Origin of the sequence: Methanothermococcus thermolithotrophicus DSM 2095 (genome assembly GCF_000376965.1) — an archaeon.
In the GTDB taxonomy this organism is placed as follows: Archaea; AGJL01; Methanococci; order Methanococcales; family Methanococcaceae; genus Methanothermococcus; species Methanothermococcus thermolithotrophicus.
The window spans coordinates 1-115,343 of the sequence record NZ_AQXV01000054.1; the positions used below are offsets into that span (position 1 = coordinate 1).

The 115,343-nt window shown below is 32.8% G+C and carries 130 protein-coding genes, 4 tRNA genes and 1 other RNA gene (1 of these 135 running past the window's edge); 36 read left to right on the forward strand and 99 right to left on the reverse strand.

Going from position 1 to position 115,343, the window contains the following annotated elements; translation table 11 throughout:
- Positions 1-267, forward strand: a 267-nt coding sequence (locus F555_RS09115) for an S-layer protein (protein WP_040682824.1), incomplete at its 5' end; no start/stop codon positions are given.
- A 208-nt stretch (positions 268-475) separates the two neighbouring features.
- Here the strand turns inward: F555_RS09115 and F555_RS0106950 are convergent.
- Positions 476-554, reverse strand: a tRNA-Met gene (locus F555_RS0106950).
- Between the two features lie 216 nt (positions 555-770).
- Positions 771-846 (reverse strand) — tRNA-Met (locus F555_RS0106955).
- A 141-nt stretch (positions 847-987) separates the two neighbouring features.
- Here F555_RS0106955 and F555_RS0106960 point away from each other — a divergent pair.
- Positions 988-1,167, forward strand: coding sequence for a hypothetical protein (locus F555_RS0106960; RefSeq protein ID WP_018154499.1), 180 nt, complete (start codon positions 988-990; stop codon positions 1,165-1,167).
- A gap of 221 nt (positions 1,168-1,388) precedes the next feature.
- Here F555_RS0106960 and F555_RS0106965 read toward each other — a convergent pair whose 3' ends face one another.
- The 5 genes from F555_RS0106965 to F555_RS0106985 all read right to left on the reverse strand — a co-directional run bounded on the left by F555_RS0106965 (position 1,389) and on the right by F555_RS0106985 (position 4,242).
- Positions 1,389-1,571, reverse strand: coding sequence for a DUF2116 family Zn-ribbon domain-containing protein (locus tag F555_RS0106965; protein ID WP_018154500.1), 183 nt, complete (start codon positions 1,569-1,571; stop codon positions 1,389-1,391).
- A gap of 25 nt (positions 1,572-1,596) precedes the next feature.
- Positions 1,597-2,277 (reverse strand): UMP kinase, encoded by a 681-nt coding sequence (gene pyrH, locus F555_RS0106970; protein WP_018154501.1) that lies wholly within the window; start codon positions 2,275-2,277, stop codon positions 1,597-1,599.
- Positions 2,278-2,713: 436 nt separating this feature from the next.
- Positions 2,714-2,917: a histone family protein gene (locus F555_RS0106975; protein WP_018154502.1), complete on the reverse strand. Its 204-nt coding sequence runs from the start codon at positions 2,915-2,917 to the stop codon at positions 2,714-2,716.
- Positions 2,918-3,164: 247 nt separating this feature from the next.
- A complete protein-coding gene (locus F555_RS0106980; RefSeq protein WP_018154503.1) occupies positions 3,165-3,704 on the reverse strand; it encodes a helix-turn-helix domain-containing protein in 540 nt (179 codons plus the stop codon).
- The gene (locus F555_RS0106985; RefSeq protein WP_018154504.1) at positions 3,694-4,242 is read right to left on the reverse strand and encodes a tyrosine-type recombinase/integrase; all 549 of its coding nucleotides are present in this window, start codon (positions 4,240-4,242) and stop codon (positions 3,694-3,696) included. Before F555_RS0106985 ends, F555_RS0106980 begins: the two co-directional genes overlap by 11 nt.
- Positions 4,243-4,434: 192 nt before the next feature.
- Between F555_RS0106985 and F555_RS0106990 the strand changes: the two genes are divergently transcribed.
- Together F555_RS0106990 and F555_RS09120 are read left to right on the forward strand one after the other, a co-directional pair.
- A complete protein-coding gene (locus F555_RS0106990) occupies positions 4,435-5,355 on the forward strand; it encodes a cation diffusion facilitator family transporter (protein ID WP_018154505.1) in 921 nt (306 codons plus the stop codon).
- 319 nt (positions 5,356-5,674) lie between these two features.
- On the forward strand, positions 5,675-6,181 hold the full coding sequence (locus tag F555_RS09120) for a hypothetical protein (RefSeq protein ID WP_018154507.1): 507 nt from the start codon (positions 5,675-5,677) through the stop codon (positions 6,179-6,181).
- A 341-nt stretch (positions 6,182-6,522) separates the two neighbouring features.
- On the opposite strand, the gene F555_RS0107005 is transcribed toward F555_RS09120, so the two are convergent.
- From F555_RS0107005 to F555_RS0107015, 3 genes are all read right to left on the reverse strand, one after another.
- Positions 6,523-6,607: transfer RNA gene (locus F555_RS0107005), tRNA-Ser, on the reverse strand.
- An 87-nt stretch (positions 6,608-6,694) separates the two neighbouring features.
- Entirely contained in the window at positions 6,695-7,036 is a 342-nt protein-coding gene (locus tag F555_RS0107010) for a DUF555 domain-containing protein (RefSeq protein WP_018154508.1), read from the reverse strand.
- A 78-nt stretch (positions 7,037-7,114) separates the two neighbouring features.
- The gene (locus F555_RS0107015; RefSeq protein ID WP_018154509.1) at positions 7,115-7,429 is read right to left on the reverse strand and encodes a DUF357 domain-containing protein; all 315 of its coding nucleotides are present in this window, start codon (positions 7,427-7,429) and stop codon (positions 7,115-7,117) included.
- A 228-nt stretch (positions 7,430-7,657) separates the two neighbouring features.
- On the opposite strand from F555_RS0107015, the gene F555_RS0107020 reads away from it, so the two are divergent.
- The 6 genes from F555_RS0107020 to F555_RS0107045 all read left to right on the forward strand — a co-directional run bounded on the left by F555_RS0107020 (position 7,658) and on the right by F555_RS0107045 (position 11,808).
- Positions 7,658-8,188, forward strand: coding sequence for a pyruvate ferredoxin oxidoreductase subunit gamma (locus F555_RS0107020; protein ID WP_018154510.1), 531 nt, complete (start codon positions 7,658-7,660; stop codon positions 8,186-8,188).
- An 83-nt stretch (positions 8,189-8,271) separates the two neighbouring features.
- Positions 8,272-8,529 (forward strand): pyruvate synthase subunit PorD, encoded by a 258-nt coding sequence (gene porD / locus F555_RS0107025; protein ID WP_018154511.1) that lies wholly within the window; start codon positions 8,272-8,274, stop codon positions 8,527-8,529.
- A gap of 65 nt (positions 8,530-8,594) precedes the next feature.
- Positions 8,595-9,758, forward strand: coding sequence for a pyruvate synthase subunit PorA (gene porA, locus F555_RS0107030; RefSeq protein WP_018154512.1), 1,164 nt, complete (start codon positions 8,595-8,597; stop codon positions 9,756-9,758).
- 66 nt (positions 9,759-9,824) lie between these two features.
- The gene (gene porB, locus F555_RS0107035) at positions 9,825-10,727 is read left to right on the forward strand and encodes a pyruvate synthase subunit PorB (protein ID WP_018154513.1); all 903 of its coding nucleotides are present in this window, start codon (positions 9,825-9,827) and stop codon (positions 10,725-10,727) included.
- A 95-nt stretch (positions 10,728-10,822) separates the two neighbouring features.
- Positions 10,823-11,329, forward strand: coding sequence for a 4Fe-4S dicluster domain-containing protein (locus tag F555_RS0107040; RefSeq protein ID WP_018154514.1), 507 nt, complete (start codon positions 10,823-10,825; stop codon positions 11,327-11,329).
- Positions 11,330-11,391: 62 nt separating this feature from the next.
- Positions 11,392-11,808 (forward strand): 4Fe-4S dicluster domain-containing protein, encoded by a 417-nt coding sequence (locus F555_RS0107045; RefSeq protein ID WP_018154515.1) that lies wholly within the window; start codon positions 11,392-11,394, stop codon positions 11,806-11,808.
- Between the two features lie 139 nt (positions 11,809-11,947).
- On the opposite strand, the gene F555_RS0107050 is transcribed toward F555_RS0107045, so the two are convergent.
- Entirely contained in the window at positions 11,948-12,436 is a 489-nt protein-coding gene (locus tag F555_RS0107050) for a YfcE family phosphodiesterase (protein WP_018154516.1), read from the reverse strand.
- 138 nt (positions 12,437-12,574) lie between these two features.
- Positions 12,575-12,891: signal recognition particle sRNA (gene ffs, locus F555_RS09345), an RNA gene on the reverse strand.
- 165 nt (positions 12,892-13,056) lie between these two features.
- Between ffs and ftsZ (F555_RS0107060) the strand changes: the two genes are divergently transcribed.
- Together ftsZ (F555_RS0107060) and F555_RS0107065 are read left to right on the forward strand one after the other, a co-directional pair.
- The gene (gene ftsZ, locus F555_RS0107060) at positions 13,057-14,154 is read left to right on the forward strand and encodes a cell division protein FtsZ (RefSeq protein WP_018154518.1); all 1,098 of its coding nucleotides are present in this window, start codon (positions 13,057-13,059) and stop codon (positions 14,152-14,154) included.
- A 48-nt stretch (positions 14,155-14,202) separates the two neighbouring features.
- On the forward strand, positions 14,203-14,715 hold the full coding sequence (locus F555_RS0107065) for a helix-turn-helix domain-containing protein (protein ID WP_018154519.1): 513 nt from the start codon (positions 14,203-14,205) through the stop codon (positions 14,713-14,715).
- Between the two features lie 19 nt (positions 14,716-14,734).
- On the opposite strand, the gene F555_RS0107070 is transcribed toward F555_RS0107065, so the two are convergent.
- From F555_RS0107070 to pheS, 3 genes are all read right to left on the reverse strand, one after another.
- Positions 14,735-15,517: an SAM-dependent methyltransferase HcgC family protein gene (locus F555_RS0107070; RefSeq protein ID WP_018154520.1), complete on the reverse strand. Its 783-nt coding sequence runs from the start codon at positions 15,515-15,517 to the stop codon at positions 14,735-14,737.
- A complete protein-coding gene (locus F555_RS0107075) occupies positions 15,514-16,017 on the reverse strand; it encodes a FeGP cofactor biosynthesis guanylyltransferase HcgB family protein (RefSeq protein ID WP_018154521.1) in 504 nt (167 codons plus the stop codon). The genes F555_RS0107070 and F555_RS0107075 overlap by 4 nt, the downstream gene beginning before the upstream one ends.
- 128 nt (positions 16,018-16,145) lie before the next feature.
- On the reverse strand, positions 16,146-17,660 hold the full coding sequence (gene pheS / locus F555_RS0107080; protein ID WP_018154522.1) for a phenylalanine--tRNA ligase subunit alpha: 1,515 nt from the start codon (positions 17,658-17,660) through the stop codon (positions 16,146-16,148).
- 435 nt (positions 17,661-18,095) lie between these two features.
- Here pheS and F555_RS0107085 point away from each other — a divergent pair, with 435 nt between their 5' ends.
- A complete protein-coding gene (locus F555_RS0107085) occupies positions 18,096-19,094 on the forward strand; it encodes a TIGR01212 family radical SAM protein (protein WP_018154523.1) in 999 nt (332 codons plus the stop codon).
- 95 nt (positions 19,095-19,189) lie between these two features.
- Here F555_RS0107085 and F555_RS0107090 read toward each other — a convergent pair whose 3' ends face one another.
- Positions 19,190-19,795 (reverse strand): DUF366 family protein, encoded by a 606-nt coding sequence (locus tag F555_RS0107090; protein ID WP_018154524.1) that lies wholly within the window; start codon positions 19,793-19,795, stop codon positions 19,190-19,192.
- 107 nt (positions 19,796-19,902) lie between these two features.
- A complete protein-coding gene (locus tag F555_RS0107095; RefSeq protein ID WP_018154525.1) occupies positions 19,903-21,240 on the reverse strand; it encodes an S-layer protein in 1,338 nt (445 codons plus the stop codon).
- 148 nt (positions 21,241-21,388) lie between these two features.
- On the opposite strand from F555_RS0107095, the gene pyrE reads away from it, so the two are divergent.
- The 3 genes from pyrE (at position 21,389) to F555_RS0107110 (ending at position 25,563) form a co-directional block, all read left to right on the forward strand.
- The gene (gene pyrE / locus F555_RS0107100) at positions 21,389-21,955 is read left to right on the forward strand and encodes an orotate phosphoribosyltransferase (protein ID WP_018154526.1); all 567 of its coding nucleotides are present in this window, start codon (positions 21,389-21,391) and stop codon (positions 21,953-21,955) included.
- A gap of 253 nt (positions 21,956-22,208) precedes the next feature.
- Positions 22,209-24,239, forward strand: coding sequence for a metallophosphoesterase family protein (locus tag F555_RS0107105; protein WP_169330643.1), 2,031 nt, complete (start codon positions 22,209-22,211; stop codon positions 24,237-24,239).
- Between the two features lie 49 nt (positions 24,240-24,288).
- Entirely contained in the window at positions 24,289-25,563 is a 1,275-nt protein-coding gene (locus F555_RS0107110; protein WP_018154528.1) for an amidohydrolase, read from the forward strand.
- 13 nt (positions 25,564-25,576) lie between these two features.
- On the opposite strand, the gene pstK is transcribed toward F555_RS0107110, so the two are convergent.
- A complete protein-coding gene (pstK, locus tag F555_RS0107115; protein WP_018154529.1) occupies positions 25,577-26,365 on the reverse strand; it encodes an L-seryl-tRNA(Sec) kinase in 789 nt (262 codons plus the stop codon).
- A gap of 285 nt (positions 26,366-26,650) precedes the next feature.
- Between pstK and F555_RS0107120 the strand changes: the two genes are divergently transcribed.
- Positions 26,651-28,408, forward strand: a complete 1,758-nt coding sequence (locus tag F555_RS0107120; protein ID WP_018154530.1) for a bifunctional NADP phosphatase/NAD kinase — start codon at positions 26,651-26,653, stop codon at positions 28,406-28,408.
- 19 nt (positions 28,409-28,427) lie between these two features.
- On the opposite strand, the gene F555_RS0107125 is transcribed toward F555_RS0107120, so the two are convergent.
- The 7 genes from F555_RS0107125 to F555_RS0107155 form a co-directional block, all read right to left on the reverse strand.
- The gene (locus F555_RS0107125) at positions 28,428-29,801 is read right to left on the reverse strand and encodes a TldD/PmbA family protein (protein ID WP_018154531.1); all 1,374 of its coding nucleotides are present in this window, start codon (positions 29,799-29,801) and stop codon (positions 28,428-28,430) included.
- Positions 29,802-29,832: 31 nt separating this feature from the next.
- Complete coding sequence (locus F555_RS0107130; protein ID WP_018154532.1) at positions 29,833-31,227, reverse strand: lactaldehyde dehydrogenase; 1,395 nt, start codon at positions 31,225-31,227, stop codon at positions 29,833-29,835.
- A 331-nt stretch (positions 31,228-31,558) separates the two neighbouring features.
- The gene (locus tag F555_RS0107135) at positions 31,559-32,050 is read right to left on the reverse strand and encodes a MogA/MoaB family molybdenum cofactor biosynthesis protein (protein ID WP_018154533.1); all 492 of its coding nucleotides are present in this window, start codon (positions 32,048-32,050) and stop codon (positions 31,559-31,561) included.
- 21 nt (positions 32,051-32,071) lie between these two features.
- Entirely contained in the window at positions 32,072-32,911 is an 840-nt protein-coding gene (locus F555_RS0107140; protein ID WP_018154534.1) for an ATP-binding cassette domain-containing protein, read from the reverse strand.
- Positions 32,912-33,058: 147 nt separating this feature from the next.
- Positions 33,059-33,832: a cobalt ECF transporter T component CbiQ gene (gene cbiQ / locus F555_RS0107145; RefSeq protein ID WP_018154535.1), complete on the reverse strand. Its 774-nt coding sequence runs from the start codon at positions 33,830-33,832 to the stop codon at positions 33,059-33,061.
- A gap of 30 nt (positions 33,833-33,862) precedes the next feature.
- Entirely contained in the window at positions 33,863-34,159 is a 297-nt protein-coding gene (locus tag F555_RS0107150; RefSeq protein ID WP_018154536.1) for an energy-coupling factor ABC transporter substrate-binding protein, read from the reverse strand.
- Positions 34,159-34,854: an energy-coupling factor ABC transporter permease gene (locus tag F555_RS0107155; RefSeq protein ID WP_018154537.1), complete on the reverse strand. Its 696-nt coding sequence runs from the start codon at positions 34,852-34,854 to the stop codon at positions 34,159-34,161. Before F555_RS0107155 ends, F555_RS0107150 begins: the two co-directional genes overlap by 1 nt.
- 196 nt (positions 34,855-35,050) lie before the next feature.
- Between F555_RS0107155 and F555_RS0107160 the strand changes: the two genes are divergently transcribed.
- Positions 35,051-35,785, forward strand: coding sequence for a class I SAM-dependent methyltransferase (locus tag F555_RS0107160; RefSeq protein ID WP_018154538.1), 735 nt, complete (start codon positions 35,051-35,053; stop codon positions 35,783-35,785).
- A gap of 1 nt (position 35,786) precedes the next feature.
- Here F555_RS0107160 and hacA read toward each other — a convergent pair whose 3' ends face one another.
- The 3 genes from hacA to cfbB all read right to left on the reverse strand — a co-directional run bounded on the left by hacA (position 35,787) and on the right by cfbB (position 39,755).
- Positions 35,787-37,046 (reverse strand): homoaconitase large subunit, encoded by a 1,260-nt coding sequence (gene hacA, locus F555_RS0107165; protein WP_018154539.1) that lies wholly within the window; start codon positions 37,044-37,046, stop codon positions 35,787-35,789.
- A gap of 417 nt (positions 37,047-37,463) precedes the next feature.
- Positions 37,464-38,399, reverse strand: coding sequence for a diadenylate cyclase (locus F555_RS0107170; RefSeq protein WP_018154540.1), 936 nt, complete (start codon positions 38,397-38,399; stop codon positions 37,464-37,466).
- Between the two features lie 12 nt (positions 38,400-38,411).
- A complete protein-coding gene (cfbB, locus tag F555_RS0107175) occupies positions 38,412-39,755 on the reverse strand; it encodes a Ni-sirohydrochlorin a,c-diamide synthase (protein WP_018154541.1) in 1,344 nt (447 codons plus the stop codon).
- 195 nt (positions 39,756-39,950) lie between these two features.
- Between cfbB and F555_RS0107180 the strand changes: the two genes are divergently transcribed.
- Both F555_RS0107180 and F555_RS0107185 read left to right on the forward strand, forming a co-directional pair.
- On the forward strand, positions 39,951-40,694 hold the full coding sequence (locus F555_RS0107180; RefSeq protein WP_018154542.1) for an SAM hydrolase/SAM-dependent halogenase family protein: 744 nt from the start codon (positions 39,951-39,953) through the stop codon (positions 40,692-40,694).
- A 24-nt stretch (positions 40,695-40,718) separates the two neighbouring features.
- Entirely contained in the window at positions 40,719-41,471 is a 753-nt protein-coding gene (locus F555_RS0107185; RefSeq protein WP_018154543.1) for a hypothetical protein, read from the forward strand.
- 265 nt (positions 41,472-41,736) lie between these two features.
- Here the strand turns inward: F555_RS0107185 and F555_RS0107190 are convergent, their stop codons facing one another.
- From F555_RS0107190 to F555_RS0107210, 5 genes are all read right to left on the reverse strand, one after another.
- Positions 41,737-43,824: an AAA family ATPase gene (locus tag F555_RS0107190; RefSeq protein WP_018154544.1), complete on the reverse strand. Its 2,088-nt coding sequence runs from the start codon at positions 43,822-43,824 to the stop codon at positions 41,737-41,739.
- Positions 43,825-44,033: 209 nt separating this feature from the next.
- Positions 44,034-47,165: an isoleucine--tRNA ligase gene (gene ileS, locus F555_RS0107195; protein ID WP_018154545.1), complete on the reverse strand. Its 3,132-nt coding sequence runs from the start codon at positions 47,163-47,165 to the stop codon at positions 44,034-44,036.
- A gap of 76 nt (positions 47,166-47,241) precedes the next feature.
- On the reverse strand, positions 47,242-47,655 hold the full coding sequence (locus F555_RS0107200; RefSeq protein ID WP_018154546.1) for a DUF356 domain-containing protein: 414 nt from the start codon (positions 47,653-47,655) through the stop codon (positions 47,242-47,244).
- A 46-nt stretch (positions 47,656-47,701) separates the two neighbouring features.
- Positions 47,702-48,379 (reverse strand): RNA ligase partner protein, encoded by a 678-nt coding sequence (locus tag F555_RS0107205; protein WP_018154547.1) that lies wholly within the window; start codon positions 48,377-48,379, stop codon positions 47,702-47,704.
- A gap of 40 nt (positions 48,380-48,419) precedes the next feature.
- Positions 48,420-49,484: a nucleotidyltransferase family protein gene (locus F555_RS0107210; RefSeq protein WP_018154548.1), complete on the reverse strand. Its 1,065-nt coding sequence runs from the start codon at positions 49,482-49,484 to the stop codon at positions 48,420-48,422.
- A 188-nt stretch (positions 49,485-49,672) separates the two neighbouring features.
- On the opposite strand from F555_RS0107210, the gene F555_RS0107215 reads away from it, so the two are divergent.
- A tRNA-Val gene (locus F555_RS0107215) sits at positions 49,673-49,749 on the forward strand.
- Positions 49,750-49,944: 195 nt separating this feature from the next.
- On the opposite strand, the gene pfdA is transcribed toward F555_RS0107215, so the two are convergent.
- Complete coding sequence (gene pfdA / locus F555_RS0107220; RefSeq protein ID WP_018154549.1) at positions 49,945-50,385, reverse strand: prefoldin subunit alpha; 441 nt, start codon at positions 50,383-50,385, stop codon at positions 49,945-49,947.
- A 110-nt stretch (positions 50,386-50,495) separates the two neighbouring features.
- On the opposite strand from pfdA, the gene F555_RS0107225 reads away from it, so the two are divergent.
- On the forward strand, positions 50,496-50,798 hold the full coding sequence (locus tag F555_RS0107225) for a monovalent cation/H+ antiporter subunit E (RefSeq protein ID WP_018154550.1): 303 nt from the start codon (positions 50,496-50,498) through the stop codon (positions 50,796-50,798).
- 36 nt (positions 50,799-50,834) lie between these two features.
- On the opposite strand, the gene F555_RS0107230 is transcribed toward F555_RS0107225, so the two are convergent.
- The 20 genes from F555_RS0107230 to F555_RS0107330 all read right to left on the reverse strand — a co-directional run bounded on the left by F555_RS0107230 (position 50,835) and on the right by F555_RS0107330 (position 62,766).
- Positions 50,835-51,239: an HTH domain-containing protein gene (locus F555_RS0107230; protein WP_018154551.1), complete on the reverse strand. Its 405-nt coding sequence runs from the start codon at positions 51,237-51,239 to the stop codon at positions 50,835-50,837.
- 92 nt (positions 51,240-51,331) lie between these two features.
- Positions 51,332-51,976, reverse strand: a complete 645-nt coding sequence (locus tag F555_RS0107235; protein ID WP_018154552.1) for a CBS domain-containing protein — start codon at positions 51,974-51,976, stop codon at positions 51,332-51,334.
- 29 nt (positions 51,977-52,005) lie between these two features.
- Positions 52,006-52,854, reverse strand: a complete 849-nt coding sequence (locus tag F555_RS0107240; RefSeq protein ID WP_018154553.1) for a 4Fe-4S binding protein — start codon at positions 52,852-52,854, stop codon at positions 52,006-52,008.
- Positions 52,855-52,881: 27 nt separating this feature from the next.
- Positions 52,882-53,370 (reverse strand): 4Fe-4S binding protein, encoded by a 489-nt coding sequence (locus F555_RS0107245; RefSeq protein WP_026183004.1) that lies wholly within the window; start codon positions 53,368-53,370, stop codon positions 52,882-52,884.
- Positions 53,371-53,404: 34 nt separating this feature from the next.
- Positions 53,405-54,574, reverse strand: a complete 1,170-nt coding sequence (locus F555_RS0107250) for a 4Fe-4S binding protein (protein WP_018154555.1) — start codon at positions 54,572-54,574, stop codon at positions 53,405-53,407.
- A gap of 32 nt (positions 54,575-54,606) precedes the next feature.
- The gene (locus F555_RS0107255; RefSeq protein ID WP_018154556.1) at positions 54,607-55,734 is read right to left on the reverse strand and encodes a hydrogenase large subunit; all 1,128 of its coding nucleotides are present in this window, start codon (positions 55,732-55,734) and stop codon (positions 54,607-54,609) included.
- 14 nt (positions 55,735-55,748) lie between these two features.
- Positions 55,749-56,219, reverse strand: coding sequence for an NADH-quinone oxidoreductase subunit B family protein (locus F555_RS0107260; protein ID WP_018154557.1), 471 nt, complete (start codon positions 56,217-56,219; stop codon positions 55,749-55,751).
- Between the two features lie 18 nt (positions 56,220-56,237).
- Positions 56,238-56,648, reverse strand: coding sequence for a DUF1959 domain-containing protein (locus F555_RS0107265; RefSeq protein ID WP_018154558.1), 411 nt, complete (start codon positions 56,646-56,648; stop codon positions 56,238-56,240).
- Between the two features lie 51 nt (positions 56,649-56,699).
- Entirely contained in the window at positions 56,700-56,996 is a 297-nt protein-coding gene (locus tag F555_RS0107270) for an energy-converting hydrogenase subunit EhaL family protein (RefSeq protein WP_018154559.1), read from the reverse strand.
- Between the two features lie 332 nt (positions 56,997-57,328).
- Positions 57,329-58,207, reverse strand: a complete 879-nt coding sequence (locus tag F555_RS0107280; RefSeq protein ID WP_018154561.1) for a respiratory chain complex I subunit 1 family protein — start codon at positions 58,205-58,207, stop codon at positions 57,329-57,331.
- A 2-nt stretch (positions 58,208-58,209) separates the two neighbouring features.
- Positions 58,210-58,419: a hypothetical protein gene (locus F555_RS0107285; protein WP_018154562.1), complete on the reverse strand. Its 210-nt coding sequence runs from the start codon at positions 58,417-58,419 to the stop codon at positions 58,210-58,212.
- A 32-nt stretch (positions 58,420-58,451) separates the two neighbouring features.
- Entirely contained in the window at positions 58,452-59,114 is a 663-nt protein-coding gene (locus tag F555_RS0107290; protein WP_018154563.1) for a proton-conducting transporter transmembrane domain-containing protein, read from the reverse strand.
- Positions 59,115-59,265: 151 nt separating this feature from the next.
- A complete protein-coding gene (locus tag F555_RS0107295; RefSeq protein WP_018154564.1) occupies positions 59,266-59,958 on the reverse strand; it encodes an EhaG family protein in 693 nt (230 codons plus the stop codon).
- On the reverse strand, positions 59,958-60,431 hold the full coding sequence (locus F555_RS0107300; protein WP_018154565.1) for an EhaF family protein: 474 nt from the start codon (positions 60,429-60,431) through the stop codon (positions 59,958-59,960). The genes F555_RS0107295 and F555_RS0107300 overlap by 1 nt, the downstream gene beginning before the upstream one ends.
- Before the next feature lies 1 nt (position 60,432).
- Positions 60,433-60,687: an EhaE family protein gene (locus F555_RS0107305; protein ID WP_018154566.1), complete on the reverse strand. Its 255-nt coding sequence runs from the start codon at positions 60,685-60,687 to the stop codon at positions 60,433-60,435.
- Positions 60,688-60,773: 86 nt separating this feature from the next.
- Positions 60,774-61,052 carry a DUF2108 domain-containing protein gene (locus tag F555_RS0107310; RefSeq protein WP_018154567.1) on the reverse strand — a complete coding sequence of 93 codons (279 nt, stop codon included), beginning with the start codon at positions 61,050-61,052 and terminating at the stop codon, positions 60,774-60,776.
- 47 nt (positions 61,053-61,099) lie between these two features.
- Positions 61,100-61,354, reverse strand: a complete 255-nt coding sequence (locus F555_RS0107315; protein ID WP_018154568.1) for a DUF2109 domain-containing protein — start codon at positions 61,352-61,354, stop codon at positions 61,100-61,102.
- Between the two features lie 25 nt (positions 61,355-61,379).
- Positions 61,380-61,862 (reverse strand): hypothetical protein, encoded by a 483-nt coding sequence (locus F555_RS0107320; RefSeq protein WP_018154569.1) that lies wholly within the window; start codon positions 61,860-61,862, stop codon positions 61,380-61,382.
- Complete coding sequence (gene ehaA / locus F555_RS0107325; RefSeq protein WP_018154570.1) at positions 61,849-62,115, reverse strand: energy-converting NiFe hydrogenase A subunit EhaA; 267 nt, start codon at positions 62,113-62,115, stop codon at positions 61,849-61,851. Before ehaA ends, F555_RS0107320 begins: the two co-directional genes overlap by 14 nt.
- A 12-nt stretch (positions 62,116-62,127) precedes the next feature.
- Positions 62,128-62,766 carry a helix-turn-helix domain-containing protein gene (locus F555_RS0107330; RefSeq protein WP_018154571.1) on the reverse strand — a complete coding sequence of 213 codons (639 nt, stop codon included), beginning with the start codon at positions 62,764-62,766 and terminating at the stop codon, positions 62,128-62,130.
- Positions 62,767-63,062: 296 nt separating this feature from the next.
- Between F555_RS0107330 and F555_RS0107335 the strand changes: the two genes are divergently transcribed.
- Positions 63,063-63,665 (forward strand): ZPR1 zinc finger domain-containing protein, encoded by a 603-nt coding sequence (locus tag F555_RS0107335; RefSeq protein ID WP_018154572.1) that lies wholly within the window; start codon positions 63,063-63,065, stop codon positions 63,663-63,665.
- A gap of 111 nt (positions 63,666-63,776) precedes the next feature.
- Here F555_RS0107335 and F555_RS0107340 read toward each other — a convergent pair whose 3' ends face one another.
- The 6 genes from F555_RS0107340 to F555_RS0107365 all read right to left on the reverse strand — a co-directional run bounded on the left by F555_RS0107340 (position 63,777) and on the right by F555_RS0107365 (position 68,689).
- On the reverse strand, positions 63,777-64,343 hold the full coding sequence (locus F555_RS0107340; RefSeq protein WP_018154573.1) for a GMP synthase subunit A: 567 nt from the start codon (positions 64,341-64,343) through the stop codon (positions 63,777-63,779).
- An 8-nt stretch (positions 64,344-64,351) separates the two neighbouring features.
- Positions 64,352-65,287, reverse strand: a complete 936-nt coding sequence (map, locus tag F555_RS0107345) for a type II methionyl aminopeptidase (protein ID WP_018154574.1) — start codon at positions 65,285-65,287, stop codon at positions 64,352-64,354.
- 61 nt (positions 65,288-65,348) lie between these two features.
- Entirely contained in the window at positions 65,349-66,449 is a 1,101-nt protein-coding gene (locus tag F555_RS0107350) for an OBG GTPase family GTP-binding protein (protein WP_018154575.1), read from the reverse strand.
- Positions 66,450-66,665: 216 nt separating this feature from the next.
- Positions 66,666-66,953: an ArsR/SmtB family transcription factor gene (locus F555_RS0107355; protein ID WP_018154576.1), complete on the reverse strand. Its 288-nt coding sequence runs from the start codon at positions 66,951-66,953 to the stop codon at positions 66,666-66,668.
- A 336-nt stretch (positions 66,954-67,289) separates the two neighbouring features.
- Complete coding sequence (locus tag F555_RS0107360) at positions 67,290-67,979, reverse strand: molybdopterin-guanine dinucleotide biosynthesis protein MobB (protein ID WP_018154577.1); 690 nt, start codon at positions 67,977-67,979, stop codon at positions 67,290-67,292.
- Positions 67,980-68,245: 266 nt separating this feature from the next.
- On the reverse strand, positions 68,246-68,689 hold the full coding sequence (locus F555_RS0107365; protein WP_018154578.1) for a V4R domain-containing protein: 444 nt from the start codon (positions 68,687-68,689) through the stop codon (positions 68,246-68,248).
- Positions 68,690-68,917: 228 nt separating this feature from the next.
- Between F555_RS0107365 and twy1 the strand changes: the two genes are divergently transcribed.
- Positions 68,918-69,862 (forward strand): 4-demethylwyosine synthase TYW1, encoded by a 945-nt coding sequence (gene twy1, locus F555_RS0107370; RefSeq protein ID WP_018154579.1) that lies wholly within the window; start codon positions 68,918-68,920, stop codon positions 69,860-69,862.
- A 40-nt stretch (positions 69,863-69,902) separates the two neighbouring features.
- Here twy1 and F555_RS0107375 read toward each other — a convergent pair whose 3' ends face one another.
- On the reverse strand, positions 69,903-71,123 hold the full coding sequence (locus F555_RS0107375; RefSeq protein ID WP_018154580.1) for a 2,3-bisphosphoglycerate-independent phosphoglycerate mutase: 1,221 nt from the start codon (positions 71,121-71,123) through the stop codon (positions 69,903-69,905).
- Positions 71,124-71,419: 296 nt separating this feature from the next.
- On the reverse strand, positions 71,420-72,517 hold the full coding sequence (locus tag F555_RS0107380; RefSeq protein ID WP_018154581.1) for a DNA topoisomerase IV subunit A: 1,098 nt from the start codon (positions 72,515-72,517) through the stop codon (positions 71,420-71,422).
- A 288-nt stretch (positions 72,518-72,805) separates the two neighbouring features.
- Between F555_RS0107380 and ftsZ (F555_RS0107385) the strand changes: the two genes are divergently transcribed.
- From ftsZ (F555_RS0107385) to F555_RS0107425, 9 genes are all read left to right on the forward strand, one after another.
- Entirely contained in the window at positions 72,806-73,888 is a 1,083-nt protein-coding gene (gene ftsZ / locus F555_RS0107385) for a cell division protein FtsZ (protein ID WP_018154582.1), read from the forward strand.
- A gap of 29 nt (positions 73,889-73,917) precedes the next feature.
- Positions 73,918-74,157 carry a protein translocase SEC61 complex subunit gamma gene (locus F555_RS0107390; RefSeq protein WP_018154583.1) on the forward strand — a complete coding sequence of 80 codons (240 nt, stop codon included), beginning with the start codon at positions 73,918-73,920 and terminating at the stop codon, positions 74,155-74,157.
- Positions 74,158-74,355: 198 nt separating this feature from the next.
- Entirely contained in the window at positions 74,356-74,799 is a 444-nt protein-coding gene (locus tag F555_RS0107395) for a transcription elongation factor Spt5 (protein WP_018154584.1), read from the forward strand.
- A gap of 140 nt (positions 74,800-74,939) precedes the next feature.
- Positions 74,940-75,422 (forward strand): 50S ribosomal protein L11, encoded by a 483-nt coding sequence (locus F555_RS0107400; RefSeq protein ID WP_018154585.1) that lies wholly within the window; start codon positions 74,940-74,942, stop codon positions 75,420-75,422.
- A gap of 236 nt (positions 75,423-75,658) precedes the next feature.
- Entirely contained in the window at positions 75,659-76,672 is a 1,014-nt protein-coding gene (locus F555_RS0107405; RefSeq protein ID WP_018154586.1) for an adenylosuccinate synthetase, read from the forward strand.
- Positions 76,673-76,825: 153 nt separating this feature from the next.
- Positions 76,826-77,767: a 2-phosphoglycerate kinase gene (locus F555_RS0107410; RefSeq protein ID WP_018154587.1), complete on the forward strand. Its 942-nt coding sequence runs from the start codon at positions 76,826-76,828 to the stop codon at positions 77,765-77,767.
- 39 nt (positions 77,768-77,806) lie between these two features.
- On the forward strand, positions 77,807-79,240 hold the full coding sequence (locus tag F555_RS0107415; RefSeq protein WP_018154588.1) for a TrkH family potassium uptake protein: 1,434 nt from the start codon (positions 77,807-77,809) through the stop codon (positions 79,238-79,240).
- A gap of 201 nt (positions 79,241-79,441) precedes the next feature.
- A complete protein-coding gene (locus F555_RS0107420; protein ID WP_018154589.1) occupies positions 79,442-79,864 on the forward strand; it encodes an NUDIX domain-containing protein in 423 nt (140 codons plus the stop codon).
- Positions 79,865-79,868: 4 nt separating this feature from the next.
- Complete coding sequence (locus F555_RS0107425) at positions 79,869-80,186, forward strand: transcription factor S (protein WP_018154590.1); 318 nt, start codon at positions 79,869-79,871, stop codon at positions 80,184-80,186.
- A gap of 231 nt (positions 80,187-80,417) precedes the next feature.
- On the opposite strand, the gene F555_RS0107430 is transcribed toward F555_RS0107425, so the two are convergent.
- The 5 genes from F555_RS0107430 to F555_RS0107450 form a co-directional block, all read right to left on the reverse strand.
- A complete protein-coding gene (locus F555_RS0107430) occupies positions 80,418-80,585 on the reverse strand; it encodes a preprotein translocase subunit Sec61beta (protein ID WP_018154591.1) in 168 nt (55 codons plus the stop codon).
- Between the two features lie 108 nt (positions 80,586-80,693).
- Entirely contained in the window at positions 80,694-82,070 is a 1,377-nt protein-coding gene (locus tag F555_RS0107435; RefSeq protein ID WP_018154592.1) for a PFL family protein, read from the reverse strand.
- 18 nt (positions 82,071-82,088) lie between these two features.
- Complete coding sequence (dcd, locus tag F555_RS0107440; protein WP_018154593.1) at positions 82,089-82,712, reverse strand: dCTP deaminase; 624 nt, start codon at positions 82,710-82,712, stop codon at positions 82,089-82,091.
- Positions 82,713-82,992: 280 nt separating this feature from the next.
- On the reverse strand, positions 82,993-83,535 hold the full coding sequence (locus F555_RS0107445; protein WP_018154594.1) for a tRNA (cytidine(56)-2'-O)-methyltransferase: 543 nt from the start codon (positions 83,533-83,535) through the stop codon (positions 82,993-82,995).
- 270 nt (positions 83,536-83,805) lie between these two features.
- Complete coding sequence (locus F555_RS0107450; RefSeq protein ID WP_018154595.1) at positions 83,806-86,388, reverse strand: STT3 domain-containing protein; 2,583 nt, start codon at positions 86,386-86,388, stop codon at positions 83,806-83,808.
- Positions 86,389-86,533: 145 nt separating this feature from the next.
- Here F555_RS0107450 and F555_RS0107455 point away from each other — a divergent pair, with 145 nt between their 5' ends.
- The gene (locus tag F555_RS0107455) at positions 86,534-87,427 is read left to right on the forward strand and encodes an MraY family glycosyltransferase (RefSeq protein ID WP_018154596.1); all 894 of its coding nucleotides are present in this window, start codon (positions 86,534-86,536) and stop codon (positions 87,425-87,427) included.
- Between the two features lie 74 nt (positions 87,428-87,501).
- Here the strand turns inward: F555_RS0107455 and secY are convergent, their stop codons facing one another.
- The 32 genes from secY to smc form a co-directional block, all read right to left on the reverse strand.
- Positions 87,502-88,851, reverse strand: a complete 1,350-nt coding sequence (gene secY / locus F555_RS0107460) for a preprotein translocase subunit SecY (protein WP_211204485.1) — start codon at positions 88,849-88,851, stop codon at positions 87,502-87,504.
- A gap of 371 nt (positions 88,852-89,222) precedes the next feature.
- The gene (locus F555_RS0107465) at positions 89,223-89,654 is read right to left on the reverse strand and encodes an uL15 family ribosomal protein (protein WP_018154598.1); all 432 of its coding nucleotides are present in this window, start codon (positions 89,652-89,654) and stop codon (positions 89,223-89,225) included.
- Positions 89,655-89,669: 15 nt separating this feature from the next.
- Positions 89,670-90,131 carry a 50S ribosomal protein L30 gene (locus tag F555_RS0107470; RefSeq protein ID WP_018154599.1) on the reverse strand — a complete coding sequence of 154 codons (462 nt, stop codon included), beginning with the start codon at positions 90,129-90,131 and terminating at the stop codon, positions 89,670-89,672.
- 184 nt (positions 90,132-90,315) lie between these two features.
- Positions 90,316-90,984 carry a 30S ribosomal protein S5 gene (locus F555_RS0107475; protein ID WP_018154600.1) on the reverse strand — a complete coding sequence of 223 codons (669 nt, stop codon included), beginning with the start codon at positions 90,982-90,984 and terminating at the stop codon, positions 90,316-90,318.
- Positions 90,985-90,994: 10 nt separating this feature from the next.
- Positions 90,995-91,579 (reverse strand): 50S ribosomal protein L18, encoded by a 585-nt coding sequence (locus tag F555_RS0107480; protein ID WP_018154601.1) that lies wholly within the window; start codon positions 91,577-91,579, stop codon positions 90,995-90,997.
- A 23-nt stretch (positions 91,580-91,602) separates the two neighbouring features.
- A complete protein-coding gene (locus F555_RS0107485) occupies positions 91,603-92,052 on the reverse strand; it encodes a 50S ribosomal protein L19e (RefSeq protein ID WP_018154602.1) in 450 nt (149 codons plus the stop codon).
- 227 nt (positions 92,053-92,279) lie between these two features.
- Positions 92,280-92,687: a 50S ribosomal protein L32e gene (locus F555_RS0107490; RefSeq protein WP_018154603.1), complete on the reverse strand. Its 408-nt coding sequence runs from the start codon at positions 92,685-92,687 to the stop codon at positions 92,280-92,282.
- A gap of 104 nt (positions 92,688-92,791) precedes the next feature.
- Positions 92,792-93,340 carry a 50S ribosomal protein L6 gene (locus F555_RS0107495; protein ID WP_018154604.1) on the reverse strand — a complete coding sequence of 183 codons (549 nt, stop codon included), beginning with the start codon at positions 93,338-93,340 and terminating at the stop codon, positions 92,792-92,794.
- A 29-nt stretch (positions 93,341-93,369) separates the two neighbouring features.
- On the reverse strand, positions 93,370-93,762 hold the full coding sequence (locus F555_RS0107500) for a 30S ribosomal protein S8 (protein WP_018154605.1): 393 nt from the start codon (positions 93,760-93,762) through the stop codon (positions 93,370-93,372).
- Positions 93,763-93,773: 11 nt separating this feature from the next.
- A complete protein-coding gene (locus F555_RS0107505; protein ID WP_018154606.1) occupies positions 93,774-93,935 on the reverse strand; it encodes a 30S ribosomal protein S14 in 162 nt (53 codons plus the stop codon).
- A gap of 72 nt (positions 93,936-94,007) precedes the next feature.
- On the reverse strand, positions 94,008-94,550 hold the full coding sequence (locus F555_RS0107510) for a 50S ribosomal protein L5 (RefSeq protein ID WP_018154607.1): 543 nt from the start codon (positions 94,548-94,550) through the stop codon (positions 94,008-94,010).
- A gap of 30 nt (positions 94,551-94,580) precedes the next feature.
- Positions 94,581-95,315 (reverse strand): 30S ribosomal protein S4e, encoded by a 735-nt coding sequence (locus F555_RS0107515; protein WP_018154608.1) that lies wholly within the window; start codon positions 95,313-95,315, stop codon positions 94,581-94,583.
- Between the two features lie 11 nt (positions 95,316-95,326).
- Positions 95,327-95,686: a 50S ribosomal protein L24 gene (gene rplX / locus F555_RS0107520; RefSeq protein WP_018154609.1), complete on the reverse strand. Its 360-nt coding sequence runs from the start codon at positions 95,684-95,686 to the stop codon at positions 95,327-95,329.
- Positions 95,687-95,795: 109 nt separating this feature from the next.
- Positions 95,796-96,194: a 50S ribosomal protein L14 gene (locus tag F555_RS0107525; protein WP_018154610.1), complete on the reverse strand. Its 399-nt coding sequence runs from the start codon at positions 96,192-96,194 to the stop codon at positions 95,796-95,798.
- A 21-nt stretch (positions 96,195-96,215) separates the two neighbouring features.
- On the reverse strand, positions 96,216-96,563 hold the full coding sequence (locus tag F555_RS0107530) for a 30S ribosomal protein S17 (protein ID WP_018154611.1): 348 nt from the start codon (positions 96,561-96,563) through the stop codon (positions 96,216-96,218).
- A gap of 151 nt (positions 96,564-96,714) precedes the next feature.
- Positions 96,715-97,011 carry a ribonuclease P protein component 1 gene (rnp1, locus tag F555_RS0107535; protein ID WP_018154612.1) on the reverse strand — a complete coding sequence of 99 codons (297 nt, stop codon included), beginning with the start codon at positions 97,009-97,011 and terminating at the stop codon, positions 96,715-96,717.
- A gap of 85 nt (positions 97,012-97,096) precedes the next feature.
- Positions 97,097-97,405 (reverse strand): stress response translation initiation inhibitor YciH, encoded by a 309-nt coding sequence (yciH, locus tag F555_RS0107540; protein ID WP_018154613.1) that lies wholly within the window; start codon positions 97,403-97,405, stop codon positions 97,097-97,099.
- 100 nt (positions 97,406-97,505) lie between these two features.
- Positions 97,506-97,724, reverse strand: a complete 219-nt coding sequence (rpmC, locus tag F555_RS0107545) for a 50S ribosomal protein L29 (RefSeq protein ID WP_018154614.1) — start codon at positions 97,722-97,724, stop codon at positions 97,506-97,508.
- 10 nt (positions 97,725-97,734) lie between these two features.
- The gene (locus F555_RS0107550) at positions 97,735-98,361 is read right to left on the reverse strand and encodes a 30S ribosomal protein S3 (RefSeq protein ID WP_018154615.1); all 627 of its coding nucleotides are present in this window, start codon (positions 98,359-98,361) and stop codon (positions 97,735-97,737) included.
- A gap of 120 nt (positions 98,362-98,481) precedes the next feature.
- Positions 98,482-98,943 (reverse strand): 50S ribosomal protein L22, encoded by a 462-nt coding sequence (locus F555_RS0107555; RefSeq protein ID WP_018154616.1) that lies wholly within the window; start codon positions 98,941-98,943, stop codon positions 98,482-98,484.
- 19 nt (positions 98,944-98,962) lie between these two features.
- On the reverse strand, positions 98,963-99,172 hold the full coding sequence (locus tag F555_RS0107560; protein WP_018154617.1) for a hypothetical protein: 210 nt from the start codon (positions 99,170-99,172) through the stop codon (positions 98,963-98,965).
- A gap of 173 nt (positions 99,173-99,345) precedes the next feature.
- The gene (locus tag F555_RS0107565) at positions 99,346-99,615 is read right to left on the reverse strand and encodes an elongation factor 1-beta (protein WP_018154618.1); all 270 of its coding nucleotides are present in this window, start codon (positions 99,613-99,615) and stop codon (positions 99,346-99,348) included.
- A 59-nt stretch (positions 99,616-99,674) separates the two neighbouring features.
- Entirely contained in the window at positions 99,675-99,839 is a 165-nt protein-coding gene (locus F555_RS0107570; RefSeq protein ID WP_018154619.1) for a zinc finger domain-containing protein, read from the reverse strand.
- A gap of 21 nt (positions 99,840-99,860) precedes the next feature.
- On the reverse strand, positions 99,861-100,490 hold the full coding sequence (mfnE, locus tag F555_RS0107575; protein ID WP_026183007.1) for a [5-(aminomethyl)furan-3-yl]methyl phosphate kinase: 630 nt from the start codon (positions 100,488-100,490) through the stop codon (positions 99,861-99,863).
- A gap of 236 nt (positions 100,491-100,726) precedes the next feature.
- Positions 100,727-101,110 carry a tRNA (N6-threonylcarbamoyladenosine(37)-N6)-methyltransferase TrmO gene (tsaA, locus tag F555_RS0107580; RefSeq protein ID WP_018154621.1) on the reverse strand — a complete coding sequence of 128 codons (384 nt, stop codon included), beginning with the start codon at positions 101,108-101,110 and terminating at the stop codon, positions 100,727-100,729.
- Between the two features lie 146 nt (positions 101,111-101,256).
- Entirely contained in the window at positions 101,257-102,525 is a 1,269-nt protein-coding gene (locus tag F555_RS0107585) for a M20 family metallo-hydrolase (protein ID WP_018154622.1), read from the reverse strand.
- 190 nt (positions 102,526-102,715) lie between these two features.
- Positions 102,716-103,552: a putative beta-lysine N-acetyltransferase gene (gene ablB / locus F555_RS0107590; protein ID WP_018154623.1), complete on the reverse strand. Its 837-nt coding sequence runs from the start codon at positions 103,550-103,552 to the stop codon at positions 102,716-102,718.
- Positions 103,545-104,858 carry a lysine 2,3-aminomutase gene (gene kamA, locus F555_RS0107595; RefSeq protein WP_026183008.1) on the reverse strand — a complete coding sequence of 438 codons (1,314 nt, stop codon included), beginning with the start codon at positions 104,856-104,858 and terminating at the stop codon, positions 103,545-103,547. The genes ablB and kamA overlap by 8 nt, the downstream gene beginning before the upstream one ends.
- Positions 104,859-105,206: 348 nt before the next feature.
- Positions 105,207-106,532: an McrC family protein gene (locus F555_RS0107600; RefSeq protein WP_018154625.1), complete on the reverse strand. Its 1,326-nt coding sequence runs from the start codon at positions 106,530-106,532 to the stop codon at positions 105,207-105,209.
- Complete coding sequence (locus F555_RS0107605) at positions 106,519-108,114, reverse strand: McrB family protein (RefSeq protein ID WP_018154626.1); 1,596 nt, start codon at positions 108,112-108,114, stop codon at positions 106,519-106,521. Before F555_RS0107605 ends, F555_RS0107600 begins: the two co-directional genes overlap by 14 nt.
- A gap of 87 nt (positions 108,115-108,201) precedes the next feature.
- Positions 108,202-108,894, reverse strand: a complete 693-nt coding sequence (locus F555_RS0107610) for a DNA alkylation repair protein (RefSeq protein ID WP_018154627.1) — start codon at positions 108,892-108,894, stop codon at positions 108,202-108,204.
- Between the two features lie 39 nt (positions 108,895-108,933).
- Positions 108,934-112,521 carry a chromosome segregation protein SMC gene (gene smc, locus F555_RS0107615; RefSeq protein ID WP_018154628.1) on the reverse strand — a complete coding sequence of 1,196 codons (3,588 nt, stop codon included), beginning with the start codon at positions 112,519-112,521 and terminating at the stop codon, positions 108,934-108,936.
- Between the two features lie 322 nt (positions 112,522-112,843).
- On the opposite strand from smc, the gene F555_RS0107620 reads away from it, so the two are divergent.
- Positions 112,844-114,142, forward strand: coding sequence for a pyridoxal phosphate-dependent aminotransferase (locus tag F555_RS0107620; protein WP_018154629.1), 1,299 nt, complete (start codon positions 112,844-112,846; stop codon positions 114,140-114,142).
- A 145-nt stretch (positions 114,143-114,287) separates the two neighbouring features.
- Positions 114,288-115,343: the start of a DEAD/DEAH box helicase gene (locus tag F555_RS0107625; protein WP_018154630.1), read on the forward strand. It continues 1,407 nt past the right edge of the window; only the first 1,056 of its 2,463 coding nucleotides appear in the window; the start codon lies at positions 114,288-114,290; the stop codon falls past the right edge of the window.

Sequence of the window (115,343 nt, forward strand, 5' to 3'; positions counted from 1 at the left end):
GTTAAATTAACAGCACCAATTGCAAAATTGGACTCAGAAGTATCATTAGATACTGCTGACAAAAACTTAATCTTAGTTGGTGGACCAGTTGTAAACGCATTAACAAAAGAATTAGTAGATGCTGGTAAAGTTGCAATTGACAACAAAAGCCCAGCAACATTAGCTGCTGTTCAAGATGCAGCAAACGGAAACGATGTTTTAGTTGTTGCAGGTGGCGACAGAGAAGCAACAAGAGAAGCTGCAAAAGCATTATTAGAAATGATTTAAATTTCTTATATCTATTTTTTTATTTTCAAAAAAAGTTCGAAAGGTTATAAACATCAGTTTTTATTCAATCGTAGCGAAGCGAAGAGCTACAAATTCCGAAGGAATTTGTTTAATTTTAAATAAATAGATTAATTTATTTAAATTTACAAATTAATAAACATATTCCTATAAATTTTAACAAAAAAGAAATTTAATCTAAAACAAAACTTGGTAGCGAGGGGTCGATTTGAACGACCGATCTCCGGGTTATGAGCCCGGCGGGATAGGCCTGGCTACCCTACCTCGCTTCTATTCGTTCGCAAAGTAAAACAACAAATGTTTACAATACTACGAAAACAGAAAAAACTTACAACAATCTTAAAAACGCTTTAATTGAATTTAAAATCAAAAAGAACGAAAATTGTCTGATATAGCGGGGCGAAGATTTAGAACGCAACTTTTAAAAAAGTTGCATCAAAAACAATACTCGCTACGCTCGTATTTAAACTTAATATAAAATAATATAGCGGGGCGAAGATTTGAACTTCGGATCTCCGGGTTATGAGCCCGGCGGGATGGGCCTGGCTACCCTACCCCGCTTCTATTTCCTTTGCAAAGTAAAGATGTATATTCTAGTATATAAACTTATCGGTTGTGCAGGGAGTTATAAAATAACACATTTTTCGAAACTATTACATATTTCGAATAATATCCTACTTAACAAATAATAATGGTGGTCATATGAATATTGTCCAATCATACCTTACCGATGAAAAAGGAAATATCAAAGGGGTTATTTTAGATTATAAAATATTTAAAAAAATTGAAGAATTGTTATTAGATTATGAACTTTTAAAGGCTATGGAAGAAATCGAAGATGAGGAAGAAATTAATTTAGAAACTGCTAAAAATTTATTATAATAGTGATATAATGGAAGTATCTTTTAAAAAATCTTTTATCAAAGATTTAAAAGATTTAAAAATAATTTATCTGAAATCCCAAATGTAAAAAAGTTAAAAGGTGCATATAGTTATTATCGAATTAGGTTGGAGATTATAGAATAGGTTTTAAATACGAAAATAGAAAAATTGTTTTTTATAAGGTTTTGCATAGGAAACAAATTTATAAAAAATTTCCATGATTATAACAAAACCGAGTACGCATAAATCGCAAGTATAATCAACATGGTAACAAAAAATATCTGCTGGTTTTTCATAATCTTTTTTCTCTTTTTTATGTATTCCTCCTTGCACTTCTGTGAACAGAAGGATTCTTCAGGAGGGATCGACAATCCGCAATTTATGCAATGTTTATGTTTTTCCATAATTTCACCAAACACCAAAAAATTGTTATTCTGAAACAATGGTAGTTCCACTATGATTTCCTAAAATAGCATTTAAAATTTCTTCAGGGGTTCCTTCAACTACCAGGGTTTTTAATTTTGCCCTATCTATAATTTTAGATGCCAAAGGATCCACAACACTGGAAGAGCCTGCACTTATGGAAGCTGAACCAGTGAGGTCTAAGAGCTCTGTTGTGGTTATTTTAGTAAGCTTTTTAGCATCATCATATTTTCTTGGGTCTTTGTCGTAAACACCGTCAACGTTTGTAGCTATGACGAGTAAATCGGCATCTATATATTCTGCAAAGGATGCTGCAACTGCATCTGTGGTGTGTGCAGGATGGGTTCCACCCATTACAACAATTTTATTTAAATTCATGATAAGCTCCGCTTCTTTGAAGTTCTCTGGAATTTTTTTAATTGTGTAGTTTCCAAGGGCAGATATCAACAGCATACCGTTCATTCTTGTGGCCATTATTCCAATTTCATCGCAAAAGGCTTCATTTGCAAATTCTCTTGCAACTGAAATATAGTTTCTTGCAGTATATCCTCCACCTACAACTATTCCCATCTCATGGCCCATATCTTTTATTTTTTTGAATGTTTCAGTATATTCCTTGATTTTTTCCACAGATGCTCCTTCTTTAGGCATTAAAACTGAACCACCTAATGCGAAAATTACTTTCATGTTAAACCCTCTAATGTTTATAAAATATAAAATTTGTGATTATATGAGTTTGCAAAACTCCGAAGGTTTTGCCTCGACTCAACAAAAATTCTTCAAATTTTTGTGAGTCAGCAACAAGTTCGTAAAGAGATTTACTCGATTTCCTAAATAGTATGATATACAAATATATAAAATTTTATTATACTGCGATAGTGGTGGGTATTGAATGATTTATTAAGTTTTTAAATTTAGATGGGCATTATGTTTAAAACTGCACACTATTCTAATTACAACATGAAGAACAATATAACCTACCGAAAACCGAAGGTCTTCAGGGATTTAAAAATCATTAGATTTTCAAATAAAAAGAAACTAAATTGAAGTTACTTATACGTACAATATTTAATGTTTTTCGAATAACCTTAATAAATAATAAATATGTAGAAAAAAAGCTTAATTACATTTTTAAAGCCATTTTAATGTCTTCAACTTTTACAGTTTTTCTACCAGCGTGCTTTGATAATTCTGCAGCTTCTTTAGCTATATCTAATGCGATATCTTCTAAAGCTTCTACAAATACTTTAGCTGCTTCTTCACTTACTCTTTCAGCACCTGCTTTTTTTAATATTCTTACAACTGGAGCAACTGGAAGCTCTGCCATAAACTCACCTCAATCTTTTATATTTTTAATTTTGAAAAAAGAAATATATAAGTCTTTCGGAAATAATCCCTATATTGTCGTATCCGAGTAAAGTAAGGGTGGTGGTAAAACATTATAGCTTCGCACAATATATTTGGATTAGATATGTTAATATAAGATACTCCAACATGTATTTTGAATATACGTGTGACTCCCATTAAGTTTTGATACCAATGGAGGATGTAAAATAGTTTCCGGTTGAACAAAACTATTTTTTATTAAATGGATTATTCTTTTTCGTCAAGTTTACATAATTGATTATCTCTTTCAAAGCTTTTTCTGCATTCTCCAGTTGGTCGTTATTTACATAAATCTCCAATTCACTAAACAACGTCTGAACATATTCGTTATATTTATCCTTTTTAATTAGGAGCTCCTTGTACTCGTAGATTAAATTTTTTAGTCTTTCTTTCTTAATGTGTTCTAAATCATCTTTGATATTATCCCATATGGTCGATTTTTTTAAACCTAATTCCTTTGCTACTTCTCTAATACTCCAACCTTCTTTTATCAATTCTACAGTATGGTTTTTAACTTGTTCATCTATTTTTTTAGGTCTTCCAACTTTACTACTTATCTTTACATCTACTCCAAATAGTAGCAACCTGTTAAGGGCATTCTTGTTCTTTCTTTCCATGAGCTCGTAAACTGATTTTGGCATAACTATTTCATCTACCCCATCTTTTATCAACTTTTCAACTTCTTTTTTAGATAAATATTTTGGAGTATAATATGTTTTATAAGTCATACCAGTCCCCTATTCTGTTCAATTCTTTCTTAATATCTTCAACAGTAATTCTCAGGTAATGCATGGTGGTATTGATTGACTTATGCCTTAGGTATTTTGAAACCTTTTCAAGAGGTACTCCATCATTTAAAAGATGTAATGCCCTTGACCTTCTAAATGTGTGTGTTGAAAGTTCCTTTTTTATCCCCGCATCTTTCGTGTATCTTTTTACGAGCTCCCATGCATAAGTCCTATTTTTAAAGTTGAATAGATCATCTTCTGGCTGCAAATTGTTATCTCGAATATACTGTGAAATATCGTTAATGAGCCACTCAGGAATTATACACAGTTGGAAGCTCTCGGTCTTTGTATCGTATAGTTTACAGACTCCCTCCTTTAGATTTAAATCTCTGACTTTAACATTTAGCAACTCTGAAACCCTTAAAGCCATTCCATAAAGCATTTTGAAAAATAATCTATGGTGTGGATATTTTACAGCATCTATAAACTCTTTTAGTTCTTCTTTTGTTAACCAATCTTTGCAGTAGTGTCTCGTCATAGTACCCAATCGTCCGGAAATTTTAAACTAACAATTTCATTATTTTGTTGGTTGGATGTATATGACATAATATATTTATATATTTTTATCGAGTAAAGGTAATTTTAGATGTTTTATTATTCCATTGTATGAAAATCACTTTACGGTCTTCTTGGGCATATCATAAATTTAACAGACAATATAGGTGATAGGATGAAACAAAAAATTAAACAAAAATCCAACAGCTTTTACAACACCTCGGCAACTTTAAGGGTGGATGTTGGAAAAAGAGTTTCAAAAGTTACCATTGCTGCAAATGTATTACTGTCCGCTTTAAAAGTAATTGTAGGAATTGTAGGACAAAGTAGTGCTTTGATTGCAGATGGTATACACTCCCTATCTGATGTTTTCAGTACAATTATTGTATTTATTGGAATTAAGTTAGCAAGTAAGCCTGAAGACAAGCGCCATCTCTATGGGCATGAAAAATTGGAACCAGTTGTGTCAAAAATACTGGCAATTATTTTACTTGCAACAGGGCTGGTAATCGGATACAACGCAGTTCAGCTTATTCTACAAGGAACCACCATAATACCTGCAGAAATTACAATCTATGTTGCGATACTCTCGATCATCACAAAGGAATGGATGTATAGATACACAATTAAATGGGCTGAAAAAATTGGAAGTTCAGCTTTGATTGCAGATGCATGGCACCATCGTTCAGATGCATTATCATCAATCGCAACCGTTGTAGGGATTGTAGGCGCACGTTTAGGCTTTCCTATGTTGGACCCTATAGCATCTCTTGTAATTTGCATATGGATTATAAAAGCAGCTGTTGAAATTTACTTAAAGGCAGTTAATGAATTGATAGACCGTGCAGCAGATGAAGAAGTAGTTAAATGTATTTTACAAGATATATTGGATACAGAAGGCGTTATGGGTGTTGATGATTTAAAAACAAGAACCTATGCGAATCAAATGTATGTAGATGTGGAAATTGCAGTTGATGAAAATCTTTCGGTAAAAGAAGCACACGATATTGCAGAAAAAGTTCATGAAAAAATCGAAAAAAAATACAATGCAAAACATTGCATGGTTCATGTAAATCCCGGCCCAATTAAAAATTAAAAGCATATCGTAGTTGTACTTTCGTCGTTATTTTTAGATGAGAATACTCAAAATATATACTACCACTACAAGACCAATAATAAAACTAACGAGCTTCACAAATGACACTACTATATTGAATATTAAACGAATTATGATCCAAAGTAATAATGCAGCTATAATAGCGGTTATGACCCAATCAAATATTCCAAACATGGTTACACCCCTCGAACAATAAATATGATTGTTATACATAATATTATAACCTACTTTTTTAAAAAGTGTTTTTATTAAGTTTATTTTTTAGGATATTAATATCATCTAGTTAGTGTGGGGTATTATGAAAGATTTAAAACTAAAAATAGAGCTCGTACCGTCTGGTTCTTGGGGTGCCAATATCAGAATGTTAATGTCAAAAGAACAATGGTATAACATAAGAAGAAAGGAGGTTATAAGGGCAGGATACAGGTGTGAAATATGTGGAATATCTATGGAAAAAGGCCTGCACATGCATGAGGAATGGGAATATGATGATATTAACAAGATACAGAAGTTTAAGAGGTTTATAATGTTGTGCCCTAACTGCCACATGATAAAACATTTAGGTTTTGCAGAGGTGTTGGCAAATAAGGGAGAGCTGGACTACAGTACACTTGTAAAACATTATATGAATGTGAATAACTGTACTGATGAAGATTTTCTTAGACATAAGGATGAAGCATTTAAAAAATGGAATGAACGATCTAAATACACATGGACAATTGATTTAGGGGAGGAACTTGGCAGTATGTTGGGAGTTAGGTACTTGAAAGGCAATGGATCATATTTTAAAGATAAACCTTTGTAAAAAATTTGGAAAGTATGTATGAATATCGGAGCTCCGAGGATATACGAATTCGAAGCGAAAGAAATTTTGATAAAAACGATGTTTTGATAGAGAATGCTTTAAAAGTGTTTAAAGTTGATAAATATGATTTACTAAAATTTAGTTAAGTTTGAAGTAGGGGCAAAAAATAGAAATTAAGTCTTAAAGTTGTATATCTAACTACCGTATCAAAATATAATCCTGTTTGGTATTAACCACTTTTTAGTAGTCCTTTAAACAAATTATTGAGATCTTCAAAAATAGACACTTAAAACCATATCGGATTTAATAAAATAAAGCCAGATAAAAGAGTAAAACAATGACGCGGAGGCCGAGATTTGAACTCGGGTTGGGCAAAGCCCAACGGGATTAGCAGTCCCGCGCCGTACCAGGCTGGGCCACCTCCGCACACTCACTTAATAATCATATTAATAGTATATATACTTTTCGATGATACAGTAGTAAAAATATATAAAAAATATATAAAGGATTTGATTAAATCTCAACAACATCTACAACTTCAAGGGGAATGTCTCTTAAAGCTTTACCAATTGCTGATTTTGCTATTCTCACAGCATGTTCTGGACTTTCGGCATTAAAGACTTTCATAGATAGTAAAATACCAACTATTGCAGTTCTTGCAACAACCAGTACGCAGTCTATAGGTTCTCCACATTTAGGACATATTGTTAATCCAACGTCAATATCCACATAATCTAAATTGTTTCTGTTTAGGAGTTTTCCAATTTGGGATATGGCCACCCCTATGGCATCTTCAACATCTTCAATATTCTTTGCAGTATATGCCGCCTGTAGCGTTACATGATAATTTCCCATCGGTCTCACCAAATATTTAAACGAAACTTAGTTTCGTAGTAGTTCATAGCTCTAACTTTATGAGCTCTTAATTTTTTATTATTTTGCCAGCGTAAATCTCACGTCGTCATCTCCTACATTGAAGATTCCTAATCTAGCTCCAGCATCTATCCAACCATAAGCATAATTTAATGATGCAAATGCATTAACATAATCTCCTTCTTCTATAAATGCTTTTGCGTCTTTAAAATAACATTCAATCATACAGAGATAGTCTAATGCTACATCATATAGGAGACTTCTTTTTGGAGGGACACCTTTCTTTATAATCTCTATTGCTTCTTCGGTTCTTTCAAAGTAGTTGGTTATTTTTTCATCAGTTATTATGTTTTTTATATTTTTTATATCTTTCATGATATCCCTATGCCAATCATGTTAGAAGTATACAAATATACAAATAATGTATATATACTCGTTATAAAACTATCTCAAAAAGAACTAAAAACTTAAGGCCAATATATTATTTAAATATTATGCAAAAATATATTTCGACGTTTGACTAACAATAAAAACCTATATATAACAAAATTATAATGATTAATAATGACGGTTATTATGGTAACGTATTATTGAGGTGAAGTAATGATTGAAATTAGATTCCACGGAAGAGGAGGTCAAGGTGCAGTTACTGCTGCACAGATATTAGCAAAAGCAGCTTTTTTTGATGGTAAATTTTGTCAGGCCTTTCCTTTCTTTGGTGTCGAAAGAAGGGGAGCTCCGGTTATGGCATTTACAAGAATAGATGATAGGAAAATAAGATTAAGAAGTCAAATTTACAAACCTGATTATGTCGTAGTTCAGGATCCAACTCTTTTGGATACAGTAGATGTTACAAGCGGTTTAAAGAAGGGCGGAAAACTCATCATAAACACATTAAAAGATGTAAAAATGGATGATTATGAGGTTTATCCAATAGATGCTACAGGAATATCTTTGGAAGTTTTAGGGTTACCTATTGTAAACACCACAATGTTGGGAGCTTTTGCAGGGGCTACCAATGAGGTAACTCTTGAATCACTCAAAAAAGCTATTCTTGAAACTTTCCCCGGAAAACTTGGACAGAAAAACGCAGAAGCTGCAGAAGTGGCATACAATAGAATAAAAACTAAATAAACATGCTAAAACATGCTTTGTGATTACGATAGTTAGTGCCGAATAAACATGTTTTAAACTATCTCAAAATTATAGGTGATTTTATGGTTACTATAGGTACGATAATATACGAACCAGGTAATTCTATTAAAAACAAAACAGGTAGTTGGAGAGTTTTTAAACCAGTGATGGACAAAGATAAGTGTGTAATGTGTGAAAACTGTTACATATTCTGTCCTGAAGGCTGTATTCAAGAAAAAGATGGAAAATTTGACATAAACTACGATTACTGTAAGGGATGTTTAATTTGTGTAAGGGAATGTCCGGTTAATGCAATAACAAAGGTTAGGGAAGAGAAATAACTTAAAAACACTTTAATTAAATGACGATTAATTAAAATACTTAAAAATATATAGGGTGAATATGGATGTGTGAGGTTAAGATTATTACAGGAACTTCTGCTGCTGCAGAGGCTGCAAAATTATGTGATGTTGATGTCATTGCAGCTTATCCAATTACACCACAAACAACATGTGTAGAAAAACTTGCTGAATTTGTTGCCAATGGGGAGCTGGATGCGGAATACATAAAAGTTGAAAGTGAACATTCCGCAATGAGTGCATGTATCGGTGCAAGTGCAACCGGTGCAAGAACATTTACTGCAACTGCTTCACAGGGTCTCGCATTAATGCATGAGCTCTTGTTTGCGGCTTCAGGTATGAGATTACCAATAGTTATGATGAATGCAAACAGGGCGTTATCAGCACCTATAAACATTTGGAACGATCAGCAAGACAGTATATCTCAGAGAGATACTGGATGGATTCAATTTTATGCGGAAAACAATCAGGAAGTTTTAGACACAATAATTCAAGCATACAGGATTGCCGAACATGAAGATGTTCTATTACCTGTAATGGTTAACTTAGATGGATTTATACTCACCCATACAGTTGAACCTGTTACAGTGCCTAAACAAGAAAATGTTTTAGACTTTGTGGGAATATACGAACCTAAACATGCATACATGGATCCTGACAGACCAATTACACAAGGACCTGTTGGAGTTCCGAGCTGCTATATGGAATCAAGATATGCGGTTCAAAAAGCAATGGATAATGCCGAAAAGATAATTATGGATATCCACGACGAATTTGCAGAAAAATTCAAAAGAAGCTACGGAAATGGATTGATAGAAACTTACAACATAGAAAATGCTGAAACAGTACTTGTAGCATTAGGTTCAGTATGTAGCCCTATAAAAGAAGTTATAGACCAGATGAAAGAGGAAGGCAAGGAATACGGATTACTAAGAATAAGATGCTACAGACCTTTACCAATAAAACACATCAGGGAAGCTTTAAAGAATGCTAAGAATGTCGCTATACTTGATAAGGATATTAGCTTCGGGACAAATAAAGGAGCAGTTTATCTGGACTTGGCTTCATTCTTAAAGGACAAAAAAACAGTTAATTACATAGTAGGTCTTGGTGGAAGAGATATTAGAATTCAGGATATTAAGGATATAATGGAACATGCTGAAAATGCAGAAGACGGAGAAACAAAGTGGGTTGGATTACAGGAAGAATAATTAGTAGAATTCAGCGAACTATATTTCCTTTCTTAATTTCCTTTACTAACATTTAATGGTGATATAATGACTGGTAAATCTCAGTTTTCAAGAGAAGAGTACTTTGCTCCAGGACATAGGGGCTGTGCTGGTTGTGGTGCTGCGATTGTTGCAAGATTGACCTTAAAGGCTACCGGAAAAGATACAATAGTTGCAAACGCTACAGGATGTTTAGAAGTTATGACCACACCTTATCCAGAAACAGCTTGGAGAGTTCCTTGGATACATGTTGCATTTGAAAACGCTGCAGCAGTTGCAAGTGGAATGGAAAGTGCGGTCAGAGCTCTGAAAAGAAAAAGAGGAAAGTATGCTGATAAAAAGATAAATGTAATTGCATTTGGTGGAGACGGTGGTACTGCTGATATCGGTTTCCAAGCTTTAAGTGGTGCCATGGAAAGAGGACACGACATGGTTTACATAATGTACGATAACGAAGCTTACATGAACACAGGAATTCAAAGAAGTGGTTCTACTCCATTAATGGCTTCAACAACAACATCCCCTGCTGGAAGCGTCATAAGGGGAGAAGACATGCCTAAAAAAGACATGCCTATGATAATGGCAGCTCACGGAATTCCATACGTTGCTACAGCATGTTTAAGTTACCCTGAAGACTTTATGAAAAAAGTTAAAAAAGCATGTGAAATTGAAGGACCTGCATATATCCAGATATTACAACCATGTACAACAGGATGGAGATATAACGCAGAAGACACTGTGGAAATAGGAAGATTAGCAGTTAAAACTGGATTATGGCCATTGTATGAAATAGAAAATGGTGAATTTAGAGTAACATACAAACCTGCAAAAAGAGTGCCATTAAAAGAATACATAAAATTACAGAAGAGATACAGGCATTTAACCGACGAAGATATTGAAATGTTGCAAAAAGATGTTGATGAAAGATGCAAATTGTTAGGAATCGATTAAAACACTAATTCGAATAAAATATTTCTTTATTTATTTTTCATAGAATGGATCTATAGAACCAGTTTTTACTCACAACATTACATAAAGGTGTTTTCATGAAGAAGATAATGATGATTACCGATACCTGCGACAATTGTGGAGATTGTGTAAAGTCATGCATGGAAGTCCACGGGATAAGTAGGATTAGTATTTTAGAACATGATGATAAATACTTACCAATAGTTTGTCAACACTGTGCTTCTGCACCATGTAAGGAAGTATGTCCTGTTGATGCAATTGAATTCAGAGGAGATATAGTTTATTTAGACGAAGATGTCTGTATAGGCTGTGGACTTTGTGCAATAGCCTGCCCGTTTGGTGCAATTGTAGTTTCAGACAAGGCTCATAAATGTACACTATGTATTGGAAGAGATGAACAGGCCTGTGTTAAAGCATGTACAAAAAGATGTTTAGATGTAGTTGGTGTGGAAGATCTTATATTTGATAAAAGATCTAAAAATCTCGAAACTATGGCCAAATTAAGCCCAAACAAAGAACTTAAAAAAGAAAGTAAGAAGAACTTTATATCTAAATTGCTTGTTCCAGCTAAAACTAGGCCGTAACTAGTTTTAATATAAATACTTATAAAATAAAATTTTCAATCTCCCTTTGGGATGGTGACATTATGAAACTTATGCCTAATGTTGAATTATGTATTGACTGCAAGAAATGCGAAAGAATCTGTCCTGACAATGGGATTTTTGTTATTGAGGGCATCTCTATAAAATGTATGCACTGTGAAAAAAACCCGTGCTTACGGGTATGCCCTGAAGATGCAATTGAAAGGATAGGGGATAAAGTCGTACTTCATAAGGAGAAATGTGTAGGATGCGCTTTATGTATAGAGGTCTGTCCTATAGGAGCTATAAGAATTGATAAATGTGAGATGGTTGCTGTAAAGTGTAATGGATGTTATGGTAGGGAAGATGAACTTTGTAAGTTGGCCTGTCCAACTGATGCATTGGAATACTCTGAAAAGACTGTAGAACAGAAACAGGAAAAAATAATCTCAAAACTTAAGAAAATATACAACTGCATATAATTAAATTATTTCATTAGCAAATAAAATAAAACCAAATAACTTAAATCGGAGTGAGCGAAGCGAACGGAGAGCTACAAAAACCCGAAGGGTTTTTGTTTAAAATAACTAAAATTATTTCTATTTTAAATAACTTTAATTTTTATTTTTCATTTAGGGGAATTAAATTAGCTTTTATATTGTTGTTTTCAATTTTAAGCTTCATAATTGTTTTAAGAGGATACCTTGGGACAGTTGGACTTCCAGGGTTTAACAGAAGGATTTTATTTTCAACTTCTTTTACAAGTGGTACGTGGGTGTGTCCTGTTATTAAAACATCTAAACCCATTTCCATACTCGTGTATTTCATTTTCAGAAGATCCCCTCTTGGGTATATCACATCCCCATGCATAACGCCTATTTTAAAGTTTTCAATGTTCAATATTTCTTTTTCAGGTAGATCCATATAATCCATATTTCCCTTAACTGCGACAACATTGGATATATCTTTCAAACTGTCTAAAACGTTGGGGGAGGTTACATCTCCACAGTGTATTATTAAATCTACATCTGAAAAGTGTTCAAAAACATCTTTTGGTAGTTCTCTGACTCTATCTGTAACATGAGTATCTGAAATTACGCCGATAATCATAATACCGCCACAGGCTGTTTTTAATTGCAGAATAGCTAAATATTTATTTAAATTAAATAAAAATATGGGTGAAATCAAATTTAATCCAATAACAAAACTCACAAAACTAACATTTGGTAACAACTAACATATATTAAAAAAGTGGCTTCCTTGGGGTGGACACAGCCATCTACCATCATTAAACCCTAGATCCTGCTCAATCCCGCTACCCTATGAGCGTTGGTGCTCCATCTACCGCTGCTCCCTTCCGGGCCTGACGGGGTTCGAAGGATGAAGAAGGATTGTCTCCTCCCTCCAGAGGAGCTCCCTTCAACACCTTACCCCATAGGACAGGATTTCACAGCAAAATCTAGGAATGAATGGTAGAAAAAACTGTGCCGCCCCCAAGTTTTCGGCCCCTACATAAGGCGATTTTAGGTTACAGGGGACGCCTAACCCCCCGGCCTAGCCACCTATATTTAAGTCAAAGTTCTTATATATACTTTACGATTTCTAAAAAGAAAATTATATAATAAATGTATGAGATAACAAATAAGTATTAATATATATGTGATGTTAAAACTCTTTACAATAAACCTCTCTATTATATGGGGCAGTTTCAATTGAATTGGAGGATTAGTATGAGACTAGTTAAAGAAGCACTTGCCAAAAATAATGATGAACTATACCAAAAACAAATGTCCAAAGATGATTTCGGAAATGCAAGTATTGTTGTGGTTGGATGTGGTGGTGCAGGAAATAACACAATTCATAGACTTATGGAAATAGGAATTGAAGGTGCAGAAACAATAGCCATTAACACAGATAAACAACATTTGGAGAATATTGATGCAGATAAAAAAATATTAATAGGATCTACATTAACAAGAGGTCTTGGAGCTGGAGGATATCCGGAAATAGGTAAGAAATCTGCAGAATTGGCTAAAAATGTGTTAGAAGATGTTATAAAAAATGCTGATTTAATATTTGTTGCTGCGGGAATGGGTGGAGGTACCGGTACTGGTTCAGCTCCAGTTGTAGCTGAAATTGCTAAAGAAAATGGTGCAGTGGTTATAGGTGTAGTTACCTACCCATTTAAGATTGAAAGAGCCAGGTTAAAAAAGGCGGATGAAGGGCTTAGAAAACTAACCGAATGCTGTGATACAGTTATTGTAATTGACAACAATAGATTAGTTGATTTTGTTCCAAATTTACCAATGAACGAGGCATTTAAAGTAGCAGATGAAATTATTGCTCAAGCTGTAAAAGGTATAACTGAAACTATCTCCCAGAAAAGCTTAATAAACATCGACTATGCAGACGTAAGAGCTGTTATGTCAAACGGTGGAGTTGCAATGATAGGTGTTGGTGAAGTAGATTACGATACAAAGGGAGATAGGGTTGAAAGAATTGTAAAGGATACATTGGAATGCCCTCTTTTAGACATCGATTATAAAGGAGCTACAGGTGCTATAATACACATCACTGGAGGGCCTGATTTGACCCTTGGAGAAGCAAATAGAATTGGTGAAGGTATAACAAGTAGCATGGACCCTAACGCAAATGTTATATGGGGCTCTAGAATAGACCCATCTATGGAAGGATGTATAAGAGTTATGGCCATTATTACGGGAGTAAAATCTCCAAATATATTGGGTGGGGGGAAATCACCTCAAAGAATAATCCCAAAAACAGAAAAAAAATCTAGAAGTTCATTAGGTATAGATTATATTGTATAAATTAAACAACATACATTCCTTTAAAAATCTTTTATTTCGTGTGAAAATATGAAAGCTTATGAGAGGCTTTTACTAAGTGTAGGCTCTGGAAAGTTCGTAGAAGAATTCAAAAAAATCCTTTTGGAATTGGATATCCCCTTAAAAGATTTTTCTGAAATATCTGGTATTCCTTACAGTACCATCTATAAAATCGTACATGGAAAAGATTTTAGAGTCTCTACACTGAAGAAAATTGTAGAAACCATAAAAAGCTTTGAGAGTAACGAAGACGACATAGATAAAATAGCAGTAATTGCAGCAAGACCTTCTTTAAATAAAATTAGAACTAAAAAAATATCAATAAAAGGTAAGGAATATCTACTGAAAGAATATCCTGCAAATTCACTAGAGGAATGCATAATCGCTGCAATATATGCAGAAAGAGAGGATGCTAAAGCTATAGTTTGTGCCCCAATTGTAAGTTCAAGTATTGAGAAAATAGTGAGGGTCCCTGTTGCGGTTATACTACCTGAAAAAGATGCCTTTATGAATGCCCTTGAAATAGCAGTTAATAAAATATAAAAAATATCGGTATTTATTTTTATTTTATTTTTTCGACAAATGAATTTATTCTTGAAGTGTTTTTCCATATTATATCTTCTACTTCATTTTCAACATCATCTAAAGAACTTACCGTTATTGCTGGAGAGTTTACTTCACTTAAAAATTTACGAATGTCTTTTTCATGAAAAATAAGTCCTTCATAGTACTTTAATTCAGGTAATGCATAAAGTACTCCATCCAATTCTCTTATTTCCATACAGGAGTCTAGTATTGTATCAACAGTTAATGTCATAGTACCTGATGTTTTTGAAATTTTTGAGGATCTATATGTATTTAATATTCCTCTTTTTTTACCGGTACATAGCCTCTCTAAAGAATCATCGACTTTAAATATTTCCCTGTCGTATGAACACTTTGGATTTTCAACAATTAGTACTTCTGGATCGAAATTTGATATAAAATCTGAATCTAAACCGCCGATTCCTGTAATATCCACAATTAAATCTGGATCCAGATTTCCATTTCTCATGTTCAATTTAAACTTGTTTAAATCCATAAATTTTATCCTTTCATCAAATATTATATCTTTTAGATGAGGTTGAATATCCACAAGAATAACTTCTTCTGAATCTCTCGTAAGTGAATGGGCAATATAGTTTCCACAGAGATAAGCCCCAAAGACTACGGTCTGTTTAAACTCCTCCCCTTCTAAAAAATACTTTATTGCGTTCGCTTTTTTTTCTACTATGTGATATATTATATCTTTAACTTTGGTTTTAGAATTTATTGTTTTTACGCTTTCTGTTATACCGTACTTCATCCTTTCACCGTTATACCGACCCTATTTAATGCTTCAATTAGTTCATTTTTTATTCTCTGTTCGATGTCTTCCTTGTGTATTACAGATGATGGGGATAGACTGCCTGTTAGTATTCTCCCTTTGTTGTCCATTATCACAAGCATCGAACCTGAGCCTGGAACCCCCAACCTTCCTCTTGCAATAACTATATCTGCATCTTTGGAGTCTACGGCAATTAGGCCTTTATTTATGGCCGGTGTTCTTGTTAAATCTGCAACATCTGTTGAAATTTCAATCATTTTTATATCTGCGTTAACTATCTTTGAAATAATATTCTTTACTACTTTAAATTTTTTTGGATTGTTGGTGGCGATCACTATGTTTTTTGACTCAAGTATCTTTTTTTTAATAAGTTCGACTTCTTCTGGTTTATCCCCTTTTCTAGTTCTATTTAATGATTCCAAATATGCAGTTTTTATAGATTCTTGAAAATCGAGATTTTTTATATCGTAATTCTTCATTTTAACCTACCTATTGTAGTAGTGTGCGAAATTTTTTAGATTTCACAAAATTTTAAAATTTAAAGGGATTATCTATTGGATTTGAAATAAGATCGTTTATAAATTTGGAATTCATCTAACACGTCATGTTAAATTCTGGCTTTTTTAAGCCATTCTAAATCATTCTTATGAAGGTCCCTTATATCTGTAAGTCCCAATTTTAACATTGCGAGCCTGCTTAATCCAATACCCCATGCCAGTACAGGTTTATTAATCCCCAAAGGTTCTAGAACTTCCGGTCTAAATATACCTGCACCAAGGAGCTCTAACCATCCTTTTCCTTCCATATATACTTCAGCTTCTAAGGAGGGTTCTGTAAATGGGAAGTAGGCGGGTCTTATTCTAACCTTTTCGAAACCTAATCTTCTCAAGAATTCAGTTAAAACTCCTACAAGGTTATCAAAATTGACATTTTCGTCCATAATGATTCCTTCACACTGGTAGAATTCAGGAAGGTGTTTGTAGTCAATAGCTTCGTTTCTAAATACCCTATCAATACAGAAAACTTTATGTGGTTCGGCTTTTTCTTCCTCAGATAATGACGCCAAATACTTTATTGATGAAACTGTTGTATGGGTTCTTAAAACCGTTCTTTTAGATATTTCTTCGCTGAATTTATAGCACCATCCCTTAGATATTTTATTTTCATCTATGCATCCTTCCTCATGCATGTCTTTAACTTTTTTAAGGAGCTCCTCTGGAACTGTACCTTTATCAGGGTATCTTAGGAAGAACGTATCTTGCATGTCCCTTGCTGGATGGTCTTGTGGCTCAAAGAGAACATCGAAATTCCAGAATTCGGTTTCAACTATAGGGTTTTTAACTTCTTTGAAACCCATGCCAATTAAAATCTCTTTGATTTCATCAATTATTCTTGTTAGCGGGTGTACTTTTGCAGGATAAACTTCTTCTGTAGGTATTTTAACATCGTAAGGTCTTATGTGACATTCTTTCCATTTGCCGCTTATTATGTGTTCCCTTGTCAACTGCGTGATTTCTTCTTTTATTTCAATTGGGTTCTTTATGAATTTTTTTCCTTCATCGGTGAGCTCCAATTTTCTATCTATTACTTCTTCTATGGTGATAAACCCTCTTTTTTTAAGGTTATCTATGGTTTTTAGTTCTTCCTGTGAATATTCATCCAATTGGGTGAATCCCTTAGTTTCACTCAATGAAGCCAGTTTTTTTAATAATTCTTCTTCATCATCGGCATAATCTAAATCTTTGAATTTTATATTGCCCTTTTCTATGGTTACTAAACCTTTTTTCTTTAAGTTTCCAAGTGCAGGGTTTATTTCTTCCTTCTTCAGGATCTTCCCAAGGTCTTTAATTGGAATTGAATCTAATCCATTTTCTTTTAAGTAGTTTGCTACTCTTCTTTCAGGTAGCCCTAACTTTAATATTTCCTCTCCCTCTTCAGTTATTTTTGCAATTTTGGTTTTGTTTTCAACTATATTCAAAAGGCCCTTTCCAGATAACCATAATGCAGTTCTCATAATCTTTTCTTTTTCCATATAATTGGAGAGCTCTTCAACAGACATGCTTTCTTTTTTAACATCCTGAAATACTTTCAACAATCTTTTCTCATCGTTATGAAGTTCCATTGTTTCACCTAATTATAATCATACACAATCATAATAATAGATATCGTCTGTAGTGTAAGTATTTGTATAAATATAATATCCAATATATAGTCATTCTGCGATGAGTATCGTAAATCGTTATCTTTAAATTTTAATTTAAAATTTAACAATTCATATTTAAGTATCATTAATTGTAGAATGACTTAGATTCATCTAACCATTACAATTAATATATTAGTTATAAAAACTTACAATAATTTAAATTTAACTAAAATAATCTGATAATAGGAACATATGTGGTCGTTTTGCAATATTTAACACTTAAAATTTTAATTTAATTCTTGGATATTAATACTTCTAAATTGAAAAATTTAATAATTATTTATAACGTCAATTCACAGAAACCGTATTCTAATTTATGCGGATTATAGGCTAATTTACACATTTGGTGATTTTATGGAGAGTGAAAATTGTGAAATCAATAACTATAACCACAATATAGACAAAAGCATTATAGACTCAATATATTCCGAAGGCTTTCCAATAGCTCAGTATGGAATTTATTCAAAAAAGGCAAAACCCTATAGAACATTTAAAATCCCTGTTGATGCAGGGTTTTCATGCCCCAATAAAGATGGAACACTGGATAAAAATGGCTGTATTTTTTGCCCAAAGATGGGACGGCCAATTAGTGTTAAATACTGTGATTCGAAGTACTCCCTAAAGGAACAGATCGAAGTACAGATGGAAAGACAAAAAAATAAGGGAATTGAAAAATTTTATATTTATTTCTATCCTGGGACAAACACCTACGGAGATGTTGAAAAATTAAAAGAATTATGGGATTTTGCACTTTCGTACGATGACGTTATTGGATTGTCCATAGGCACAAGACCAGATTGTCTTGAAAAAGAAAAACTGGACATTTTGGGTGATTACGTCAAAAAAGGTTATGAGATATGGCTTGATTTAGGGATCCAGACGATACATCAAAAAACACTGGAATTTTTAAATAGAAAACATAGCACTTCCGATATTATTAACGCCATTAAAGAATGTAAGAAAAGGGGAATTTTAGTATGTGGGCATATTATATTGGGACTTCCAAATGAGAGCTGGAGCGAAATGATGGAGACTGCAAAAGTTCTTTCAGCGCTTAAAATTGATGCTTTGAAAATATACCCGTTGGTTGTAGTTAAAAACACGAAATTAGAAGAACTTTATTGGAAAGGAGAATACAAAACTGTAGATGAAAAACAGTATGTTAGTTTAGTATGTGATTTTTTAGAACATCTATCGCCGTATGTTTTAATTCAGAGGGTGTCAAAGGATAAAGTACCTGACGAGATAAAGGTATCTCCAGAATGGGTTTTAAGTAGACTTAAGATATTGAATGAAATAAGTAATGAATTAAAGAGAAGAAAAAGCAGGCAAGGAAGTAAGTATTTAATTTAAATACTTCTTAGGAGAGTACAGGCTGGAGGAATAATTATAGCTTTAAATATTGATAATGAAGAGATGATTTAGGTAAAATTCCCGGAAGGATGATCTTAAATCAAAACCATGGTTTTTCTCATGTCCTTTTCAATTTTTGTCATCTCTTTTGCATACAAAGTTGCTATTTTTTCCATAACTTTTTCAATATTTTTAACCCCTATATCGTTTAAGCCTGTAGCATTTACATGTTCTGGAGTACCTTCAGTTTTTACATTTATACCGAGATGGATTTTTCCAGAGGATACGCCCCTACATGCAATACAAACTGAAAGTTTTTTATCTTCAAAGTATAAATCATCCCCTTCCCTCTTCAATCTAATATTTCCCATTTCCTCAATAACTTCTTTTGCAATGGAAACCAATATTCTCTGCCTCAAGTACGTGATTTTTAAGTCGGGATTATCGAAGTGTTCAACAATGTAGTTTATACTTTCAGAAGACTTTATTGGAATTTGGTATTCTGATTCTTCCTTTACGTCTTTTAAATCCTTCATGTCTTCGATTTTTACTTCCATAGGTCCTTTAAAAACTACAATACTGTCTTTTTGTATATTAAAAGTTTTAAATGCCCATAATGGTTCTATTTCTTTTCCCGTATATTTCATTTCTTTGTCAACAATTACTACAGAAATATTGTCGAAGTCTATTATCTCAACCATTTTTTCACCATTAAGAAAATTAAAAAATAAGTAAATTATAAGTTATAAAGAATAACTAAAAAATAAATTAAACTAAAATTCATGTGTTATACCACATGATTTGTCGATTATTCTACAACTTTGACTTTATCGCCATCTTCTAATTCAACCATTAAAGTTTCTTGGTTTTTGTAAATACCATCTATCAAGGCCAATACACAGGCTTTGGTACCGTTTCTATCTGAGCCTGCAAGTACCAATATTTTGTATTTTTGGTTGTAAGGTTTGTCTATAAGTTGGATAACTCCTCTGTTTTTTCCGGGATTTTCGTTATCAATAGGTATTTTTAGATAATTTTCTATCTCCTTAGTTAGTTTATTTGAAACAGGACCTCCAATGAGTATTAAATCACTATTGGTTTTTAATACGTCATCGTCCAGTAGGATCTTTGAACCTTGGTAATCTATTATTTTACTGTACTGCTTTCCATCTTTGTACAGTTTTATTTCGTCATCTTTTTTAATTGCAAATATGTTGTTTCCGAAGTATTTTGTATCTTCATCCATTTCAACTTCATAATTGTTTGTGGATTTAACGTTAAAATAAACGATGGAGTTATTTTCATCAATATTCTCTACACTAACTTTATAGTTTAGTAACTCGAAGTTTTCAGGGAGCTCCTCAGGATTATCATATCTTAGTATGATATTTTTATCATCAAGAAATACTTTAAAATCATTGTTAATATCAAATTTTTCTCCATCTTCTAATTTAAGGGCGTCATAAACTTCAAAGTAGAAGTAATAGTACTTACCACTTTTTTCTGTACCGTTGTAGTATATGGAAATTGTGGAGTTTTTGATTTTATAATAGTTCTTCTCTCGTATTTTTGGGTGATCTATTGATTCATTATTTTTTGATATATTAATTATCAATTCATCCCCGTTTTCATTCATGGCCTCCAAAATAATTTTATACCCTCCATATTCAAATTGTGGATCTTTATCTTTTACTATTACATCTTTTACCTTGTTGCCAAGGAGCATGGAATTTTTATCGTAATCCAAAATAGTGTAGGCTTTTCCTAAGAATATTATTTCCTTGCCAATATCGGATGTTTCAAGGTTTTCTTCATATTCTACTTTTTTATATCTTATCCTATTGTCGTTATCATCCTTCTCAAATACTACAAAAAGTTTGCTTTTACTGTCCTTAATCTCAAAACTATCGGTTGCTGTTGGAACGTTGTATATTATTGTTTCTTTAACTTTTAATTTATTTCCATCTTCTACTTCTATTTCCTTGTTTGAATAGTAGTTCTTCATGAGCATTTCAGCGTAATTTTTATCTACATTATCCTCGTTTACTATAATATGGAATGAATCTTGTCCAATTATGGCATAACTGGCAGGAAGTATACACAAAATAGTTAAAACCAGAATTGTCATTTTTTCTATAAATCCCATTATTTAACCACCTGTTTATTTTAAAATGAATCTTAAATGAATCTTATATGTTAAATATAATATATAAACAATAATTTATAAGTTATCAGCCGATACTATTAGAAGTGTACTGCAGGATATTCCAGGTAAATAGATATAAGGTGATACTTTGAATGATTATGACACTTTAAAGAAAAATTTGATTCAGCTCTTAAAGGATGTAAATTGTGTAAAATTTGGTGATTTTGTACTTGCATCAGGGAAAAAAAGCAAATACTACGTGGATATAAAAAAAGCCACTACAAATCCAAAGGTTTTAAAGGCAGTTGCAAAAATGATTAAAGAATACTTAGAGAAGGAAAATGAGCTCGAAAATAAGAACTTAAAAATTGCTGGTGTAGAGTTAGGGTCTGTCTCTATAGCCACTGCAGTTTCACTTGAAACAGAAAAAGACCTTCTTATTGTGAGAAAAAAGGCAAAGGATTATGGAACAAAAAATAAAATTGAAGGAGAATTAAATGATGGCGATAGGGTTATCATTGTTGAAGATGTTACGACATCAGGAGGCAGTGTTGCAAAGGCAGTTGATGAAATAAGGAGAAATAACGGAATAGTTGAAAAAGTTTTTGTTATCGTAGATAGAATGGAAGGGGCAAAAGACAACTTAAAGGAAATGAATGTCGAGCTCATACCATTGGTTACAATTGAAGAGCTCGGAGTAGGGAAAAATTTTTAAAATAAATAATTTTCTTATTTAACTTTCTTAATTTATATATAAAAAATAAACACCCATATAAAAATGGTTTATCCACTCCTTAATATGATGCAAGCACTATTTTCCTCAACACCCATAATTTAGCCAATAAAGTGATATTATTTAACATAATATATTCATATATAAACATATTAATATGTTCCATATACTACAAAACAAAGATTTGATAATAAACCATATATGTGATAATATGCACAAATCAAAATTAAGAATTGTGGCATTTTCAGATTTACGGGTACATTCCATAAAGAAATGCTTAGAAATCATAAAAGATATTAATCCCGACATTATTTTATATGGTGGAGATGATATTGATAGATTTGAAAGTTTGCCAAAAAAAACTCTAAAACAAATTGTTGAACAGAGTCTTAATACATTTAATAAAGAATGTATACACTACGCTCCTTCTGTGAAAATAGACAAAAGATCATCTGCGACTTTAAGTGATGTGGCCGTATTCTATTTTAAAAAAGAAAAGAAAAGATATACAAAAAAAGAGATAATTAATTATCTTTCTAATTATATATTTAATAACCCCAATGATTTTGTAATCAGGAGTATATTCTATAAAATGGACAACTATGGAAATAAAGAACCATCACTTGAAGATATAAAAAATTTTTTTGAAAAGCATATGCCATACTATACTACTAAAAATGGAGAAGTTAAAGGATTAATTTATTTTTCTAATGAAAAAGAGTATTTTAAAAAACTATCCGCATTATCTAAATATGGTCTATGTTTTGTTCTTGGTAATGATAATCATCCGATATATAAAGAAATAGAGACAAAACATAAAAATGTTTATAATGTGCATTCCAATCCCTTAGTAATTGACGATTTTGTAATCATTGGTTTAGAGGGAGCTCCTTCTGAAACACCAATTAACTATATTCTATCTTCTGATGACAAAACTGTTAAAAAACACCTTAACAATATGGCAAAAAAGTATAAAGATAAAAAAATGATTATTTTATCCCATGCCCCTCCTTATAGTATATTGGATTATGCCATGAGATATGGAGAAAAGCATATTGGGTCTAAACCATTGTTAGAATTTGTAAAAGAAAAAAAGCCATTATTGGTGGTTTGTGGTCATGTACATAGATATGGCGGTAAGGAAACTCTTTTTGAAAACACTCCTATAATTAATGTAGCATCTCATGATGATGATTTATCTCATGGCAATATGGCATTAATTGAAATAGAAAATGATGAAATTAAAACTAAATGGATAAAAATACCCTCAAACTTTGAACTTGCAGTTAAATCATCTAAAACTCGAGAAGAAATATATAAGAATTTATATGAATCAGGATTTTTATATGAAAAGGATTGTAATATTCTTACTTCTGCAATAGAAGAGTTTGGAGACGAATTTGTTTCAGATTTTCCTAACTTATACTGGAATATAAAATGTAAATATGGGTTTAGTTTATTTCATGTTATAGAACTTTATAAGATGGGAGTTAAAAAACCAGATGATATTAAAAAAGAGCATGCTGAAAAATTAGTAAAAAAAATAAAGAACGGACTATCTAAAATGATATTAATGGATGCCCTTTCAAAAGTATTTGCAAAAGACGGAGAATTAGTTATATTAACTAATGATTTAGAATGGCTTTTTGAAAAAAAAGTTGCTTATTTTGATACGGAATATATCGATTCATCAAATACTATATTATATGGATTTTTAATTGATGAGAAAATAAAACAATTTTCCGTAGGGGAAGAAGAAGAGGTTATTGATTTAGTTAATAAATTAATATTGGATGGTTATAAAATACTACATTATGGAGGAGAAGGCCGAAATAGCATATTAAATTTATTTAGAAGTAGAAATATGAAATTAAAACCGGTTAAAGAAGCTTTTATCAATGTATATTATAAAATTAAAACTCAGATAGGAATACCAATACAGTCAAAAAAATTAAAAGATGTTGCTGATTTTTTTGACAATTCTGAAAAAAAATTAAAAAGATTTGAATATAATCTTCCAGATGGGAGTATCATAACCTATGAAGGAACAATACCTTATGATTTCGATGGATTTACTAAAACAAAATTCTGTAAGAAAATTTTAGATGCGTATCAAAATGATGTTAATTTTAAAAGTATGAAAGAATATCATTTATTAAAAGGAACTAATGAAGTAGATTTGTATGACTTACAAAAAATTGTAAATAATCTTAGGGATAAGATTAAACAAAATAAGTGTATAATTAGATTAAATATTGATTCATAATTTTCTTTCATAAATCAATCATTTGTCTTAAAGATTTCGGAGAGATAAAATGGCTTCAATTTTAATAAAAAATGGAATAATAAATGGAAAAAAACAAGATTTATTGGTAAACGACAATATCATACAAAAGATAGGCGAAATAGATGTTTCAGAAATCAGTAAGGATGAAACCGAGATAATAGATGGAAAAGATAAAGTAATAATTCCAGGTCTTGTAAATACTCACACCCATGCCCCTATGGCGTTATTTAGGGGAGTTGCAGACGACATGCCATTGATGGAATGGCTTAATGACCATATTTGGAAACTTGAAGCTAAGTTAAACGAAAAAATAATCTATGCTGGAACACTTTTAGCCTGTGTAGAAATGATAAAAAGTGGAACAACAACTTTTAACGACATGTACTTCTATTTAGACTCTATTTTAAAGGCAGTGGATGAAACTGGGATTAGATCCACACTTTCTTATGGTATGATAGATTTAGATGATGAAGAAAAAAGAAAAAAAGAGCTAAAGTCTGCAAAAGAATCCATTGAAATAATTAAAAATTTGAACAACCCAAGGATAAATGCCGCCCTTGGTCCTCATGCTCCATACACATGTTCAAAGGAGCTCTTGTCAGAGGTACATGATATGGCAAAGGAGTACGATGTTCCAATACACATACACATGAATGAAACATTGGATGAAGTGAAAATGGTAAATGAAAAAACCAAAATGAGACCATTTGAATACCTAAATTCATTTGGATTTTTCAATGACGTAAATGTTATAGCAGCTCATTGTGTTCATCTTTCAGACAGTGAGATCAATATTATCAAAGAAAAAAACATCACAGTTTCCCATAATCCGATAAGTAACTTAAAACTGGCTTCAGGTGTTGCTCCAATTCCAAAACTTTTGGATAATGGGATAAATATAACTCTTGGAACAGACGGTTGTGGAAGTAATAACAATTTGAACCTATTTGAAGAAATAAAGTCCTGTGCTTTGATACATAAGGGAGTAAATTTAAACCCGACTGTTGTAAATGCAAAGGAGGCATTTGACTTTGCTACAAAGAATGGGGCAAGAGCTCTAGGTTTAAATACTGGAGAATTAAAAGAAGGTTATTTGGCTGATTTGGCAATTATTGATTTAAACAAACCATTCTTAATTCCAAAAGAGAATATATATTCTCATTTAGTTTATTCCTTCAACGGAAATGTAGATACCGTAATAATCGACGGTAATATAGTAATGAACGATGGAAAGATGGTAAACGTTGATGAAGAGAAAGTCTATGAAATGGCCGAAAAGGCATACTACGATCTAATTAATTAATAATTAATATTAATTATTTTAAATTATTTTTTAAAAAATCTTTGAATTCATTCTCTATGTTATCAGTATTTGTTCGGGATTCGCCGTCTTTTAATTTGTGTTTAAACTCTTTTAAAAAGGTTTTTCTAAGTTCTAAAACTTTTTTGATCTGTTTGTTGTCAAGCGTGTTGTTATTTTTTATAAAATTTCCGACTATATTTCTCGTTATTCTATCGACGTTATTTATAAGGTCTTTTTCATTTTCCTTTTCTTTATCTTTTTCTTTATCATTGTATTTTTCATGTTTTCTTTCCTTTTTCCCTTCTTTAATTTCCTGGATTATTCTATCCACTATCCCATCGTAGTCGATTTTCTTGGTGGTATCTATTGTTATATCTGGCTTATCCCACTTATATTTTGATCCAGGAAGGTCAAATTTATTAAACATGTTTGTTATAACCTCATTTGGGATCTTCTGCCCTCTTTCGATGTTTCTCTTTATCAATACCTCAAGTGGGGCATGAAGATATATCATAAAATGGGAATCATCTTTGGCTAGGTTTATTAGATCCCTTCTCTTTGAGTTGTAGTAGTTGGTATCATCCACTATTACAACATATTTTTTTAGGGCCTGATCTATAAGGTAATAGGTTGAATCTTTTATAAAGTCTTCATATTTTTCATTCCAAACAGGAAAACTCTCTCTTATCAGGTCTGTTCCCAATATTATATTGTCAATTCCCTTTTCAGCCAATTTTTTAGATAGTATTTTTGAAAATGTCGATTTTCCAACAGATGGAAGTCCTACTAATATTATTAGCATATATACCACAGTTTAAGTTTTTAGTAAGCTAATAGCTTAACTTATTTCATTCATACTTATTTATAGTCATTCTGCGAACTTGACACTTACAGTATTATTTAAAAATTAAAATTTATAAGTCTCAATAAATCTTCGATCTGTCTCGAATTCAGTACGATTTTAATTTAAACTTAAAAAATTTTAAATGATGTATAATGATGTATATTGCAGAACGACTATGGTGCATGTCATTTATAGTATAATGGTATATTATCGATATAATTGTGATTATTATTTGGTGGAAAAATGGATATGTTAGAAATGGCAATAAAAATGACTGAAAGTATAGAAAAGGGTGTAAAACCTTTAATAGGATGGGAGAAATCAGATGAAGTTGTAAAAATAGGGGCAGATGGAACGCCTACCAAAAGGATAGATCTTATTGCAGAGAATATAGCTATAAACTTTCTTGAGAAATATGGTGGGGCCATACTTATAAGTGAAGAAATCGGGATGAAAAAAATCGGTAACAATGAGCCAGAATATATTGTGGTTTTAGATCCAATTGATGGTACCTACAATGCATTGAACGATATTCCGATATATTCGGTTTCTGTGGCCATGGGGAAAATAAAAAGTGAAAATTTGGAGAAGTATAAGAATTACGATGAATTGTTAAACAATTCTACTTTAAGTGATTTAGAGGTTGGAGTTGTAAAGAACATAGCTACAGGAGATATTTACTATGCTCAGAATGGAAAAGGAGCATATATTTTGAAAAATGGAGAAAAGCAGGAGAAACAAATTAGAGTTTCAGAAACCAAAAATTTAAAGGATTCCTCTGTGGGTGTTTTTTCATACGGACTTTCGCCCAATACTTTAGCTTTTATAAAAGATAGAAAAGTTAGAAGGATAAGGCTTTTTGGGTCAATAGCTTTAGAAATGAGCTATGTTGCAAGGGGGGCATTGGATGCATTTATAAATGTAAATGAAACCACGAGGCTTTGCGATATTGCGGCAGGTTATATCATTATTAAAGAAGCAGGGGGCAAAATAACCAACAAAGATGGGAAGCCGATAAATCTAAAATTGAATGTAAATGAAAAAACATCCTTAATAAGTTCAAATGAAATACTTCATAAAAAACTCGTTGGAATATTTGGAAATAAATGGATTATAAAACCTACCAATTTTGGAATCATTTCAAGACTGGATAAGGAAGAGGCTGTTGAGCTCGTTATTGATGTTATTAAGTATTTAAATTCTAAAAATATTCGATATTCATTGGATAAAGGAATATATAATGTATTAAAAAATAAGTTAAAACTAATGGATAAGGATATTTTTGATTCAATAATACCTTCAAACTGTGATCTAATAGAAAATATTGATGATATATCCCACATGATATCAATTGGGGGGGATGGTACTGTATTAAGAGCTTCAAAGATTACAAACGGTAATGAAATCCCCATATTATGTATAAACATGGGGACTGTCGGGTTTTTAACTGAATTTAGTAAAGAGGATGTCTTTAAAGCTATTGATGAAGTTATAAATGGAAACTACGAAATTGAAAAAAGAACAAAATTAATGGGATTCATTAGATTCAAAGATGGATCTCAAAAGATACTCCCTGATGCCTTAAACGAAGTTGTTGTAACTACCAAAAATCCTGCTAAAATGCTTCACTTTGAGGTATATGTTAATGGAAACTTTGTAGAGGATGTAAGAGCAGACGGTATAATAATCTCAACACCAAACGGTTCAACGGCATATTCTTTAAGTGCTGGAGGACCAATTGTAGAACCTTTAGTTGATGGATTTATTATAGTGCCAATATGTCCATTTAAGCTCTCTTCTCGTCCTATAGTAGTTGATGGAAATTCAGAAATTAAAATAAAAATCTTAAAAAAATCCACACTTGTTGTTGTAGATGGGGATGTTGAAGAAATAGCTAGAATGGGGGATGAATTAATCCTGAGAAAATCTGACAATTATGCCTACTTTGTGAAAGGATCCAATTTTTACAGCAAACTAAAAAAACTTGGTTTAATGGAGTAGATTTAATGGAGTAGAGAAATTAGGACAATGTAGTTATTGTCCTTATACTACCTCCGCCGTCTCCAACTGGAACACTCTGCCCGTTCTTTCCACAGTAGCCAACGCTTAATTTAAACTCATCAGAAACTGCGTCCACATGGTGGAGTATATCCAATATTTCACCACTTAAACCTGCATCTCTTAATGGGGTTGTTAATTCACCGTTTTCAATTAAAAACGCTTCAACCGAGTTAAACTGGAAAAGTCCTTTTCCAGTATCTACCTGTCCTCCCCTTGAACCTTTTAAAAATATTCCGTCTTTGGTGTCCTGCAGGAGCTCTTCAAACTTCCAATCTCCTGGTTTAATATATGTGTTACTCATTCTTACGATAGGTTTGCTCAGCCCTTCAGCTCTTGCATTTCCTGTAACATCCATGTCAAGTCTTCCTGCTGTTTCTCTTGTATGCATGTAGCTTTTTAAAATTCCTTTATCTATTAATACGGTTTCCCTACCTTTAACCCCTTCACTATCGTATTTGTAATATCCAAAAGATTTATCTACAAGTGGATTATCGATTACAGTTACGTACTCGCTTCCAACAGCTTCTCCAAGTTTATCTTTAAAGACACTGTCGTTTTGTAATACTAAATCAGCTTCTGAAGCATGTCCAACTGCTTCATGAATAAATACTCCTGCAAGTTCTGGATCTAAGATAACTTTGAATTTTCCTTTAGGGCATGGTTTAGCACTTAAAAGTCTTAGAGCTCTTTCTTTTGTAACTCTTGATAGTTCTTCAATGTTTCCGTTTTTTATAACTTCAAATCCATCTCCACCAACTCTTTCAGATGCAAATTGAAGTGTTCCATCTTTTGCAACTGCAGTGAATCGCATTAAAGTTTTCATGCCTTCTTTTTCTATTCTCGTTCCCTCACTACTCATAAACATTGAATAACCAACGCCGTCAGAATAGGAAACTGAAGTACTTACTATTTTGTCTCCTTGCATTGTTTCGTGTGCTAAATTAAGGTAGCTCTTTTTTTCTTCAATATCGATATCCTCGGGATTTATTTTGCCTGTTGATTTAACAACATCCACAACGGTGTTGACATCCTTTAAAACCACGGTTTTTTTAGTATTTTCATTTGAAATTTTGGCTATCTTGTATGCCTTGTTTATCAACTGTTCGATTTCATCCGAGGTAACCTTGTTTGAAGTGGCAAATCCCCACCCATTTTCTTTGAGTACTCTCACACCTACTCCAGAGCTCATGCCTGAAGAGATTTCTTCAATATTTCCATCTTTTAAAATAATGTGGCTAGATTCTCCAGAAATTATCCTAATGTCTGCATAGGTGCCGAGCTCTAATAATCTTTCTAATTTTTCAATACTTATGTCCATATTGTCTATTGTCATTGTTTCACCTGAAATAAATATAAAAGTTAGATTATTTATTAAATACAATGGTTTTTATTTCGGTCATTTCCTCAACGGCGTATTTTATTCCTTCCCTTCCTAAACCGCTTTTCTTAATTCCTCCAAATGGCATATTATCCCTTCTAAATGTCGGGCTATTGTTTATCATTACACCACCGTACTCTAAACTATCTGCCAACTTTAGAGCTCTATTTATATCGTTGGTAAATACTCCAGCCTGTAACCCATACTCTGTGTTATTTGCTATTTCTATAGCTTCATTTTCATCTTTAACCTTAATAATCGGTAAAACTGGTCCAAATACTTCAACTTTTGAAAGTATGTTGTCTTCATTAACTTCCATTACTGTAGGATAGATTATCGAGTTATTTCGTTCTCCACCAAATAAAAGTTTTCCCCCTTCCTCAATTGACTGATTTATTAGGTTTTCAACTCTCTCAGCACTTTCCAATGTTATCAAAGGTCCCACATCAGTGGTCCTGTCCAGCGGATTTCCTACATTAAGTTTTTTTGTTTCAGCTATAACCTGGTCTATAAACTGATCTGCAATTTCCTCCTCTACCAGTACTTTTCCAACTGAAATACACACCTGACCTGCATTTAAGAATTTACTTTTGACGGCAGCTTTTGCGGCTTCTTCAATGTTAGAATCTTTTAAAACTATCATTGGATTATTTCCTCCCAACTCCAAAGATACCTTTTTAATTCCTGCATTTTTGGTTATTAATTCACCTACCTCAACACTTCCAGTAAATGAAACCATGTTTATTTTTTCATTTTTCGATATTTCATCCCCTACAACTGGCCCCTCACCAGTAGTTAAATTAAAAACCCCCAATGGAATTTTCATTTTTTTCAATACTTTCTCAATTACTTTTGTTAACTCTATGGCAGCCATTGGAGCTTTTGAGGATGGATGTAAAACTATCGAATTTCCAGTGGCAAATGCAGGCCCCACTTTGTGGGTAATTAAATTTAATGGAAAGTTAAAAGGCGTTATAGCTCCGACTACTCCCACAGGTTCCCTTTTAGTTAAAATAATTCCTTCTTCAAATGGTATTGTTTCCCCTCTTAGCTCTTTGGCATAAAATGCAGAAAGCCTAAATGTGGTTAATGTCCGATCAACCTCTATTATGGATTGTTTTATAGGTTTCCCAACATCTAACGATATCGTTCTTGCAAATTTTTCTTTATTTTCGCTTATTTCCTTTGCAATGTTCATTAGTAGGTTGTATCTTTTTGAAGGGGATAAATTTTTCATAAATTCCTTATGTTCGTTAGCCACTTCAATGGCGTATTTGACCTCATCCCTACTTAATGAAGTTATTTTACCTATTGTTTCGTAAGTGTATGGATTAAAAACCTCTAAATCTTCTCTGATAACCCATTCTCCATTTATAAACATAATCTCACCCGTCAAAAATAATTAAAAATAATCCATCCACACTTTCTTAAGTGCGTATGTAATTAAATTGTCAATCAATTATATGTATTATATCTTTAAGTTTTTTTATATAAATGTATTTTAGCCTGTTACATTATGGAAATCCTTTGTTATCTTATTTTATTGGATATCGGCTTGTTAATGGTCTTTTTAACTAGATACTGGTTTTGAATATCCTCTATTTTATAGTTATTTTAAATATTCAAATATTAGACTTTGGTGATTGCGATCTTGATATTTCTATTCTTAATCAATTGGTAATTTATAAAAAAAGTAATAATTAAATAATATCCTATTCTTTCAAATGTTTTAAAATATGTCCTGTTTCTTTTTTAATAATTTCAATTCCTGTTTTACATGCATTTAATGATCCAGGTAGTGAATATATTATTTTGTTTCTATATATTCCTGCAGAAGCTCTTGAAAGTATGGTTGAAAACCCAACTTCTTCGTAGCTCAACTTGTGGAAAACTATCTTAAAACCATCCAGTTCTTTTTCAAATATTTCCTTTAGAACTTCCGGAGTGTTGTCTCTTTTTGAAAGTCCAGTCCCCCCTGTTATTACAATGCAATCCACATCAAAAAAATCTATCAAATGATTTATCAAACCTTTTAACATTTCTTTGTTGTCGGGAATTAAAGCGTGAAAAACTGCATTTAATTCATTTTTTAAAAATTCCCCAGATTTATCATCTGTATTTTTATCCCCTGAAATAAATTTGTTAAATCTACTGTCGCTTACAGTTATTACTCCATATTTGACATTTTCAAGACCTTTATGCATAATTTCACCAAATTCTGACTGTTATTTATTACTCTCAAGATATTCTTTTAGCGCAGCTCTTACTTCCCCTACAGTGTACCCCATTTCAAGTGCGAGATTATCTTTTTTATTCAGTATTTCCATTAAATGAGCCACCCTAGGCAGTCTTAAGTTTGCCTTTCTTATCAACTGTGTATCGCCGAATACTTCTCTTGGAGTTCCGCTGCCCAATATTTTTCCCTTGTTAATGAGATACATATAATCTGCATAAACTGGGACTAAATCAACATCATGTGTTGATATAATAATAGTTATGCCCTTTTTATTTAATTCATATAGTAATTTCATAATGTGGGAAGCTCCGAGTGGATCCAATCCTGCAGTAGGTTCATCAAGGACTATGATTTCAGGTTCCATTGCTAAAATACCTGCTATTGCCACCCTCTTTTTCTGCCCTCCACTTAAATGATGAGGGGGCCTATCTTCAAAACCCTCCATTCCAACGGCTTTTAATGCATCGTTTACTCTTTTTTCTATTTCATCTTCGGGCAATCCTAAATTTAACGGTCCAAAGGCAACATCCTGTTTTACAGTTGGTGCAAAAAGCTGATCATCAGGGTTTTGAAATACTATTCCAACAGTTTTTCTAACATCGATTAAAGATTTGCTGTCATATTTTATTGGTTTTCCCTTAACCAAAACTTGACCTTTTGTAGGTTTTATAATTCCGTTGAAATGAAGAAATAATGTTGATTTTCCCGCCCCATTGGGCCCTAACATGGCCACCATTTCTCCTTTGTTGACTTTGAAATTTATCCCATTTAATGCTGGGGTTCCATCAGGATAGGTATAATGCAATTCTTTGGTTTCCAATATGATCATAAAACCACCAATATTTATTTCTAAAAACTCCTTGATTTGTTAGGTGTTGTATAAAATAATAAATTTTATGATACTCATAATACAGAAACATAATATAAAAAAATGATTAATACTAAATTAAATTTAAATAAAATAATAGTAATGATTCTATATTTTAATGGAATATTGTAATGTAATTAAAAATAATTCAAAAAACCCTATTAATATTAAATCTTTAGCATTAGGGCCCGCCATATTTCCAAATAATCTAAAATTACCATTGTATCCTCTTGAATTCATAGTGGTGTATAGGATTTCGCCCTTATCCCAGGTTTTTATAAAAAGGCTCCCTGCTAAAACTCCCAATGATTTGTACGTATTTTTTAAGCTCGAATATCCCAACCTAGTTTTTTGGGCATTTTCTATTTTTATGAGCTCGTTAAGTAGTACGAATATGTACCGGTACATCATCATAGAGATTTCCAGTACACTTTCAGGTATTTTAATTTCTTTTAATACATAAAAAAGCTCAGTGAAAGGTGTAGTTAACGCTAAAAACAAAGTACATGCTACTCCGCCAACCATTCTCCAAAAGAGCAGCATTCCTAAATCAAATCCATCTTTAAAGGCGATTATTTTAAATCCAAGAACATTAAATGAAAACCAAGGTTCATATCCGAACATAAATATCATTAGTGGCAGAGTTAAAGCACCAAAGCAAACAGGAATTAGTAAGAGCTTCATATAGACGTTTCTTGGAACTTCTGCCTTAAATAATGTTAAATAGAGCATAATGGCCGTTACAATTATTGGAACAACTATGGATTTTGACAATACACAAACTAACAATGTAGAAAGGGAGAAAAAAACTTTCAATTTAGGGTTTATCTCCCTTAACTTATTGTAGTGGGCTATACTGTCAATCAACATGTTTTGAACCATAATATCACTTTTAAAAGTTAAAAATAAAGGTTAATTGGAAACAACTTCTCTTTTTGCTTTATTGTATCCTGCAAAGTATCCAATAATTATTGCACCTATTGCAGCCTGTAATGCAAACAATAAACTTTCAATTTCACCACTTGGAGGTTCCCATATTGGACTGAACCATGGTTCATAGTTTGGGTTTAACTCTGTGATTGCATCTTCTGCAGCACCATCTGCTCCCCCAAAATATCCTTCATCTTCTCCAAGGCCCGAGTACATAACCAGTGGTGCAATTGTAAGGATGATAACACCGATAATCATCAATATGTGTTTTGTTTCCATTATTCGGCACCTCCTTCTGGCGTGATAGAGACACTTACTTCACTTTCATCAATAACTCCTAACTTCAGTAAAATATCAGGTCTAAGTTTTTTAATATAATCCCAGAATAATGCAGTTAATAGACCTTCTGCTATCGCCAAAGGAATCTGAGTTAGTGCAAATATTGAACCAAATGTTGCCAATGAGGTTGTGAAATCTGGTATTGGATATGCCAAAGCCAGTTGGAATGATGTTGTTACATAGGTGGCCCAATCTGCAAACATTGCTGCCAACATTACGACCCATGTTGAATTCATCTTTCCTTTTAAAGTTTTAAATACTAAGTATCCAACAAAAGGACCAACAATACCCATTGAGAAAATATTTGCCCCAAGAGTGGTTAATCCACCATGGGCTAACAATATTGCCTGAAACAATAATACAATAGTTGCCATAACTGCCGCAACTGCCGGACCAAATAAAATTGCACCAAATCCGTTTCCGCAAGGATGGGAACAGCTTCCTGTTACTGATGGTAATTTTAAAGAACTTAAAACAAACATGAATGCTCCTGCAACTGCCAACAATGGTTTAACTTCTGGTTTTTCTTTTATAATTTTGTTTAACTGAGATACACCATATAGAACCACAATACCCGATAGTACAAACCAAATTCCTGCCCACATTGGTGGTAGAAATCCCTCCATTATGTGCATGTTATCACCTAACTAAAGATAACTTAAATTAATTATACTTGACTTGTATTATATCTTATATATAAACTTAACTATTTTTTATCATTATTAAAAATTCCTTTAATAATGGGCATATATACACCATGCACTCACTATTTTTTATAACTTTTAAAAGATTGAAATTTATTTATACGATTAAACCATTTAATGTGAGACCATGAAGTTGGCAAAATACTATAATACCTTGGCAAAGGAATACGATGAAAAATACGATAAAACCAACTTAAAGTGGATGAGGAAAATAGAGGATTTGGTAATAAATGACGAGATTAGAAAAGAATTTCTTGTTTTAGATATAGGATGCGGAACTGGCGAGCAGTTGAAGAAATTAAAAAATAACCACTCCATTGGTCTCGATATTTCACTGGAAATGGCAAAAATAGCAGTTAAAAAAACAAATAAATTTGTTGTAGTTGGAAGTGCTGAAAACCTACCATTCAAAAATAGAACTTTCGACTGTGTTATATCCTTCTTTGGAGCTCTGAATCATGTAAATCTAAATCAGGCGTTAAAGGAAATAAAAAGAGTTTTAAAAGACGACGGTGTTTTGATATTCACAGTTGCAAACGCCTATGATTTAAAATGGATTTTTAAAAGTTTGAGAAGAAAAGGAATAAAAAAGACAAAAAAAGCACTAAAAAACAAGAAAGGAGAAATTGTAAAATTTATCGATGGAAAAAGGATAAAGGTCAAAACAAAATTTTATACATTAAACGATATTGAAAATGTATTAAAAAAGCATAATTTTGAGATAAAATATACTTTTGGAGCAAATATAACAAACTCTTTCGTTGATAAATTTATTTATAAAAGTTTCTTAAAGAACTTTGGCTCGTATATCGGTGTTGTTGCAAAGAAAAGAAAAAAAAGAAGAAAAAAATCAAATAAATAAATTATTCTTCATTTGTTATGTATCCCTTAACGGCACTCTTTGCAGCAATGGCCGGGGATGATAAATAAATTTCAGCATTTTTATTGCCCATTCTTCCTTTAAAGTTTCTGTTCGTCGTTGCTAGACAAACCTCTCCATCTGCTAAAACACCTTGGTGAGCTCCTAAGCATGGACCACATCCTGGTGTGCATATGAGAGCTCCTGCGTCAACAAAGATATCTATAAGTCCTTCCTCCAATGCCTTTTTAAATACATTCTTGGATGCAGGAATTACAATCAATCGAGTATCTCTGTGAACCTTTTTTCCCTTCAAATATTTTGCAGCAATTCTTAAATCGCTTAATCTTCCATTTGTACAGGAACCTATAAACACCTGGTCAATAGGGGTTCCTTCAACCTCAGAAACCCCTTTAACATTATCTGGACGGTGTGGACAGGCTATCTGTTCTTCCATGTCGGTAATATCCAAATCGATAAATTTATAGTATGTTTCTTCTTTTTCGTTTATTTTTATCTGGTTTTTCTTTAAATTTAAGATTTCTTTTTCGCTTACCCCTACCGTCCTAAGGTATTCGTAGGTTATTTCATCTGCTTCTATAAGTCCTGCTTTACCGCCCATTTCAATAGCCATGTTGCTTAGAACCATCCTATCGTCCATATCCAAATTCCTGATGGCTTCACCACCGTATTCAAGAGCCATGTACGTAGCTCCCCTTCTTCCAACCTCTTTACAAATTCTTAAAATAATGTCCTTTCCAGTAATTTTTGGATTTGTTCCATTTACATTTACTCTGATTGTTTCAGGAACTTTCATCCAGGTTTTCCCTGTGGCGTAGATATAACCCATATCGGTGGCCCCGAATCCAGTAGCAAATGCACCAAATGCTCCGTAAGTACACGTATGGCTGTCTCCACCTGCTATAATCATGTTTGGCTTTACATGCCCATTTTCAGGTAAAAGTTGGTGGCAAATTCCCTCTCCATCGAGATAGTAATGTTTTATTTTTTGTTCCTTTATAAATTCCCTTGTTATCTTTTGCATGTTTGCAGCTTTTGAAGTGTTTGCTGGAATGTTGTGGTCAAATACAATCACTATTTTTTCATTGTCCCAAACTTTGTCTGAGATTTGCTTAAACGCTTTTGCTGTTAGAGGTGTGGTACCATCATGAGTCATCGCTAGATCTACACTTACTTCAATTGTATCTCCTGGATAAACTTTTTTTCCCACTTTTCTTGAGATTATTTCCTCTGCGAGTGTCATAAATATCTCACCAACAAGTTTAAATAAATAGTTCCAACCTGAAAAATATGTTTTAACACTACGCGTGTTTTGTTTTGAAACCGTTTTATTAAGTGTATGGACTTTTGTGTAAGAATTATAGTGAATGTTTTTTCTGTAAAAATGTAATATGAATGGTCATAAAAAAGGAATATGTGGTTGTTTGTGGAAACTTTTGTATTATTTATTATATTCCTTTAATGAATTTATTTCCTTTTAAATTCCAATAACGAATAAACTCTTAGGATATAAACAACGCAGACCATATATAGTTTGACTATTAAATATGGTTGTTTGATATTATTTGTTACTTTCGTCAAATGACCTGTTATCAAATGACGAAAATTTATTTTCATCCATACTATAAAATTTTTATGAAATATTTATAAAAAGATAAAATTAGTACAGATATGAACAACTGTTATTTAACTTATTTGGATTAATCTCTGCTAAAATACATCCATCCTTAAAGATTCTTATTATTCCACCACTTTCAGATACTGTAATAGCTATTGCGTCAGTGTATTTTGAAATGGCTGCAGCCGCATAGTGTCTTGCACCTAGTCCAAGTGGTAAATTTAAATTACCTCCTGTACATTCAATGTACCTACCTGCAGCCTTTACTTCACCTTTTTCGGTAATTATAAATGCCCCGTCTATCGTTGAAAGTTCTTTTATGGTTCCTTTAACTTTTTTATCGAAAATTATTCCATTGTGTCCTTCAAATGGGTTTAATATTAATTGACTGGACATTTTTAGAACTTTTTCAGTATCGCCTATTACAAATATGGCCCCTACAGATTTTCCTTCCCTACCTTCTACAGCAAGTTCCATGCTGATGTTTAAAACTTCATTGATAACTTTCCCCTTTGTTTTTTCAATAGTATTTATAAATTCATAAAACTTAAGAATTGGCGGGTATTCATTTACATTAACAACTGCTATTGTATCAGTTCCTCCAGGTATTCCTGGAGTACCCAATATTGAGACTATTGTGTCCCCTAGTTCTACAAGATTATTTTCAAAGAGTTTTGTGACAGCTTGTTTTATCATTGAGCATCTATCTTCATTTCTATAATTCATTTGAAGTGGAATTATCTTTTCACAGTTTAATTTAAAGAAAGTCTCTTCATTTGGGGTAGCAACTATAATTTTTGGGCCTTTGATCTTTTTGCGCTGTTCGCTGTATTTTGGATCTTTTAGGAATGAATTAAAGTAATAATCCTTGAAAATCTCGTAAGTCATTCCAGTTTCTGTAAATATTAGGAATATATCGGCATCAATGTCAATAGCTAAGTTGAATCCATGCTTCATTAGTGATTTTATTTTATCCATTATGACACCAAGTTAAATTTTTACCATGGATGAAGCGAAGTATGGGTTGGCTACACAGTGCTGATGAGCATAACCTCCAAGAATATTTCCATCTTTGGTGATAATTCCATCCATACCGTTAATTATGCCCTTTCCCCTATTTATTTTATATGCAAAATCTTTTTCATTAATGTTTATTAGCTTTGAATAATGGAATTCATGAGCTCTGAATTCATATCCTTTTTTACCAATTGGACAATCCCTTGTAAAAGTTCCCTTAACATAGCTCAAACCTTGAACATTTTTGGTCATAATGGCATCGCAGTTTATCAGCTTTAACATTTCAACGCCGTTTATTGAGTTTGTAAGGTACATTAAACCTCCACATTCACCATAGATTTTTCCATCAAAGTTTCTTATGGATTCCAACATTGATTTGTTATTACTTAATTTCTGTGGGAATATTTCAGGATAGCCTCCTCCAAGGTACAGAATATCACAGTTTGGGATTTCTTCATCATTTAGTGGGCTAAAAAATTCTATTTTTGCCCCATTTTCACATAGTGCATCGAAATTATCCCAATAGTAAAAATTAAACGCTTCATCGTATGCCACGCCAATTTTACATTTGTTTTTGTTTACTTCCCATAGTGTTTGGTCTTTATTTTTATAATCCACGTCGTAATCAAAGCTTTCATCGCTTATTTCTACGATTTTATCTAAATCTAAATTTTCTTCAACTATATCGCTCCAAACTTCTATATTTTTACTAATTTCTGATCTGTTTTCAGGTGTTGGTATCAAACCTAAATGCCTCTGAGATACTGTTAGCTTTTCATCCCTTGGTATTGCACCTACTATCTCTATATCGGGCACATAGTAATTTACAGCATCCTTTAACTTTTTTAAATGATGTTCTCCTCTGATTTTATTGAATATAACACCTTTGATGTTTACATCCTTATCAAAAATCTTAAATCCTTTTATTATGGCGGCTGCACTTCTTGTTAAGCTCCTTGCATCTATTATTAGTATTACTGGGGCGTTTAGGGCTTTTGCAACAGATGCAGTACTTCCCACATCATCATACGGGGAGATACCTTCATAAAGTCCCCTAACACCCTCAATTATACTTATGTCTTTTTCTTTTGAATGTCTTTTAAAAATAGATCTTATTTGCTGAGCTCCCATAAAAAATGAATCTAAATTTCTTGATTTATTCCCTGTGGCCATTGTATGGTATGTTGGATCTATATAATCTGGACCTATTTTATACGGCTGCACTTTATATTTTTTTGAAAGTGCCTTCATTATTCCTGTTGATATAGTGGTTTTTCCCACCATTGATGAACTTCCTGCAATAACTACTCTTTTCATACTATCACGAACGAAGTGAGTGAGCTACGAAACCTATCGGTTTCGTTCAGTCACTTAATTTTTAATATGTAATGATGATATTTAATATAAAAACTATAAAAATGTGTCTTAATAATTTTATATACAAAGATAGTCTTAAAACATTTGTTAAATATTTTCAGATAGTTATTAATTAGCTAAGGATAAAGGGGTATTATGATTATAACTTTAACTTCGGATTTTGGTAATGAAGGCTATGTTGGTGCAATGAAAGGTAGGATTCTATCAATAGCCAAAAATGTTTCTATTGTAGATATAACACATAATGTAAAACCTTTTAATATCTATCACGGGGCATACGTTCTTTTAACGTCAATTCCTTATTTTCCACCGTCTATTCATGTTGCAGTTGTGGATCCAACTGTAGGAAGCGAGAGAAATTCAATAGTTGTAATTACAAGGGATAATCACTATTTGATAGGTCCTGATAATGGTTTGTTTACCTATTTAGTTGAAAGAATGGGTGTAAAAAAGATAATTAAAATCGATGAGGATAGATACAATCCCTCTTCAACATTTCATGGAAGGGATATTTATTCGGTTGTAGCCGCTGAAATAGCTTCTGGAAGTGAGATAAAAGGTACTGAAATTGAGTCCATTGTAAAACTCAATCCTGAACCTTGTGTAATTCATATAGATGTGTTTGGGAATATAATTACAAACATTAGAAAAGAAGATATCGATTTCAACTACGGGGACAATATAAGAATAAAAATAAAATATGCTAGGAAAAATAAGGAAAAAATTATAGATTGTAAATTTGTTAAATCCTACTATGAAAAAGAAGAAGGGTTTTTAGCCCTTATAAATAGCGAAGGTTTTCTGGAGATAGCTCTGTTTATGGATAGTGCTGCAGAGACTCTTGAAGTGGGTTATTTGGATAGGATTGAAATCCTGTAGGTTTTAAGTATTTAGGGGGATAATTTGAATTTTGATAAATTTAGAAGTATATTTAAAAAATTCTTAGAGCTCGGTACTTTAAAAAAGTTTTTTATTACATACTTTGCCTGTTGGGGCGGGTTCTTATCTACTATAGTAGTTGGAAAATTTTTAAATTCTTTCTTCACTGTGGAAAAAGCAGGAGCTGTAGCGGATGCAAAGTTTGAAGCAATATCTACAGTAGTGGCTTCTAAAGTGGGCTTTAACTACTATTCGGCAGTTTTTTCATACTTCATAAATAACTCTTTGGCTTGCATTTCAATAATTTTAGCATTTATTTTGGTTTCATACCTTTACAAAAAAGAAATATCCTCTGGAAAATCCACAATTAGGGAATATTTGAATTCACTTATAATATTTTACCTACTGGTAATAATAAATCCATTAACTGGTATTTTAGGCGTGGATTTAAATTTTAGTGATTTGGGAGTATTAATTCCCCATGGCATCTTTGAATTTGCAGGACTTGCATTCTCAATAGTTCTTGGTTTGGAGTATGCGATCTATAATTTGCCATTAGATGAAACGAAAAAATATGGAGCTCCGCAATTTCCATATAGTATTAAATTTTTGGTTAAGGTTTTCGGAGCTCTTGCACTTATAAGCATAGCTGCAATCATAGAACCTTTGGATTGGGCAATTTATACCTATGCAAAAAATAATGGAATGCCTGTATTAGAAACAATAATTATGGCATATGGGAATTTAATTTCTCATTTTTTAGGTAAAATTATTTAATAGGTTTTTAAGAAAACTTAACTTTCATTGTTAAATTTTTCAATAAACTCTTTTAGGTCTTTTAATTTCTCATCAATGTCATCCTGAATATTTTTTGCTATAATATATGCTAATCCAGCTTTATCTGCATTTTTAATTGTGTATTTTTTACCGCCATTTGTATTGTTTTTATTGTTATCGAGCTCTTTAATTTCATATTTCCCTTCTGAACTATTTAAATATTCCTTTAATTCATTTATTAAGCTATCTGGCGTACTATTTACGTTTAGCTGTATATCGTATGATTTTCCATTACCCCTAATGTTAATTTTGCCCCATTATTTCCGCTTTTACTTTGCTCAGTAATGGTAATCTCATACTCGTCTTCTAAATATTCTATTATCTTTTTCCCTTCAATTTCACAATCTCTAAACTTATTTATCATAAAATCTGTCCAATCATGTTCTTCACATTTATAAATTGGGAGTCCGGCATTAAAATTACATGTATTGTATGTATCCCCATCACAAACTATTCCAAATGGTATTTTTAGTGAATTCATAATTTCCATATAATTGTTAAAACCTTTTTTCCCATTAACGTCAATAATTTCTATATTATTATCTTCCAACGAATAACCAATTTTTCTAGCAAGTATCGGGAATGATAAGAGCTCAGATAGTCCCTCCATCAACAAAACACCATCTGCAAAAAGAGCTCGAATTAACCGCTCATTACTTTCAAATATTTTATTAAATTTTTTTTCAAAAATTTTATCATAAATATTTATTGCTTGTGTAGTTCCACTTTCTTTATAAAATCTAAATGTATTACTTAATAATTCGATATCTACAAAATAAGGAGAGTGTGTTATTATTATAACTTGGTTGTTTCCATTCCTTTCTAACTTTTTGAACTCCTTTAATAATTTTTTCTGATAAATAGGATGTAGATGAAGTGCTGGTTCATCCAATAGAATAACTTTTCCTTCTGCACCAATAACAACCGATAAGATGTTTAAAACTTCAAAAATTCCAGAGCCTACTCTATCAATATATAATTGTTCACCATCTTTAAATATTATTTTAATTTTTGGAATATTGTTCTTATCATGAAAAATATCGAAAGTAATTTTTTCATTTTCAAATATTTCTTCAAACTTTCCTTTTATATGGTCATATTTCATATGGTTCGCAGGATTATCATAATTTTTTAAGTAATATAGATAATTAGCCAATTCCCTGCTATTTCCAAAATATTCTAAGACCATATCCTGTCGATAAGATTGATTTTCAGGATAACCTCTAACTTCTTCAAATTTTATAATTGCTTTATCAAAGAGTTTTAGTATAAAATTATGTAATGACAATCCAGGATTCGGACCAGTACTAATGTGATCAATGTTGAGATTAATATAATTACAAAGATATTCAAGTTTATACATTATTTTTTTATCATTACTTTTAGTTATTTTTGCGTTGCATAATTCTTTGAGTGAATGTAACAATAATACTAATTTATGATATTTGCTTGGATACTCATTCAACCAAATACTATATAGGCCCCTAGGATTGTTTTCAAAATTTGGAAAAATATCATTTGTTTTGATAATTAAGTTGTTATCACTAAATAATATATCTCTCTGACTTTGGTTATCGTTTATGATATAAAATACATCGCTATTGATATCTAATAACTTATTCACGATATTACTCAGGTCCTTTGAATAGTTATAGGGAATATTAACTGGGTATTTAATGAGGTATTGTTTTAGTTTATCTAAAATTTCTTTTTCAAATAATACATTCACGCCATCATTATCTAATAACTTAGTATTTTCATCAAGTCTTTCAAAGACCAATATGGACATCCCATATTTTTCAAATTCTTTCTTAATTGGTTCAACATATCGCTTTATTCTGCCTTCCAGTGGTATTTTACAATATGGTTGTGGAGGTTTGGCATATTCTCCATTATACTTCCAAATAATTTGGCATTCTAAAAATAAATCAACAATCTCATTTATGTTTGTAGGTCCACGTTCATATGCATTTTTTAAATAATCAGTCTGCATTGCAAAACATTCAATAAACTCCATCAGTAGATTTTTTTCATTTTCATCAAATTTAATATCTATTGTAACTTTTGCTGATTTATTTTCTTCATTATAAAGATAATTTTTAATTTCTTTACCTGTGTTTATTTTACCATTTATCACATCCTTCAAAAATTCAAAAACTCTAAATAGATTCGTTTTCCCTGCATTATTTGGTCCGACAATAACTGCAGTATTCCCCTTATTAAATTCAATCTTAAGTCCATCCTTATCATCATAAGAAAATAAATTTTTAACTTCAATTGAATTAATTTTCATAAAACCCCCTCTAATTGGCATATATCCTTAATTAACATTAAACTACCATTTTAATAATTTAAATATTTCAAAATATAAAAGTTTTGCATATCAATCAACATAAATCTAATTAAATAAAAATAAAAAAAAGAGAAAATTATTTTTTAATTCAGAGCTCAGGTTTTAAAATATGATAGTTGTATAATTTCCCCAGAACTCAGGGAACTATCTTAACTGTTTGACATGGTTTCAATTTCAATGTTTATGTTGTAAGTTTCTTTGTTTGGTGTTTTTATTTCCCAGGCTTGTGCGTAGTCAGGTTTTACTTCATCAACAAATGTTCCCCTAACTTCATTTCCTATATGTTTTAAAATATCGTCGCTGAACTCTATTCCTTCTAGTTTGATTTTTATCTTTTCGTTGATGTCAAGGTCCATGTCTTTTCTCATTGACTGTATTCTTCTTATTACTTCTCTCATGAGTCCTTCTTTTATTAACTCATCGCTCATGTCTATGTCTATGTACACACTTCCTTTTGAGAACTCGACACCTACTATATTCTCAGGAATATCTATTCTGAATTCAACATATTCTGGTTTTATTGTAAATCCATCTATCTCGAGCTCTCCTTCTTTTAGTTTTTCTTTTAGTTCTTTAGGATCAACAGAGTTTATTGCCTTTACAACTTTTGGAACATCACTTCTGAATACCTTTCCAAGTTCTTTGTAGTTTGGTTTTACGGTTACGTTTCCTTCAAATTCTTTCAATTCAATTTCTTTTACGTTTCCTTGTTCTTTTATGATATAACCGTATTTCTCAACAGTTTCCCTTATATTTTCAGGTAGTGTTATTTTAGCTATTGGGTACCTAAGTGTGTATTTGGCTTTATCCCTTCCACGGAGTATTGAATCTACTATTTCCCTAATTATACCTATGTCTTCTTCTAACTCTTTATTTATGAGCTCTTCATCTACTTCTATTTTATTCATAAAGAGACTTTCAGGCATTCCTTCGGTTTTTAAGTTCTGATATATCTCTTCGCTTATGTGCGGAGCTACTGGTCCCATTATTGTTATTAATTTCATCAATACATAGTACAGGGTTTGATATGCTGAAAGTTTATCTGTGTCGTTTCTTTCCTTCCAGGTTCTATCCCTTATCAATTTAATGTACCATCTACTTAAATCGTTTAATATGAAATCCCTAAGTTTCCATGTGTAGTCGTGTAAATGTGGAACTTCTAAAGCTTCAATTGCTTCTTTTGCAAGGGTATTTACCTTACTTATTATCCATTTATCTTCATCCCTTAGGTATTTGAAGTATTCTTCATTAGGAACAAACTCATCTAAAACCATATAGTTAACTGCAAATGCATAGGAATTCCAGAGAGTGTTAAACATGCTTCTAACTTCATCCATCTCTTTGTATGAGAATCTTAGGTCTTCCCAAGCCTTGTTTGCACTTAAGAGATAGAATCTTAATGGGTCTGCACCGTATTCTTTAACCACATCGTCTGGGTTTACAATATTCCCTAAACTCTTACTCATCTTGTTTCCATTTTCATCAAGGGTGAAACCATGCATCAAACACTTCTTGTATGGTATGTCGTTGAATACGAGCTCACTTAAAGCATGTTGTGAATAGAACCATTTTGTAACTTGGTCATGTCCTTCTGTAATGAATTCTGCTTTTTTAAGTTCCTTTGCATTTATTGAAGCATAAGGAGCTAAACCACTGTCGTACCACACGTCAAGAACGTCTGGAACTCTTTTCATTTCCCCTCCGCATGAACAGTTTAAAATTACCTTGTCCACTGTAGGTTTGTGAATATCGCTTAAATCGATGTCATCGTTTTTCATTTTTTCTTTTAACTCTTCCACGCTACCTATAACTTCATACTTTCCACATTCTTCACATACCCATATTGGAAGCGGTATTCCCCAGTACCTCTGTCTTGAAATATTCCAATCTCCAACAAATTTGACACCATTTAAGTACCTTGTTTCAACCCACTTTGGCACCCAATCTACAGTTTTACCGTGTTCCATGATATCTTCTTTTATTTTTGAGATTGATAGGAACCACTGTTCTGTAGCTCTAAACAGTAAAGGAGTTTTACATCTCCAGCAGTGAGGGTATGTGTGTTTTATTTTTCCAGCATTTACAAGGAGGTTTTTATTTTTTAGAGTTTCTATAACCTGGCTGTCCATGTCCTTTACAAACATGCCCTTCCAGATAGTTTCGGTGTACTTTCCTTCGTCATCTATTGGAGAGTATATTGGTGCACCGTGTTCTTTACCAATTTCAAAGTCTTCTTCACCAAATCCTGGAGCAGTATGGACTAAACCAGTACCTCCTTCCAATGTTACGTGTTCTCCAAGTACTACCTTATGAACATTTTCTAATTTTTCAAATTCTTGCTGTGTTTCATTTTCTTCCAGCAATGGGTGGACGTACTTTATTCCTTCTAATTCTGTTCCTTTAACTAATTTTGTGACTTTGTAGGATTTTATAGCATTCTGCTTTTGTGCCTGGTGCATCACACTTTCTACTAATTTTTCAGCAATAATCCATGTTTCTTTTTTATCTTCAAATTCAACTTCAACATATGCATAGTCGTACTCTGGATGAACTGCAACTAAGAGGTTTGATGGCAGTGTCCAAGGTGTTGTTGTCCAAATTATCAAGTATTCGTTGCCGTTTTCGTTATCATCGCTATTACTATCTTTAACTTTGAATTTTACATATACAGACGGGTCCAATACCTCTTTATATTCTCCCCTGACTTCGTGTTCAGCTAATGCAGTTTCACATCTAGGACACCAGTATCCAACCCTTAAATCTTTTGTAAGGAGCTCTTTTTCATGGGCTTTTTTAAGTGTCCACCAACCTATTTCCATGTACTCTTTTGTAATTGGCATATATGCGTTTTCCCAGTCTAGCCAAACACCGAGATTTTTAAACTGTTTTTCCATGACTTCCTTGTTTTTAAGTGCAAATTCTTTACATTTTTCGATAAACTCCATTGTACCGATTTTTGACTCAATATCTTTTTTTGATTTTATTTTAAATTCATTTTCAACCTTTACCTCGATAGGTAATCCATGCATGTCCCATCCAGCTTTATCTAAAACATTGTAGCCTTGCATTCTTTTAAATCTTAAAACAGTATCTTTTATTATTTTGTTCCATGCGGTTCCAAGGTGTATCGCACCAGAACAGTAAGGTGGTCCATCAACAAAATAATAATCTGGCCCCTGCTCGTTTAAGCTTTTTACATTTTGATAAACCTTATTTTCGTTCCAGAACTCTTTTATCTTTCTATCCAACTCTCTGAAATTTACAGTATCAACATGTTTCATTACGTCACCCCGTGTAAATAATAATATATCCTAAACCAAAATATTATGAAAATAAAATATAACATTCGGAGGAATTCTATTTGGTTTTATTTGCTATTTTTCTTTTTTTTAGCTTTTCCTGTTTTTCATTTTCTTCAGCAACTTCATTTTTACTCTTGTAGTAACCTTTTAATGTTGGCATCTTTGGAAAGTCATCCAGTAAATAGAAATAAGGTTCGTGCCTTTCGCTTATTATTACGATATGTGCCGGAGGGTGTATTTTTCTTATTCTATCTATTGCCTGTGGTGCATTTTCTTCTACCTTTACAATACAGGCTTTTTTACAAGGTTTTTTGATTTCTCCTACAATATGCCTTAAAATTTCGTCAGCAGCTTCTGGAACCATTATTCTTGGCTTTCCAGATATTGTTAATTTTGCATGCCTGTGGACATCAGCTAGAGCATTTTTAATTTTTTCATAGCTGTCTCCCCTTATCATTAGCAATACCATCCTTCTTTCACCGTGTTTAATTTTACTGTAATTAAAATGTTTTAATCTATTTATTTTTTACTTCCCACATGTTAAGATATTCTTTAAGTATGAATGGGAAATCCTTTGCATTAACAAATCTCAACCCTAACCTTTGAGCCCATTTTTCAATTCCTTCGTCACTTGCAACTACTGCTGCATCTAATTCCTTTGCAAGCAGAAGAACGTCTAAATCGGGGGCACTGTCTAAAGTGCCTGTCCTTAAGGCACCTCTATATTTATTTCTAAAACTATTTACTGATTTTGACAGTACCTCATTAATTACATCCTGCCTGTTTTTCTCATTTGCCTGTGAATATATGTAGGCCTCTGATGCAGTTTCATACATTGCACTTTCACTTATTCTCATACCTTTATTTATTCTTTCCCTTAAGTCACTAATGTATTCATAAAATATTTCAGCTGGGATTTTTATTTCATACCTATTTGGGGTTTTTTTCACAAGCCAGGTATCCACCTTTATCAATATTTCACGTGGACATTCTTCTCTCTGTAAGAATCCCACCAATTCATTATATACTGATTTGTATGGGATATGGCAGGAGATATCCAGATGAACCCTTGCTTTTGCTATTAGATCAAGGATAATCTCCGCTGATTCAGATATGGTTTTTGCTCCAAGGGATTTTCTAACTTCACTATCTGTAATTGCAGTTGTATCTAGACAGAATCTTTGCTTCTGCAAAATATCGCCTTTTGTTATTTTTTAACTCTTAAACAAGCATTTAATCATCTTTTTTCATTAAAACCTTTATTTCTGATGGATAGTTTTTAATGTATTCGGATATAACTTCTTTCTCTATCCGAGCTTCCAGTTTTGATATGATTCTCTCCTTGTAATTTTTCGAGAATCCATAAGGTATTGAATCTTTAAGTTCTTCTAAACTATTATATGGTCGGTTTTTTTCTATTTTTTCAGCTAAATTTTCGGGTAAATATTCTTTCAGCTCAAATTCATTAGCGGTTTCTATTATTCGGTCTTCAAACCTATTCAGTATAATGTTGGATATTCCTTCTTCATAATATTTTTTAAGAATTTTTAAGGTAGATTCTGGAAGCATATGTTTTATACTATCAAAATCTCCATTTAAGATACTTTCCCTGATTTTAGTCCCACTAATTCCTTCAATCCTTTTAATAAAAATAAACTTTGGATTCCAGTTTTTCAACTGTTCCCTTAATTTGTGGATTGTATATGACATTGAAGCAATGACGTAGTTGTCTATTTCTAACTTTTCTCCAAGAACTTCTTGAGTTTCAATGCAAGAAATCCTATACGGTTTTACCTTTATGTGGTAACCTTTGTTTATGCAATCTATAACTTTTTTCATAGTTTCTTCTTCAATATATCCCCTTGGTATTATGTCGCCACCTACACTGTAGAACATTTTTATCAGACACTGCATATACTGACCTGAACCCATTATTCCCATGGGGGGACCTTCCACTACGATATCAGCTCCCGCTTTTATGGCCATCTCTGCCCTTATGTGTCTGTTAATGAGGTATGGGATTCCTCTTCCACTTCTTTCAAGTGGTCCCGGAATTACACTGATGAAAACCCCTCCATGTTTTTTACCTATGTCTAAACAATATTTATGGCCCTTATGAAGTGGGTTGTATTCTGTGAAATCTACAACTACATTATCTGATTCCTTCTGTTCCTTGAGTTTTTCAACTATTTTCTGAAATTCTTTAAAACTGTTTTTGTTTTTATTCCCGCTTTTTGAGTTCCTTAATACCTCGTCCCTGTCTTTTAAGAAGTTTTTTAACATCTTTTTCTCGTTCATGAGTATCACTATGGATATTTTTCCCCATATGTAACTATTCGTTTTATTGGATTATATGACATATGCCTTGATTAAAATATGATTGTGTATTTTTTATACACTAATCAGTTAAGTTTATATACTATAAATGCATTTGTTATGTTGTCCCCAAGAAACAGGACGAATTAGAAGGAAGACGCGAGTTAAATGGGCCCATGGTCTAGTTGGCTATGACATCGCCCTTACAAGGCGAGGGTCGCCGGTTCGAATCCGGCTGGGCCCACCATTTTTATTTTAGACAGTAATATTTATAAATTTAAATATGTGATTAAATTTTTATTATTTTAAGTATTATTAATTTGCGAATTTTTGACTTTTGTACTACTTTGGCATCATGCTCAGCTCGGCAATGATGAAATTTTTGAAGAAATAATTTTAACAAAATAAGATAATAAAAATTATAATAAAATTTAAAATATTTTTATTGTGCAGTAGGTATTTGTTGCATTTGTTCCTGTTTTTCAATAGCTTTTAGTTTTTTTTCCAATTCTTTCTGCATTCTATTCATTTCAGCTGACGTTTTTGCTACCTGCTGTTTGATCATGTTTTCAGCATTTTCTAAATCTTCAACGCTCTTTCTAAATTCTTCAATAACTTCGTCAACATTCTTTTCAATAAAATTATCTGCCCCAATACCAACAATAACTTTTCCATTATCTGGTGCTTCAGCCTTTAAAAATGCTCCAGCACCCAATGGGATTAAAAGTTCTTTTGAAGTTTTTAATCCCTCCATTGATTCTATGGATTTTAATAGTTCCAGCTTCATTACTTCAATCTTTCCCATTTCTTCCTGAAGTTTTTTAATCTGTTCGCCGTACATTTCCAATGTCATTAACTCCTTCTGAATTTCCTCTTTATTCATTGTTTCACCATCAACATGTTTATTTGATCTATAATGATATACTTACGATAGTTATATATATTTATTTATCATTATTAATAATTAAAAATTATGTATAATAGGTAGAGAGTATGAGTCTATTTGGAGTTGTTGGTTATATTTTTGTATTATTAAAGGCCTTGGGAGAAGCTTGGCTTGACGTTGTAAAAAGGAGTATAACTGGAGAAATAGATCCAAAAATTGTTGAGATAGAAACAAACATAGAAAACCTTGTAGGGCAGGTCTTGCTAGCTTGTAGTATTACCTTAACTCCTGGAACCTTGACTATTGATTTAATCCCTGAAAAAGGAATTCTCAAAGTAGCTACAATAAGTCCAAGAAAAAGGGATGAAATAGTTCCTTTTGAGCCATATATAAAGAAGATTTTTAAGTAATGGCTTTGGAAAAGGGTCAATAACATATTTTCAATTTCACATCGACGCTTCTAAGTTTTCAAACCATTCTGGAGTTTTGAGTAGTTTATAACCACCTAATGGTCCTGGTTTGGTTTCAATAATAAAATCTAACTTTCTAAGGTCATTTATCCTATTATGCACTGCCACCCTACTATCTCTTTCAATGTACTTCTTTAGATATTCTCCTGAAACATATTCAGAGTTTTTGGTAAACATTCCTTCTTTTTCTAGCATCTTTCTAGCATCTTTTTTTCCTAGTTCATCACTGAGCTCCTTGTAAATTTCACTGACATTTAATAAAACACTTAATAATTTGAAATGTCCTAAATCAAGTTTTAGGTTTTTTTCATAGGCTTTTTCCAAGAAAGTCCAAAATTCAAAGTTTCTATTGTGTTCTAGTGATTTTAGTCTTTCGATCATTATATGCACCTATATTAAGATGAAATGCATGACCCTAGTTCCAGATAGAATAATAAGGTATTAGATATTGTGGAGAATATGCACATATAATGTTATTTTGTTTTTTTCCCTGCCTTTGTTGCCACTTTTCTTGCAATTGCAACTTCTCCGATTCTAATTAATCCTGCAAAGAATTTTTCTAAACCGCCGCATGCCCAAATGGCCTGACCAAATGTTGAGTTTTTTATTCTTTTTTCATATTCTTCTCCGGTTATTTCTTCTCCAGTAGTTTGTTTGGTTACAATTGCAGAGGCTTCCATAAGTTCCTCCCAGGATATTCCTCTCAACTGTTCTTGTAATGTTTTAAACAATCTATAAACTGGAATATCATACAATTTTGCAAGGGTTTTTGTTATATCGCAGTTCCTTACAATCCCCACTATTTTACCTTCATTGTTTACAACAGGAATACTTACGACTTTGTATTTTACTATTTTTGTAACGGCATCTTTTGCTGGATCGTTCTCATTTAAAATGATAATTTTATCAACCGGGTGCATAACGCTTTCTATTTTATCATCTCGATTTTTAACCACTATTAAATCTATGGAATTTACCCACCCTATTAAATTATCTTGATCATCTACAACAGGTGAGCTGTACCTTTTCTTTTTGTACATTAACTGTGCAGTTTTTTCAATAGTATAATCAGGATAAATTTTTAAAAATTTATTGTCCATGAGTTCCTTTACTTTCATAGATACCACCCACTCTTGTTAGATTAATTCTATTCATACTTCGGTTTAATTTCTATAGCACTAACTGGACATATTTTTTCACATCTACCGCAGAATATACATTCGTTTTTGTTGATCTTAACCCCCTCTTCAGTTTCAGATATTGCACCAACAGGACACTGGTCAACACATGCCAAGCAAGTTACACAGGTAGTGTTATCCAGAGTAATATCTTTATTAAATACTATGTCCCCTAGTTCGTTATATACTTTAATGGCATCTTTTGGACAGACTTTTTCACATGCAGTACATCCCATACATAGATTTAGGTTTACCTCGATATTTTTCCTCTTTTCAACATTTATAGCTTTTGTAGGGCAGAACCTTTCACATATACCACATTTTATACATTTTTCTTTGTCTAATTCATATTTCTTTAATCTTACCTTTCTATGGGGGACCTGAATCTCTTTAAGTATGTAAACTATATCGTCTCCTTCTAAATGTGCTTCTCCTTCTAAAACATCAATAGCCCCGACTGGACAGGTTTTAGCACATATTTCACATTTTACACATTTTTCAGGGATTATTTCTGCAGGATTCTTAACACTTGGTTTTGAAATTGCATCAACCGGACATTCTTCATAACACAAACTGCATCTAACACATCTTTTAGGATCGATATACAGGTTTTTTTCATTTAAAATACCCGTGTCTTTTAGTAACGATCTGATTTTTTCTTCTTCGATATTCAAATTATTTGAAATATCTGATATCACTTTTTTAAGAGGTTTTTTTATTTTTATTGAGCAAGCACTTCGTGTTTGTGACTCTTCGCTCACTCCGGTTGAACAAAAACTTTCGTTTTTGTGATTATCCTCACTTTGTTCAAAAGTCATCAAAAACCACCTACTTAACAATTGGGGCTATTCAAATTCTATTGCATCTGCTGGACATACATCACCACAATGGCCGCAAAGAACACATTTTTTAGGATCAAATTCTAATCCTTTGTTTGATTCAAATATCGCATCAAATGGACAGTTTTTTAAGCAGACTAAACATAAAACACACTTATTTCTGGTGTAGATTAATTTTTTGTTTTTTTCATGATTTTTCTCTACCTTTAGTTCGCCCCCCGATACCTTGATCTTTGCTTTAGTTATCTTTATTGCATCAACAGGGCAGATTTCTACACAGGCTCCACAGTAAACGCATTTTTCACTTATATTTGGGGCAAATGGTTGATTTGGGCTTATGGCATCAACAGGGCAGACTTCAACACACCTGTTACATGAAACACATTCTTCATCGTTTATCTCGATTTTTTTGCGAGTATGCTCCTTATCGAGATTCAACTCAACATCCAAGTCTTTAAAATATTTCTTTAGTATTTCTGCCACCATATTAATCATCTTTTTGTTTTCTATTCTTTAGAGCTCTTCAATTTTATCGAGTATCGTCATTTAATTGTTGAATGGCCATATTTTCGCCAAGTTCTCTTATGTCCCCTTTTGCAAGAACATAACCTTTGGAGAATTCTTCTAAATCTTTCATAATCATATCTTGGAATTCATCCCTTACTTTACGTAATACGTACTTTTCATCTGCCTTTTCTGTATCTGTATAGTCTATTGCATTAACAGGACACTCTCTATAACACAATCCACATCGCACACAGAGTTCTGGGTTTATGAATGGTAGTTTGGTTTCCTGAGATATCGAAATTGCATTATCTACGTTACAGATTCTATAACATATCCTACAGCCAATACATCTGTCTTCATCAATAGTGTAGCATTGTTCTTTTATTTTCTTTATTTTTTGAGGTTCTCCAATCCTTATTGCCGTTGTTGGGCATACTTCTAAACAATGGCCTGATTTTATGCATTCAACAACTTCAAAATTCTCTAAGTCGATTGATCCTGGGCAGACATCTACACAGTTTCCACATCTTATGCAGAGACTTTTAACTATTCTAGGGACTTCTGCAATTTTATCCTTTTCCTCTTCCAGTTCACCTTCCCTTACTGCCCTATCAAATTTTATTCTCTGAGCTCTATCGATTTTCTCCGCCAATGTATCTTCATCATAGGTTCTTATGGCATCCACTACCGGGCAGGCTTCAATACATTTCTTGCATCCGATACATCCGTTTTCATCTATAGAATATAGTCCATGCTCATAGTGTATGACATTTACGGGACATGCAATTTCACAGGAGCCACATTTTACACAGAGCTCTTCGTCTATGATTAAGTTTACAACTTTTGGAACGTTCCATGGGAGTCCGTCAGTATCTTCTCTTATGCTGCCTATATCCAAAACCCCTGTTGGGCAGGATTCCACACAGTTTCCACAGGATATACAAGCACCATCATCAATTATTGGAAGTTCCTTTTTATATTCGGTGTCGTATTGTAAAACTATGGCATCTGGGGGACACGAATCCCTACATGCACCACAACTTATACATTTTTCAGGAAATTCAACTACAACCGGGATTTTCCTGTATCGTTTAGGTGCAATGGCGCTTTCTTCACACGTTTTTGCATCGGCAAATTTTTTAAGCCATTTTTTCCTCATGAATTCATAAAGGTACCAAATGGATGAGGACATAAAAATCACCCAATAAATTATAATTTTAAAGCTTAGAATTTGTATCCACGTTCTTTTCCAGTTTTTTTATCCTTAATAACTATTGTTCTTTCCGTACATGATACACATGGATCAATTGAGGTATATGTGGCAACTGCATCCGAGATAGTGGGACAGGTTTTTAACATGTACTTGTAGGCTTCAAGGTTCATGACTGTTGGAGTTCTAATTAGTATTCTTTTTATTAGTCCCCCATCCGTAATTGCTATTTTGTATAATACTTCACCTCTATGGGCTTCATTCTTCCACCCTCCTTCTCCTCCTTTGATATCGGCTTTGTTTCTAACAGGACCAGTACATTCTTCATAGAGTTCAAGGGCTTTCATTATCAAGTCTAAACTTGTTATAATCTCCTCATGCCTTACCATCATTCTTGCAAAGTTGTCCCCTTCATTTCTCCAAACAGGTTTAAAGCCTAATTCTTTGTAAATTGGATGCCTTAATCTCCAATCACTTTCAGGAAGTCCGGAAGCCCTTGCTATAGGCCCTACCGCTCTAGTTTTCATTATTTCCTTATAACCTAGTACTCCTATACCTTTACCTCTTAGGGCTATCATTGGACCGGTCTCAAATGCTTCAATTATATTCTTAATATCTTCTTTGAATTCATCGAGTTTTTTGTAAATATTATCCAAGAGTTCTTTATTAAGGTCTGTCCTAACTCCACCAACTACGTTAAATCCCATATTTACTCTGTTACCTGTTATCGACTCTAAGATATCCATTATATGCTCCCTTGCATTTAAAATCCACATTGCAAGTGTTTCATGTTCAATTGCGAGGTCATATACTGCTGCGGCTATTAAATGACTGTGGATCCTTTCTAACTCGCAGGTTATAACTCTTAAATATCTTGCTTTGTCGGGGACTTCTATTTTGGATATATTTTCTATACATTCCGCAAATGTCTGAGTATGTATATAGGAACAGATACCACAGACTCTTTCAGCAAGGTGAATACATTTTAGGTAGTGTTTTCCTTCCATTATCTTTTCTATCCCCCTATGCACGTATCCCATATCTAGTTCTGCCCCTACAACATTCTCTCCTTCAACTAAAAGTTTTATTCTTAGTGGTTCTTTTAGTACTGGGTGAATAGGACCTATTGGTACTACATTCATAATATCACTCAAAATTAAGCTTCTTCTTCAACTGACAATGATTTTGTTTTTTCTTTCAATAGTTTTTCTTTTGCAGCTAATGCATCTGGGGCAACTTTTAGAATAGCCTCAATTATCTCGGAAGGTCTTGGTGGACATCCTGGAAGTTTTGCATCCACCGGGATTATTTTATCTACTGGACCACAAACGTGCCCTTCTTTGAATATACCGCAGCTAAGGGCACAGGCACCAACTGCAATAACTATTTTTGGTTCTGGTGTTTTTTCATAAATTTCAACTAATCTTTTTTCCCAAGGGAGTGTTACCGGGCCAGTTATAACTAAAACATCAGCTTCCCTTGGATTGTTATGCACATAAATTCCATACTGTTCAATATCATATCTTGGAGCGAGAGTTGAGACTATTTCAATATCACATCCATTACATCCTCCAGTATTTACTACACAGACATGAATGGATCTTTTTCTTAGGAATTCTTTTATCACTACAATCTCCTCCAATAGTTAATACTCGCCTTTTAGGAGTTTCACAACCAGTTCTCTACCTTTCTTCAAGGCTTCTTCGTAAGGCTTGTTGTTAAGTACTGTATCTTCAACAACTTTTTTTCTTATTAAGTCCGCTTCTTTTTTTGATATTAATCCAAAAAAGTCTGAAATCCAACATAATCCCAAATCTATATCGACTTTTCTTCCTAAACATCCCATTTTCGCCTGTTCAACATAAGCATGAGTTTCATACAATGAAGCTCCATCATATTTTTCTACAAATATTTCTATGACATCATCAATTGGGAGTTTTAATGCCTTTGATATTGGGATAATGGCTTCCTCCATAATGAACCTATTGTTTTTTATTATGTTGTATTTTTGATCCAAACTTCCTTTATGATAATTTTTGTCAATTTCTTCTAACATAAATCCACCTTCATATTTTTTTTTAGTGGAAAATAAATTAAATCTATCTTTTTAGTTTTGAAAGGCTATCAATATGTAGCTTATAAATGCTAAAATTATGCCTAAGCTTAGTTCGGCCTGTCCGTAACCAGGTCTCATTCCAAATGGAAAGCCTAGAAATAGGAGAGATAACGGAAGGTTTATCGGGAAGATTAACCCCCCAATTATAGAACAAGCTAATGCAACCGGGTCCAACTTTTTTTCCACATACGGTTTTGTATATTTTTTATAACTATATGAAAGTCCTAAAAAACCTCCTATAACAAGTGTTATAAGGCTGTAAAGTAACATATAAGGTACTTCACCCATAAAACCACCCCTTAAAGTACATGGTGTACCCCAAATAAAGAATACCGATGAATAGTAGGATCATAAATAAATGTTCTAAATTTTCCATCAAATGGGATACCTTCTCACTTTTCAGATATAGAGACAGTATTCCAATCAGAATTACTGCGAATATCATAAGTAGGGCAGTTATACTGTATTGAAACATATTTACAAGGATTAGAAGCCCTATAATTGTTAGGCAGGCGATTGTCAGTAGATTGATGTAATTTTTCATAATACCACCTTTTTCCGAACCGTCTTATAACCTAATAAATAGGTTATTAAGCTCGAAGTAAGCATGAGCTCAGTATTTAATGGATAATCCTATATGCCAGGTCAATTAGTGTAAGTGAAGCTATTGTTATCTGCAGCATAACTGAATGGTTTGGGGCCAGTAACGGTGTCAAAGCACATATGAATGAAATTATGACTGTAAGTATTATCATCCCACCAAGTGTTAGAATTGGATTTGAAATTATGATTGGGCCTATGAATAACGCCATAAATAGCCAGAGTAACACAAACCAAGCTATTGCATCTCCTATCATTATTATGGACTCAAGCAGTCCGTAGTGTTCAGTTAAGTACCCACTTACAATATCCTTCCCTTTTACCATTGAAAACGGACTAAACGGTGCCTTTGAAACTACGAGTATGAAAAATGCAAGAGCTCCCAGTGGAAGTTGGAACAATAATGGTCCGTGTACCGATTGATAGTTTAAAATATCACCTATAATCAGTGAGTTAGTTGCAACATAGATTATTCCTGCAGCTGCAAATAGTGGTACCTCGGCAGCAGCTGAGAACACACTTCTAACACCGCCTATTTTTCCATAAGGTGAACCACTACTTAGACCACATCCGTGTTCAACTATTTTTTGAAGTGTGTAAAGTCCTATGAGTATCAATAACGAGGATTCAAATACGGGCCCAAGGAACAGAGCTCCCATCCATACCATAATACCCATTAGAGCCACGAATACATAAAGGGGATTTCCTGCTGAAATTGGGAATGTTATCTCCTTGAAGTAGAATTTAAGTGTGTGAATTATGTATTGAATTACAGGTGGGCCAGGTCTTCCCTGTATTCTTGCCATTATTTTCCTGTGTAATCCCAACAATAATCCACCGAGTAGAAATGCATAAAGTCCATATGAGAGTGCATGTATTAATGAGGTTAATGTATTCATATCTACCACCCTCTGAAAGGTATCCTTCCGATTTTCTTTCTTCTGGTTTTTGGATTTAGAGATATTCCAACACCATAAATTAGAAATGGAGTTAGAAGTGCAGTAGCCATATAAATCAGCATTACATTTTCCGGATTCAATGTAATAACAAGTATAAATCCTAAAATTCCTATCAATAATGAGATAAACCCGCTTTTTTCTTCAGGGGTCATTTTTTCACCTTATATTGGAAACTTCTTTTTTGTTAACGTATGTTTAGTAAAATCTCCACGGTTCTAACAATTACAAGTAGTGATGAAAGATGTATCATTAAAATATATGGTGCCCCCGGAGCTCTAAACATTTCAGCTTTTGCAGCATAGAATGGAGCAACACCAGTTTCACCAATCATCCCCACGGCATAAATCATTTTTTCATATAATATATCATGACTAGTCTTTGATAGCTCAAATATGGATAAAGTCCCAGTTTTTGCCAATATTAGTCCTGCAGCTCCAAACAATGGAAGTGATGATATTATAGCTATAATTCCATAATTGTATGCTGCATTCAATACCCATTCTTTTTTTACTGCAGAGACGATACCTATATTTGAAATTCCAATTACTGCCAAGAATAAGGCAAAATTAAACAAATCTCCAGTTAGCATACTAAATGCAGTAGTTATTCCACAGATAACGGCCATCAATCTCCTAACTTTTAGTTCTTTTAAGGTTACTGTGTTAAATTTATCCCCAAAGTCATGCAACTGGGCTTCTAATTGTTTTTCAGGCTTGGTAATAAGTACTATGACAGTAAATAATAGTGCAACAATAAAGCCAATAAGTGAGAAGTCCGTCATGTAGAACACAATATCTCCAAGGGGAATGTACCCGTAGAAATTCCCTACAATATTACTTACAAACATAACATCACCTAATAGTGGAGTTTCGGACGCTTAATAACCCCGAAGATTTTAGTTCAGTCTAATCTACGATTGGAGAATTTTAATCACACTGTGTTTTATAACGTAAAGTAGGAAATAAGAAATTAGGCAATATGATAAAATTCTTTGAATTTCATTCGAATATCTCCCCAATCAATCCTAATTTTGAACCTACCTTTAAAGTAAGGGCAAACCCTGCCAATAATGTGAAATAAATCCATTTTTCAGGGAATATAAAGAATCCCATAAAGCCAAAAATCCAGAGAACCCAGGTAATCCCTGAGAATCCTGAAATTCCTTCCCAATATATTTTTAAATCTTTAGGTAGTATTTTGTTATCAAGAGCTCTCTGTGAGAATATGTAGAACAACAGTCCACTTGCCATTATTGCTCCACCAGTAAATCCGGTCAGTATTGCCCCATAAATAATTAAAATAAATGACAGGAATTTTGGGGCTGCTGAAAGGACCTCCATTTTATTAAACTGTATATCTATCTTTGGACTTTCTTTAATTGTGAATTCTTCGAAAAGTTTTGACCTTTTCTTTAGGTTAGATTCATTTTTCCTTAGTTCATTTCTTGCCGTTAATATTTCAGAAACTGCTAAAAGTTCAGCCATTCCTACGACTAAACCTGGGAGTATCAGAGCTTCAGCAAGATCTGTTCCAACTGCGGCAATTATAACGAGCATGGCATACTCTACAATATCACTAAATAAAAGAACGTGTAGGTCCGATTTTTCACGTGATATTGCATATAGTGAAAGGATTCCCATCACAAGCCCTACCATAACTGTTTTGTTAAATAATAAGCTTATTATATCCATTATTCCACCTGATCATTTCTGTCCAGGAAAATCCAACTGAATATTATAAATGAAAGCAATAAAGTCAAAGATTCAAGCACCGTGTCGGAACCTCTTGTATAGTAGAGTATTTCGTCCAGAATACCGCCGGGTGTTGAAACAATTGTTGTCCCAAAGTACGGAGTTTTTTCACTTATCCAAATTGCAACTGGTGTTAAATATGCAGTTATTTGTCCTCTAATAGGCTCTAATTCAGGATATTGGGTTTTAATATCTGCAGCCTCTTTAAGTGGAACTCCTCCTCTGTCGTAAGGCGCCAAAGGTGTTTTTAAAACCTGTCCTTGAGGGACATCCTTTGGATAAAGCTGGTTTTCAGTGAAAGAAGCAGGCATTAGAATTCCCACTAATAGAGTTAAGCACAAGAATCCAGCGAATAATCTGGAAACCACATGCGGTCTTGAAAGATAGTTCCAAGCCCTGCTAAGCTTTTTCATTTTATTCCTCCAACTCCTCGTTTTTTAGAATAGCCCTAACAAGCACCAACATGAGTATGGTATTCACACCAAGGTATGTCATAAGTGCCAAAGTTTCGTTGTAAGCCAGGAATATGAGTAAAACTCCCATTGATGGAACTTCAATATTTAAAAATCTCCTAAGGGGATCGTCCGTCATAGGACCAAATATTGCCCCTAACGTTCCTATTATCAATAGGAAATAACCCCCGTAGGTTGTTAGACCGATTAAATCCATGTTATTCCTCCACTGATGTTCCTCCATTTGGTATTGGTATCATAAACAAATGAGCAAGATTATATGAGATTGGGGGAGTAACTCCCTTATTTTGTAAGTACTGGGACTTCTGTACTGTATTTTTTCTTATTTCTTCTAATATATTCATATTTTAAAGTCCCCAATAGAAGTATTATGGTACCAATGGGCTCCAATATGGACGAAACCATTGCAACATCCAAATAATAGAATGAAACTATTAACCCTATCAGTCCACTTTCCAAGAATGCAAACATTATTATCTTATTTATGTAGTTTGTGTGGAGTATAACACCCATGCCTCCAAGAACACAGCAAATTATGGATAATATTGGCAAAATTTCCATTCAATCACCTTAATCACCTTATCTTGAGCTCAGAAATTGGTTATTATTTACTTCTCCAATTTACTAATTTCTCCAAGTGTATGGGCTATTGCATTACTTGATACTGTGGAAGATACAAGATAAATTATGGCAGCAATAGCACCCATTGGACTTTTTACATAGAGGGCTATAAGTGCTGCAATACAAAAATTTAGACAGCAAAGCAATGGTAATTTTAAAGCCCTACTTTTAGTTAAAAAAACCCTTAAGCTTGAGATAAGTCCAACGATCCCGATTGTTATTGTTACGATGGATAGTTCCATTATATCATCCTCATTATATGTAGATCTATAGTTTTCGATATATTTCACCAAGAATTTTTGATGCTGTTATGTGATTAAACCCTTGAATTGAGAATATGGCCAATACCATACCTGCAATGAAGTATTCTGGACTTATGAATCCACTGAATAAATATATCAATATCGTGGCAGTTATTGTTCCAATGGTTCCAGCGTATCCTGGATCGTTACATAACCTATTTCCAATGTAAATCAAGAATGCTGCAATAAGCCCTCCCTCAAAACCAAGTAGGTAGTAAAATATTGAGGCCATCAAAGTACCTGCAGAGGCGTCTGGGGAACATACAATGTTTCCCATGAAGTATCCTCCGTTGATATTTCCTCCAATTTCTTTTATTTTTTCCCCAATTACCCCAGCACCTAAAACTCCTGGTTTCTTTGGTAATCCAAAGTATGTATCTACAACAACGAAGTTTATCCAGCAAATTATAAATGCAGCTATTATCTTAACAAATTCAGTCAGCACCATAACTAACACCCGGGAATATTCTATTCGCATATTTTGAGAAAAGAGCTGAAACAATACCTACTACCACACAAATGACTACATCTAAGCCAAATAAAAGTTTTAAAATCCCGGTTAATCCCAATGCTACAAAGGGAGTTGGGAATAAAACATACGTCTCAAATGAGTCCATGTTTGGAAGTAATGGCATTCTAAATAATAATGCGAAAATAAGTGACGAAACCACTGAAATACTATAATATATAATTGTATCCATATCCAATCACCGTCACCAGCAATGTATTATCATACAATCTTTTTTAATTGAATAAATTGGAGGTATTTCTTCTTTTGGGAATATCTGAATTATTGTTTTTTTATCAAGGGCTTTGGAAACCTTTTCTTCCAATCTCCTAATGTCGGAACAATCCAAATGAACATCGATCTCTTTGTTATCTGAATACATCCCTCTAATATTCATCCTTCCTCTAAAGAAATCGATATGCTTAATATTAATTACATTGACCCTATTTCTAATCTCTTCAGTAAAGTATTTTTTGTCCACAATAAAAACCGGAAAACCTTCAATATATCTCTTACAAAAGATATTTTCTTTTGAAGTTAATTCTGTAATGAACTCAACTATTGAGGTTTCAAGTTTGGTTAGTGATAAAACATCTAGAAGGTATAAGATAGGGTCATCTTTATCCCATATATCACTACATTTTAACAAACCTAATGTTATTGCAGCTGCATGAGCCTCTGTAGCTGCCCTTTTTCCTTTTTCAAGCATACTGAGATGTGATTGACTGACTCCACTTTCTTCTGCAAGTTTAGACTGCGTTATTTTTAGTTTTTCACGAAATACTTGTATATACTTTGGATTTAATAAAATGGCCCGTTCTATGGTTTCCAATTTTTCGTACATAACACCACATCGGAAGTGTATTTCCGTGATTTATCATATTCAATAATTAATTATTTCATGAGAATAATATTATTCATATAGGATGTTGTATATATAATTTTTCTATACTTAACGATCATAAAGTATATATATCAATAAAAAATTCTTAATTTTTCCATTCTCAATAGATAATCAATTTAAAATGGATGGTTATAATATAATATATGGAAAAATAGTTGTTTAGATCGGGTTATTTATGCTTTCAAAAAATGGCGTACGATAACAACATATGTATAAAACGTAAATGGTGAGAGACTATGGAGCAAAAAATGACTGGTGTACTGGACTGTCCGATCTGCGGATCTAAAAATTCTATGAGGATAATCACCAATGAGCTCGAGATCCCTTATTTCGGAAATGTTGTTGAAACTACAATGATTTGTGATAGTTGCAAGTACAAAAAAAGCGACATATTTCCTACAGAAGTTAAGGAACCTAAGAGATATATTCTAAAAATTCAGAGTGAAGATGATTTAAATAAGAGAGTTATAAGAGCTGCTACAGGATATGTAACAATACCTGAACTTGGATTTGAAGTTTCTCCAGGACCTGTTTCAGAAGGCTATGTTTCAAATGTGGAGGGGGTCTTAAACCGTTTAGAAAGTGCATTAGAAACCTTAATCTCTTGGTTAGAGGATGAAAACGAAAAAAGCAAAGCTGAAGAATTATTTGAAAGAATTGAAAAGGTAAAGGAAGGAAAAGAATCTGTAACATTGATAATTGAAGATCCGCTTGGACACAGTGCAATTATAGGGGATGGGGTAAAAGAAGAATTATTAACAGATGAGGAAGTTGAAAAATTAAAAGGAAATGTACTTATTATCGATAAGGATGCAGTTAAAAAAGTGGAAGAAAATTGAGTAAAATACGAAGTAATTTGATAAAGAAGAATATTTTTATTTTTTAATTTATTATTTTTATTATTTTATTTTAAAAATATATTTAAATATTAAATAATTTTAAAATTCATATTATTCGTTAATCAATCCACATACTTTACAGAAATTCTTTAAAATTTCTGAACCGTACTCAGTATGGGAAACTTCTGGGTGGAACTGTACGCCATAAACTGGTTTTTCCTTATGTTTTATTGCTTCAATTTCACATATATCTGAGTATGCAAGGATTTCAAAGCATTCTGGAACTTTTTTAACTTCGTCTTTGTGGGATGCCCATGCTGTAAATTCTTCAGGCACTCCTTTGAATAAGTCGTTTTCCTTCTTCACATATATTTTTGTATTTGCGTATTCTTCTGATTCAGCTCTGGAAACTTCTCCGCCGTAGGCTTTTGATATCAACTGATGACCTAAACAAATTCCAAGTACTGGAAGTTTTGCATTTAACGCAATATCTATGCAGTTTTCTGCCTTTTCGATGTCTGGACCACCACTTAATATTATGCCTTTTACTTCTTCATTTTCTTCGATTTCTTTTAGTGGCGTGGAGTTTGGAATTATTTTTGAAGGTACTCCTATGTATTTTAAACTCCTATGGATTCTGTGAACGTATTGTCCGCCGTTGTTTAATATAACTATCATAAGATCACCTATTTAGTTGTAACCTCAACTCCATTCTCAGTAATTACAATTGTATGTTCTGTCTGAGTAACCATCCCGTGATTTTTCTCTATTAATGTAGGGTAACCATACAAACACCCTGAGCTCATGAGGTTTCTTATGGCACCTTTGTATTTAGGATCCTCACTTGATAACCATCTCTCTGCAAAAGGTAAATATGCATATTTGTTTTCTATAATTTTTAGTACTTTTCTTGCAACAGGTAATCTAACTGGTCTTGAAGTTAGGTATTTGAATATGTATCTTTCACTTCTATCTTTAACCTGTCCAAAGCCATCTGTGGCAAATGGTTCTATGGCTACAACATCTCCAACATCGATATAGTCTCTGGTATTTTCTTTAATATTGGGGACGCTCACTCCTGAATGTAGAACATACTGGTGCATTACATGACCTGAAAGATTTGAAATAGGTTTGTATCCATAACTTTCTATAACTTCCTGTATTATTGCACCCATTTCTCCAACATTCATCGGAGGGTTTATTTCTTTTATTACCGTATGAAGCGCATCTTCAGAGGCTTTTTTTAGGTCATTGTATGAACCGGATAAATCAACAGTTATTGCTGAATCTCCAATGTATCCGTCTATATGAGCTCCCAAATCTAATTTTACAATGTCATTTTCAGAAAAGACTTTTTCGTCTCCATAGTACGGGGTATAATGGGCAGCAATATCATTTATTGAAATATTACATGGGAAAGCCACTTCTCCACCGAGCTCTCTGATTCTATTTTCAACAAACTCTGCTATGTCGTAAAGTTTAACCCCTGGTTTTATTTTTTTTACAGTTTCTTCCCTTACTTTAGAAACTATTTCTCCAGCTTTTATTATTTTTTCGTATACTTCTGGCGATAATGAAGGTAATGAAATTTGAGATTGAGATTTGTTCATATTTTCCGACATATTTGCCCTCTAATACTTTTAAGCTTTTAGTTTTAGTTTTCCGTTTTAGTGTTAAATTGTTTTAAGTCCTCTTTATAACAATTGTTAGAATATCTTCATCCTCTAAAACATGGTCAAGTCCAACCCTTTGACCTGGATGCTTTGCGGATTTTCCCCAAACTTGGGCGTACCTGAAATTTTTGACAAAATCTCTGTGTAATTTATTACATACGTCTTCTACGGTGGAGCCCTTTAAAATAATTAAAGGCTCGTCCAAATCAGGTTTTTTACCCTGCGGTTTCATGTATAGTTTTATAAATCCCAGGGTTTCGAAGATTTTATCCTTTAATTCCTCAAGGTTGATTTCCTTATATCCTGACACAAAAATGTGTGGTCTATCTTTTAAAACTTCTTTCATTCTGTCTATCTGTTCCTTATCAGCTAAATCTATTTTGTTGACTACAACCAAGGATGGAACATAAACTCTGTTGTCCATAACCACATCAATAAGTTGATCCACTGTTATATCGTCCCTTACTACAATATCTGCATTGTGTATCTTATGCTCATTTAAAACTGCTACAATAGTTTCTTCATCTATTTTTGTTAGAGGAAGTGTTGTGTTTACTGAAATACCGCCCCTGTCCTTTTTTACAATTTTAACGTCTGGAGGTCTTTGATCCAATCTTATGCCCACATTGTATAACTCCTTTTCAATAACTGGAATATGTTCTGGTGAAAATACATCTACAACAAGCATGACCAAATCTACGTTTCTAACTGCTGAAAGAACTTCACTTCCCCTACCTCTACCAAAGGAAGCTCCTGATATAATACCTGGAGCATCCAGTACTTGTATTTTGGCCCCCTTGTGTTCTAAAACCCCTGGAATTATTGTTAATGTGGTAAATGCATATGCTCCAACTTCTGAATTTGCGTTTGTGAGTTTATTCAATAGTGTGGATTTACCAACTGATGGAAAACCAACAAACGCTACGGTGGCATCCCCGGTTTTTCTAACTGCATAGGAGTATCCTGATCCCCCGGTTTTGGGCTTCTGCTGCTCATCTCTTAATTTTGCCAGCTTTGCCTTTAATCTACCTATATGCTTTTGAGTGGCTTTGTTATACTGTGTGTTTTTAATTTCTTCCTCTAATCTATTTATTTCCTCTTGAATCCCCATAGTTTCACCAAATTTAAAAAAATTATAAATTCATCGAGATTTCCAAAATAATAAAAAATATTTAAATTTTAATTAAAAAAAGGAGTAAATTAATTGCTAATATTTATCCTAAATTCTCAAACATGCAATAAATATGCAATAATATTGATTAGCCCTAGTAACCGACCATATATAAAATTAACCTACTGGCGTATTGTTTGTTAGTTGGGAGGTATGTTATTCAACAACATTATCCATGATTTGCATTATTTCTTTAACTTTTGGGTTTACAATATAGTAGTGATTCCAAGTGCCTTCTTTTCTAGCCTTTATAATACCAGATTTTTTTAGAATGTTTAAATGGTGGGATATTGTTGGCTGCGGTTTTTTCAATTCATCAATGATTTTACAAACACACATACTTTCGTTTTCACTTAGCAATGTTAATATCATTAATCTTGTAGGATCAGCAAATGCTTTAAAGACTTCTGCCATATATTCATATTTAGATTCATTAATATCCATGGTATCACCCACATACTAATAATGTTTATTCTAACATTTAAATATTTTGAAATAATCAGGGTTTATAACAAGCGGTTTGTGAATCGACTTTGGTTCGCCGAGTGTCTAATAGTCGTTAGACACTTAATTGACACAATGGCCCTTTAAAAGGTGTGTATAAAATATTTTTTATAATTTGAATGTTGGTGGGAAATCACATCGGACACAGTGGTTTTTTTAGGCTGTTGATCTACCCAACTATGTTGGATAGATAGTCCGAAAGATTTATACAATTTTTTAATTCACCAGCTATTACTTAAAATTATATATGAACTTTTTTGTCAAACAACTATAAAACTATTTTTCGTTTTCTATTCTTATCGAAATACTTTTTGGATCGTCTGCCCCTTTTAAAGAGCTTACTATTCCTTTAATGGCATTTTTTATAATTTTTGAGACAAAAGGATTTGCAGGGATCGTTTTTCCATTAACTGTGATTTTTATCCCGTTTGATAGAACACATCGATCCCATCTTAGTTCCTCATTCACAACTTTTTCCACAAATATTTTGCAGTTATGGCCACAATGGCCACAATTTAAATTGTATGTAGGAACTACGGCTTTTTCAAGAACATTCTTAACAACTTCATCGATATCATATTTATAATCTTTGATTACCATAATGGTTTGGGAGTCTTCTAAGTCCAAACCATTATCGTCCTTAACTATAAGTATTTTTGGTATATTTAAATCTTTAAGTTGTTCTTTAAAACCTTCTATTATTACCAATTCATTATCAAGTTTGGATAGAATTTCCTCAAGAGATAATCTATCGTAAAAAAATGCTGTTTGTTTGTTTGTTGAAAAAACTGCAACATTTGAATATTGTTTATGTTTGTAGGAATCTGTACCCTCTTTATCTATATATATGTCTTTATAAGTGTTTTTTACAGTTGCGACATCCATATCTTTAAGATTCTTTAGAATATCACATATCAAATTTGTTTTTCCAGTATCTTTTAATCCGATTATCCCTATTACTCTCATAGTATCACTCAATATTATATAAAATGTTTAATATATTTAAATGTTATTATTTAATAGTTATGGGGCCCCACATTCGTAGAGCTCCTATATGGTTGGAAGTAGGATGTAGTGTTGTTATCTTAAAAAACTAAAATGATGCAGCGAATTATAGTAGTATGTATTAAAGGATATAAATAATAAATAAAGTTTATTTTTAATGTTAGATGTATGTATATGTTAATTAAAATTGCACACACTATAAAATAGATTTATAAAAAATTTATTATTTATAATATCTTAACTTCAAACTGGCAGAAATCATCGCCCAACCCTGCACAGTGGGTTTCCTTTATATGAATTTTTTTCTCCAGTATATTTCCCAAACAACCTGCAATAAATCCCCCTTCAAAATGACACAATATCTTATCCATTTTAGGCATTCCTGCACATGTTATACACTCATTTACCCTTATTTGTAGTGGATCTTCGTTTACTACCTCGACAATACCAATTTTATTATCCCTGCAGAATTCAATTATGTCATCTACAGATTTTAGGCCTAATGATTCCCCAAATTTTTTTCCAGAAGCGTAAAGTACTGCATTTGCCCCAGCACCCAGGTATTTCTCCAAATCTGCAAATCTAATGATTCTAAATAAAGTTATATCTATGTCGTTGCCTAATATTGGTCTATCTGCATTCTTTAAAGTATCCAATGGAATTTGTGCCATAGTATTCCTCCATTAATTGATAGGTTATTATTCTCTAATGTAGGTTATCCTAACAAAACACTTGGTAATGATAATACTAGTTAAGTTTATCTCCATACATTATATATGACATTGATAATATTGTGGTACTTAAGTAGCATGCGTAGATTTATAGTATGTCGTAGATTTCGTTATAAATAAAAGAGAGTAACTTACATCTATTTTACCATCATTTAAAACGGTGATATTTTGATTCCCGAGTATATCTATAAAATTTTAAGAAAACAACACTATCAAATAACTGACCACAGTGCTGTTAAATTATGTGGCTGGGTTAGAAAATGCTTTTTGGAGAATAAAAGTTGTTATAAGTCTAAATTTTATGGCATAAATGCCCATAGATGCATACAATGTACTCCTTCAGCAATCTGGTGTCAGCAGAACTGCATATTTTGCTGGAGGGTACTTCCTACAGATTTAAAAGAAGAAAATCAGGAGGGCTACAAAAACCCACAGTGGAAGGACCCTGAAGAAGTCGTGGAACAAATTTTAAAAATGCATAGAACAGTTATAATGGGGTACAAAGGAATTTTAGATAGAATAGGTGAAGAAAAGTTTAATGAGGCTTTAAATCCTAAACACGTTGCCCTATCCCTATCTGGAGAACCTACCATTTATCCATATCTAAAAGAATTGATTGAAATTTTCCATAAAAGAGGTTTAACAACATTTGTAGTTTCGAATGGAATATTAACTGAAGTTATAGAAGAAATAGAGCCTACTCAACTTTATGTTTCATTGGATGCCTATGATTTAGAAAGCTATAAAAGAATATGTGGTGGAAAAGAATCTGATTGGAATAGAATTCTTGAAACCCTCGATATTCTTCAAGATAAGAAGCGAACATGCTTGAGAACTACAGTAATAAGGAATTTGAATGATGATATTTTGAAGTTTTTAGAGCTCTATGAAATGGCGAATACTAACTTTATAGAGATAAAATCCTACATGAATGTGGGTTATTCTAGAAAAAGATTGAATTTAGATGACATGCTTAAACATGAAGAAATACTAGATATTGCTAAAACAGTTGAAGAAAACAGCATATTCAAGCTTGAAGATGATTCCTTTGACAGTAGGGTGGTTCTATTAACAAATAAAAATAGAAAGATAGATCCGAAATTGAAATTCTAAAATAAATAGATTTTATTGCACTAGGGGATGTTTATTATCATTATGCCCCATACTTCTTAGCCAATCCCATTAAATCCATTAATATGGGCATTATATGGGTGCCTTTTATCCTTCCTAAACCGCCCTTGTATGTTGAAAATTCATCAAATTTTTCAACGTCATCAATTCTTACACTTTTTCCCCAAATTACTATTGGGATTGGGTCTGCAGAATGGTCTTTTTCCTCTATTGGAGTTGAGTGGTCTCCAGTAAGTACAAAGTAAACTTCTTTTTTATCGATATTTTTCATAATGTAGTCCAACATTCCATCGATTTTTTCGATAACTTCTTTTTTAAGTTCGTAGTTACCATCATGTCCAGCTTCGTCAGCTCCTTTAACGTTTATTATAACGAAATCATAATTGTTTAAAGCTTCCACAAGAGCTTTTGCCTTGTTCATAAATGCCGTTTCAGGAGTTCCTGTGGCACCTTCTACTTCTATAACATCTAAATTTAGCATTTTGGCAATTCCTTTTATCAATCCCGTGCCTGCAATACATGCACCTTTTAGGCCATATTTCTCATTAAATGGCTGTATCTGTGGAACTTTACCTACACCCCTTGGTAGTATTACGTTTGCTACAGGAAGCCCTTCCTTTCTTCTTTCTTCATTTACTGGGTGATTATTAAATTTTTCATAGGATATTCTGATTATTTTGTTTAAAATCTCTGCAGTTCTTATAGCCTCTTCTGAACCATCCAGTGGTTTAATCTCTTTAACTTTTTTTCCTTCTTTTTTTGGATCGGCATCTGTTATCTTGTCACTCAGTCCTTCCCCCCTTAAAACTAAAGTAGCCCTGTATCCCCCAGATTGTTTAAATATTACCTTAACACCGTCAATTTCCAAACCATCCAGTTCTTTTTCCAGTTCTTCAGTGTTTGCTATTCTACCTGCCCTTCTATCTAAAACTATAAAGTTGTCATCTATCGTGGCGAAATTACATCTAAATGCAATGTCTCCAGGTTTTACTTTAACTCCCACTCCAGCAGCTTCAAATGGGCCTCTTCCAGTGTAGGTGGTGTAAGGGTCATAACCCAATATTGATAAGTGTGCCGTATCGCTCCCAGGTCTAACTCCAACATCTACCGCGTTCATAATTCCACAAATACCTTCCTTTGCTATCCTATCCATTGTTGGAGTTTTTGCCTCTTTTAAAGGAGTATTGCCATTTTCGTTTGGTCTATCACCTAAACCATCAATAACCATAATAACAGCTTTCATATGTTTCACCTATTTTAGATCATAAAATTGAATTTGCTATATTCTTGTTTTTATTAATATTTTTTGGTTATCTTCAATTTTCTATCTAATAACATTAAAAACTTTAGATTTTAGGTTAATTTAATAAAAATAACTTTAATACTTTCTTTAAAATATAAACTTCTATTGATAATGTATCATTTAAGAGATTGAGTATGAAACTATAGTCAAAGACAAAACCTTTTAAAAAAGGTTTTGAATCCAAAATTAAGTTTGTTATGTCAGGCACTATAAAAAAATAAAAAAGATTTTATGGATTAAGGTAACCATGTTTTTTCGTCCTCTATTTTTGCTGGCAAGTATTCTTCAACAACATACTTTAAACCATATTTTGCCAAAGACTGTTGTTCTGCCCTTACCTTCATTTCAAGCATTTGATTTAATGCATTTTGCCATTCTGGGAATGTCTTTATGAAATCATCGTTTTTCAAACCATCTTTTAATCTTTTAATGTCATGTTCTTTTAATGGGTGGGTAGGTAAGTCGTAATCTACTATATCTTGAGGGGTAACCCCTATTAATCTTGCATCTGGAATTGCAAGTTTACCTGCCAAATGAACTGCTTTACCACTTCCTACTTTTAAAGTCCTATATATGTTCAAGTACCCATAAGGGTCACCGTCGGTGAATACGAGAACTGGAAGATCATGTTCTTCATTTAATCTTTTTATAAATCTTCTTGTAGCCCTTGCCGGAACACCTTTTAGGGACGCTAGAATACAGTTGTGTTTTTTCCAGAACTTTTCAGCATTTAACCTTGCGAACATACCTGCCGTTTCGATAGCCAAAATAAAATCTGCATCTGTTTCAAACTCTAATTTTGTAACGTCATTTGGAATATTGTATGCCCCACTACCTAATTTTGTACAGTCGACATTTATTTCTTCTCCTTCAGGGGTTTTATCTATAACCTTCAAATGCCCTACAACAGATGAACCATCTTCTTCAGGTATGAATCCAAGTTCTTCCCTTAAAAAGTCTAAAGCAGCTTCAAGGTCTTCTATAACACTGTTTGAAGGCTGCTGATCGTCAAATCTAGCTTCTCCCCAGTTTTTAGAAACATAATATGCTTCCCTTAGTGTGGAAAAATCATTTGTATCCAGTAATTCTTTTGAAAACTCCATCATTTTAATTGTCTGAGCAAATATTTTTGCCTGATTGACGGTTAATGTTCTCACTTTTTCCTTTCCAATAAGTGTGAAAGTACCCTTTTCAGCATCAAATCTCGCATTAGTTAAACTTCTAACTGGAAATTTTATCTTAGGTCTGCTACCTTTGATAATGCTTTCGTACATGTCATTTGCAAGATTTATTATCTTTTTCTTGGCTTCTTCTCTCGCTGCTGATGATATCATATATATCTCACCGTAAGTTTTTAATAGAAATAACATACTTGGTATATTAATTATAACCAACTTAAAATACATTTATCTACCATATACCATAACTATTAAAATCATTAAATTCTCATATTAGTATTATAACATATCCATTTTAAATATTGACGATTGAATATAATATATAATTAATACCTAGACACAAAAATTTAAATCATGTCAGATATATAATTCCATCATATTTAAAACCTACAAGATTACAAAATATTGATCAAACATACACACTACTTTTGAGGAGGTAATACCTTGAAATTTTTAAAAAATTTTGCTGAAGAAGAGTTCTTGGAAGACTCACCTCAAGAGCTCTCAGATGTTGATAAGGAATTATTGGCATTAATAGAAGATGCCAAAGCTAGAATAACTGTAGTAGGTTGTGGTGGTGCAGGAAATAATGCCATACATAGATTAACAATTGAAGGGATAGATGGGGCAAAGACTGTAGCTATAAATACAGATGCTCAGCATTTAATAAAAACTAAGACTGATGAGAAGGTTCTAATTGGTAAGAACCTGACAAGAGGATTGGGTGCAGGTGGAGACCCTGCAAAAGGTGAAGAATCTGCGAAAGAAAATGCTGATGACGTTAAAAAAGCGCTCCAAGATTCTGATTTAGTATTTATAACCTGTGGTCTTGGTGGCGGTACTGGTACAGGTAGTGCACCAGTTGTTGCAGAAATATCTAAAAAATTAGGAGCTCTAACTGTTGCTGTAGTCACACTACCTTTTTCAATGGAAGGTAAGATTAGAATGAATAACGCCTTAGCTGGTTTAAACAAATTAAAAGAAGTTGCAGACACCATAGTTATCATTCCAAATGATAAATTATTGGAAATTGTTCCAAACATGCCTTTGAGAACTGCCTTTAAAGTAGCTGATGAAGTTTTAATAAACTCTGTTAAAGGAATGGTTGAATTAGTACAAAACGCTGGAGATATTCACGTAGATTTCGCTGATGTAAGGGCAGTTATGAGTAACGGCGGAATAGCAATGATGGGTATTGGTGAAAGTGACTCAGAGAAGAGAGCAAAAGAAGCAATAAACGAAGCATTGAACAGCCCATTACTTTGTGTAGATGTGGATGGTGCTACAGGAGCTCTTATTCATATCACCGGTCCAGAAGATATGAGCTTAGAAGAAACAAAAGAAATAGTGTCAACAGTTTCAGAAAGATTGGATGAGAATGCTATTATTATTTGGGGTACCACAATTGATGAGTCAATTGAAAACTCTTTAAGAGTATTATTGATTATTACCGGTACGAAATCAGAGGGAACATACACAATAGACGTTACTAAGAAAAAGTACCTTGTGGATATTCCAAAAATCTAATAGTTTTTAATAGTTAGTAGGGGATAAACTTGGCTGCAGTAAAAAAAACGAGTGTTAAAAAACCTAATATGGATTTGGATTCCAAAGTCAATGAATTAAAAGATTTTCTTCAACAATGTAAAAGAGTGTTAATGGTTTCTAGAAAACCTACAAGAGAGGAGTTTCTAACCATATCAAAAGTTACAGGTCTTGGAATTTGTGTCCTAGGAGCTCTTGGGTTTATAATCCATGTACCTATAACCTATATAAAAGGGTTAATAAAACCCTAATAAATTATAAATACTATAAAGGACGACCTATTGTAGGTTAACTCATAATTCTTTTTTACTTAATGATTTATTTTGATCTAAATTATATCTTTGATTGATATATAGTGAAAACTTTGAAACCATTTAAAAACTTAATGGGATTAATAAAATACGTTTTTAAATGGTTTCATTTATATAATTTCTAATTTTGGTGATATTATGATTTTTGCTGTAAGAACTACAACAGGTCAGGAAAGAAACGTTGCAGAGTCCTTGGCTTCAAAAGCTGAAAAAGAAGGACTGGAAATTTTTTCAATACTTGCTACAGAAGACTTAAAAGGATACATACTTGTCGAAGCATCTAACAGAGGTGCGGTGGAAGAGCTCGTAAGAAAAACATTCAAAGTAAAGGGCATCGTCCCTGGAGAATCTTCAGTAAACGAACTTGAACACCTTTTAACGCCAACTAAGATAATCGAAAACATAGATAAGGGAGATGTTATCGAGCTCATTGCTGGACCATTCAAAGGGGAAAAGGCAAGAGTTACAAGAGTAGATAAAAACAAAGAAGAGATAACATTAGAGTTGATGGATGCAGCGGTTCCAATTCCAATAACTGTTGGAATAGAACAGGTAAGAATAGTATCCAAAACAGACCATTAATAAGATATACAATAGTACATAATACTGAACAACACAATATAAAGTAGTAAGTTTTAAATATAATATTTATAAATAAGATTAAGAAGTTTAATGATTAGTATAGCGTGGTATTAAACACGATTTTATATTGAGGTGATGACATGGCCACAGAAGTTGTAGAAATACTTGTGACAGGTGGAAAAGCTACTGCAGGGCCACCATTAGGGCCAGCAATCGGTCCATTAGGTGTAAACATAATGCAAGTAGTTAATGAAATCAACAGTAAAACAAAAGACTACGAAGGAATGAACGTACCTGTTAAAGTTATTGTTGATACTGAAAAAAGATCATTTGAAGTAGAAGTTGGTATTCCACCAGCAACTGCTTTGATAAAAAAAGAATTGGGATTAGAAAAAGGTTCACAAGAACCAAAACACCAAATAGTAGGGAACTTGTCAATGGAACAAGCTGTAAAAGTAGCAAAAATGAAAAAAGATGCAATGCTTTCTTTTGACTTAAAAAATGCTACAAAAGAAGTTATAGGAACCTGTGTTTCATTAGGTGTTAATGTAGAAGGAAAAGATCCAAAAGAAGTACAAAAATTAATTGATGCTGGAGAATTCGACAGCTACTTCAACGAATAAATAATTATATTTTTTTATTTTTTGTCCCAATATATTTATTCATTTAGATTCATTACAAAAATAAAACTAAAAATTTCCGAGGCGTGTTCACAATACCTTGAACCAAAAGACGAGTATCTACCACATATGCGGCGTCATATGTTGTATATCTGTAAGAAGTTAAACGACTTGTAATACAAAATCTTTAAATAATTTATTGATAGATTAGATAAGGGTTAATTCAAGGAGGTCTTTAGATGACATGCACTATAATAGTAGGTGGCCAGTGGGGCGATGAAGGAAAAGGAAAAATAGTTAGTTACCTTTGTGAAAAGGATAATCCTGCAATAATTGCAAGAGGAGGAGTAGGTCCAAATGCAGGACATACCGTTGAGGTTGATGGAGAAAAGTACGGAATAAGAATGATTCCCACAGGATTTCCAAACAAAAAATCCAAACTTGCAATTGGTGCGGGGGTTTTAACGGACCCTGAGGTTCTCTTAAAGGAAGTAGAAATGCTCGAGAAATTCAATGTTAGAGAGAGATTGATTGTAGACTACAGATGCGGAATTATCGAACCTAAACATAAGGAAATGGATAGATCAAACGTCCATCTTTCAAAAGAAATTGGTTCCACAGGAACTGGATGCGGTCCTGCAAATGTAGATAGGGCAATGAGAACTTTAAAACAGGGAAAAGATGTTGAAGCTCTAAAGGACTTTTTAGGAGATGTTTCTGAAGAGGTAAACGATGCATTGGATGCTGGAAAGAATGTTTTAATTGAAGGTACCCAAGGCTCCTTACTTTCGTTGTACTATGGGAACTATCCTTACGTTACTTCAAAGGATACCACTGCATCATCTTTTGCAGCTGATGTTGGAGTAGGCCCTACAAAAATTGACCAAGTTATTGTAGTGTTTAAATCATACCCTACAAGAGTTGGAGAGGGTCCGTTCCCAACTGAAATGTCAGTGGAAGAGGCAGAAAAACTAGGAATTGTTGAGTACGGTACTGTTACAGGTAGAAGAAGAAGGGTCGGCCATTTTGATTTTGAACTGGCTAAAAAGGTATGTAGGTTAAATGGAGCTACACAGATAGCTCTTACATGTTTGGATAAATACGATGATAAATGCTATGGTGTTACAAACTATGAAGATTTAACTGAAAAAGCCAAAGAATTCATAAAAGAAATTGAAGAAAAAGTGGGCGTATCAGTTACAGTCATCTCCACAGGTCCGGAGCTTCACCAGACAATTGATCTTAGGGAGTAAAATATATCCAATATGATCGTTTAATTGTAAATATATAGATTTGTAATACCCTACATATATATTTTAATATCAAAAAATTATAACTATTTTTATCATTTTTAAATTACGTTGATTTATTGTATTTTTAAATATTAATCTTAATAAGGGATAGTAATGGAATTTGAGAAGATAACCAATAAAATATTGGTGATAGATAAGAATTACGAGATGCCATTTTCAAAGGGTCTTTTAGCTAGATCTTTAACAGCTGCAGGTATGCGACCTAGTGAAGCCTATATGTTAGCAAAAGAAATAGAAAAAAATCTAAAGGAAGAAGGGTTAAAGACTATAACAAAGGACGAACTTAGAAAGAGGATCTATTACACGCTTATAACTAAAGACTATGAGCACATCGCTGAAAAGTATCTACTATGGAGAAGAATATTAAGTAAACATTCAATCATTATACTTATTGGGGGGGCCAGTGGTGCAGGAACTTCTACAATAGCGTTTGAATTGGCTTCAAGGTTAGGAATACCGAGTGTTATAGGTACCGATTCTATAAGAGAGGTTATGAGAAGGAGTATATCCAGAGATTTAGTACCTATGCTTTATGAGTCATCATATACTGCCTGGAAAGCACTTAGGACCTCAATTTCGGAAGAAGAAGGGTGCGGATATGATAAACATATATTAGGTTTTGAAAGGCATGTGGAACCTGTTTTAATAGGTATTGAAAGTATTATTGATAGAAGCTTGACTGAAGGTTCGAGTGTTATTATTGAAGGTACCCACATAGTTCCAGGTTTAATAGGTGAAAAATACAGATCAATGCCAAATGTAATATCGTTGGTTCTAACCCTGAGCTCTGAGGAGATACATAAAAAAAGGTTTGCTGCAAGGGCAAAAGTTAGTGATAGGCCAATGGAAAGATACCTAAGGCACTTTGAAATTATAAGAAAAATAAATAACTACATTGTGGCCAGGGCAGAGGAAAATAATGTCCCAGTAATAGAAAACGTTTCAATAAGTGATACGGTAAGTGAATGCCTGGAGATTATAACTGAGAAGTTCAATGATTTAGATGAAAATGGTGATGATAGGGAGCTCTATTAACACCAATATGATTTAATGTTTTATTTTTTGGGGGTATTTATGCGGGTATTTAAAAAGAAGGATATTATTGGAATCTTACATGAGTTAGGTGTTTTATTATCATTTATTGGACTTATAATGGTAATCCCTATCCTTGTTGGATTATACTATGGAGAAACAATTTTTTACTTCGTATATCCCGCAATGTTTGCAATAATTACAGGACTTATAATTAAAACATTCACCAAACCAGTAAATATTATGTTAAAACACGCCATGGTAATTTCAGCATTGTCCTGGTTAATGGCGTCTTTGGTTGGTGCTATACCTTTTAGTTTAGGATTGGAAAATTTTAGTTATTTGGATTCTGTTTTTGAAAGCATGTCTGCATGGACAACTACCGGATTTAGTTTAATAAATGATGTTGAAAGTTTACCCCGTACATTACAGATTTGGAGGAGCATGGAACAGTGGGTAGGTGGTGTAGGAGTTCTTGTAATGGTTATTACCATACTTTCCAAAGCCGGAGCTTCGGCATATTATAGAGCCGAAGCCAGGGAAGAAAAAATATTACCAAGTACCGGTAGTACAGTTAGGAAGATATGGCAAATTTATTTGTTATACACTTCTTTAGGAATAACCCTACTTTATTTAAGCGGTCTAACACTGTGGGAATCTATAAACATATGCATGTGTGGTATATCCACTGGCGGGATGAGTATTAGTAATGATAGTTTTCCCTACAATAGTCTTTCAAAGGTTATAATGATATTAATAATGTTCATTGGAGGTATCGTTTCCTTTGCCGTTCATCATAAGATATTGACCGGTAGATGGATAAATGATATTCAAACAAAAGTTTCGATCCCCTTAATATTGTTTGTAGCATCTGTTCTTGTGATATCATCGGGAGTAGGTCCGTTAGATGCTGTTTTTACCGTGGTTTCTGCAATGACGAGTACCGGGTACTCTACAGTGAATATTTCGGATTTAAGTAATACTTCACTTGCACTATTGATTTTTATCATGGCCATAGGTGGCTCCACTGGTACAACTACTGGAGGTATAAAATTAATAAGGCTTGTAATAATGTTCAAGAGCTTCTATTATAGGTTAAAAGAAGCCGTATTTCCACAAAATACTGTAATACACAAAAAACTTGGAGATAATCCGCTGAGTTCAAATCTTATTATAGACTCATTTATAATAGCTTTTGCATACGTTTTTCATTATTTAGTCGGAGCTCTTGTGCTTATCTCTTTAGGTTATGATCCATATAGATCTATTTTTGAATCGGTTTCACTGGTGGCAAACATAGGACTATCTGTGAATATAGTAAATCATGAGCTACATCCATTTGCAAAGTTAATTGGGATTTTCTTTATGTGGGTTGGTAGGTTGGAAATAATACCTATTTATGTACTTATTATATTACCTACTATATTGAAAATCAAAGATATTAAAACAAGAAATTTTGAACAAAATGAGAATTGATAACCTTAAACCATTCCGAAAGTTATAAATAATATAATACCGTCTCTTTAATTCAAAATTTATATTTTCTTTGTAAACTAGTTTTTATTCACATTATTGAGTAAAAAACCTAACGATTTGTAGCTTTTCGAATGTCGGAAGTGAGAAACTTATAACCTTAGTTTACGTCTTCCTCACTTCATTCGATACGAGGGAAATATTATGATTACTAAACATAAATCGCCATTATTAACTGTTGATGGGATTATTGATGTTGATAATAAAATAGTTTTAATAAAAAGGAAGAATCCTCCATTTAAGGATTTCTGGGCACTTCCAGGGGGTTTTGTTGAGTATGGCGAAACCGTAGAAAATGCCGTTGTAAGGGAGATTAAAGAAGAGACTAATCTAGAAACTACGGTAAAAAAACTACTGGGTGTTTACTCTGACCCAGATAGAGATCCCAGGGGGCATACAGTTTCAATAGTTTATGTTTTAGATCCTGTTGGAGGTACCCTAAAGGGTGCCGATGATGCAAAAGATGCAAAATTATTTGATATTGATGAAATCAAAAAACTGAAAATTGCATTTGATCATCAAAAAATAATAGATGATTATCTTAAAACGATTAATTTAAAAAGGTGAGATAATGGTGGAATTTTGTCCAAAATGTAACAATATAATGTTACCAAAAAATGGAAGGTTGAAATGTACAGTTTGCGGTTTTGAAGAAGAGTTAGGAAACAGAACAGAAGAATACGAATTAAAGGAAAAGATAGAAGCTAAAAAACAGGAAGTAACAGTAATTGAAGATGTTGATACACTACCAACAACAAGAATAGAATGTCCTTCATGTGGAAACATGGAAGCTTCCTGGTGGTTGCAACAAACAAGATGTGCAGATGAACCTGAAACAAGATTTTACAAGTGTAAAAAATGTGGACACACCTGGAGAGAATACGACTAATATAGTGGTGTGCATTACTTATTGAACTAATAATTAAAAATAAAGTAATTCTGCTTAATTTAGTTTTAACTAATATGGAATAGTTAATTAAAACTGCAAACCACTATACTCAACATTTATTTTTTATAGTATTATTGTAGTATAAAATTAGTCTTAAAATTTTAAAAAAGTTAATTTAATTGCACAAATCCTTCGGATTTGCTGATTTACTCACTTCGTTCGTAAAAAGGATTATATAAAAATTCCATAGTTTAAAATGGCTTCCAGTACAATTATCGCAAATGTAATTCCTATGACCTTTTCAGGCTCTATTTTTATTTTTGAAACATCTTGATCCATATATCTTACAAGCCCTGCGCTTGTACTGAGCCCTGCATCATCATTTTTTTTCCTTGCCAAGATATCACCTTAACAATATATACTTTTTTAATTATTCATTATAAACCTTTCCTATAGTTAAGTGAATAGGCATACACATATAACTTCAAAATGTGATTGAAAATATTTTTAGTTGGTTAATGAGTGAATAGGGGCAGGTATCCTTCCTCCTCTGTTTATAAACTCCTCTGATGAATATTCATTCACAGGCATTATCGGAGCTCTTCCAAGTAAACCGCCGTATTCTACACAATCTCCTACATCTTTTCCTGGAACCGGAATTATCCTAACTGCAGTTGTTTTTCTATTTACCATTCCTATGGCCATCTCATCAGCTATTATTGCAGATATTGTTGAAGCAGGAGTTTTTCCAGGGATTGCAATCATATCCAAACCTACGGAACATACACAAGTCATTGCTTCGAGTTTTTCTAAATTCAACGAACCTGCTTCAACAGCTTCTATCATGCCTGCATCTTCACTAACTGGTATAAATGCACCACTTAATCCACCTACATAACTTGAAGCCATGGCTCCTCCTTTTTTAACTGCATCATTCAAAAGTGCAAGAGCTGCTGTAGTTCCATGGGTTCCACATTTTTCAAGTCCCATAGCTTCCAATATATTGGCAATACTATCTCCAGGTGCCGGTGTAGGTGCCAATGAAAGATCAATAATTCCAAATTCCACATTTAATTCCTTTGCAACTTCTCTTCCAACTAACTCTCCAACTCTTGTAATTTTAAATGCAGTCTTCTTTATTTCATTGCTTATTGTACCAATATCCTTACCTTTGAGTTTTTCAACAACGGCCCTCACAACACCTGGACCAGAAACCCCAACATTTAGGGTGGCATCTCCTTCTCCAACTCCGTGGAATGCACCTGCCATGAAAGGATTATCTTCAGGAACGTTTGTGAATACAACGAGTTTTGCACACCCTATACCGTCTTTTGTTATTAAGGAAGTTTCTTTGATAATCTCTCCCATTCTTTTAACGGCATCCATGTTTATTCCAGATTTTGTAGTTCCAACATTAACTGAAGAGCATACCTTTTCTGTTTTTTCCATCATATACGGTATGGAGTCTATAAGTATGGATTCTTCTCTTGTTATGCTTTTATGGACTAATGCAGTGTATCCTCCAATAAAATCCACATTTACCTTTTTTGCCACCTTATCAAGTGTTTCACCGACCTCTACACAAGCCTTTATTCCCTCTTCCCTATCCATATCCTTTAATGCACTTCCAACAATGAGTCCTATTGGAGTTACAGACAGTCTCTTATTTACAATAGGTATCCCGTATTTCTGAGATACCACTTCTGCAGTTTCAACGAGATTATCTGCAAGTGATGTGATCTTGTTGTATATATTTTCTTTCAGTGTGTCTATGTCCTTATCTATACAATCTTTTAAGTTAACACCCAATGTTGTAGTTCTAATATCCAAATTTTCATATTCGATCATTTTAATAGTTTCAACAATTTCTTCAGGAACGTACATTTTTCTCACCTCTATTGATTAAAATTTATCCGGTTTTTGGATAGTTTCAGTATGTATTAATGATGGCATTACAGAGTTCTGGCCAGCATACTTTGAAGCCTTTCTTTCAGAATATCCAATATCTGCAGGGGATAGTGTTTTACTAAATATTAGTTGCCCTATTCTTTGGTTTTTATACAGTATGACTGGTTTATCGTAGGCCACAATTTCAAGGGTGATCTTACCCTTAAATCCAGAATCTATCCAACCAGCAGTTTGATGTGATTGTAAAAAGACCCTACCAAAGCTACTTCTACCCTGATATTGCGCGCATACATCATTTGGTAGTTCTATGTATTCATTGGTAGTTCCCAATAAGCCTCCACTTATAACATAATCAACATCATACTTTTCTTTATATGTTTCTATTATTTTTTCATCTAAGTGATGGTACAATGGGCACACCATTATCGAGTTGTCTATTTTAAATTTCCTGTACCCTCGTTTTTTCTTTAAATCATAGACTTCATCTGTGTAAATTATAAATTCATCCCCTAATGTGACGTCATAAGAACACGGTCCAACAAAGTCTGGATTAAAAGGTTCAATAACAATTCTTTCTGAATTAATGTAATCTAATATGTCTTTATCACTTAACATCATTATTTCACCATCTCTGAGCAAAGCGAAGAGATCCTATGAAAACCTAACGGTTTTCAACACCCTTAACGGGCTATGAAAATCTCCGATTTTTATTTATCTCTGAGCGAAACGAAGAGAGTTATAAACCGTTAGGATTGTCCGATCTCTGAGCAACATGATCCGTCCATAATTACAAATTAATTAATGTAATCATCGTTTGCAATCACCATTATTACAATACCATCAAAATAATTTAAATTTAACTAAGTAATTATGGAAATAAATAATTTAAAGATGTAGGTTAGTCCTTCTGTATAACAACTGATTTTTCCTTTTCTGAAGGATTTACTTTAATTTTTGCATCCTCGTATTCTTTATATAGTGTTTTTCCCTCAAACAATCTATCTAAAAAGATAGCCAAAGCTGCAACCTCTGAATGTGGCTGATTCCCTATAGAAACATTGTAGTCTGCAAGATCATAAGCTTCTCTTGGAACTTTTTCTGCCCCTATGATTACAATCAACCTATGTTTTTCTTGCTTCATCTCGTTTTTTATCTTATCCATGGCTTCGTTGACATTTTCACCATACATTGTTAGATGAACAACTAGTCCGTTGTTATCTTTAAATTTTTTAATATATGACCTCCAAGAGCTCACAACTTCAAATTTAAAGTTCCCACCCCAGCTTTCTACAATCCTGTTTACACTCTCTCTAACATGGGAATCTTCCGTACTGAATATTATTTTACTGGCACCTAATGCCCTTGCAGTCAATGCAACATGGGTCGAGATTCTCTTATCCCGTTCACCTCTGTGCCCAAGCCTTAAAATTTCAACATTCATTCAATCACCTAAAAATTTTAAATTTATGCATATATTCTGAACTTTGTTTTTGAGTTTTTGTTTTAAATCGATTTTATGGTTAATGGTTATTTCAAATGTGTAGTACATACTGTATAAATTTAAAGTAGGAGGGTGTTTAGTAAATTTAAATAATATATGTTCTCAACTTAAATTTTATCGTGGTTGAATACTAACATAAATTCCGTAAACGACTATGGCTATAAAATTAGTCCTCGATTAAATATAAAATAAAAAAGAATTTTTAGATGGTTAGTTAAGATAATCTATTCCATAATCAACTTCATAAACCTTAAATCCTGGCTGAATTCCATAGTTTGTAGGATCTTGGGATTCTTTAACTAATTTTATATGTTTTAAACCATATCCATCAAGGAAGTGAAGTCTTGTATAGATACTATCTTCAAGGTTTCTTGATGCAATCCAAACATATGTATAATATTGGTTATTTCCTACAGGTACCAGTCTAACTATTTCACTAATGGTTCCATTTTTGTTGAATTCTTTTTCATAAACATTATTTCCATTCTTCACAATGACTTTGTGGAATCCTGTGGTTTTCTCACTCATTACAGTTCCAGTATTTGTATTGTATGTTAGATCATAACTTGCAATACTTGAATTTTGTATTAGTATGACGTTCATTACAGCGTAATTCTGTGTTTTTTGTATTGGCACTCTTATAAATAATGTTCCATTGTTTAGGACACCTTCTCCCCTTAATTTGGTGTAGTATCCACTTTCCCTTTCTTCATTTGGTGTATTTGGTGGCATACTGAAATCCCAGTTTCCAAACATACTCCAAACAGGTGCAATATCTGTCATCCTATTGTATGTTATAAGGTAGTCGGGATTTGGATTTTCTGGGTGTGTTGCATTCAATACTTCGAGTGCTTCTTTTTCTGTTAGGTTGTATTTATTTACCAAAATATTATAAGCTTTGGACTTACTAACTGGCAGTATTTCATTGAGTATTTTTACAGTTTCTCCAACACTGTTGTTTGTTTTGTTCATTAAAATTCCATCTTTCTCAAATGCTTTATCACCACTTGTGGCAAGCATTCTAAGTATTCCAACTGAGAGGTTTTCATTTGATGTTGAATATGCCTTTCCTACCCAATAAGCTCTTGGAGAGTTCTGGCTTCCTCCATCAAATGTTACCATTTTTCTTGTAGCCCAGGTATAAATATGCCCATTGTCCCACCAGCAGGTTATAACAGAGTTGTTTGGAGTTTCTGTTTTTATCCAATCCAAACTTTCTTTCCATCCATCGTTAAACGTAGGTGCAGTATATAATGGAACAGCACTGGCTAAAGATGGAAGAACTAATGCAATACCCAATAATACACTGAATAATTTTTTAAACTTATTTTCCCTATCTGAAGATATTATATCTGCTATCTTGTACAGTAGAAGCACTACAACCAGTGAAATTAACCCATATGCTGCAATAGGGACATATGTTGACGGCAAAATTATTTCCGGGATTTTACCGGCGTTAGTTGCAATAAATAGCAATGATACAATACCTACTACTGGGTACAACGAGTATTTAATTAAATTACTCTTGCTTATTTTAACTATATTCTCCAACTGCCCCGCAAGTATGCCTATACCAATGGCCAGTGGAGGTGTCATTAATCCTATGAATCTAACACCTTTTGTGGCAGCATAACCTGTGGCAGCAAGCCATAATATTAAAAGTAGACCATATTTCACATCAAATTCTTTTTTACCATGTCTCAATGATATGAATGATGAAATTACACCCAATATTCCAACTATAAATAGCCATATACTACCTACCGAATTATTTACAATACTGTTAAATGATGTGGCAGATAACTCGGAAACTGTAGTATAGACATTTGGCCATCCTGTTGCATGAGATACTACCTTTATTGTTGTAAACCCTACTGGAGATAAAACCCCATTTATAAAGCTATTTATCCCATAGAATACTGAAACCAGTAACCCTCCTCCAAGTACAAACAAACCGGTGATTGAAAGAAGGTTTTTGAAATTGTCAGATTCATGTGATTTTTTAACGACACATAGATATGCTAAATAGATAATTAAGAAACCTGTCACAATATTGTAGGCATACCACCAACCAGCCCACATTCTTGGATAAAGTGCAATTAATAAGGTTGCCAATGCGGTAAATATTATGGATTTTTTTAGGTTGTTTTGGTAATGTATCGCCTCCATTATAAACCATGCAATAAACAATATCGGCAGAACTTCAAATATTGGAGTGTCTGCAAATCCTGCTGAAGTTTTGTAAAGTAATGCTGGGCTGGATGCAATAATCAACGCCCCTACAACCCCACCTACATTACTCGAAGTACTTCTTCTAATCATAAAGAATATTGGTATCCCAAGTAGCATACCCATTAATGCAGGTACCCAAAATGCAGCATTCATCAAAGTTACAGTTGAATCAAAGGAGTGCCATATTGAATATATGCCTAATGTAACCAACGATAATATAGGAACTTTATCTGGTGCCGGATGCCCCGGTGGTGCATACTGAATAGTATCATATGGAACAAGTTTTCCATCTACTTCTTTTAATGTTTCTCCAAGATGTCCATGATCATGGTAGTTTTCTGTTAATCTAAGATACCAGTAAGGGTCAAGTGCTATCAAATACATTCTTCCATTTTCATCTGCAAACATATTTTTTAACTGTACATCGTTTGTAAATCCCATGTCTGCAGGCTGAGCTCTAAGCTGAAAGCTTACCAACCCCAGTACTAGGATTATGAGAAATACTTTTATATTTTCACGTCGCTTAAAAAATTCGGAAAATTTGTTCAGGAATTCCCCCATATTTTTCCTCCTAAGATTTTACTAAAAGATTAATAAATAACATATATATAAATAACTTATTATGGTGTTTTGATAAAATTTAATAAAAGTGTCTTTAAATTATATCAAAAGCACGTACTATGGATGAAAAACAACTGGTGATTTTATGGATCTATATTATGTTGGATTGCTGTTTATCTCATTTATATCATCATATATACTCACTAGCTCTATTATGAAAAAAATGATTAATGTAAAATATGGTATTGACCTGCATAAGAAAGAAAAAACAAAGGTTGCTGAAATGGGGGGTATTGCACCAGTATCTGTAAATATTGGAGTTCTATCTATTTTAAATCCTGCAGTATCAATCGTTATGGCCCTTTCTGGAATCGTTGGAATTGTAGATGATATCGCTAAACTCTCACCATGGCAAAAACTTATACTACTTGGTTTAATAGGTATCCCTGCAGGATTGTTATTGGATTTTAATTTAATTAAAATAATTTCACTGATTCTTGGAATATCAATAGTTTCAAATTTGACCAATATGTTGGCAGGATTTAATGGTTTGGAGATAGGTTTGGGAATAATATCTTCATTTTTTATAGGGTTGGTTCTACTCCTAAAGGGGGATTTTTCAGGCTTTCAAATAGTTATGGTATTTACCGCATCCTATTTGGGTTTTTTCATGCTTAATAAATATCCTGCAAAAGTATTTCCAGGAGATGTTGGAACTCTCCCAATTGGAGCATTTTTAGCCACAATTGCTGTTTGGAAGGATATAATTCCCCAACTAGTTATAGTACTTACACCCTACTTGTTGGATGCATTTTTAAAATATTATACTGCAGGAGTTACAAAAAGAGAAGACCATAAACCTACTACTTTAAAAAACGGAAAACTCTATGTTGAAGGGGGTTATCTATCTTTGCCCAGATTAATATTAAAAAAGAAGCCAATGAAGGAGTACGAGATAGTATGGGTTTTATGGAGCATATCTGCCTTTTTTGGAATTCTGAGTTTAATTTATACAACAACACAGCTACGGTGTATATAATCGACGTGGATATATAATTTAATTCCAAAAATAATAAAATAATAATATCTAATAAAAAAGTAAAAAAGTATTTTTTATTTTTTAATTAATTTGGCAATTGCAGGGTGCAACTCTGAGATTTGTTCCTGTACAATCTGTTCATACAATCTATAAACTATAGAAACTGTAAGTAAAACCCCAGTACCTCCACCTAAGGCACCTGTGAAGTCTGCCACTGCTGCTAAGAATCCAACAAATGCTGAGCTCATCACCGTAATAGGTTTTATGTATCTTCTTAATCTTTGTTCTATGGACTTTGTACTTTTTCTGAAGCCTTTAATTGCCATGTCTAAGTTACCTAATTTTTTAGCCATAGATTTTGCATCTAACCCCGAGGTTTCAACCCAGAACATACCAAATAATATACAGAATACCACCATGGCTAAGGTATAGAATACGGCATGTAATGGATCAGATATTATGCTTGATATCCCATAAGGTGTTGAGAAATAATATGCTATACCATCAACTGCTCTTCCATTTACATAGTGTCCCAATAATGGTAGTCCCATTTTTTCTAAGAACATTCCCCATAATTGGATATTTGCAAATAATGCTACAGCCAGTATCACTGGTAAGTTGGATACATAAATGAATTTTATAGGGTACTTTCCAACTGCCCCTTTTATTCTTCCATGTGCCAAAGGAATTTCCACCCTTAAACTCTCTGCATAAACTACGATAAAAAATACTGCTATAGTACCGAGTATTGGTAAAATATATTCAAATGCAGTCCATAAACTTCCCATTGTTAATGCACTGAAGAATTTCCAGAGATAACCTTGAGGTCCTAGAGCTCCTACAAATATTGTTTGTGAAACCCCTGCTGCAATAAACAACCCAATACCTGATCCAATACCGTATCTTGAAACTATTTCGTCAAGATATATCAATAGTACCGCACCTAACGCCAACTGTAGGACGAGTATTATCACTAATGACAGTGATCCTATCGCCCCAAATGCTCCAGCACCAACGAACATTAACGCCTCTACAAAACAGAGCACTATTGCAAATAGTTTTTGTAATCCTTGGAATAGCCCCCTGTTCACCGGGTTTGATAGATCCAATTTTATAAGTTCGGAACCTACGAGTAACTGCATTATAATACCTGCAGTAACAATTGGTCCAATACCTAGGGTAATCAGAGTCCCCATTTTAGATGCTGTAACAGTTTGCCAGAAATCGAAAATTGAAGGTATCTGAGCTCCCCCAGTATATACATCGATCGTACCTAGTATAAAGTACAATATCAATACCAATCCTGTCCACTGTAATTTTTCTTTAAATGAAACGTCTCTTTCAGGTCTTTTTACTTCTGGTATATATTCAAGTAATGGTTTTATTTTATGTAGAAAAGCTTCCAAGATACCACCTTGCAACATTATAAACGATAAAGTTTATCAAAAGGGATTACCCCTCACACCTATATTAATTTATCTTTGATATGGTCGTTCCCGATATATTGTATGCCGTATTCGAGGTAAATCTCTCTTTTTTTGTTTTACAACGAGTATTAAAATTTTAATTGATTACTCGTGGAACAATCATAATTAGGGCGGTTAATAACAAAAATAATAACAACAATGAAAAACAGTTAAAAATTAATAATGTAGGTATTTTTAAGAAATTATGAATATTATTTAAAAAAATATTATTATATTTGGATATTTCGAAATTATTAAAATTTCCTTTATTATCTATATTAAAAACGAGAAAAAGTAAAAGTATTATATTAAAATGGTTTTTAATATATCTATAATTCAACAACTTCTCCACCAGCAGCACTTATTTTTTCTTTTGCCCCTTCAGAGAATTCTACTGCTTTTAAAATCATTGCAGTTGATACTTTACCTTTTCCAAGGACTTTTTCGTATCCGAATTCTGTAACATCAACTACAATTTTTCCATCTTCAACTTCAAATAAATCTTTGTTTTTTAATACGAATTCTTCTATTTCTCCTACGTTAACAGTTTTAAGGCTTTTAACTAAGGTAGGGTGTCTTTTGAATCCGTATTTTCCAAAGTAATTAGGCATAAACTTGACGGTACGTAACCATTTATGTTTATGGCCTCCAGCTTTACCTCTACCACCTCTGTGACCAGCTCCCCTGTGTTTTTTAGCTTCACCGTAACCACAGGTTCTACTACCTCTCATTTTTGTGATTTTTTTACTTTTTCTTATCATTTAATCACCTTTAGATTACATCATTTTTTCCAGTAGGTCGTTTATTTTTTCTCCCCTGTAACCTAAAGCTCCTCCAACTGAAAATGGTTTCTTAATACCTGCTTTGTCGTATCCCTTTCTTGGAGGGTGTAATCTGAATACTGGTTTTAATGGAGTATCTTTTAATTTTATTTCTCCATTTAATATTTTTTCGGAGAGTTCTTCTACTGACAAATCCATTAATTCTTTGATTTTTTCTTCATCCACTCTTTTGTTTCCAGGGAGTCTGCCTCTCTTCAATATTAACTTTATAAGCGTTTCTTTGTTTATTTCTCCGTAGGTTACATAGTCTTTTGCTTTCTGTATCATTCCTTTGAATTTTTCTTCTGGCACTACAACACAGTGGTTTACCCTGTGTAATCTTAACATTTTAAGTGTGTCGGCTATATCTCTCCTTACACCTACGCTACCTCTCACTCTTACAACTGCGTAAGCCATGTTTTCATCACCTTTCCATGGATTGAAAAACCACAATAAGGATTGTGGGCTACAAACATTTCATGCTTGTCTAATAATTGATTTTTAATTTAACTCGACAAATTCTAAAGAATTTGTCTCGAAAGTGAAGAAGTTGAAAATCAGCAAGATTTTCATAGGGTCTATACATTAAAAGTAAATAGAATTAAAGTACTCTACCTTCTGTAAGACCTAATTTCTCTTTCTGTTCTGGCAAGCATCTTACGAAGTTCAAGTTTTTGAGAGCTTCAAATGCAGCAACAGCAAAGTTGAATGTTGTTCTGGTGTCTCCGAAGGATTTTGTCCATGCGTCTTTAACTCCTGCAAGACCTAAAACTGCCTTTGCAACATTACCTGCAACTAAACCTACTCCTCTTGGTGCAGGATATAATTCGATTTTAACACTTCCACATTTACCTTTAACTTTGAACGGAATTGAGTGTGGTGTTCCACAACCGCATTCCCAAGAACCGCAACCGATTCTAACCCTAATTAATGATAATTTTGCCTGAGCAATGGCTTTTCTAATTGCAGGACCAACTTCTTTAGCTTTGCCCATCCCTACTCCAACATAACCATTTTTGTTTCCTACAACAACTGTAGCTCTAAATCTTGCTCTTCTTCCTGATTTGTGCATTCTTTGAACAAGCTTAACATCTAATACTTGTTCCTCTAGATCTGGTAAAAGGGCATCTACAATTTCAGGTTCTAACAATGGGAGACCATTGTCTAAAATGTAGTCAATGTCTGTAATTGTCCCTTCTTTAACCATCTTACCGACTTGAGTTTTTGGCTCCCAAGCCTCAACATTAAATCTTCTTTCGGATTTAGCCATTTATATCACCTTATAAATTAAGGATTTTCTCCTTTATTTCCTCAAAGTGCTCTGGCAAGTCTTCAGGGTTTAATCCTTTTTCCAAGTATTTTGAGAATTGTCTTTTGTATGCTTCTTCGTCTTCCTCTTTTAAGAGCTCAGCGTAGTTTTTGATGTGTGTTCCGTTTAATCTTTCTTCATCGGCTATTACATCTTCACTGTAAGGAATATCCATGCCAGCATCAAGTGCACCTTTTAATATAGCGAAGATTGCAGCTCCTTTTGTAGCTCTTTGTAGACCTATATCTAAAACTGCTTCTTCATATCCTTCTTTAACTGCTTTTTTACCTAACAATAAACCTGTTAAGTATGCTGCAGGGATATTTCCACAATGTCCTTTGTATCCTATCTTTACGAGCTCTTTTGAGTGGGCAGAAACTAATACAACATCTCCTTTTTCATCATAGCTTATGAGCTGTGCGATATTGTTGTTTAGTGTTTTTCTTGCAACCAATCTTGGTTTTCCAGACAATAATAAACCTAATCTTTGTCTGAAATCTGTTTTCCCTTCCCTTCTTCTTCTAAAAGGGACTCTATATTTAGCACCGTGTGCCATAATCATACCTCCTTATTGATTGATTATTCTACCAACATCCCGTGGTCTTTCATGTACAGCTTCATGTGGTTTTTACTTCTAAATGCTCCACCTTTTGCCATTCTGTATAACTTTCTGTATGTTGATCTTTCTAATTTATTTTCTTCCCTTAATTCTTTTAACATTCTTCTTAGCGGTCTTATGGTGTTTATCCATCTTTCTTTCTTAGGAGTTCTAGCTCCTTTAGCACCTCTTCTTGAACCAGGGCCTTTTCTTTTACCTTTTCTTTTCTGTTCAAGTGCTTTTTTCTTTCTACCGCTACTTATACCTTTTTCTTGTTTTTTTACAATTATTCCATCTTTTATTAATAACCTGATGTCATCTTTGGTTATTGCCATTTTAACTCTGTCTAAGTTTTCAGGATCAACCCAAACCCTATCAATACCGCAATTTAAAACATCTGCGGCTATTCTTCTCTGGGTAGATACATCCATAATATCACCTTTTCTGAAAACCCGAAGGGCTTTTACAATTTCCGAATATGGTAAGGAAATCAGAATATGAAATGGTTTTTCAGTTTCAAGTGAAACGAGAAACCAGAATATTGAAGTTTTTTAAATTTCCAGACTGCACTAATGGAAATATATTTAAGAATCATTTGGTGAAATTCGCTAGGATTTCACATTATTTGGATTGTAAGCCTAATAATTAATTAATGGAATTATAGATTTAAGAGCTCTTCCTGTTTTTCTTTGGAAATGTTTAGTAATCTTATTCCCAATTCCTGAGCTTTTTTTACGATTTCTGCTCTTTTTCTTTTACCTACTGTTGAAGCTACTCTAGCCCCTTGTGTTTCAGGGTTTAATGCTTCTAATTCTTTTACATTGTGAATGAGTACATCTTCTAAACCTGAAGGGTGTAATCCTCTAACAAGAGCAGGTCCTCTGTAACCTATTTTAACAATTGCAGGTCTGTGTGCTAATTGTAATCTCATTCCGCTGTGTTTCCCTTTAGGTCTTCTCCAGCTTGTACCGATTCTTTTGCATTTGAACCAGTCTTGTCTTTTGAATTCAGGTCTTTTTTGTTTCATTTTGAGCTTTAATTTTAATAATCTTTTTAATTCACTCATAGGACCACCGTTTTTTCTTTTCTGGTCCAAGCAAATCCTTCGGATTTGCTGGCCTTCAAAATCCTTCGGATTTAGGGATTTACAAATCTACGATTTATAAATCCTTACAATACTTTTCCAGCTTTTTCTACGATGTAAATTCCGTCCTGGAATACTCTAATGTCCCTTCCTTTGACTTTTGTGGCCTGTTCTATGTTTGCAGCAGTTTGCCCTACTTTTTCTTTGTCAGCCCCTGTAACAATAACATCCTCACCGCTGACTTTGACTTTGGTTCCTTCCATGACTTTTGCTTTTCTCGGGAATTTTTCCCCTAAGAAGTTGTCTATAATTACTTCATTACCTTTAACACTAACTTTCATAGGGAAGTGGGCATATCTTATTTTTAATTTGTATTCAAAGCCTTCTGTAACTCCTTTGATCATGTTTTGAATATGTGCCCTGTATGTTCCTATCATGGCAGCCTGTTTTTTTCTTGGGAAGGTACTTTCTATAACTACTTTATTTTCTTCTTTTTTTATGACAATGTTTGGGTAAGAAAGTTCTCTTCTAAGTTCTGTTCCGCCTGATTTAACAACAACTTCACTGCCGTTTATATCGACAGAGACATTTTCAGGGATATCAATTTCCTCCCTCATTATTGCTGCGACTGGCATAATTAATACCTCCAAAAAGTGTTTGGTCCTTAGAATACGTAGGATATTAATCTTCCACCTAATCCCTGATTCTTGGCTTCGTCGTGTGTCATTAAACCTTTTGGTGTACTTACGATTAATAATCCGAAACCTTTAGCAGGTAAGTATCTTTTTTCAAATTTTTCAAATTCTTGTTTCTTAACAGCGTATCTTGGCTTAACAGCTCCACATTTGTTTATTTGACCAATTAGTTCTACTTTGTAAATCCCTGCTCTTCCATCTTCGATATACTCAAAGTTTCCAATATATCCGTGGTCTTGCATAACATTTAATACTCTACCAATGAGCTTTGAAGCTGGCTTTACATATGCCACGCTTTTTCCCACTCCTTCACAGTTGGATATATGGTTTAAGGCGTTTGCAAGTGGGTCCATTAAACTCATGCTGATACCTCCTAATCGTATTTTTTAAATCCTAATTTTGGTGCTAATTCTCTAAAGCATTGTCTGCATAAGTTAAGTCCGTATTTTCTAATAATTCCCGGTCCTTTTCTTCCGCATCTTTTGCATACTTTAGAACCGTATCCGTATTTTTTCTTAAATGGTGCTTTTGTCATATTTTCACCTTTATGTGTAATAACCTATTTAGTTATTAATCCAAATATTGGGAATTTGAATCCTGTTGATGTTTATTCTTCAATATCAACTTCGAATTTTGTTTTTATATACTCGATAGCTTCTTCTTTTGTAACTAAGTGTCTTCCAGGTAATCTACTTCTTTTTAGCTTTCTTCTTTTAACCCTGTACCCTGGCTTGTCTAAAGTTACGCAGATATCCATACCGTAAACTCCAACTGAAGGATCGTACTTTTGTCCTGGGAAGTCTATGTGTTCTGGAACACCAAATGAGAAGTTTCCTCTGTTATCGAATGATCTTGAAAAGAGTGTTTTTCCTGAAGCTTTAAATGCAATAAATGCATTTTTCAAGAATTCTTCAGCTTTTTTACCTCTTAATGTAACTTTTAGTCCAATTGGTAATTTTTTTCTAATACCAAATGCAGGGTTTGTCTGTTTTGCCAAGGTTCTAACAGGTTTTTGACCTGTGATTTCTTCGATAACTTTAGCACCAATTGTTAATCTATCTCCAGCTTCGCCAACTCCAAAGTTAACAGTTACTTTTTCTATTCTTGGCCTTTTCATGGGTTCTTTTTCCCAGATTTCTTGGAATGACATGTTTCGTCCTCCTAAATTATTTTATGATTTTTACATTGTGATAACTGGTTCGTCATCACCAACCACAAAGACATGATCTCTAACTGTTTTGAATTTTTCTCCGTCTTTGTTTTCTAGTGTTATAATGTCTGGGTATAATTTTCTCTTTTCTATTTCTACGATTTTTGCAAATTCGCCGACGTGTTTACCACCGGTAATGTATGCCAATTTTCCTTCTTCGAAAGAAACATGGCCTACTATGTCTTGCTCTGGAATTGAGATTAAAACACTGTCTCCAGTTTTGTAAACATCTTCTTCAGCTTTTGTAGCGTCAGCTAATTTTACAATATGGTTTCTTCCATCATGGAGGTTTAGCTGTATGTGCCCTCCTTTGATTACTGTTTTATTGTTTATTTTACACAATTTTACATTATTTTTATCGGTTTTCTTTAATGTGATTCTACCTTTTTCATCTAAGAGAACTAAAAAGTTTTCTTCTGTGTCAGGTATTGATAAAACATCCATTAAACCGGTAGGGTGTTTGTATTCTTTTCTTTTTCTGCCATCGATTAATATTTTACCCATTTTGATAATTTTTTTTGCTTCTCTTGCGTTGTCAGCATATTTCAAAATGTCTCTAACAACCAATAATAATGGTAATGATTTATCCATTGAGTGTGGACCTGCTGATGGTCTTACAGTGAATTTTTTAACCTTTCTTGGAAGTTGCCAGTTTACTGGAGCGGCTAATCTTTTTAGATGTTTCCTAGGTCCTTTATTTGCCATGCTCACACCTCTTAGTTATTTAAGTTTTTAAACCTCTTTTCGTCTGATTCATCCAACTTTACTATCATGACATTTGAGGGATGAATTGGGTAAGGGGTTTCTTTTCCATCCTGTTTTTTGTTAAGTACTCCTTCAACATATATTCTGTATGATTTGTACATTACTTTAGTTACTTCTCCTTCAACACCTTTGAAGCTTCCTCTTAGGACTTTTACCACATCTCCTTTTCTAACCGGGAGAGCGTTTTTGTTATACTTTTCTTTCAATTCTTTTGATAACATGGCGGACATTAATCTGTTTCTTAGGTGTAATGGTGCATTATAAAGCGCCTTTCTTTGTTTTCTTGGTTGTTTTGATTTTGTCAAAACCATCATTTCACCTTCAAGTGTTAATGAGGAAATTAGAAATCCCACTATAAAACTTAAAATCGCAGAGCGATTTTATTGTGAGAATTTGAAAACTAAAATCTCAATTTAATATTTAGTGAATTATTTTAGCTAATCTTGATACACCAGGCCATCTTTCAGCAGCTTCTTTTGAAACTGGCCCTTTGATTTCTGAACCTTTTGGGTTTCCATCCGGTGTTACAATTACTGCAGCGTTATCTTCAAATTTAACTCTTGAACCGTCAGCTCTTCTGTATTCTTTCTTCTGTCTTATGATGATTGCAGGTAAAACTTGTTTTCTCATTTCAGGTGTACCTTTTTTAACTGAAACAAAGACCATATCTCCGACTCCACCTGAAGGTAATCTTCTTGCTACTCCTTTGTAGTTTTTAACTGCAATGATCTCTAATTCCTTTGCACCTGTGTTGTCAGCACAAAACAGTCTTGCACCGTTAGGTAGTGATCTCACAACATTTGAGCCTAATCCTTTCATATATTTCACCTTTTAAAGGAATTATTGTTCTTCTTCCGCAAATACGTCATGACCTAATTTTTCAACAACAACGAATGATTTTGTTTTACTTATGGGTCTACATTCCATAATTTTTATTATGTCACCTACCTTTGCATTTATACAAGGTGGGTTGTGTGCAACCATGGTGGCTGTTCTCTTTTCGTATCTTTCATATTTTGGAATGTAACTTACAACTTCTCTTTTGATAACAACTGTGTTGTGTCCTTTGTCGCTAGCTACGATACCTTCAAATGTCTGTCCTCTTACGGATAGTTTACCGTGGAAAGGACAGTTAACATCATCGCAAACATTTTCAGGAGATTTTACATCTATCCCTATGTTTTTCATAACCATACCTCCAATATGAGCTGTTGAATATTTTATAAAGAGTTTCAGATTAATTAATAATCATAAGTATATAATATTTTTGACATGGTGGTAACTATTTAATTGACCATTTGTTATTTTTTATGGGGACCTTCAAAATAGTTTTATATCGTTAGTATGGGTAGAGTTGTTTTATCTTTCTTTTTAACCTGTCTTCAGGTCTTCCAATTAGGAGTTTTCCGTTGACATCGACTTTGATTAATTCATCATTTTTTAATTTAAATCTAAATGTCGCAATATCTTTAGGAATTACTATTTCTTTACCGTTTGATTTTTCAACAACTAATGTATTTCTAGTTTCGTCAATTACTCTACCCTTTGTACCGATTAAACTTGGGTTAGTGGATTTTACAATCTCAACATCTAACCCAATTAGTTCATGTCTTATTATATTTTGTGGTGTTATCATGGGTGTCCCCTACCCAAAGGGCACGAGGGTGTACCATCAGGTATCCTCAAGCCCTATATTTATAATTAAATAAAATATGAATAAATTATCTAACGTCAATCATATCTTTTGAGAAACCCATTTTAACCAAGGTTTCTTCAACTTTTCTTCTATGGTCTCCCTGAAGTTCAATTGAATCTTTCTTTACAGTTCCACCACAGGCACAGATGTCTTTTAATTTTTTAGCAAGATCTTTTACATCGATTAAGTCAGCATCAAAGCCTTCGACTATGGTCATCAATTTTCCAAATCTTCTTTTTGCAACATATACTTTTATTTTCTGCTCTTCTTTTGCAATTTCTTCACATACACACAGGTCTTTTGGTAACCCACATATTGGACAAATTTCGGGCATTAATGCACCTCTCACTTAATATGGCTTTTTCAAAATACTTTTTTTAGTAGATTGATATATCTTTGCCATTTTATGATATTTAAAATTTTTGTTAGGTTTGTTAGGCATTTACTGTTTCTTCTTTTTTCTTCTCGTTCATTATTGTTAAAATTCTTGCAATTGTTCTTTTAAGTTCTTTAACCTTACCAGGGTTCGAAGGAGCTCCGCCGGTAGCTTTATTTACATTTTCTTTCATTAATTCTTTCTTTAATTCTACAAGCTTTTCTTTCATTTCTTGAACAGATAACTCTCTAATTTCACTTGTCCTTAGGATAGCCATTTTAATCACCTTATTCTTCTAATACTTCGTCAACTTCTTTGATTTCGTCTCCTTTTATGACGATTTCATCAGGTAAGACTACATCAGGAGGCATTATTTTTACAGTAACACCAGTTACACCGAGTTTTAATTTAGCTAATTGGTGGGCTTTTTTAACGAGCACTTCAGATGGTTCTCCACAGTGTTTCATGTATCCTGCCATGAATTTTTCCACTCTTGCTCTTTCCCCAGTCAATTTTCCAGAGATAATTACAACGACACCTTTTGCACCAGCGTTCATAACTCTTCTCACTGCTGAGTGAGCCACTCTTCTAAAGTGCATTCCTCTTTCAAGGGATGATGCTATTTTGTGTGCAACAACTTCAGGATCTAAGTCTGGGTTTTCTACCTGTTTAACTTCAATTTGCGGGTTTTCTACACAGTACTCTTTTTCAAGTGTTTCTGTTAATTCTTTTACCATTCTTCCTTTTCTTCCGATAACGAAACCTGGTTTTTCAGCGTAAACTGTGATTCTTGTTCCTACAGGTGTTTTCTTTACATCCATATGGCTGTATCCAGCTCTTATCAATTTAAGTTTGAAGTATTCATTAACTAATGTTTCCATAACATTTTCATTTACAAATGTTCTTTCAATCATTATTTCACCTTTTTGAACGTTTAGGAAGTAGAGCTTCCAAACGAGTTTGTATCTTGTGTAACAAACGGTTATTACATCTCGTGGACTACAATCTCGTTTTGTCAGTTCTCTGGAATTTTTTTAGTGGTATTCTTCTAATATAACTTGAATGTGTACTGTTTCTTGGAATTTAGGTGATGCTCTACCAAATGCTCTTGGCATGTATCTTTTTATTGTAAATCCTTTGTTTGATGAGATATGTTTTATTCTTAACTTTTCAGTGTTTAAACCTTTGTATTCTGCGTTTTTCTTTGCATTGTCTAAAACTTTCAATATTTCTTCAGAAGCTTTTTGTGGGAATCTTCCTGCATGCCATCCAAGTTTACCTTTTCTGTGTGGAACATCTTTATCGTGTCTTTTGAATGGTACAGGCTCTTTTAAGTCAATAACTCTCTTTAAAAAAGCAATAGCATCGTCTAATTTCATTCCATTTAATTTTCTGCAGATTTCAATTGAATGTTTTCTTGAGATTCTCAATGACCTGCCCATAGCATTTGCGGTTTTTTTAGGGTCAGCTTCTATTTTGTATTTTAATTTAGCCATCTACATTCACCTCAATAGGTTAATACCTCAGTTTTAACAGAACCTTCATTGTATTTAGATAGTGAATTTTTACGTTTCCTATCGTGTTTTTAATTATGGGGTTGGTTTTTACTTTTCCAACTTCTAAAATTGGATTATTTTTATGGCGCACATTGATAGAATATCCTCTATCTTCCATATATTCAATAGCCTTTTTTATTTGCTTAACCTTATTTATATAGTTTATCATAATACCCCACAAAACCGGAATCCTGCTTAAAACAAGGCAATTATTATGTTATAATACATATATTAGAATAAGATGTTAACGAGGAGGTTTCACATAAAAAAATACGAAGGTTTGTTATGAAGCTATATCTCAAAACATATAATTTGAATTATCTTTAGTCTGAGATAGCTTCATTAAGCAAGTGAAACCTCTAGAACTTCAGCACTTTCTACATCTTCTAATTCATTTAAAGCGTTTTCGATAGGTTCTGTTCCGCCTTCTTTTTCTTCCATTTCTACCATAACGTTTATTGAGTACAAACCAAATGCTAAAGGTTCATCATTTATTCCTCTGCACAATGTGTCCATCTTTTCTACGGTTTCTTTTACTTTTTCCTTTAATGCTTCTTTATCAACTTCAGGACTTACAGGCATAACTTTTATTTTAACGAGAACTTTTGCCATTATATCACCATCTATAGGGATTATTGGAATTAGTAATTACTTAGAATATATTATATTATTTATGGTCCTTCGTATCCACATACAGGACATTTGTATACGTTGCTTAGTTTTCTGCATTTTTCACATCTTACGATTTCTCCTTTCCCACAGTTTGGGCACAGGAATCTAGTAGCGTTTTCTCTTGGAGCAATTTCGGCACTGCATGATGTACATTTGTATTTCATTTTATCACCGACTAATTTTAATTATTCTAAAGTTATTTTTGTATATATATCTTCTATGTTTCTCATGATATTTTTTATCCTTTCAGGATATTTCCCATTAACCACAAAACATTCTATGTTGTATCTAATTAAAAGTTTTGGTAAGTGTTTATCTACGGATGTAAAACCTTTAATGGCTTTTGTATTTATAGTATTTAATAGTTTTCCTTCAGGATATCTATCATATATCCCATCAACATCTGTGGCTATAATCAAGCTGTTTAAATTCAATAACTTGGCGACATAGGCAGCAATGGAGTCAGAAGTAACATCCCAAGAATGTGGGAGCTCATCTGTTGATAAAACTATTTTTGAAGGTAGAACAATAACAATTCCCTCATCCTTTAAAATTCTCTTTGCATCAAACAGATTATCTGCTGTTTTTATGCCCGATACCTCGGAAAAATACATTCCAATTAGGTCTGTGCATACTGTTGCAATTTTGTGAGCTCCGGTCTCATCTAACTCAGTTTTTTCATAAAGGTTTCGAACTACATTGGCAAAATCCCCGCCGCCAGGGATAATTATTATCTCTTCATCTGTATTTTTTAGCTCATTTAATAGTTCTTTCACCGAGTAAGTTAAGCTACCACCTATTTTTATTAGATGCATTTTCTACCTCAAAAGTTTTCTAGATATATCTTCAAACTAATGATTTAACCGATTAAAATAAAACTGGTAAAATCAGCTATCCAATTCTTTGGAATATAGTTGTTCTGCGAATGGATATTATAAATATTTACATTAAATTATAATTAAAATATTCAGCATGATTTTAATTTAATCGGAGCGAACGAAGTGAGCAAAGAGCCACAAAACTTTTGATTTTGTTCAAATTTAAAAAATTTTTAAGTGCCATTAATTGCAGAACGGCTATATATTTTAATATCGATTATTGGGGTATCATCAAAGGCATCTATTTTATCAACAAATATTTTATTATTATCTATTTTTAGGATTTTAACTGTATAAACACCTATTGGATTTGGCCTAACTGGAGACCTAGTTGAAAATACGCCCCTTATCGGATTTTCAGGGTCTCCTTTTGGATGAACTTTTAATATCTTTCTTTTATCTGGAGTGTCGCTTTTGTCAAACCACAAAAATATTAAAATCTTTTCTCCTTCTTTTAATCCGTTTAAACCTTCTTTAAACTCTTCAAAGATGTTTAGTACGGTACTGTTTTTTAATTGTTCGACTTTTCCTATCGGATATATTTTAAATGTTTTCATAGAAATCAATTTATTTTGAAGTTTTTGGGCATATTACCATTAGAAGATTAAGATATAACTAATTAATGTTTCTAAATTTAATATTTAATCTAAGTTCTTCAAAAAATGTTTAATGTGATTTAATTGTAGCTCTTGTATATTTAATGTTACTTTAAAATCTCCAAATAGACTTCTGCCATTTTTATTAAATCTTTAATTTTTATATGCTCATTTGGCTGGTGGGCAGTTTCCTCTCCAATGCCCCAAACTACTGTATCGTATCCTTTCTCTCTCAAGAATGCTGCAACTGTGCCTCCACCCATTCCACAGAGTTGCGGCTCTTTATTTAGGGCATTTCTTATGGCATCTTTCAATTCTAAAACCAATGTGGAGTTTTCTTTTGTTCTTTGGGATTTTTCTTTTTTTAGTATCTCGTAAGTAATTTCGATTTCATCTTCCTCTTTGGTATCATAGACAACAAAATAGTTTTTAATATTTCTCTTAAAGTTATCGATATATTTTTCAACAAACTTTAAAACCTCATCTACATCGTAATCAGGTAAAATTCTACAATCAAAACAAACTTCAACATATCCTGGGATTGTATTTACATTTTCAACGTTATTTACAACTACCGTAGGCTCAAAAGTAGAACATGCTGGAGAAAAGATTTCGTCCTTTTTGTCGTATCTTTGGTATAATTGCCTATACAATTCATTTCCAAAGTTGAACATAATTATATTTGCATTAATACCGTCGTTTGGAGTACTACCGTGGCACTGTTTACCTTTTATTTTAAACTTAATCCAGAGTATGTTTTTTTCAGCTATTTCTATATAGTTTCCATCAGGGGTGCCAAAATCTGGAACGATTATTAAATCATCCTTCTTAAATATTTCATTTTCATAATTATCTACTAAATATTTTAATCCGTATTCGCTCCCATCCTCTTCATCAGATACAAATATTAAATTTAAATTGTATTTTGGAAACTCATGTTTTTCAGGGGCATTACCTTCAAAAATCATCTTTAACAATAAGAACGACGAAACAATGGCTTTATGGTTGTCTTCACTCCCCCTCCCATATATCATTCCATCCTTTACAACTGGCTCGTAAGGATTTGATTCCCATAAACTTAAATCTCCTTCTGGAACTGTATCGAGATGAGATATTATATGCAAGGTCTTTTCCCTACCAAAATCAAACTTTGCAACAATATTTGGCCTCTCTATATTGTTTTTATCAACCGTGTTGTACTCCTTTATAACGCAGTTTTTTATATTGTATTTTTTTATGTATTCGTTTAATTTTCCCAATACATACTCTGCTTTTTCTTTTTCCCCATTTCCACCAAATGTAGGATTCACTGAATTTATTTTAATTAAATCAGATGATATTTTTATAGATTCATCTATGAGCTCAGTCCTGATCATTAATTCACCCCGTTGTATGTATGTTTATTATGCTGTCAGTTTGTTAAATTAGATTGAAAAATTAAAGATATAGAAAAGTATGTGTATATACAATACAAAAAACTACCGCCATAAAACTTAAAGTTAAAAACTAATTGGCATTTAAAATAAATAAAATAAAAAAATAAGCAAAGGTCGAACGTGTATAATATTATTTTAGAGGTTTATACCAAACATTCATGTCCTCTAACTTTCCACAAATGTTTGTATTGTTTACAAGAGTTCCAGTATGTTCATATCCAAGTTTTGCAAAGGTGATGTTCATGCCAAAAGATAACGCCCTTGCAATCGTATATGCTACCCTAATTCCATTTTTTCTCATTTCATCTTCCATTGCAAAGAGTAAGTTTTGGGCCAATCCATAACCTTGATACTCAGGCAATACTGCAAAATCTGTCATTTCGACACATCTATTTTCTTTATCTATCTCAGATGATGATGCCGCCACAATCTTACCCGAATGTTTAATTATAAAATAAATTACATGGGAATCCATAGTTTCAAGAATGTACTTTGGATCGTAAATTGGGAATGGATAGGTTTCAAATACTTCTTTGTATAGATTTGCCAATTCCTCTGCATCATCTTTACAGGCAATATTTAATGAGAAACTATCATCCAATTTAGGGGATTTAATGGATTCAACAGGTTTCTTACTCTTTGCAACGTCTATTACTTCTCTAACTTTTTCAGGATATTTACTGGTTTTTCTATCGTCGCTAAAGTATTTTGACATAAATAGAACGTCATCATCTAAAAAATATTCTTTTATGAATGCTTCTCCCCTATAACCGGCATTTTCAAATTCTTCCTTTAGACGACTTGGTACTTTAGCAAATATCTTAGTATATTTATTTTTGATACAAATATCATCCAACTTTGGTAATAATTCATCTACTTTATTTTGGTTCAACTTCATTAGGTAAATTCTGCTGTTCAATTCCCCTAATTGGACAACTGAACCACAAATTTTTACAATCTTATCCATCGTTCTCCCTTTTTTCAATTCTTCTGGTTCCTTGTGGGATTAGAGATATGGTTTTATCTGAATTAGATAACAATTTCTCTATTCCAACTAAATCGTGTTCTTCCCCTTCAGTATCCAAACATCTCGTACAGTTTACACAATCGTTATTACAATCGCTGCCACCATGTTCCGGTTCTTTATAGGTCGTGATAACTCCCTCATAGTTTCTTAAAATAACTCTATCAGTTCCCCATGAAATTACATAGTTAGGCATGACTGGTATTTTTCCTCCCCCTCCTGGGGCATCCACCACATATCTTGGGACTGCAAATCCACTTGTATGTCCAATTAAACTTTCAATAATTTCAATACCTCTTCTTACGGATGTACGGAAGTGTGATAACCCCTCTGACAAATCACACTGGAAGAGATAGTAAGGCCTTACCCTATTTGCAGCCAGTTTTTGATTGAGTTTTTTAATAACATATGGGCAGTCATTGACACCTCGTAACAGTACAGTTTGATTTCCTAAAGGAATTCCTGCATCTGCCAAGCTTCTCAATGCATTTTTTGAAGATTTTGTTATTTCTTTTGGATGGTTGAAGTGTGTATTTATCCACAGGGGATGGTGTTTTTTCAACATATTTACCAATTCATCGGTAATACGATAAGGCAGGACAACAGGAACTCTTGTACCGATTCTAACAACTTCGATATGTGGTATGTCCCAGAGCTCAGTTAAAATCCAGTCTAGATAATCGTCAGATAGTAGTAAAGGATCTCCCCCTGATAAAAGAACATCCCTTATTTGTGGGTTGTCTCGGATATAGTCCAGCCCTTTTTGTATCTGTTCTTTTGACGGAATACTATCTACGTCTCCAACTTTCCTTTTACGTGTACAGTGACGACAGTATACGGCACAGGCATGGCTAACATAGAGTAAAACCCTATCTGGATAACGGTGAGTTAATCCTGGAACTGGAGAATCGCTGTCTTCAGCCAATGGGTCAGCCATTTCAAAATTTTCTGTTATTAATTCTTCCACTCCAACAAAAGCCTGCTTAAAAATAGGATCGTCTCTAAAGTTTTTTACGTCTATCAAAGATGCATAATATGGAGTAATGGATAGTGGAAATACATCTGCCGCCTTCTGCAATTCTGCCTTTTCATCTTCAGGGAATTTTATTCCCAACACTTCTTCAAAAGTCTCTATATCTCTTATTGAATTTTTTAACTGCCATTTCCAGTCGTACCATTCTTCTAAGCTTACGTTTTCTGATATTCTTTCTGCAAAATCTTTATGCTTTTTATCAAATATTTTTTCCATCATATGCCTCCTTATTTATCAATTGCGGGGCTATTATATCCACATGTTCCTATGGAAAGTATGTGGCAAATATAAATCAAATAAAACCTTACATCAAAATCATTGGATAAATCCCCTGCTTAAAATAGTGACTTTTAGTTCACTATTTATGACCTTGAGCAATAGCAAGATAACCACTATCAAGATGGGATTGATGCGGTTGTCGTGCTAAAGTGTGCCAATAAATCCGGCACCTAAAAAAAGACCAATAACACAGTATAAGCCAAAAACATGTTAAAAAGCCCCATAATGAATAATTTTGTAGCACACTATAAAAACTTAACGGTGTCATAATTACAAAAAAACACGTTAAATTTCGTCCATTAGTCTGGATAGTTCTTTTTTGATTTTATTGATATAGTGGGTTCTTCCAGTAAACATGTTATATTTTAAATCAATCTGCACTATATGCAATATCGTTTTATTGTCTATGTAAAAGGTTTCTTTAATCTCTTCATTATATTTTGGATACAATAGGATTCCTTTTTTACAATCATACTTCTTCAGATAGGCAAACATCTGGTAAATGTCAGACTGGGAGATATTACTATACGGTTTAGTTTGGTCTAATTTTTTGTATTTTGTGTCAATTATTAAATAAGGTTCATTTTCCTTTAGCACTGCAATATCTGGAATTAATCTAAAAGCACCCCTATTATTTTTATCTACGGAAAAATTAAAGGAATCTTCGGTACCTTGAGAGTCTTCGATTTTCGCAGCTCTTAATAAATAATGTTTAGTATGTTGCAAATGAACATTCAAGTTTTCATTTCCAAAAATCTCATCCTTATGGTTCTTTACAATATTTCCAATAAATTCTTCAAACAAGGTATTCATATCAAAAATTAAAGAAAAGGTATGAAAATCTTTTGAATTTAAATTAATCGATGAATTTAAAATAAAGAGCTCCGCCATCTCGACATAGTATTTAAATCTCTCGCTCATTCTGTTGAAGTGGATTTTTTTAAAGTCATTTAGTGTTATGATTTTATATTCAACGTCCTCAAAAATAAAACTCAAATTATCCAATAATTTTTTATTCTTTGAACTTTTTGTTATGTTTTTCAATAGTTCAATAGTATATTTTAGAATTTGATTTATTAGGTTGTTTTCTGAAAATTCTTTGTAAGTACAGTGGAGTTTATGTTTGTTTATTATATTGTGTTTTATCTGTTTAGTTGTGTTTAGTTTTCCCTTTAAAAAGTTTAAATTTTCTTCCTTTTTGTTATAGTCTTTATAAAATCCTTTTTCGATCTCCTTTAACAGATTTTTTGCAAAAAGGTAAATGTAAATTTCAAATAAATCATTATTTTTTGTTAGGTTTGCAATATCTTCTCTTATTTTTAGTTTTTTTGTGTAGGAAAGCATGTATAAAAGGTTAGTTAGGGCCTCTTTTTCTTTGTTTTCTTCATTGTTGTATATCTTAGGTAATATTTGAATGGTTTTGTTTTTGATTTTCAGAGCTCCTACAAACTGTTTTGCATTTACTGAGCTATAACCGATTTCAAAAATTTTTAGTTTATCGTTTAGTTTTATAAGTTTTTTAACTTCATTTTTTGATAGTTCTTCTTTTTCCAGTTCTTTAAAGGTTTTCTTTTGATGTTCAAAAAAGGTAATGGTTTTATTCCTCCCCATTATTTTCCCCTATTGATTTTGGATTAATTACTGAATTTAATGTATTTATAAATTCAGCCCCCGTAAGTTCCTTAATTTCGTATAATTTTAAATCATCGTCGATTAAATCGGAATTTATATTTATTTTAGGTTTTTCCCCATTAACAAAATCCTTTAAAATCTCCTTTAAACATTCCCAATCGTTGTAGAAGTATTCCATTAACAATGGTATTATTTCATTGTACCAAACAAATTTTAAATCGTCTATATCTTCAATATTTAAAAAGTATGAATGCCCTATTCTGTGGTCTCTGTCTTTTAAAAGAGTTATTTTAGTGTTTATCGTTTTTAGAAGTTCTGATAAATTAATTCCTTTGATATTTTTATCTTTTAATAGCTCATAATTTGGTTCTATTTCTAAAAATCCGAATCTCCTTCTCAAAGCAACATCCAATAACGCTATACTTTTATCTGCTGTATTCATAGTTCCGATTATGTATAAATTCGATGGGACTGCAAACGGCTCTTTTGAATATGGGAGCTCAGTTATTATTTCGTTATCTTCTCCTAATCGTTTATCCTTTTCTAAAAGTGTGATTAATTCCCCAAAAATGTTTGAAATATTTCCTCTGTTTATTTCGTCGATTATTAAGTAGTATTTTGGTGCATTTTGAAAATCTTCTTTTTTAAATATGTTTTTTGATTTTTTATATTCTTTGAGTTCTTGCATAACTTTTTCTTTAACTTTTTTGTAAGTTTTTTCATGCGTATTGTCAATATTAATAACAACATGTTTTTTATCAACAATATTGTTTATTTTAATAACAACATGTTGGTTATTTTCTTTATTCTCCTTCGATTCTTTTAGTTTATCATAAATTTGTTTTAGCTCTTTGTAAATTGAATAATAATAGCTTTTTAGTTCATCATAAATTGAATAATAATATCCCATTTTTACATTATCTTTTCCCAAAATCCCTATTATATCTTGAATATCATCTGTAATTATATCTTGAATATTGTTTACATTTCCTCCATCATTCCAAAGCCTTTCTAAATTAGAATATAAAAAAACATGGGAACTTTTTCCGATTATGGGCATTGTGGTAATTTTGCCATCCTCATCTTTGACTATTTTACCCACCCCATATCCTAGCTTAAAAGATAATATTATGCAAATTTTGTTATCATTATAGTTCGTTATTTCAAATCTTCCACCCGTTATTGTTTCTAATTTGCTACCCACCGGATATTTTTCTTTAAACTTTTCAATTAATTCATTAAACTCGATATCGACATTATTTTCATCGCATTCTTTACTTTTCAAAACATCCCAAATTGCTAAAATGCACATTTTCTTAAGTATTCCATCTTCAATTTCATAAACAATATTTCCATTTTCATCATTTTTGGGCCTTAATCCTTCAATAAATTCCTCGTAGGCGAAAGATTGGTGAAATGTTATAAATTTACAATTTTCTTTTCTAACATATTCTTTAAATTTATTGGTAAAATGAGTTTTCCCAACCCCCGGAACTCCATATAAAATCATTTGCTTTTTTCTTTCTAAAATTTCGCCAGTTTTCTTTAATATATTGTTCATAATCCCCCCATTTAATTCATACCCATACCTAAATTTCAACAATAAAAACATATTTCCACAACTTTTGTAATATTCTCCTTAATTGGGTTAAATTTCCCCATTTAAATACTTCTTTCTTTTTTCTTCGGGAAATTTCTCAATTGCATACCTTAACATTGTTCTGGGCATGTTTTTATAGTGCATTTTTAAAAAATCCTCTAAAACGTTTATATCTCTTTTACCAACTTCCCTTAACATCCAGCCAACTGCCTTATGGATTAAATCCTCTTTATCGTTCAGTAAAATTTTGCTAATCTCTATGGTGTCCTTAAACTCATTCTTTTTTATAAAGTAAAATGTAGATAGGATAGCAACCCTTCTTTCCCACAAAATCTTTGAATTTGCAAGTTTGTACAATATGGATTTATCCTTATCAAACAGATGAGCTCCGACAATGTGCGGTGCAGTGGTATCCACAAGGTCCCAATTATTGACATACTTCAAATTGTTAATGTAAATATTATAAACCGTTTCTCTATCTTTTTTAAACTTGTGAATTAAAATAAAAAGTGCTGTGAGCCGTTCTTCGTGAAATTCGGATTTTAACAACTCTAAAATATTGTCATAGTCAATGTTTTTATATTTTTTTGCAATTTTTCTTAGGTTTGGTACTCTTACTCCTAAAAACTTATCCTTTTCCCCATATTCTCCTTTTCCAGTTTTAAAAAATCTTTTGTACTGCTCTGCATTTTTTTCATCTGCCAACTCTAAAATTTCTTTTTTTAAATCTGTAAGATTCATACCAACACCGGAAAATAAAATTAAATTAAAAAATAAAAATTATAACTTAACCCCAACAATTTTACTGAGTCCGTTTTCCATGCAAACCCCATAAAGTGTATCGGCTTTACTTATCATCTGTTCTCTGTGGGAGATTACAATAAATTGAGAGTCTTTAGATGCATTTTTTATCATCTCTCCAATCAACGAAGCATTTTTTGTATCAAGTGCAGCATCAACCTCATCCAGAACATAGAATGGTGCAGGATTTAACCTTTGAATTGCGAATAAAAACGCCAATGCAGTTAGGGATTTTTCTCCCCCACTCATAACATCCAAACTCTGCAACTGTTTATTCATTGGAGAGGCATCTATCAATAATCCTCCTTCAAATGGATTGTCAGGATTTTCCAAACTTAATTTTCCAGTTCCTCCAATTTCTCGGTATATTTCCTCATAATTTTTTGCAACCTTGTTGAATACGTCCATGAATACCTCTTTCTTTCTCATTTCGACTTCTTCAATTAATTGGAGGTACTTTTTCTCATCCTTTTCGTACTCATTTCTCTTCTCAAAGAGTTCGTTGTATCTATCTACGATAAACTCATAATCCTCAATGGCCCTCATATTCACAGGTTCAAGTTTTTTAATCTCGTTTTCAAGGTCAATTAGGTATCTCTCAAGGTCGTTTGTATCCATGCTACTTAATTTATTTATTGTGTCGTCTTCAATATCTTCAATATTTTCACATAGATAGAGTTTTCTCTCCTCTTCTTCTAACTTTGTTTCATACTTTGCCCTATCAATGGATAAATTGTTTATTTCTTTGTCAATATTGCTTATTTTTTCAGTTAGTTCTTTTTTTCTATTATTTAGTTCCTCTATTTTCTTTTCATAGTTTTCCTTTTTTTCTGTTAATTCCTTTAAATCTTTTGTAAGTTCTTCGTATTTTGTTCGTTTGTTTCTGAGTATTTCGGTATTTTTTTCTATGTTGGATTTGTAAAACCCGATATTTTTTTCAAGCATATTCTTTTTTTCATTTAGTTCTTTTATTTTCTCGTTTAACTCACTTATTTTAGGTATCAGGACCTCTTTAATAAGAACAACATCCCTTTTAATTTCATTTTCAAGTTTATCCCTTTTGTTCTTAAGTGACTCGAGCTCATCCTCAATTTTTCTGATTCTTACTATGTATTCAGAACTTTCAAATGATTTTATTTCACCAAGTATTCTTTCCCTCTGAGACATCGATGTACCAATTTTTTTATCGAGCTCTTCGATTTTGGATTCAAGTTCTACTTTTAAATCATCCAGATACTCCAATTCTTCTTCAAGTTTTTTGTTCTCCAGCTCCAGTTCTTTTATTTTTATGCTATTCTTTTTGAGTACTTCTTCCCTTCTAAGTTCGTTTTTCCTTGTTAGGTTTAATTTATTTTCTAATTCCATCTTTTTTGATGAATAATTTGATATTTTTCTGTTAAGCTCGTCTATGCTTTTTTTAACATTACTTAATTCGTTTTCAGTGGTTTTCAATTCTTCAGCGATTTTTTCCAGCTTAGATGTATCTATTTCAACTTTTATGTTTGAAGTTCTTCTTACACTTCCACCAATCATAGCTCCAGATTGTTCGATTACGTCACCGTCAAGTGTTACAAATCTCGCTTTATATGTTTTAGATAGTCTTTTTGCAGTATCCAAATCTTTAACTATTATCGTGTTTCCAAAAACGTACTTAAAAATGTCCTTAAATTCTTCTTTAAACTCTACTAAATCAATAGCCCTACCTATAACACCTTCTTCACCTATGTGTATACATTCAGGACCTCTTATTCTATCCATAGGTAAAAACGTGGCTCTTCCTAATTTGTTTCTCTTCAAATACTCGATTGCCCTTGCACCATCGTCCATTCTTTTAACAACGATATAGTTTAACCTGCCACCACCTGCAATCTCAATTGCAGTTTTGTATTCGGTTTTGGTTTTTCCAAGGTTACCTACAATATCAACTACTCCCGGAAGTCTTGCATCCAATACACTCTTAACGGTTCTGTTGATGTTGAAGTTTTCCATTTCCTTCAATGCCTTTATTCTGGCATTTTCTTTTGCATATTCTGAATAATAACTATCCAGTTTATTTTGATAGGTTTTTTTATCTTCTTCCAATTTTTTCAACTGTTTTTTTGAGAACTCCAGTTCTACGGCAATATCTTCAAGTTTTTTGTATAGATCCTTGGTATCTTCAGTATTGGATTCTATTGATTCAAGTTCTTCCTTTAACCTGTCAATAATTTCACAGTTTTTGTTTAAATCAAATGACTTTTTGTTTATTTCATTTTCAGTAGAGTTTAATTTACTTCTTAATTCGTAGAGCTCCTTTTGATATTCATTTATATTTTCAGATACCTTCTGCTCCTGCTGTTTTAAAATTCTTATCTGTGTTTCACTTTCATCTACCTTTGACTTTAACTTTCCTCTTTCAACCTCTAAATTTTCCATTTCTTCTTTTATTTTGTGTATTTCCCCTTCTTTTTCCATGGTTTCTTTTCTTATAGTTTCTATCTTAGTTCGTGTTTCTGTTAGTTCGGTGTTTTTGGATTCTATTTGGATTTTCGTGGTTTTTAAATCATCCAGCATATTATTTAGGTGCTTTTTATCGTTTTCAACATTTAATTCAAGTTCTTTAATTGACCTGTGTAGTTCTATGACTTCCTCGTTCCCCTTTTCGTTTAATTCATTTATCAAATCCTCTAATTTGTTTTTTAAATTTAGGATTTCACTATCTATGTTGTATACATTATTTTGAAAATTATCTTTTAATTCATTTAAGGCATTGATTTGTTCTTGTATATCTTCTAAAACAACATTTAATAACTCTATTTTTTTTGATGTTAGTATGTATTTTGTAGCCTTTAGCTCTTTGTTCAATACCATGTATTTTTCTGCATCTTCCTTGTCCTTTTTAAGTTTTTCAAGGTTGCTTCTAACTTCGTTTATCCTAATGTCTATTTTTTCTATGAATTCTCTGGCTTTTTCGAGTTCTTTTCTTGATTTTTCCTTTTTTTCGTCGAACTCTGCTACCCCACTTATTTCGTCAATTACCTTTCTTCTCTCAACAGGTGACATCTCTATAAGCCTTATTAAATCTCCCTGAAGAATTATGTTTGGACCATCTGCACTTAATGAAATTTTGCTAATCATTTCAAGCATTTGAGATTTTTTTATTCTTTTCCGTTTTTCAACTAGCTTTTTTACCGTGCCTTTTTCTCCATTATTGTTGTTTTTTTCTTTAACTTCTTTTTCCTCATACCATATTACATAGTAGTTGTTATCTCCGTTTATTTTTACTTTTCTTGAAATCCCCACCTTGTCGGAATCTATAGGGAGTTTTCGATCTTTATTGTCAAAAAATAAGGTCACCTCTGCAAACTCTTCCCTTTTTCCGTTGTGGTATGTAATTAGTTCGTTGAACTTTCCAGCTCTTAGAGATTTTGCAGATGTTTTGCCCAACACAAAACAAATACCATCTATTGTATTTGATTTACCTGACCCATTGGGACCTAAAATAGCAGTAAAGCCTGAAGGGATTTTTAATTTTGTATTCTTAAATGATTTAAAGTTCCTTAAGTGTATATGAGTCAGAGCAGTCATTTTTCTCACCAACATGATTAAAATAATAAACTCAATAAAACCGAAATTATATCCTAACATGATAAATAGTTATTATTTTTGATATTTATTGTATATTATTATAAGTTGCGTTTACACCTGCATTTACGCATGCACATTTATATGGCTCATTAAACAACAAAATATTATAAATGTTAAATAGAGTCCTATTTTCGTTACCTAATAGTAAATAATATATACGATGAACTTAAATTCTTTAGAATTATGCTATATTTTTTTAATTATAATATTATCACATGATTAAATAGGACTCTATTATAGAATGGATAATAGAAGGGATATTATGAGAAATGATATTGTACACTCAGGGGCTAACGAACTAACTTACGAAATCAGGGAGATTGTAGAAGTTGCAAAAAAAACTGAATCCTATGGTATAGATATAATTTGGGAAAATATTGGGGATCCAATAGCTAAAGGCGAAAAAGTCCCCGACTGGATAAAGGAAATAATATCTGAAACTATCATGGATGATTTTTCATATATATACAGTCCAACTAAGGGACTTTTAGAAACACGAGAGTTTTTAGCAGAATTAAACAACAGAAAAAAAGGAGCTCAGATATCTGCCGAAGATATAATATTCTTCAACGGTTTAGGTGATGCAATTACAAAAATTTACGGTCTTTTGAAAAAGGAATCAAGGGTAATTGGTCCCTCACCTGCCTATCCAACACATTCTTCTTCAGAGGGATTGTATGCGAGCTGTCCACCTCTAATGTACAAATTGGATGAGAATAACAATTGGTATCCTGATTTAGAGGATCTTAGAAATAAAGTTAAATATAACCCATCAATTGCAGGGATTTTGATTATAAACCCTGGAAATCCAACTGGTACAGTTTATCCAAAGAAAATACTTGATGAGATTGTAGATATAGCAAACGAATACGATTTGTTTATCCTGTGCGATGAGATATACAGCAGCTTGGTTTATAATGGGAAAAAACACGTTTACCTATCTGAAGTTATAGACGATGTTTGCGGAATTTCATTAAAAGGGATATCCAAGGAGTTCCCATGGCCAGGTTCAAGATGTGGCTGGATCGAAGTTTATAACTCAGAAAAAGATCCTATATTTGAAAAATATGTCGAAGGAATTTACAAATTTAAAATGGTTGAGGTTTGTTCTACGACACTTCCTCAAAAGGTTATTCCAAAGGTTATGGGTGATCCAAGATTTGAAAAGTATCTTGATGAAAGAAGAAAATACTATGAAAAAGGTTCAAACATAGCATACAATAGACTAAAATCTATTGATGGATTAACCGTGAATAAAACCTGTGGTGCCTTTTACATGAGTGTTGTATTCAACAACGAATATTTGAATGAAAAAAATAAATTAAATATCAAAAATAAGGAATTGAATAGATTTATCGAAGGTATTACCAAAGATGTTAACCACGACATGAAATTTGTTTATTATTTACTGGCTTCATCTGGAATATGTCTTGTACCACTATCTTCGTTCTGTTCAGAGTTGAATGGATTTAGAAGTACACTTCTTGAAAAGGACGAGGATAAATTAAAGTGGATTTACGATACAATTGCTGAAAAGATTGAAGAATATTTGCAATGCTAAATCCTATTTATTCTATTTTTGTTGTAACTTTTTTATAATTTATTTATAGAATTTTGAATATATTATATGTATTGTATATGACGTACACTAAAGTCTATTTTATTTAATTATGCTGAATTTACAATAAGGTGTTTTAGGTGTTTTTATGTATATTGATCATCCCATCATAAAACCAAATACAATTGAATCAAGAATTTATCAGCAGCTCGTTGTTGCAAATGCATTAAAAAAGAATACATTATGTGTTTTAGGAACCGGTCTTGGAAAAACTGCCATCGCAGCTCTGACAATTGCAGGCATACTATCAAAAAAAGACGGAAAAATTTTAATTATAGCTCCGTCAAGACCTTTGGTTGAACAACATTATAGGAGCATGACCCAGTTTTTAAACATTGGTGAAGACAATATAATGGTTTTAACTGGAAAAACGCCCCCAAGTAAGAGAGAAGCCTTGTGGAAAAAAGGTAAGGTATTTATCACCACTCCCCAGATAGTCGAGAACGATATAATTGCTAGCAGGATTAATATTGATGATTTTGTTCTTTTAATAGCAGATGAAGCCCACCATACAACTGGAAACCATTCTTATACTTTTGTAGCAAGTAAATTTAAAGAAAAAACCCATGTTTTAGGGCTTACGGCTTCCCCAGGTTCAAATATCGATAGAATTTTAGAGGTATGTGAGAATCTTGGTATAGAACATGTTGAAATCAAAACCGAAGACGATAACGATGTAAAACCCTACGTTGCCAAGGTTAAATTAAGGGCAAAGAGGGTCGATTTACCTGAAGAATTTGAAGAAAATATTAAGTTATTGAGATCCGCCTTAAAGGATAGGTTGAGGGTATTGAAGGATAATAATATAATATTTTCGATAAATGTTACTAAAACCGAACTTTTAGGACTTCAGAAAAAAATAATGGCTTTAGATGACAATAAAAAGTATGAACTGGTGAAAATAGCTTCCGAAGCCCTAAAAATAGAACATGCCATAGAAGTACTTGAAACTCAGGGAAAAAGTACATTTTTAAACTACTATGAAAGGCTAAAAACTCAAAATACAAAATCTGCAAAATCTATCCTAAACGATGCCAGAATTTTGAAAGTGGTTAATAGTCTACAGAAACTTGATATTGAGCATCCAAAACTTGATAAATTAGCTGAAATCGTGGAGGAAATCCTAAAAACAGAAAACGAAAAA

Coding starts and splice junctions, on each gene's coding strand:
- F555_RS0106960 (WP_018154499.1), top strand. CDS start 988: ATGAATATTGTCCAATCATACCTTACCGATGAAAAAGGAAATATCAAA.
- F555_RS0106965 (WP_018154500.1), bottom strand. CDS start 1,571: ATGGAAAAACATAAACATTGCATAAATTGCGGATTGTCGATCCCTCCT.
- pyrH (WP_018154501.1), bottom strand. CDS start 2,277: ATGAAAGTAATTTTCGCATTAGGTGGTTCAGTTTTAATGCCTAAAGAA.
- F555_RS0106975 (WP_018154502.1), bottom strand. CDS start 2,917: ATGGCAGAGCTTCCAGTTGCTCCAGTTGTAAGAATATTAAAAAAAGCA.
- F555_RS0106980 (WP_018154503.1), bottom strand. CDS start 3,704: ATGACTTATAAAACATATTATACTCCAAAATATTTATCTAAAAAAGAA.
- F555_RS0106985 (WP_018154504.1), bottom strand. CDS start 4,242: ATGACGAGACACTACTGCAAAGATTGGTTAACAAAAGAAGAACTAAAA.
- F555_RS0106990 (WP_018154505.1), top strand. CDS start 4,435: ATGAAACAAAAAATTAAACAAAAATCCAACAGCTTTTACAACACCTCG.
- F555_RS09120 (WP_018154507.1), top strand. CDS start 5,675: ATGAAAGATTTAAAACTAAAAATAGAGCTCGTACCGTCTGGTTCTTGG.
- F555_RS0107010 (WP_018154508.1), bottom strand. CDS start 7,036: ATGGGAAATTATCATGTAACGCTACAGGCGGCATATACTGCAAAGAAT.
- F555_RS0107015 (WP_018154509.1), bottom strand. CDS start 7,429: ATGAAAGATATAAAAAATATAAAAAACATAATAACTGATGAAAAAATA.
- F555_RS0107020 (WP_018154510.1), top strand. CDS start 7,658: ATGATTGAAATTAGATTCCACGGAAGAGGAGGTCAAGGTGCAGTTACT.
- porD (WP_018154511.1), top strand. CDS start 8,272: ATGGTTACTATAGGTACGATAATATACGAACCAGGTAATTCTATTAAA.
- porA (WP_018154512.1), top strand. CDS start 8,595: ATGTGTGAGGTTAAGATTATTACAGGAACTTCTGCTGCTGCAGAGGCT.
- porB (WP_018154513.1), top strand. CDS start 9,825: ATGACTGGTAAATCTCAGTTTTCAAGAGAAGAGTACTTTGCTCCAGGA.
- F555_RS0107040 (WP_018154514.1), top strand. CDS start 10,823: ATGAAGAAGATAATGATGATTACCGATACCTGCGACAATTGTGGAGAT.
- F555_RS0107045 (WP_018154515.1), top strand. CDS start 11,392: ATGAAACTTATGCCTAATGTTGAATTATGTATTGACTGCAAGAAATGC.
- F555_RS0107050 (WP_018154516.1), bottom strand. CDS start 12,436: ATGATTATCGGCGTAATTTCAGATACTCATGTTACAGATAGAGTCAGA.
- ftsZ (WP_018154518.1), top strand. CDS start 13,057: ATGAGACTAGTTAAAGAAGCACTTGCCAAAAATAATGATGAACTATAC.
- F555_RS0107065 (WP_018154519.1), top strand. CDS start 14,203: ATGAAAGCTTATGAGAGGCTTTTACTAAGTGTAGGCTCTGGAAAGTTC.
- F555_RS0107070 (WP_018154520.1), bottom strand. CDS start 15,517: ATGAAGTACGGTATAACAGAAAGCGTAAAAACAATAAATTCTAAAACC.
- F555_RS0107075 (WP_018154521.1), bottom strand. CDS start 16,017: ATGAAGAATTACGATATAAAAAATCTCGATTTTCAAGAATCTATAAAA.
- pheS (WP_018154522.1), bottom strand. CDS start 17,660: ATGGAACTTCATAACGATGAGAAAAGATTGTTGAAAGTATTTCAGGAT.
- F555_RS0107085 (WP_018154523.1), top strand. CDS start 18,096: ATGGAGAGTGAAAATTGTGAAATCAATAACTATAACCACAATATAGAC.
- F555_RS0107090 (WP_018154524.1), bottom strand. CDS start 19,795: ATGGTTGAGATAATAGACTTCGACAATATTTCTGTAGTAATTGTTGAC.
- F555_RS0107095 (WP_018154525.1), bottom strand. CDS start 21,240: ATGGGATTTATAGAAAAAATGACAATTCTGGTTTTAACTATTTTGTGT.
- F555_RS0107110 (WP_018154528.1), top strand. CDS start 24,289: ATGGCTTCAATTTTAATAAAAAATGGAATAATAAATGGAAAAAAACAA.
- pstK (WP_018154529.1), bottom strand. CDS start 26,365: ATGCTAATAATATTAGTAGGACTTCCATCTGTTGGAAAATCGACATTT.
- F555_RS0107120 (WP_018154530.1), top strand. CDS start 26,651: ATGGATATGTTAGAAATGGCAATAAAAATGACTGAAAGTATAGAAAAG.
- F555_RS0107125 (WP_018154531.1), bottom strand. CDS start 29,801: ATGACAATAGACAATATGGACATAAGTATTGAAAAATTAGAAAGATTA.
- F555_RS0107130 (WP_018154532.1), bottom strand. CDS start 31,227: ATGTTTATAAATGGAGAATGGGTTATCAGAGAAGATTTAGAGGTTTTT.
- F555_RS0107135 (WP_018154533.1), bottom strand. CDS start 32,050: ATGCATAAAGGTCTTGAAAATGTCAAATATGGAGTAATAACTGTAAGC.
- F555_RS0107140 (WP_018154534.1), bottom strand. CDS start 32,911: ATGATCATATTGGAAACCAAAGAATTGCATTATACCTATCCTGATGGA.
- cbiQ (WP_018154535.1), bottom strand. CDS start 33,832: ATGGTTCAAAACATGTTGATTGACAGTATAGCCCACTACAATAAGTTA.
- F555_RS0107150 (WP_018154536.1), bottom strand. CDS start 34,159: ATGGAAACAAAACACATATTGATGATTATCGGTGTTATCATCCTTACA.
- F555_RS0107155 (WP_018154537.1), bottom strand. CDS start 34,854: ATGCACATAATGGAGGGATTTCTACCACCAATGTGGGCAGGAATTTGG.
- F555_RS0107160 (WP_018154538.1), top strand. CDS start 35,051: ATGAAGTTGGCAAAATACTATAATACCTTGGCAAAGGAATACGATGAA.
- hacA (WP_018154539.1), bottom strand. CDS start 37,046: ATGACACTCGCAGAGGAAATAATCTCAAGAAAAGTGGGAAAAAAAGTT.
- F555_RS0107170 (WP_018154540.1), bottom strand. CDS start 38,399: ATGGATAAAATAAAATCACTAATGAAGCATGGATTCAACTTAGCTATT.
- cfbB (WP_018154541.1), bottom strand. CDS start 39,755: ATGAAAAGAGTAGTTATTGCAGGAAGTTCATCAATGGTGGGAAAAACC.
- F555_RS0107180 (WP_018154542.1), top strand. CDS start 39,951: ATGATTATAACTTTAACTTCGGATTTTGGTAATGAAGGCTATGTTGGT.
- F555_RS0107190 (WP_018154544.1), bottom strand. CDS start 43,824: ATGAAAATTAATTCAATTGAAGTTAAAAATTTATTTTCTTATGATGAT.
- ileS (WP_018154545.1), bottom strand. CDS start 47,165: ATGAAACATGTTGATACTGTAAATTTCAGAGAGTTGGATAGAAAGATA.
- F555_RS0107200 (WP_018154546.1), bottom strand. CDS start 47,655: ATGGTATTGCTAATGATAAGGGGAGACAGCTATGAAAAAATTAAAAAT.
- F555_RS0107210 (WP_018154548.1), bottom strand. CDS start 49,484: ATGAACGAGAAAAAGATGTTAAAAAACTTCTTAAAAGACAGGGACGAG.
- pfdA (WP_018154549.1), bottom strand. CDS start 50,385: ATGAATAAAGAGGAAATTCAGAAGGAGTTAATGACATTGGAAATGTAC.
- F555_RS0107225 (WP_018154550.1), top strand. CDS start 50,496: ATGAGTCTATTTGGAGTTGTTGGTTATATTTTTGTATTATTAAAGGCC.
- F555_RS0107230 (WP_018154551.1), bottom strand. CDS start 51,239: ATGATCGAAAGACTAAAATCACTAGAACACAATAGAAACTTTGAATTT.
- F555_RS0107235 (WP_018154552.1), bottom strand. CDS start 51,976: ATGAAAGTAAAGGAACTCATGGACAATAAATTTTTAAAAATTTATCCT.
- F555_RS0107240 (WP_018154553.1), bottom strand. CDS start 52,854: ATGACTTTTGAACAAAGTGAGGATAATCACAAAAACGAAAGTTTTTGT.
- F555_RS0107245 (WP_026183004.1), bottom strand. CDS start 53,370: ATGATTAATATGGTGGCAGAAATACTAAAGAAATATTTTAAAGACTTG.
- F555_RS0107250 (WP_018154555.1), bottom strand. CDS start 54,574: ATGTCCTCATCCATTTGGTACCTTTATGAATTCATGAGGAAAAAATGG.
- F555_RS0107255 (WP_018154556.1), bottom strand. CDS start 55,734: ATGAATGTAGTACCAATAGGTCCTATTCACCCAGTACTAAAAGAACCA.
- F555_RS0107265 (WP_018154558.1), bottom strand. CDS start 56,648: ATGTTAGAAGAAATTGACAAAAATTATCATAAAGGAAGTTTGGATCAA.
- F555_RS0107270 (WP_018154559.1), bottom strand. CDS start 56,996: ATGGGTGAAGTACCTTATATGTTACTTTACAGCCTTATAACACTTGTT.
- F555_RS0107280 (WP_018154561.1), bottom strand. CDS start 58,207: ATGAATACATTAACCTCATTAATACATGCACTCTCATATGGACTTTAT.
- F555_RS0107285 (WP_018154562.1), bottom strand. CDS start 58,419: ATGACCCCTGAAGAAAAAAGCGGGTTTATCTCATTATTGATAGGAATT.
- F555_RS0107290 (WP_018154563.1), bottom strand. CDS start 59,114: ATGTTTGTAAGTAATATTGTAGGGAATTTCTACGGGTACATTCCCCTT.
- F555_RS0107295 (WP_018154564.1), bottom strand. CDS start 59,958: ATGGATATAATAAGCTTATTATTTAACAAAACAGTTATGGTAGGGCTT.
- F555_RS0107300 (WP_018154565.1), bottom strand. CDS start 60,431: ATGAAAAAGCTTAGCAGGGCTTGGAACTATCTTTCAAGACCGCATGTG.
- F555_RS0107305 (WP_018154566.1), bottom strand. CDS start 60,687: ATGGATTTAATCGGTCTAACAACCTACGGGGGTTATTTCCTATTGATA.
- F555_RS0107310 (WP_018154567.1), bottom strand. CDS start 61,052: ATGGAAATTTTGCCAATATTATCCATAATTTGCTGTGTTCTTGGAGGC.
- F555_RS0107315 (WP_018154568.1), bottom strand. CDS start 61,354: ATGGAACTATCCATCGTAACAATAACAATCGGGATCGTTGGACTTATC.
- F555_RS0107320 (WP_018154569.1), bottom strand. CDS start 61,862: ATGGTGCTGACTGAATTTGTTAAGATAATAGCTGCATTTATAATTTGC.
- ehaA (WP_018154570.1), bottom strand. CDS start 62,115: ATGGATACAATTATATATTATAGTATTTCAGTGGTTTCGTCACTTATT.
- F555_RS0107330 (WP_018154571.1), bottom strand. CDS start 62,766: ATGTACGAAAAATTGGAAACCATAGAACGGGCCATTTTATTAAATCCA.
- F555_RS0107335 (WP_018154572.1), top strand. CDS start 63,063: ATGGAGCAAAAAATGACTGGTGTACTGGACTGTCCGATCTGCGGATCT.
- F555_RS0107340 (WP_018154573.1), bottom strand. CDS start 64,343: ATGATAGTTATATTAAACAACGGCGGACAATACGTTCACAGAATCCAT.
- map (WP_018154574.1), bottom strand. CDS start 65,287: ATGTCGGAAAATATGAACAAATCTCAATCTCAAATTTCATTACCTTCA.
- F555_RS0107350 (WP_018154575.1), bottom strand. CDS start 66,449: ATGGGGATTCAAGAGGAAATAAATAGATTAGAGGAAGAAATTAAAAAC.
- F555_RS0107355 (WP_018154576.1), bottom strand. CDS start 66,953: ATGGATATTAATGAATCTAAATATGAATATATGGCAGAAGTCTTTAAA.
- F555_RS0107360 (WP_018154577.1), bottom strand. CDS start 67,979: ATGAGAGTAATAGGGATAATCGGATTAAAAGATACTGGAAAAACAAAT.
- F555_RS0107365 (WP_018154578.1), bottom strand. CDS start 68,689: ATGGCACAAATTCCATTGGATACTTTAAAGAATGCAGATAGACCAATA.
- F555_RS0107375 (WP_018154580.1), bottom strand. CDS start 71,123: ATGAAAGCTGTTATTATGGTTATTGATGGTTTAGGTGATAGACCAAAC.
- F555_RS0107380 (WP_018154581.1), bottom strand. CDS start 72,517: ATGATATCATCAGCAGCGAGAGAAGAAGCCAAGAAAAAGATAATAAAT.
- F555_RS0107395 (WP_018154584.1), top strand. CDS start 74,356: ATGATTTTTGCTGTAAGAACTACAACAGGTCAGGAAAGAAACGTTGCA.
- F555_RS0107400 (WP_018154585.1), top strand. CDS start 74,940: ATGGCCACAGAAGTTGTAGAAATACTTGTGACAGGTGGAAAAGCTACT.
- F555_RS0107405 (WP_018154586.1), top strand. CDS start 75,659: ATGACATGCACTATAATAGTAGGTGGCCAGTGGGGCGATGAAGGAAAA.
- F555_RS0107410 (WP_018154587.1), top strand. CDS start 76,826: ATGGAATTTGAGAAGATAACCAATAAAATATTGGTGATAGATAAGAAT.
- F555_RS0107415 (WP_018154588.1), top strand. CDS start 77,807: ATGCGGGTATTTAAAAAGAAGGATATTATTGGAATCTTACATGAGTTA.
- F555_RS0107420 (WP_018154589.1), top strand. CDS start 79,442: ATGATTACTAAACATAAATCGCCATTATTAACTGTTGATGGGATTATT.
- F555_RS0107425 (WP_018154590.1), top strand. CDS start 79,869: ATGGTGGAATTTTGTCCAAAATGTAACAATATAATGTTACCAAAAAAT.
- F555_RS0107435 (WP_018154592.1), bottom strand. CDS start 82,070: ATGTACGTTCCTGAAGAAATTGTTGAAACTATTAAAATGATCGAATAT.
- dcd (WP_018154593.1), bottom strand. CDS start 82,712: ATGATGTTAAGTGATAAAGACATATTAGATTACATTAATTCAGAAAGA.
- F555_RS0107445 (WP_018154594.1), bottom strand. CDS start 83,535: ATGAATGTTGAAATTTTAAGGCTTGGGCACAGAGGTGAACGGGATAAG.
- F555_RS0107450 (WP_018154595.1), bottom strand. CDS start 86,388: ATGGGGGAATTCCTGAACAAATTTTCCGAATTTTTTAAGCGACGTGAA.
- F555_RS0107455 (WP_018154596.1), top strand. CDS start 86,534: ATGGATCTATATTATGTTGGATTGCTGTTTATCTCATTTATATCATCA.
- secY (WP_211204485.1), bottom strand. CDS start 88,851: ATGTTGCAAGGTGGTATCTTGGAAGCTTTTCTACATAAAATAAAACCA.
- F555_RS0107465 (WP_018154598.1), bottom strand. CDS start 89,654: ATGATAAGAAAAAGTAAAAAAATCACAAAAATGAGAGGTAGTAGAACC.
- F555_RS0107470 (WP_018154599.1), bottom strand. CDS start 90,131: ATGGCTTACGCAGTTGTAAGAGTGAGAGGTAGCGTAGGTGTAAGGAGA.
- F555_RS0107475 (WP_018154600.1), bottom strand. CDS start 90,984: ATGGCTAAATCCGAAAGAAGATTTAATGTTGAGGCTTGGGAGCCAAAA.
- F555_RS0107480 (WP_018154601.1), bottom strand. CDS start 91,579: ATGGCACACGGTGCTAAATATAGAGTCCCTTTTAGAAGAAGAAGGGAA.
- F555_RS0107485 (WP_018154602.1), bottom strand. CDS start 92,052: ATGGATGTATCTACCCAGAGAAGAATAGCCGCAGATGTTTTAAATTGC.
- F555_RS0107490 (WP_018154603.1), bottom strand. CDS start 92,687: ATGAGTGAATTAAAAAGATTATTAAAATTAAAGCTCAAAATGAAACAA.
- F555_RS0107495 (WP_018154604.1), bottom strand. CDS start 93,340: ATGCCAGTCGCAGCAATAATGAGGGAGGAAATTGATATCCCTGAAAAT.
- F555_RS0107500 (WP_018154605.1), bottom strand. CDS start 93,762: ATGAGTTTAATGGACCCACTTGCAAACGCCTTAAACCATATATCCAAC.
- F555_RS0107505 (WP_018154606.1), bottom strand. CDS start 93,935: ATGACAAAAGCACCATTTAAGAAAAAATACGGATACGGTTCTAAAGTA.
- F555_RS0107510 (WP_018154607.1), bottom strand. CDS start 94,550: ATGTCATTCCAAGAAATCTGGGAAAAAGAACCCATGAAAAGGCCAAGA.
- F555_RS0107515 (WP_018154608.1), bottom strand. CDS start 95,315: ATGGCAAATAAAGGACCTAGGAAACATCTAAAAAGATTAGCCGCTCCA.
- rplX (WP_018154609.1), bottom strand. CDS start 95,686: ATGGTTTTGACAAAATCAAAACAACCAAGAAAACAAAGAAAGGCGCTT.
- F555_RS0107525 (WP_018154610.1), bottom strand. CDS start 96,194: ATGAAAGGATTAGGCTCAAATGTTGTGAGATCACTACCTAACGGTGCA.
- F555_RS0107530 (WP_018154611.1), bottom strand. CDS start 96,563: ATGAAAAACATAGGGATAGATGTAAAATCTCCTGAAAATGTTTGCGAT.
- rnp1 (WP_018154612.1), bottom strand. CDS start 97,011: ATGATAACACCACAAAATATAATAAGACATGAACTAATTGGGTTAGAT.
- yciH (WP_018154613.1), bottom strand. CDS start 97,405: ATGCCCGAAATTTGTCCAATATGTGGGTTACCAAAAGACCTGTGTGTA.
- rpmC (WP_018154614.1), bottom strand. CDS start 97,724: ATGGCTATCCTAAGGACAAGTGAAATTAGAGAGTTATCTGTTCAAGAA.
- F555_RS0107550 (WP_018154615.1), bottom strand. CDS start 98,361: ATGATTGAAAGAACATTTGTAAATGAAAATGTTATGGAAACATTAGTT.
- F555_RS0107555 (WP_018154616.1), bottom strand. CDS start 98,943: ATGGCTAAATTAAAATACAAAATAGAAGCTGACCCTAAAAAAACCGCA.
- F555_RS0107560 (WP_018154617.1), bottom strand. CDS start 99,172: ATGATAAACTATATAAATAAGGTTAAGCAAATAAAAAAGGCTATTGAA.
- F555_RS0107565 (WP_018154618.1), bottom strand. CDS start 99,615: ATGGCAAAAGTTCTCGTTAAAATAAAAGTTATGCCTGTAAGTCCTGAA.
- F555_RS0107570 (WP_018154619.1), bottom strand. CDS start 99,839: ATGAAATACAAATGTACATCATGCAGTGCCGAAATTGCTCCAAGAGAA.
- mfnE (WP_026183007.1), bottom strand. CDS start 100,490: ATGCATCTAATAAAAATAGGTGGTAGCTTAACTTACTCGGTGAAAGAA.
- tsaA (WP_018154621.1), bottom strand. CDS start 101,110: ATGAAAACATTTAAAATATATCCGATAGGAAAAGTCGAACAATTAAAA.
- F555_RS0107585 (WP_018154622.1), bottom strand. CDS start 102,525: ATGATCAGGACTGAGCTCATAGATGAATCTATAAAAATATCATCTGAT.
- ablB (WP_018154623.1), bottom strand. CDS start 103,552: ATGGATAAGATTGTAAAAATTTGTGGTTCAGTTGTCCAATTAGGGGAA.
- kamA (WP_026183008.1), bottom strand. CDS start 104,858: ATGGAAAAAATATTTGATAAAAAGCATAAAGATTTTGCAGAAAGAATA.
- F555_RS0107600 (WP_018154625.1), bottom strand. CDS start 106,532: ATGGGGAGGAATAAAACCATTACCTTTTTTGAACATCAAAAGAAAACC.
- F555_RS0107605 (WP_018154626.1), bottom strand. CDS start 108,114: ATGAACAATATATTAAAGAAAACTGGCGAAATTTTAGAAAGAAAAAAG.
- F555_RS0107610 (WP_018154627.1), bottom strand. CDS start 108,894: ATGAATCTTACAGATTTAAAAAAAGAAATTTTAGAGTTGGCAGATGAA.
- smc (WP_018154628.1), bottom strand. CDS start 112,521: ATGACTGCTCTGACTCATATACACTTAAGGAACTTTAAATCATTTAAG.
- F555_RS0107620 (WP_018154629.1), top strand. CDS start 112,844: ATGAGAAATGATATTGTACACTCAGGGGCTAACGAACTAACTTACGAA.